Here is a 115,052-nt window from a genome sequence, read left to right on the forward strand (position 1 = left end):
GAGCGTTTGACTACGAATCAAAAGGTCAGGAGTTCGAATCTCTTAGGGCGCGTTTCATCTTCATATGCTGGTGTGGCGGAATGGCAGACGCGGCGGACTCAAAATCCGCTTCCGGCAACGGAGTGGGGGTTCAAGTCCCTTCACCAGCATACCTTTGAACGATCAGCTCTTAAGTTACAATTATTGTAGCTTAAGAGCTTTTTTGCGTCCGTTTTGATCTAATCGCTTGCGAAGTTGAAATGCTGAAATCACTCGATCGGATCGATTCGGTAGATATTGAATAGGCGAAAGCCTGTTTTTATTTTTTTTAAGCAAGGCAGGTCACCATCTTACGTTTCTCTGATAAAAATTAAACAATTCAGGAATGAACGTCATGTATAATAAAACCAAACATGATACGAGAATGGGGGCTGATCGTCCGGTTCGCATGTGTGGCTGAGATTGAGTAATAAACTGCGGCTAACATAGGAAAAACAAGGCAGCTCAAATTTTAAAGCTTTTCCTAAAGTTCTGACTTTAAAGAAAGCGGAGGTCATGCCCTTCATGAAAAAAACATGGCTGCTCGGATTCGGTTTTTTCAGCATTAGCATCACCTGGTCGCTGTATAATGCGTTTGTTCCTTATTTCTTGGATCCGTATCTTAAAAGTACCGCTTTAATCGGCTTCATGATGACCCTCGACAATTACTTTGCCCTGTTTTTGCAGCCATGGATCGGACATTTGAGCGACAAGACGAATACCCGCTTCGGCAGACGTATGCCGTTTTTGATGCTCGGGATGCCTGCGGCGGCGCTGTTTGTGCTTTTGATACCCTTACATACGAACTTCATCACCCTTCTTATATTTATGATGCTGATGAACCTCTCGATGAGTATTTACCGGTCCCCAACAGTCGCGTTGATGCCTGATATTACGCCGGATCATCGGCGAACCAAAGCGAACGGCATCATTAATTTTATGGGCGGTTTTGGCGGCATTTTGGCCTTCGGAGCAGGATCGGTATTGTACGGTGCCAACCCGGCCTTTCCCTTTGTCGCGGCGGCGGCGATTACGCTCATTTCCTTATGGATTTTGACGGTTACGATCAAAGAGAAAAGGGATGTCATAACATTCATGCCCGCCGAGAAACGCCCCAAAATCAAGCTGAAAGGCGAGCTGGATCGTACGACCGTATTGCTGCTTGCGGCGATCTTTTTCTGGTTTGTGTCTTATCAAGGCGTTGAAGCGCTATTCACTTTATACGGTAAACATTACATGGGATTAACGGAAAAAGATTCGGCGTTTTCGCTTACGTTCTTTTCGTTATTTTTCGTGCTGTTCGCGATTCCGAGCGGCTGGCTCGGCAACCGGTACGGCAAAAGAAAAACGATTATTTCGGGCGTGGTCGGACTTTTTATCGTCTTTGCGGCGGTACCGTTCGCCGACACCGTCCTGCCGCTGCGGATATTGCTTGCGCTTGGCGGAGTATGCTGGGCGCTCATCAACATCAATTCGTATCCTTTCGTCGTTTCGATCGGCAGGGAAGCCAGCATCGGTACGCGGACGGGATTGTATTACCTTGTGTCGTCTCTCGCCGCCATCGCTTCGCCGCCGCTGCTTGGTTTGATCATCGACCAGTTCGGATACCGCTCCTTGTTCATTTATGCCTCGGCCGGCATGCTGCTTGCGCTGCTGTTCATCTCTCTGGTAAGGCATGACGGCAAGAGCGCTGCGGCAAATGACCAGGTTTCGGCGAGAGAGGACATGTAAATGTCCTGCAGTGCTTTCTAATAGAGTGTCGGATTTATACGATGCTCTTTTTGCTTTTCCAGGTATTCGCAAGCCTTCACGGTCAATATCTCTAAACAACCCCACATAGGGATCAAACGCCGGACAGCCTTAGGTCCGAAAGGTTCCCCGACCAAGGTCTAGGATGAAAAACCGTCTGCGGTCTGTTTTGGAAAAGGGCCGCACCACCTAAAATAAAGACATAAGGTTGATGCACTGAAAGGAAGTGAGAAACGCATGAAAAACCGCAATAACGGAACAGCAATCGTATTGATCGTCGTCGGGGCACTGATGCTCTTCGGATTGTTCGCCCCGCTGCTTGGCACACTGGCTGGCCTGATTTTTCCGATTCTGATGATCGTCCTTGGCTTTTACGGAATCCGTAGAGGCAGAGTACTGATCGGTACGGTCGTCCTCGCGATCGGTGTTTTGTCCCTGCTGGCGAAATTGTCCTGGATCATCGGACCGCTGCTCGGCATCGCGCTGGTGATTTTCGGAATCTCCCTTCTGAAAGGGAAAAAGAGCTACTACTAACATGAGATTTTGGAAATATCGAATAAATATCCGCGAAGAAGGGGACCTCATCCGAGGTCCGGAAAAAAACGAATAAGGAGGGGCTACACAAGATGAGTGTTTTTCGTCGGGTGCGGGATATTACCGCAGCGAATATCAATGAACGTTTGGAGCAAAGTCAGGATCCGGTGCGGTTGATCGACCAGTTTCTGGCCACCACGCGGGATGACATCGTCGAAGCCGAAAAGCTTGTACAGCAGTCCACCGCACATATGAGACAGCTGAAGCAGCAAGTCGATCAAGCCGAAACGATGAAAAACAAACGCGAAGAGCAAGCGCTTCTGGCCTTGAAGGCCGGGGAGGATCATCTCGCCAAGCTGGCGCTTCAGGAAAAGATCATTTATGAGGAAAAGCTGGAGCAATACAGCGAACTGCTGAACACGACCAAAAGTTCCTTGATGGATCTGGAGAGCCAACTGAACGAATTGAAAATGGAATACCAGACCGTATATAACAAACGCCAGTATTATGTGGCGCGCATGGAGACGCTTCGGCTCCAGCAACGCATGAATCAGCGGATGGAGGGCTACGGCGGCGGCCAGGACGTCCCTAAAATGTTCAACCGCCTCGAAGACCGCATATCCGATTGGGAGTTCGAAGCCCAAAGCCTCCGGGATCTGCGCCGTATGGGCCAACAATACTTAGAGCAAGCCGGAGAAACGGTATCCAGTATTTTGGAGAAGGAAATGGCCCGTTTGAAACAAAAGCTGAACAACAGCGGAAAGGAGTAACATCATGAGCAAACTCTACCGTTCGACGCGGGATAAGATGGTCACCGGACTTTGCGGCGGACTGTCGGACCTGATCGGGATGGACTCGACGCTGCTGCGGATTTTGTTCATCGTCACGATTTTCTTCACCGGCGGAACCACATTGTTCATCTATTTCATCGCTTCCCTCGTCGTTCCGAAGGAGCCGGTACCGCCTTATAATCCTTACGGCCCCGGTAGTGGGCCAAACGGATACTACGGCGGCCAGCCTGGAAACGGAAGTTATTATGGAGGAAACGGCCACTACAACAACGGTCCTTCCGTTGATCCAAGAAGCAGATACAACGATCCGTCTTATGGCAGCAGACCAAGCGGAGGATTCTCCTCCCAAACATCCAACCTGGATGCCATGATGGAAGACATCGAAAAAAAAGCCATGAAAAAAGAGCTTGAAGAACTGAAGTCAAAACTGTCCAAATACGAGAAGGGAGAAGTGTAAAACATGGGAGTATTTAAAAGATTGAAAGATATGACGAAAGCGTCTGTAAACGAATTGCTGGATAAAGTAGAGGATCCGATTGTAATGCTGAATCAGTACCTCCGCGACATGGAGGCGGAAATTCATGAAGCCGAACTGACGGTTGCCAAGCAAATGGCGAACGAGCGCCGCATGAAGCAGCGCGTCGAAGAAGCCGAAAAAATGTCCGTGCAGCGCGAGGCTCAAGCCGAACTGGCTCTGAAAAACGGCCAGGAAGAAGTCGCCCGCAAACTGCTGGAAGAAAAAATCTACTTCGATCAAAAAATCACCGAATACCGCGACCTGCATGCGCAGTCTGAAACTCAAGCCAAAGAACTGGTGCAGCAGCTGCATAACATGAAGGACGAATTCTACAAAATGCGCAACAAGCGCAACGAGCTGGTGACCCGCGCCCAAATGGCGAAAGCCAAAAAGCAAATGTCGCAAATCAACAGCCTGCATACGATCGAAAGCGGCAGCGCGTCCCTTGGATTCCACCGCATGGAAGAAAAAATCATGCAAATGGAAGCTGAAGCCGATGTCCTTCGAGCACCTTACCATCCTTCCGCCAGCACATTCACGAGCCCTGTGGATGCCGAAAAGCAGCTGAAGGTGGAAGAACAGCTCAAAGCGCTGAAAAGCAAAATGAATGCTTCGGGCAGCACCGGTGCGGCAAAAACGACAAAAGAATAAGTATTCACAATCTGGGACAATATGATATGCTATAAAGAATGAGAAGGAAAGCCATACTGGTGCGGAATCCCCGCTCCATATGGCTTTTCCGACCTTTACCATGAACGGTTTCAAGACATCGTAAGGAGGTGCGGCATGGAAAAAAGAAATCGCTTGATTGCCCTTATACTCATCGGGGTCGGCCTTCTCATGCTGGTCGGCAGGTGGGTCGGCTTTTTTACCATTGTCGCACTTTTGTTTTTATTGATGGGAGTTTACGCCATTCGCGGCGGCAAGGTAAAACGGGGATACAGGCTGCTGGCTGTCGGAGCCATTTTGCTCGTGCTCGACCATCTGATGATCGTACTCGGCATTGCGCTGTTGTCGCTCGGCTTCTTTTTTATCAAAGCCAAGAAGGTGCAGCCGAAGGAAGGTTTTATTCAAAAGCAAAACTTCTCCTCGAATTTCGACTGGGATCAGCAGCCATGGGTGATGCGCAGCATGAGCGTGTGGCATGTGCTCGGGGAAGCCGATCTGGACCTGTCTCTGGCCATGCCGGAGGACCGGGAAACCGTGATGATGTTCCAAGGGATCATGGGGGATATGGACCTGGAGATACCGGAATATTACGGGGTGGAAATCGAAGCCTTCGTCCTGTTCGGCTCCATCGATTTCCGGGGGCACCGGGATAACGGCATGATGAACCGCTTGAACTGGAAGTCGCCGAATTATGAGACCAGCGAGCAGAAAGTGAAATTTATCTTCTCTTATCTCGTTGGCGATTTGGATATCGATATATCATAAGGATTTGCAAAATCCTGATCATAAGAAAAGGGGGTTCCCTGAGTGAAAGAAAAAAAGCCTGCCAATATGGTCTCCCGAAGCATGGGCGAGGGAGCCCTTCTTTCTTTTATTTTGCTGCTTATCATATTTTACGTGTTGTATACATACGGTTATTTGGCGCCGTTCGATCATTGGGCTAAGCCGGTGCAGGCGATCGCAACCCTGGTACTGGTGCCTCTCGGGGTCGGCGCGATTTACGGCTTTTATCAAAGCTACCGGACGAAAAGAAGGCTCGAGCTGCTTCGCGACACGCTGCTTTCCTGGGAAAAAGGGAATTTGTCGCGGGACGTACCGGAGCTTGGCGTGGACGAAGTAGGGCGTCTCGGCGAGCAGCTCGGACGGATCAGCAAAAAATGGGAGGAACAGGTCACGTCGCTTCAGCGTTTGTCCACCAACAACGCCCAGCTTGCCGAGCAGGCCAGGGTCTCCGCGATCGTCGAGGAGCGGCAGCGCCTCGCCCGGGAGCTGCATGATGCGGTCTCGCAGCAGCTGTTTGCGATCTCAATGACGGCTACGGCGGTGGGAAGAACGCTCGCGAAGGATTTTGACAAAGCGCAGCGGCAGGTGGCCCTGATCGAAGAGATGGCTGCCGTGGCCCAGTCGGAAATGCGGGCGCTGCTGCTTCATCTCCGCCCGGTATACCTGGAAGGAAAGCCGCTTCAACAGGGCTTGAAGGAACTGGTCAAGGAGCTTAAGGTTAAAGTTCCGATGGATATCGTCTTTGAAATGGATGAAGGCATTCAGCTGATGAAAGGGATCGAAAACCATCTGTTCCGGATCATTCAGGAAGCGATGTCGAATACGCTGCGGCATGCCAAGGCGGAAAAAATGGAAATCCGCATTCAGCAAAAGCAAGACGCAGTATGGGTTATGCTTCGTGACGATGGGCAAGGCTTTGAAATGGATGAGAAAAAGCAGGCCTCATACGGCCTTTCCAATATGCAGGAGCGGGTGAATGAAATCGGCGGCTCGATCCAGTTTATTACGGCCCCGGGCAAAGGCACGCGCATCGAGATTACGATACCGATCGTAAACGAGGAAAAAGGAGGGGAAGAGGATCATGGAGGACATGGAAAAACCGGCGATCAAAGTGCTGCTCGTGGATGATCACGAGATGGTGCGCATCGGCCTGGCGGCCGTGCTCGGCACGGAGGACGGCATTGAGGTTGTCGGCGAGGCCGGCAGCGGCGAGGAAGGCATCCGCCTGGCGCGCGAATATAAGCCGGATGTGGTGCTTATGGACTTGGTGATGGAAGGGATGGACGGCATCGAAGCGACAAGGCAGCTTTTGAAGCTGTATCCCGACTGCAAAGTCATCGTGCTGACGAGTTACCTGGATGACGAGAAAATGTATCCGGTCATCGAGGCGGGCGCCTTCAGCTATCTGCTGAAAACATCCCGGGCCAGCGAAATCGCCGAAGCGATCCGGGCTGCGGCCCGCGGCCAGTCGGTGCTGGAATCGCAGGTGGCATCGAAGATGATGAACCGTTTTCGGCATACGGAAACCGAAGCCCCCGCGCATAAGGAATTGACGGAGCGGGAAATGGACGTGCTGCGGCTGCTTGCTCAAGGCAAGTCCAATCAGGAGATCGCCGATGAACTGATCATTGGCATCAAGACGGTCAAGTTTCACGTCACGAACATTTTGGCGAAGCTGGGGGTCGATGACCGTACCCAAGCTGCCATTTACGCCTATAAAAATGGACTGGCGGAATAATCAATGCACCCTTGCTTACAACGTGCGGGAACCTGTAAATGACCCGGCGTCGCAGCGAAGGGTGCATTTTTGTTTTTAAATCAAGGCAAGAAACGCAAGCGTACCCAAGCCAAGGGCAACGGCAGCGCCGGCTCCGAAGCCGAGGCCGAAGCCGTACGGATAAAACGCACGAACTTGGGCTTTGGGGGCGGCTTTGTGCTTTTTGGAGGTTACCGGGCGTTTCGCGGCCGGTTTCAGGTTCGCAGCGTGCAGCGCCGTATGATCATCGCCATTCAATATGATTTCGCCGTTGCGGCAGTGGGTCAATTTTCCGATGTAGGTACGGCCGTCATACGTGCAAGCAAGCACCATTCTGCCTCGATGCCTAAGAATGTTTTCTTCTGAAAGGGGGTATATTGGGAACATTTAAATGGTCAATCCTCCCTCTTCTATTTTTGTTACCAATGTATTCGGGTTTAGGCTGCCGCGCCATGGTTATTCACCCATTTATCACAACTTTCGGCGGAAGGTATAAACGCCTATCAACCGGGATATCCTGACTACTAGATTGATAGTTTAGGTCGGGGAGATGGATGGGGATGAAAAAGGCGGTTAAATGGGCGGCGTTTGGCTTGATCGGCGTGGCGGCATTGGGGTTCACGGGATTTTATGCAGGAAGCGGTTTGGCAAAAATGCAGGCCGGCTACGAACAGAACGAACTGCGTACGCTGCTTGATCTCGGACATCGGATGGTCGGAGAGCCTGAACGTGTCGTGATCAAATGGCAGGGAACGTGGGAAGGAAACGCAGAGCAGACGGAAGCTGCCGCACAGAAGCTGAGCCGTTCGCTGCAGCTGCCGTCGGTAACCGAAGTGAAAGAAAACGGGCATACAACCTACCGGGTCATCGGCCAAAAAGATACGGTGCCTGTCCGTTTTAACTGGCAGGAAATGCCGGGCGGCCAAAGCTACGTCATCATTCAGCTTGAAGCATCCACCCCCGGGCAGTGGAGCCTCCTTTCGGATTTGCAGGCCGAGTTCGGGAACAAAATGCGGGAGGCGGGCATCGACGCAAAATGGAATGCGGCTCTGCAAGGCAACGTCGACGATCGTCTGAAAGCGGCAGAAACGATGGAACGCATTGAAGGGGAGCTTACGGACCGCCTGGATGCCGTCCCCAAAGAAACCTATAACGATGCCACGACGGCCAGCAATGCGTACCAAGTGCCGTCGCTGATGTCGCGAGTAAGAAGCGGGGATACGTGGCTGAACATGCAGGTTGCCGTGCACGAAGACGATGAGAGCGGAAAAAATCGCGTGACGATCGGTCTGCCGGTCATCACGATCGAATATTAGAGCCGAATGTTTTTTTCAAAAGCGGCCATAATACACAGAGATATTTTGCATTAAAAACGGATAGCAACAATTGGATGAATATGCTAAAATGACGTCACATCATATTTTTCTGCCTGATAGTACGTCGGTATACGTTCCTTTTTTTGTATAAAAATACACTACATAAGGAAGAATGAGGGCCATGACTGAAAATCATGATTTGGAATTGCTACAGACACCGGGCGCCGTATTTTTTATTTTTGGGGCAACCGGAGATTTGGCTAAACGAAAACTGTTTCCGGCCATTTATAGCTTGTACCGGGAAGGTAAATTGGCCGAAGATTTTGCCGTCATCGGCGTGGCGCGCCGGCCGCGCACCCAAGAGGAATTCCGCGAGGACGTGTTTCACTCCATCCAGGAATTTTGCCGGTACAAAACGAAGAATGACGACCGGTTCCGCGCCTTTGCGGAGCATTTTGAGTACAAATCCCTGGACATCAACAATGTGGACGGCTTCCGCGAGCTGAACGACCAGACGGTCGCTTTGGAGGAACGTTACCATATTCCGGGGAACCGCCTGTTTTATCTGGCGCTGGCACCGGAGCTGTTCGGGAGCGTTTCATCCAACCTGCAAAAAGGCGGCATGCTGAACAGTGCGGGATGGAAACGCCTGGTGATCGAAAAACCTTTCGGATACGATTTGAAATCGGCCGAAGAGCTGAATGAGCAGATCCGTCAGGTATTTAAGGAAGAGGAAATTTATCGCATCGACCATTACCTCGGGAAGGAAATGGTTCAAAATATCGAGGTCATCCGTTTTGCGAATGCGTTTTTTGAACCGCTCTGGAACAACAAGCATATCGCAAACGTGCAAATTACGCTCAGTGAAACCGTCGGGGTGGAAGAGCGCGGCGGGTATTACGATCATGCGGGAGCGCTGCGGGACATGGGACAAAACCATATGCTGCAAATGCTCACGATGATCGCCATGGAGCCGCCGAGCCGGCTGCTTCCGGAAGATATCCGCGACGAGAAGGTGAAGGTGCTTCGCTCGCTTCGTCCTTACGCCAATGCGGAGGAAGTGAAGAAAAACGTCGTCCGCGGACAATATGTGCAGGGCAGCTCGCGCGGCAAAGATTTGCCGGCATACCGCGACGAAGAGAAAGTCGATCCAGAGTCCAATACCGAAACGTATTATATGGCCCGCGTATTCGTGGACAATTTCCGTTGGGCGGGAGTTCCGTTCTACATTCGGACAGGCAAGCGGCTTCCCGTCAAAACGACCGAAGTGGTGGTCGAATTCAAAGGCATGCCGAACAACGTTTATCTCGGGAAAAAGTATAAACTCGAGCCAAACCTGCTTGTCATTCGGGTCAATCCGATGGAAGGCATTTACGTGAAAATCAACGCGAAAAGGCCGGGGTCCGAATCCGAAATCGAACCGCTTGCGATGGATTTTTGCCAAAGCTGCATGGTGGGCATCAACTCGCCTGAAGCTTATGAACGCCTGCTGCATGATGCGGCTCGGGGGGATTCGACTTATTTTACCCGTTGGGACGAGGTGGCTACGGCATGGTCTTTCGTAGACCGCATCGCCGAAGCATGGAAACAGGATCCGGAAGGGCCTCTCCAATATCCTGCCGGTTCCTGGGGGCCGAAAGAAGCCGATCAGCTGCTGGCGGAGGATGGCTTCCACTGGTGGCCGGTCAACGGACAGGAAGAAGACGACGTCGTTTGGGAAGTTAATAAATAATTTCTGAATATGAAAAATAATCATCCTCATGCAGCTATTGCATGGGGGTGATTTGCGTATGGAATGTGGTACAATAATAAAATGACAAAAGTAGTATAGAGTGAACCGGGAAACGTGAAATCAGCTTTCGGTTCGATCTATTGAGATGAAGGGAATAGTGAAATGAGCAAAGCGATAGACCAAGCCTTGCAGCAGGAAGTCGATAAGCGAAGAACCTTCGCGATCATTTCCCACCCGGACGCGGGTAAAACGACATTGACGGAAAAGCTGCTGCTGTTCGGGGGCGCCATCCGGTTAGCCGGTACGGTCAAAGCCCGCAAGGCCAGCAAGCATGCCACCAGTGACTGGATGGAAATCGAAAAACAACGGGGGATTTCGGTAACCTCTTCCGTGATGCAGTTTGATTATATGGGACACCGGATCAACATTTTGGATACGCCGGGTCACCAGGATTTCAGTGAGGACACCTACCGGACGTTAACGGCGGCGGACAGCGCGGTCATGCTGATTGACGTAGCCAAAGGCGTCGAAGCGCAGACGATTAAGCTGTTCCAGGTGTGCGCGAAGCGCGGCATTCCCATTTTTACGTTTATCAACAAATTGGACCGCGAAGGCCGCAACCCGTTCGAGCTGATGGAGGAGCTGGAGCAAGTGCTCGGCATCCGTTCCGTCCCTATGAACTGGCCGATCGGTTCCGGACGCGATTTGTGCGGCGTATACGACCGCATGAAAAATCAGGTCGAGCTTTTCCAAGGCAATGATCACTCCACCATTGAAGTGCAAAAGGTGGAAGACTATCATGATCCGGTGATCCGGGAAATGGCCGGGGAATATTTTCATGAGCAGCTCTGCCAAGACCTGGAGCTTCTTGACGTAGCCGGCGATCCCTTTGATATGGAGAAAGTGTTGAAAGGCGAACTGACGCCGGTGTTCTTCGGCAGCGCGATCAACAACTTCGGCGTGCAGACGTTCCTTGAAAACTTCCTTCAGCTGGCGCCGAAACCCCAGCCGCGGAGCAGCACGGCCGGACTCATCGAGCCGTCGAACGAAAAATTTTCGGGTTACGTGTTCAAAATCCAGGCGAATATGAACCCTGCCCACCGCGACCGGATCGCTTTCATGCGGATCGTGTCGGGCAAGTTCCAGCGCGGGATGAGCGTCAAGCATGTCAGAGCAGGCAAAGAGATCAAGCTGTCGCAGCCGCAGCAGTTTTTGGCCCAAGACCGCGATATCGTCGAGGAAGCGTATCCGGGCGATATTATCGGTTTGTTTGACCCGGGCATTTTCCGGATCGGCGATTCGCTCAGCCAAGGCGGCGAGGTTGTGTTTGACGAGCTGCCGACGTTTTCGCCGGAGATTTTCGCCAAAGTGACGGTGAAAAACGCGCTGAAGCATAAGCAATACCAGAAAGGGATCGACCAGCTGACGGAAGAGGGAACCATTCAGGTGTTCCAAACGGTCAGCTTCGAGGATACGATTCTCGGCGTGGTCGGCCAGCTTCAGTTCGAAGTATTCGAATACCGGATGAAAGGCGAATACGGCGTAGACGTGCAGCTGCAGCGGATGCCGTACCAATTTGCCCGCTGGATCATCGATGACGAAATCGACCCGAGCAAGTTCAGGATCAACTCCACGCTCGTGAAAGACAAAAAAGGGAATTACGTCGTTTTGTTCGAAAACGAATATGCGATGCGCACGGCGATGGAAAAAAATCCGACCGCGAAGTTTTTGGACACCGCTCCGTAAGTTCGCCATGCAAAGGAAAACCTCCGCAAAACATTGCGGAGGTTTTTTGGTCGCTTTTTTCGTCATCAGGACAACGGGCCGGGAGTAATGTGCTTTAAATGCTCATTGGCGACATGGACCAGATCGTTTTGCTTCGTCGTATCTATGTTCTTCCAAATCATTTCGAAAATAACGCCAAGCCCGGGCAGCGCCTGTTCGGGGCCGTCTACCGAACCTTCAATCATGGAGCGGAGATCCGCTTCGCTGCTGTCATGAACTTTGTGAATGACCGCCTGACGCAGGTCAAGTGTGATTGACATGGTATTCCCTCCATTGCAAAAAATCGATTACCTTCATAATGTTCCCCGCGCAGCCAGGCAAAATTCAAGTTTTTTGCGCACTGTGATATAATAATCAGGATAGACTTCTACAACCCGGGGGGTTAACAAATGGCGAAAAAGCAGTACGCCGTCATAGGTATGGGGCGATTCGGTTTTAGCGTAGCCAATGCACTCAGCGAGATGGGTTTTGACGTTCTGGCCATTGACTCTAACGAGCAGCGCACCCAGGCGGTTTCCAATATTGTAACGCATGCCGTTTCGGCGGATTGTACGGATGAGGAGGCGCTGAGGGCGCTCGGGATCCGGAATTTCGACGTGGTGGTCGTGGCGATCGGCGAGGACATCCAGTCCAGCATTTTGACCACGCTCATTCTGAAAGACATCGGCGTGGGGACGATCATCGTCAAAGCGCAAAACGAGCTTCACGGGAAAGTGTTGAACAAAATCGGGGCGGACAAGGTCATTTATCCGGAGCGGGACATGGGCGTGCGGGTTGCGCATCATTTAATCTCCCCGAATATTCTCGATTATATTGAAATTTCCGAAGATTACAGCATTCTTGAAATGAGAGTTTCGCAGGAAATGATCGGCAAAAACCTGAAAGAGCTTGATGTCCGCGCACGCTTCGGCTGCAACGTCATGGCGATCAAACGCGGCGCCAAGATGAATATTTCCCCCAATGCGGAGGATCGGCTCGCGGAAGGCGACGTGCTGGTCATTGTAGGCGAAACGGGCAACTTGACGAAGATGGAGCTTGCGTATCCTAAGTGATCCTGCAGGGAACCCTTAAGGAAAAGCTATTCATATGAAGGACGGTTTTCATGGATATATTGTCACCGCAAAACCCCCGGGCGAAGGAGTGGGCGCAGCTGCTCGAGAAAAAGCACCGGGACAAGCAGCAAAAATACATTATCGAAGGCATTCATCTGGTGCAGGAGGCGCTGCGCTCCGGGGTGGACGTCGAATGCGTCGCTTTTGACGTGGAGCAGGGGATTCCCGGCGAGCTTTCAAACATGACGGATATCGGCGGGGAAGCGCAGTGGATCGGGGTCTCGGCCGCCGTCATCGCCAAATGCACGGATACGAAAACGCCGCAGCCGGTGTTTGCCGTCGTTCGAAAGCAAAAGGCGGCGATCGGCGAGCTCCTTGCGCGGAAAAACAGCCTGGTCATCGTTCTGGACGGCGTCCAGGATCCGGGCAATGTCGGCACGATCATCCGGACGGCGGATGCCGCGGGGGCCGACGGCGTTCTCGTAGGACGAGGATCGGCCGATATTTACAACCCGAAAACGATTCGCTCCACAATGGGTTCTATTTTTCATCTGCCTGTCGTGGAGGGGGATCTGCTCGAGCTGCTGCCGCAGGCGAAAGAAAGCGGCGTGCGCATCGTCAGCACGAGCCTGCAGGCGACGTCGACCTGCTACGGATATGATTTTACCGGGCCGTCATGGCTGCTGGTGGGCAATGAGGCGAAAGGCGTATCGCCGGAAGCGCAACGGTTGGTGGACGATTCGCTCATTATACCGATGAAGGGCCGGGCGGAATCGCTAAACGTGGCGATGGCATCGACGGTGATGTTGTTTGAGGCGATGCGGCAGCGGGAGTTCGGTTAGAAAGAGATACCGGGAAATACTCTTGTTCGGCTATAAAACCATATTGTTGTTATATATTCCGCAGGATAATTTAATATTTAAACTTAAGCAGTCCCGATGAAGAGCCTTCTCTTTCGGGGCTTTTTTGCGTTTCATGGATGGCAGGTGGACGATGAACACTTACGAATTCGAAAAGCATCATCAATCTAAAGCCATCTTTTTTACTCTTCTTATATTGAAAATAACGTATGAGATGGTTCTTTCTGTAAAAAAATCACCCCTTCTGGACGATACATACATAAGATGGGCTATTGTTAAATATATCCTTTTGCTTCGTGTGACGAATTCATATTTCTAAAAAGAAGGGACCACCTCTATGAACTATATGGACGAGCACATCCTTGATCTCAAAAATAAGCTTAATGCTGCATCTAATAACGGAAATACGATCCTACCCCAAACGGCCGTAACCGATCACGGCAGCTCTTTATCTGAGAAGAATTCTATTGTACGGTTGGGCGATGAGCTCATTACATTGGAATGGAGAGCGATTCTGGACGGACAAATGAAAGTTGGCGTTCCGAAGACTTTTAGTTTCATGCCACCGGAGCAAGCCAAATTTAAATACCCTTCGGAGCACCGCCCCGAGGTCATTTATACCTCGGAGGATGGGACGGTGAATATCACCTTTAATCGAACGGAGACCACTTTGACGGCCGAGGAGCTTCCTGAGTTTGTGGAGCAAATGGGGGACGTTTTACGGTCTGTACAACCGATCCGCAACTGGATGGGAACTCAAGTGACTGTGAATCGTTTCGGTTTGTCCATCGGACAGATCCGATTTATAGCTGCAGGCATGGATACGAATTTATACAACGAAATTTTGCTGTTCCTCCATGAAGGACAGGTAATGATGGGTACGTTTAACTGTATGGAATCCGACATGAAGGTATGGCTTCCCATAGCGGAAAATACGGTACAATCGCTTCACCCCGCTTCATCACCCTTACAGTCTACGTTTAAGAAAGGAGCGGATTCGCAATGAGTCTAGGCTACGATAATATTCAAATTTATCCCTATGAGCTGGTTGAATTGGAGCAGCTTACCCTTATGAAAAAAATCAACGAACATACTCGGCTCTATTTTACAGGGATTATCCCGGAGGGGATGCGGGACAGCTATGTGCTAAAGACGGAGAATAACACGGTCATTGAGGTGAGTCAGCGGGACGAATCGGGCGAAAGCAAGCCGTTATTTAGCGGGATCGCGTTAACGGTCGAAGTAAAGGTTGTACGGAATGTGTACTATCTTGTAGTCGAGGCTATTTCTCATACTTACCGTATGGATATCCAGCAGCGCACCCGTTCTTTTCAAGATACCAAAATGACGATTCCTCAGATGTTGGAGAGAATTGGGGAGGAATATGAGGGGCTGGATGTGATTGATGGTACGACAGGCGGGGAGCCTATCGGGCGGATCGCCATCCAGTATCAGGAGACGGACTGGGCTTTTTTAAGACGCATGGCTTCCTGGTATCATACGAGCCTGATGCCTGTGGCCCGTTTTGACAGTCCCAAATTTTATTTCGGCATCGAGGACAGTCCGGCACATGTGGTGCTGGATCATACCCGTTATTCAGTACGCAAGCAAATGCTGCCTTTCCGTTATTTTCAGGAGAATGAGCGGGTACAGGTGGACGAAAATGATTTTATTGTCTATGAGGTAGAGACGGACGAAGTGCTGGATTTGGGGGCGCAGTTAGCCTTTCAGGGTCACAATTTGTTTGTCATTGAGGCGTATACGGAAATGAAGAGCGGGCTACTGCGACATCAATATGTGCTTACCTCGTACAAAGGTTTACGGCAAAAACGCTATTTTCAGGAAAAACTGGCGGGGGCTTCGTTAGGCGGGGTGGTCCTGGACGTGCGTCAAGATCAGGTGCGTATCCATCTGGATTGCGACGAGAAGCAGGCGGTCGATCAGGCGCATTGGTTTAACTATTCGACGGTGTATAGCGGTGGGGGACATACGGGCTGGTATGTGATGCCGGAAATAGGAGATCCGGTTTCGTTATATTTTCCGGGCAGCCGTGAAGAGGATGGCGTTGCCGGAAGCACGGTCCGACGTGCGGGCAGAGGAAGCGGGCATAACAACAAGTTTTCCGATCCGCAGATGAAAATCTGGCGAACGCCCCATGGAAAAGAAATCCGTTTGGGACCGGATGAACTGGTCGTGACGGGGAAAGACGGCGCTATTTTTATCAAGCTGGACGACAAGGAAGGCATTCATATTGTAAGCAGCAAGCAGGTAAATATCTCGGCGGGCGGCAATTTGAGCTTATCGGCAGGGAAAAAGATGAGTTTGTCTGCAGGCAGCGAGCTGCGTATGGAATGCAAAGGCAGTCATATTCAGTTGAGCGGATCGGCGGATATGAAGGGGGCCGAGGTGAAGTCGAATTAGGCTGTAGTACGGCGGCAAAATGACGGCAGTATGATAATTATACATATGAAGAGCTTCAGGTTAGTGGAGGAATGCAAATGGAGAAGCCTAAAGATACTCTAAAGCCGCAGCAGCCACAGCAGCAAGCTGTCTTGCATCAGGCGTGGTATCTGATCCGCAAAGACTGGGCGCTGAAATTCAAGGCGGTGCAAGAGCAACGGATTCAAGCCTGTATCGAGGAATTTCGTGGGTATTGCCGGGACATTCGGCAAGAGCAGATTCAAGGAAGAAAAGGAAAAGTCGGTTATATCACATATTCTATGCTGCGTACCACATGGCTGGAGGAGCGGCCTGCTTATTTTGTGGAGGCTTCGGATGCTTTGTGGATGCTTGATCCCAAGCCGATTCGATTTGAATGGGATACAAGCTGGTCCTACTCCTTTTGGACAGATTTACGGCAGCAATTGCAAGGGGAGGCAGAGAAGCAGCACGCTTCTCTATCGGAGCTTGAATGGGAGCAGACCATGCTGGAGGCGGCGGAACATATTCATGCACTCGTTGTAAATATGATGCGTTTGGCGATGAAACAGGCCGTATGCTTGCCGGAATTTCAAGAGCTTGAGCGGGAAGAGACATTTGAGATTCGTGTGGGGGAGTATATGGACCACAGTGTATCGGTGTATCGAGAAGATCGCAGAGCCATAGAAGCAGATGAGATTCGGTCGTGGCTGGAGGAAAAAGAAGAGCATGCGTACAGCTATCAGGCGTTGTCCCAAGTTCAGCTGTCTTGTGGGGATTACAGCCTGCTGGATTTTCGCTATACGGCTTTCCGCCAGGTAGAGATAGAGCATAGCCGCTTGCACGGCTGTGTCTTGGTAGGAACGGTGTGGCAGGGAAGCCGATTGAATGGTATCGACTTGACGTCCAGCTTGCTTCATGGAGCGGATTTTAGCGGATGCTCGATGAAAGAGGCAGTATTGGAGGCCGTCATGGGTAACGCCGGATATGGATCAGAGGTTTCCTTAGATTGGGAGCCATTGGGTTTTGCCGGTGTGGATTTCACAGGGGCGAGCTTGCAAGGGGCCCGTTTTCAAGATGCACAGTTGCGCGGAGCCGTGTTCCAAAACGCGTTATTGCAAAGAGCGACATTGAACATGGCGGATCTAACGAATGCCTGCTTTGTCGGAGCAGATGTATCGGGCGCATCTTTTGAAGGTGCTTGTTTGCTCGGAGCCGATTTTACGGGGGCCAACGTAACAGGAGTCATTTTTACGGATACACAGTGTAGAGAAGCTATTGGATTGGACCGATCAACGGTTGAGGGTTTTCATCCCTACAGTGATCTGTCTATGTCTGCACAGTCGAGGGACACGGTTTACAAAAGGGAGTGGCTGCATTGAGATATTTTCGGCTGATCGTAGACGAGCGGGTAAAGAATCGGGTAGAGCCTGCCGCGATGTCTCCTTTGCAAGTAAAAGATATTCTGACGGAAAACCAGGGACAGAAACAGCAGGAGGATCCTCTTTTTCTAGCTGTACATACCCATCCGCAAACGGTGTACCCGGATTTTTTGGAGTTTCCTCTGCCGCTGGCGTCGGATCGGATGAAATCATTACTGGAGAAATATATGCCGGGATTGGAATGGAGAGCAGCCATCCTTACTGATTTTAAGCAGGCCAGACAGGACTTATACTGGTTGCTTCGTCCGCCGTTGGTGGACTGTTTGTCAGAGCAAACGGAGTGGCACCCCAATCATACTTTGAAGCGTCTGGTGTTAAGACAGGGGGAGGTGGAGTCGCCTGTTTTTCGGATTAGGGGACTCATCGAACCTTATATTTATATCCATCTGGCTGTGGCGGAAAGCTTGCTGCGGCGGTCTTTTACAGGCATTCGCGTGCAAAGGGTTGAGACGAAGGCATGAAAGGGGGAGAGGGGAAGTGAAAGAAATTCAGGTGCAACCGGGAAGCAGTGCGAAAAAAAGCTATGTCGTGGCAGGAGCGATCTTAAGCTGCAGTTATGGTACGCAGCCTACCCGTTTAAAAAGGCCTTTTAGCCATGGAGTCTATGTTAAAAACAAAGCTCAAATGAATATTGGAGATTACGTGTCCGGAGTAAACATTGAGTCTTTCGGGAATTGCTCCAGTCCGCTAAATCCGGCCGTTCAAGCCAGTGAGATGGTGGACATTTATGGCGTAAAGAAGGCGCCGTGCGTTCCGGCGCTGACCATGCCTTGGCTGAACGGAAAAAGCGACGTGAAGATCGAGGGGCTGCCTGCCTTGACGCAGGACTGTACCCTTCAATGTCTATATTGCGGTCATATCCAGATTGAAAATGACGGGCAGGAGTTGGATTAAGGCTCGTCTCTAAACCGTTAGGTTTCGGAAGCCGAAAGGAGATATGAGTTCACTTGAGTGTATTACAAGATGGAATCGGGTATGAAAGTCTGCGTTTCTACGGTTCCTTTCAGCCTCAACGAATAGAGAAACTCCAAATTAGAAGGACCATCAACGATCACGCATATTTAACGGTAAGCGGCATATTGTCGGAAGAGCAAGGAGCCTCATGCATTGGACAAAACATGGAAGAGGAACCGATCGTTCTCCGCCAACTGGATGAGCAGGGGCAATCGCTAAGACGATTATTTCATGGCATTGTTATACGCCTATCCGTGCATTGCATTCGGGGCGTGTATACTTTTGAACTGGAAGCCGCTTCACATTCGTACCAGATGGATATCCAGTTAAAGAAGCGATCCTATCAGGATATTCATCGTACTTATGATGATCTGGTAACAACATTGGCTCGAAAATACAAGTATGGGGACGCCATTGATACCGTAACCAACAATGCCAAACTGGGCGCTTTTGTTTTACAATATGAGGAGACCGATTGGGCGTTTTTAAAACGCCTTGCCTCTCGGTTTGGATCAGTGCTGGTACCGGAGGTAACCGCAGCTTCGCCCAAAGTTTTCTTCGGGATGCCGGAAGGCAAACTGTTCAAAGTGGATCGGGATGTAAGTTACCAGGTACGGAGAACGTTCCATGAGCTGGAGCGGGGAAAGCCGGGAATACATGCAGGCTCGTATATGACTTACGTGATCGAAAGTTTGCAATATTATGCGCTGGGAGATACCGTTGCATTGCCGATTGGGTCAGGAAAAGAGCTGGTTGTCGTTCGGGCGGTAACACGGCTCGAGGACGGCCTGCTGGTGACTCGTTATGATCTTCAGTCTGAACAGGATATTCGCTATGCCCGCTATGAAAACGATCGGGCGACGGGGATTGCGCTGGCCGGCACCGTATTAAAAATACATCAAGACCTGGTGCAGCTCCAACTGGATATTGACCCTAAGCAAGACCCGGCTAAAGCATGCTGGTTCCCGGTGGCTACGCGCTATGTAGCCGAAGAACATGGCGGCTGGTATGTTATGCCGGAGGCCCAGGAGCGGGTGGAACTTTACTTGCCGGCGAGCCGGGAACATGAAGCTTATGTCACGGATTCGCAGCGACAACATCGCCACACGACGGGGCAACCAGACGTAAAAGCATGGAGACATACGCAGGGAAGCGGCGTGGACATGTCCGGGCAAGCGCTGACCCTGTCAACCTCAGGAGCATTTTCAATTACACTCCACGAAAAAAGCGGTATTACCGTCAGCAGCCCGGGAGATGTACAGATTCAAGGCGGTCATGTGAAACTGGATGCAGGTGAGGAGCTGTCTCTTAAAGCGGGAAGCGCATTGTACCTCAAAGGCGGAGCCAGCAGCATGGTGCTGGATGGCGAGACGGATATCAAGGCCCCGGTAGTTGATCAGGAGGGTAATGTGAAGGCTCCAGTGTTCGTGATGGATCTTCCTCCTGTGCCGGAGCCGCCGCTAATGAACATCAAAGACTATGAAGCAGCACAAGCCGCAGCAGCGGCCCAAACTCAGCCAAGCAGCACTCCTGCCGCGAAAATCACAAGTCCGGCTGCACTTCAACAGGCAAACTCTATGTTGGGTACGGTGTCCAAGCTGTTAGGTTCCATTCCGGTGATGGGAGTAGCAGCGGGAGCGGCATTAGGCGGACTAATGGGAGTTGCAGCGAGTGCTAGTCTACTAGCAACCGCAGCTATTCCTGTTCGCAGTACAGGAAAGAGTGATGCTGGAGGTGGAGGCGCAAAAGGTAGTTTGCATCCCCTGAAATATCTGGCCAGTTTGGCACTGCAAGGACTCATCAGTCAGTACGAACACGAGCAAGCCAAGGATGCCTATTATAGAAAATGGCTTCTTGGAAAGGTGTTCTCAAGTGCGCGTGAGTTAGGTTTACCCTCATCATGGAAGGATATGACTTCATATGTCCGACGCATGGCCGAGTCTGCTAATGAGTTAGAGCAGGCATATCATCAGATTCCATCCGAACTGAGACAACGCTGGAGGGCGAATTACTATCGTTACATGGCGGAGCAGCCGAAGCTGCAACCGAAGCAAGAAGAATCCCGGTCGTGGCTGGCTATTCTGGGCGAAGCCCAGCTTCAGAATGCGGAAGCCCAAGTCGCGGCGGGAAAGTATGCCGCAGAAGTGGGCGGTGAAGTTATATCAGGAGCAGGTACAGCAGTTGTAGAAGATTATACGTTAGGAATCATGAGTAAGGAATACGTGTCAAATCATCCAAAGGCGCGTAAAACAGGTGAATTAATCGGACATCTCATAACAACTGTAGCCGGAATCATAGAAATGGGTGGTGCTGCGGCGGAGGGAGTCTTTGGTGGTGCAGTAACGTCAACGGGAGCATTAGCCCCTGTAGGAGTGGGGGTTATAGTACAATCTGCTGCTTTAGGGGCGCATGGGGCAGGAGTAACGTCTATAGGTGGATCTAATAGCGTTAAAAGTGCCAAGGATCTTTATCAGATGTTTAAAAGCGAGGAGACACCTCCCTCTCAAAAACCAGGCAAATCGAATGGGAAGCTGCCTGAGACTAATGGGACGGGTACAGTTCAAAAGCCAAGTACTGATTTGAGTCAAAATTTAGTTGACCATATTCTTAGCAGACATTCAGTTAATAGCACAAAGAAACAACTCCCGTATCTTCAAAAGAAGATGTCAGATGAGCAAATTAATGAAATGCTGAGTAAAAAGTCCTTTTTTAACAAGGAATGGTCTGATGAAAAGATTACTAAAGCTTCCACATTGGCTGTTAACGAGTTAAAGCAGCAAGGAGTAACCGAAGGTTTGCATACAGTTACAGTTTTTGGTGAGCGGATTAAGGTGTTCATTAGAAATGGGAATGTAGATTCTGTTTATGGAACAAATATTTATAAACTAAGTGATTTAATAAATTAGGGGTGAATTATATTTTTACGATCTCTTTTAAAGCATATGATGATTTTGACAATATTAAACAAATGTCTGCGGAGCAGTTCGATCACACTAAACAAGACATAGACGGAATAATTGAGTTGGATTTTAACGGTAATAAACATGGTATATTCTTTGATGACTGTCCATTCGGTGAGGAAAGGCTTATTAGGTGGTTTGTTGACCTACTCACTATTGCTAACAAAATAAAAGAGCATGATTATGTTGCTTATCGTATTCCAGATAGCGCTAATCTGTGGTTGGAATTTATTGTGGAGGGAAATGAACTTATTGTCAGTCTGGTAGAGGATGTTGATAGAGAAACAATAAAGGATTTTTTTATACACAAGCCATATAAGGAATTTAGATATTCATATTGGAAGGGAAGCAGAGTTAGCCAAAATTCCTTTGTCGAGGAAATAATAATAAATACGAGAAAGCTATTAAATTTTATATCTGTATTAAATCCTCAAATATTAAAGAGTAGAAATATACAAGTTTTAGAAGATAAAATGAGCGAACTGAAGATTTAATGATTATTTCTTAGAGTTTATAAATCCAAAGAAGTGGTTATACAAAGCAACTTAAGACCAAGCCCCTAGTTAATGCCAAATATTTAAATATTACAATGAGAAATTTCAACTATATTATAGAAGATTACTAAATGTTGAAGAACCTTGATTGGCTTCATGCCTTTTCGAGGTTTCTTTTTTGAGTTTAGCCCTACAAGGATTAATTAGCGAGTACGAGCACGAGAAAGCCGCGGACGCCTATTATAGAAAATGGCTATTGGGAAAGGTATTCACTAGTGCGCGTCATATAGCTCATTCAGGTGGAATATTGGAAACGGTTCAAAACCTGCTGAAAGAATCGACTGCGATAGCCTTGGTCTATCAGAAAGTTCCTAAGAACATTCAGGAAAAATGGCGCCGGGATTCTGAGAAAAACCAACGTATTGAGGCAGAAAGACAGACAAATGAGTACATTTCATTTTGGAATCAAGCAGATTATTTTACTGCCAACTGGTGGCAGGATGAAGATAAGCTAAAACAAGCTGAACATGCTCTGTTCACTGAAATTTCTTTACAGGGTAAGTTATCGCTGTATGATATTCAAGACCCTAATAAAATGGCTGCCATCCAGCGCATTGTCAACGCAAAACGGACGCAAGTATGGGATGAAAAAACACTCAATGCGATTGAAGATGGTTTGGTAGCCATGGGTGTTGATTCAAGCAATGCGATCGAATTGGATAAAGAAAAATTGAATGCGCTCATTTCTCGATACAATCGGGGTTTCATCGGGCAGAAATCCGGAGATTATATGGAGAGGACGGGTCTGGACAATTTAGTCGAAGAGACGACCTACGGAATTGTAGGAGCTCGTTTCGGCATGGAGTCCGTCGGAAAGCCATCTCCTAAACCTAAACAACCACCTGTTTCAGAGAAGCCCCCAGTCAAGCCAAACTATAAGGATGGTCCAGGTGTAAACAAACCGATTGATGAGTTCGATGATACGTCGATTTATAATGGGGCAAATTCGAGTAGAACAACGAATCCTAGTAAACCAGTTGAGGGGATGGGTAATCCTTCATCAAACTTTGCTAACAGAGAACTTCTTGAGGGGCACTATGAGAAGCATGGTGGAGAATTTAAAGGTTCGTATAAAAATGCTGATGAGTACCTTCAAGGGGCAAATGATGTAATGAACGGTGGCACTAAAGTTCAATACGAATATAAGTTAAAGAATGGGACGGTTGAAACAAGGACTGGTTATGTTAAATTTATGGGTAACACTCAGAAAGGCGAAGCTAAATTTGAATTTGTTGGTACAAATACTAATGGAGATATAACAACCTATCATGTAAAACGTGGAGAAGATTTATGGAAATTGTTAAATGGCAACAAGCATGATAAAACTATTAACCCGTTCGAGTAAAAGAGGAGGGATTCCCATTCAGTACACGGCAAAAGTTATTAACATGAGCCCCATAATTGAAGAAGAGGTTACGCTCGAAATTAACGGAATTCAAATTATTGCCTTCGCAAATGAATGCCCGTTTGAACTCATTGTTGGAGAGGTCTATCAGATTGAACTCGATGTGACCATACTTGATGAATTTATTATTAAGCAAGTGAACTTGGAAGAGTACAATATTCATCAGCAGAACAATAGTTTCGCTTACACCTTACAAGGAAAACTAGATATTGATGAAGGGACTTTAGAAGTAGGTAGTATAACTTTTGAAATTGATAGTGAGTTCCTGATGGATTATGGTTATCTGCATGAACAATATGTACAAATAGGGGTAGACCGATTAACCGTCGATTTTTTGAATAACTAAATGTATGAACCTTGATTGGCTTAATGCCTTTCAAGGTTTCTTTTTTATGGGAGGATACCCATTGCCGAATGAATCCATCATTCAACCAATAACACATCTAATCCATGTAATACCCGTATAAATATTTCTCCATTTTGTTGTACGCACAATAATGCTTGAATTTTATAACCTAAATAACGCTATTCCGTTACTTTGAGCAGGTTGATTATGGTCAGATACCACCATGACTGACCTGCTTTTTGTTATCTTCGTTTTCTGGCGTTTTTTCAAATCTACTCGCAATTGTAGAATACGCCGCCCCGATAGAAAAGCTGTCTAAACCATCGCACCTTCTTTAATGGATAGATCGACTATTAATATTGTCAGGACTTATCTGTAATTGCCCGCAACAATCTGGCTATTTGCCGCGATAGTTACTGTGCAAGTCAATAAATCTGGTGACGATCAGTTAACATAGAACAGTAAGGATGACGATTCGGGCAATCGGGTTTTCTGCCACCTAAAAAACTCTTTCAGAGAGGACGTAGTTCCAATGCCAGAGAGTATTCAAGAAAGATTGATTGAATGGGCGGTAGATATGGAATGGCATAACTTTAACGGTCAATTCCAACGAAATCACTACTATATTCCATATCCTCATATGCTTCGAAAGTGCTACGGCTTAAGCATGAATGAGCGGGGTGTATTGCTTGATATTATCAGTCATTTAGGGTGGATTTCGTTTTGTAGACATGAATGGAAAACTTCATATTGGAAGAGGGCATTCCTTTCTAGCTAATGGAGAGTCAGTTCAAGCGGCAGGAAAGCTTAAGCTCAATGGTCAGGGGCAGGTTCGAAGCATATCTAACTTATCTGGTCACTATACTCCTTCAGTAGAGCAAGCTAAGTTATTTCCTCAAGTTCTTGAGCAAGCAGGAGTAAAAACTAAAAATGCTTGGCTCGATATTTACACCATAGAAACAACCCCTTCGGGTTATGTTAACACCAATGAACTAGTTAAGGTCTCAAGTACCCAGATAAAGTAGGTGAATAACGTGGAAGAAATGAAACAGATGGATAAAGAAATATTCAGAGAGAACTTACAAAAAACTATTGAGGAAATTTCAGAAAAGAAAGGGCTGAGATTTACTGACAGTAAATTTGTTATTGAGCCAGTGAGGGAAAGAGACAAGCCCCTGAACGGTGCAGATGAAATGATGAGGTTAAACATTTTAAGTGAAGAAAACATTGGAAATAAACATTTTTCATTGGATCATGCTGTAAGTATACTTTGTGGATTACAGCCATTAGTACCTATATGGATAGACGTTCATTTCCTTGATATGAATGAAAATACTGCTATTTTTAAGTTGAGATGTAGTCTTAGGTTTAGAAAACCGACCTTATTAAGAAATGCAGAGACTGGACATGCACCTTTTAAGGCAATGGTCTAAACAACGGTCAGGGTTTTTCTTTTTGGTGGGGGTGGGTGACGAATGAACCCTACATTCAACCAATAACACATATAACCCATGGAATACCCGTCTAAAGATTTCTCCATTTCGGTTGTACGCCTATCAAACGCTTTAGATTCATAACCTAAATAACGCTATTCCTTTACATCAAACAGGTTGATTATGGTTAGATACCACCATAAAAGACCTGTTTTTTGTTATCTTCGTTTTCTTGCGGTTTTTTTAAATCATCGCAACTGTAGAATACCCTACAGCGATAGGGAAGAAGAGAAGGTAATATATCGCATCTTCTAGGATGGATAGAGCGACCGACCATTAATATTGTCAGTGTCAGGACATATCTCAAAATTGTCCGCAACGAATGTAATACTTGCCGCGGTGGATGGTTATAGTAAATGAACAATCTGGTGACGACCAGTTGAATCCTTATCTGTCTATGTCAGTGCGCAGAGGAACATGGTTTAAGGGTAGAGTGTTGGTTCAAATATGGTGTTCACCCCAAAATTAGTAGATCTTATTTAGAAGAGAAAGGCGTTATAGTAAAAACAGGTATGGGGGATTGATGTGGGGAAATATATTTCAATTAGAGGTTGGTTTGAATGTGAAGAACACGATGTTAGTAATGTTAAAGAAATATGTATGGATTTTACCGAAAATTATAAAGATACTGAATTAATTATAACACACGTAAATTGTATCAATCAGGGTGGGCTTTCCCTGAAAACCAAGTGAATTGGACTACGTATATCTTTTATGGAGCAGATATAAGGGAATATCACTTAGATTTTATTAAGGAACAAATTTCGAAAATAGCAGCAATTTCAGAAATAACGGGATATTTTTTGGTGGATGACCATGAAGGTGAAAAAAAATTATGTTGGCAAGTATTTGATGGACATTTTCTAGAAACGGAGCAAGTAAACATACTGTTTAATAACTAGATTTGTTTTTATGTACGTGTTTACAACCCCAACAAAAAGATCATACAGTACAACCAACAAACAAACCAAACACTTAATAATTCAAACTCTTGATAAACTTTCAAAAGCTCTTTCTAACCAACGTTGGAATAGAAATGGGATCGAAGTGTGTGTTGACAGGATTAAGGAGGCGGTGTATAGTCTCTTTATTGAAACTTAGAACTCTAACAGTTAGCACTATCAGAAAGGGAGGACGGCCATGAGGGGCAGAGAGGGGACGACTTTTTCGAACTTGTTTCAGATGATCGGCCTCAAGCTCAAGCGAAAAGCCGATGAGAGCATTCAAGAGCTGGGACTGAACGCCCAGCAGGGGCGGATGATCAGCTACATCGCACAGCATCAGGATAAAGGTTTGATCCAGAAGGATCTCGCCCAAGCATTCCAGCGCCGGGAGGCCAGCATCACGAGCATGCTGCAAGGCCTGGAGAAAAAAGGATACGTCGAGCGCAAAATTCCCGCCGATAACGAGCGTCAAAAAAATATCTATGTGCTGCCCAAGGGGGAAGAGCTGATCGACGCTTTCGAGGGAGCTTTTGCGAATGTCGAGAATGAAATCATTCAGGCTCTGTCGGCAGAAGAACAAGAGACGTTATTGAAGTTGCTGAGCAAGATCAATCAGCGATTAGGATAGGAATCAGTTTTTGCAGCGGCAAAGGGCTGCTGCCGGACTAAAACTTAGAATCCTAACAGTGAAAAACCTACACTTATATATAAACTTAGAATTCTAACGATGTAACTATTAACTTATATCCATAATCTTAGAATTCGAATAGTTAGAAACCAATAATTAAATGGAGGAAAGAAACATGAAAGAAGCACCATCCAACACGTACTATTTGGAGGAAGCGCCGATCCGCAAAGCCATTGCGCATTTGTCGATCCCGATGATGCTTGGCATGTCGGCGGGAACGATCTACAACATTATCAACGCCTTTTTTATCGGATTGGTTCACGATACGGCGATGCTCAGCGCCATTACGCTGGGACTGCCGATTTTTACGGTCTTGATGGCGATCGGAAATATTTTCGGCGTTGGCGGAGGGACGTTCATCACCCGTCTCGTGGCTAAAGGTGAAGGAGAGAAGGCGAAGCGTGTCACAGGGTATTCCTTTTATGGAAGCTTGGTTGCCGGAATCATTATCGCGCTGGCCGCTTGTTTTGCGGTGAACCCGATCGTTCATCTGCTCGGCGCCGATGCGGCGACGTTGGCTTACACGAAGCAGTACACACTTACCTTGTTCATCGGCGGTTTCGCCATCATCTGGAATTTCTGCCTGGAGCAGATCGTGCGCTCGGAAGGCGCATCCCGGGAGTCCATGTACGGCATGCTTGTCAGCATCGTTCTTAGCATCGTGTTCGACATTTTGTTTATTTTGGTGCTCGACTGGCATGTCTTCGGCGCCGCGCTGTCGATGGTATTGGCGAACATCGGATCCACCGCTTATTATGTCTGGTATTTGGAAAAACGAAGCGAGAACTTGAAAGGTCTTATGCATCATGCTGCGATTGGGGCGAAGGATCAGCTGGAAGTGTACAAAATCGGCGTTTCGGAATTGATTCAAACCTCTTTTTTGATCGTGACGACGCTGCTGCTGAACAACTATTCGATGGAATACGGGGAGCATGTGGTCGCGAGCTTCGGCATCGCGTTGCGCATCGTTCAACTGCCGGAATTCTTGACGATGGGATTATTCCTCGGCATTATTCCTTTGATCGCGTACAATTTCTCGAACCGCAATATCGCGCGCCTGAAAGGAGCCATCAAGCAAACGGCCGCGTACATCGGCGTCATCTCCGGCGTATTCATCGGCGTCGTACTGCTGCTGAGACATTCCGTCGTCCAACTGTTCAGCGATGACGCGTCCGTGCTGTCCGTCGGGGTGTATATTATGGGCGCCATGCTGATATCCGCGCTGTTCAACGGCTTTACCGGTTTGTTCACCGGGATTTTTCAGGCATCGGGCGAAGGCGTGCCGACCACGATCATGGCGGCGGTGCAGGGAGCGCTTTTCATTCCGGTCATTATCTTGCTTCATCATTTCTTCGACCTTCACGGCGTCATTTGGTCGATGACGATTACCGAAACCATTACGGCTGCGACAGGTTTGATCCTGTACATGGGATATGCGAAAAAAATAAACCGGCTTGAAACGGGGATCGCCGCATAACGCCGCGGGGAGCAACGTTATTGGAAGGGGCATATTGGATCATTAAATGCAAAACGGTAACTGTAAGCGGGGCGACATGATTTTGTCGGAAGCCATATAATAACCAAAAAGGGGAAGTCCAAGGTCGCGAATGCGCCTCGGCTTCCCTTTTTGCTTTACGATTTACTGGATCAAATGGCTTTTAGGCGGACGCCCCCGCCTCTTCTGGCGGACGCCCCAGCTATTCGCGATTTTACTTCTCGCAGGGCATTTGATCGCAATGCCGATTTAAACGCCCGAGTAGGCCATAAACCCTCCGTCCACGGGAATGACGGTTCCCGTAACGAAGCCGGATACGGAATCATCGACCAGCCAGAGCATGGTGCCCAGCAGATCCTCCGGCACGCCAAAACGACGCATCGGGGTGTGGGTGATGATTTTATGCGACCGTTCGGTAAGGGACCCGTCGGGGTTGGTGAGCAACGCACGGTTTTGTTCCGTCAGGAAAAATCCCGGAGCCATCGCGTTGACGCGGATGCCCGTTTCAGCAAAATGCACGGCGAGCCACTGCGTAAAATTGTTGATCGCCGCTTTGGCCGCGCTGTAGGCGGGAACCTTCGTCATCGGGCTGACGGAGCTCATGGAAGAAATGTTCAGCACGGTAGCTCCCGGGCGTCCCGCCATATGTTTGGCGAAAATTTGCGTAGGGAGGAAGGTGCCGATAAAGTTCAAATCCATTACGTTCCGGAAGCCCTGTACGCTGACATCGAAAAAAGACGTGATATCCGGCAGCGCTTCGTCGCCGGCATGGTAAATCTCATTCGTCGTGTTGGCGCTTGGATGGTTCCCGCCTGCCCCGTTGATGAGAATATCGCAGCCGCCAAAGCGCTCGCGGACTTCTTTTTCGGCTGCTTCCACGCTGTCCTTGTCGGTCACGTCGCAGCCGATCGCGGCGGCCGTGCCCCCTGCGGCGCGGATTTCTTCGGCAACAGCCTCTCCTTTAGAAGCGGTCCGGTTCAGAATCGCGACCTGGGCTCCTTGCCGGCCAAGCTCCAAAGCCATCGCCCGGCATAAGACGCCCGATCCGCCGGTGATGACGACCGTTTTGCCTTTTAGCGCAGGGTGGATGGGCAGAACATTCGCATTTGCACTCATACGGCTCCCTCTTTTCTGTGAATAGGTTCGACCCGCTCCAGGGCATCCCACAATCCCCACAAATACATAATGCCAAGCGCGCGGTCATACAGGCCGTAACCCGGTCTGCATTCTTCATCCCAAAGGTGGCGGCCGTGATCGGGTCTTGCATACCCGGTAAATCCATGGTCATGATACGCTTTGACGATCCCGGCAATATCGACGGTTCCGTCCTGGGTCCGGTGCGAAGTCTCGATGAAATCGCCGTTGTCGTACACGCGGACGTTGCGGATATGGGCGAACGGAATCCGTTCATGGAACTCGTGAATCATCCCGATGATGTCGTTTTCGGGATTGGCACCGAACGAACCGCTGCAGAGCGTAATGCCGTTGGAAGGGCTGTCGACGATGCCGAGCAACCGCCGCAGGCTTTCCTGTCCGGTAATGATGCGCGGCAGACCAAAAATCGGCCAAGGCGGATCATCCGGATGGATGGCCATTTGGATGCCGCAGCGTTCGGCCACGGGAACGACGGCTTTCAGGAAATAGGCGAGATGCTCCCATAAATCCTCGGCGGACACGCCTTTATAGGCCTCGAACAGGCTCGTCAAATGCGCCAGCCGCTCCGGCTCCCAGCCCGGCATCGTCAAGGTGCTGTTCCGGTTGATGTCTTCGACTAACTTAAACGGATCGATGCCGTCGATGCGGGATTTTTCGAAAAAGAGCGCGGTGGAGCCGTCATCCATTTTTTTATGCAGCTCGGTACGGGCCCAGTCGAAAACCGGCATAAAATTGTAGCAGATCACTTTGACGCCGACCTTGGCCAGCTTTTCGATCGTGGCGATATAGTTTTGAATGTACCGGTCGCGGGTCGGACGGCCCAGCTTGATATCTTCGTGAACGTTGACGCTTTCAACCACGTCGAGATGGAGGCCGTATTTGGCCGCCTGGCCGCGGACCTCCAGTATTTTTTCCATGGGCCATTCTTCTCCGGCCGGGACGTCATGCAGCGCCCATACGATCCCTTCCACGCCGGGGATTTGTTTGATGTGGCTCAGCGAAACGGTGTCGTTTCCCTCGCCGAACCACCGGAATACCATGCGCATATCTGCACCGCCTTTTCACGTAATGAATCGGGACGTTTCCGCAGCTCGAAAGCCGCAATGGTCCGGTCACCGGGCATGCGTTGTTGTCACAGCAATGGGGTTAAACGCTTTCATTTGAAATAATCGGGATAACGCTCTTTGAGCACGGGGAGGTTCGCGATACTGAGACGCATATGCTCCAACATGATCCGCTCGGCTTGATCCGCACGCTGCTCCTTGATCGCAAGAAACATTTCCCGGTGCTGCTCATAAAGAATCTCCCAATGCGGGTCGGTCCACAACCAAAGGATGCGGCTTCGGTTAAAATGGGCATTCATTTGCTGAATGACGTCCCACGTTCCGTTTTTGCGGCAGCCGGCAAACAGGATCCGGTGGAAGGTTTCGTCCAGCTCGAACATTTTTTTGCTGTCCTGCTGGCGAATGGCCTCCTGCTGCTGCGTCAGATTGTTGTCCAGCTCGATAAGCCGATCCTTCGGGAAATCCTCGCATGCGAGCCGAACGACGGCTTTTTCCAGCTGCTCGCGCATGAAACGGGCTTCCTCGACAAGATCGGAGTCAATAAGCGACACCCGAGTGCCGCGTTGCGGCAGGACGAGAACCAAGCCTTCCTGCGCCAGCCGTACGAAGCTTTCGCGCACGGGAGTTCGGCTTACCTCGAAGGCCAGCGAGGTTTCCTTTTCGGATAAGGCGGTTCCGGGCGGGAGCTCCAGGCTGACGATTTGCTGTTTCAATTGCTGGTATACGATGCTGCCGGCCGATCCCGACGGCTGAAGCATACGATCATCCATAGGGCCACCTCCTATGTTCCATACTACCATACAAGTATGGCAGTTGGAACCGAAAGTTGTGGCAGAGAAATACGAAAATTGCATGAAGGTGTTCACGGATTGTTGGAAATTGGTATGAACGTAATCACAACGGGCACGGGGCGCTTTTTCTATACTGGGCTTATAACCGACAGGGGCAAGACCACCCCGCCAAGGGGAAAATCCAATGAATCGAGGTCCTTTCAAATGAGTTCATTTACGCTTCAAACGAAAGTGTCCGATATTGTGACGGCCATCCCGCAAGCGGCCGACGTGTTCCGTGCGCTGCGAATCGATTTTTGCTGCGGCGGCAAAATTCCTTTGGAGGAGGCGGCGAACAAACGTAAGCTGGATCCGGAAACGGTTCTCGAGAGCATTCGGGAATTGGAAACAAAGCTGGCGGAAAGCCGTGACAGCCGGCCAGGCGAGCTCACAGAACCTGAATTGATCGGATACATCCAATCCAAACATCACGCCTTTCTGCGCGAGGAACTTCCGGCAATGACGCCGTACGTGACAAAACTTGCCCGGGTTCATGGCGACCGCCATCCCGAGCTGCTGCGGGTTCAGGAATTGTTCGCTGAACTGAAAGAGGAGCTGCTCTCGCATACCGAAGACGAGGATCGGAACGTATTTCCGCTTGTACTGAAATTTGCAGAGCAGCCGGGCCCCGAAGTATTCGAGAAGCTGAAGCCGCATGTGGACGAGCTGGAACAAGAGCATGAGCAAGCCGGCAGCCTGCTGAAGGAGCTAAGGGAAATTACGGGCGATTTCCTGCCTCCCGCGGACGCCTGCGGAACATACAGACTGGTTTACCAGCGGCTTGCGGCGCTTGAAAAGGCTACCTTCGAACATATTCACCTTGAAAACAACGTGTTATTTGATCGGATACGTGCTGCGGTGTAATGATCTTTTAGACCCTTCTTCACAATGTGAAGAGGGGATTTTTTTTGGTAAGCGCATGAAAAAAGTCATATAAAGGCGAACCGTTGAGCGACCCGAGGGAATTTCGACGGGGAAATAGGAGTTTCCCTAATAGGAACCGCAAAAGGCGGCCCGCATAATGAAAGTATCCGAATGGACGACATATTGATTCCCCGATCATTGTCATTCATGCATAAGGAGTGAGCTTCCTATGAAGCGTAAACAGGGATTGAGATTTTTTAAACGATTGGAAAGCTACTCGGACAATTGGTCCGTTCTCGAGGAAAAAAGCCGGGATTGGGAGGATATGTACCGCGGCCGCTGGTCGCATGACAAGGTCGTGCGGACGACGCATGGCGTGAACTGCACCGGTTCGTGCAGCTGGAAGGTGTTCGTGAAAAACGGCATCATCACCTGGGAGAACCAGCAGATCGATTATCCTTCCTGCGGCCCGGACATGCCGGAATTCGAGCCGCGCGGATGCCCACGGGGCGCGTCGTTTTCATGGTACGAATACAGCCCGCTGCGGGTGAAGTATCCATATATTCGCGGCAAGCTGTGGCGCTTGTGGAATCAGGCTTTGCAGGAGCATGGCGACGACCCGGTCGCCGCTTGGGCCAGCATCGCGGAAGACCCGCAGAAGTCCAAAAGCTATAAGCAAGCGCGCGGAAAAGGCGGCCATGTTCGCGTATCCTGGCAGGATGCCACGAGGCTGATCTCCGCGCAATTAATATATACGATACGCAAATACGGCCCCGACCGGATTGCCGGTTTCACGCCGATCCCGGCGATGTCGATGATCTCTTACGCGTCGGGGGCGAGATTCATCTCCCTGCTTGGAGGCGAGATGCTGAGCTTCTATGACTGGTATGCGGACCTGCCGCCCGCTTCTCCGCAAATTTGGGGCGAGCAAACGGACGTGCCGGAATCGAGCGACTGGTACAACGCCGGGTACTTGATCATGTGGGGCTCGAACGTGCCGTTAACGCGGACGCCGGATGCCCATTTTATGACCGAAGTACGCTACAAAGGCACCAAGGTCGTGTCGGTAGCGCCGGACTATGCGGAAAACGTGAAGTTCGCCGACCATTGGCTTGCCCCGAATCCGGGCACGGATGCGGCCGTCGCGCAGGCCATGACCCATGTCATTTTAAAAGAGTTTTATGAAGAGCGGCAGGAGCCGATGTTCCTGAACTACGCGAAACAATATACGGATATGCCGTTCCTTCTCCTGCTCGATGAATACGAGGGAGGATATAAGGCGGGCCGGTTCCTGCGGGCAAGCGATTTGGGCGATGAGTCCCAACACGCCGAATGGAAGCCGGTGATCATCGACGAAACGACGGGAGAGATCATCGTTCCGAACGGTACGATGGGCCAGCGCTGGGAACAGGACAAAAAGTGGAATCTGAAGCTTGAACGCGAGGACGGTTCCGTCATTTCTCCGGCCTTGTCCGTTGCAGAACAGGGAGCACAGCCGCAAACGATCTATTTTCCGTATTTCGACAACAACGCCAACGGCACGTTCGAGCGCCGAATTCCAGCGAAAACGATCCGGCTCGCCGATGGCAGCGAACGCTTGGCCGTGACGGTGTACGATCTCATGCTGAGCCAATACGGGATCGACCGGGCGGGAAGCGGCATGGAAGGTGCAGGCTCAGGCTACGACGATGCAAATTCGTTCTACACGCCTGCCTGGCAGGAAAAGGTCACCGGCGTCAAAGCCTCGGTCCTGATCCAGATTGCCCGCGAGTTTGCGCAAAATGCCCTCGATACGGGCGGACGCTCCATGATCATCATGGGAGCGGGAATCAATCACTGGTTCAACAGCGACACGATCTACCGCGCGATCTTGAACCTCGTCATTTTGACGGCTTCGCAGGGCGTAAACGGTGGGGGCTGGGCCCATTATGTAGGTCAGGAAAAATGCCGGCCGATTGAGGGATGGTCCACGGTCGCCTTCGCCAAGGATTGGCAGGGGCCGCCGCGCCAGCAAAACGCGACCTCGTTTTTCTACTTCGCCACTGACCAATGGAAATACGAGGAGATGGGTGCAGACTCCCTGAAATCGCCTACGGGCGGGGATGTCCGTTACCGGCATCCGGCGGATTATAACGTTTTGGCAGCAAGACTCGGCTGGCTGCCGTCCTACCCGCAGTTTAACAAAAGCAGTTTAACATTTGCGGAAGAAGCGGCGAAACAGGGGAAAACCGCCAACGAAGACATCGTGAAACATGCGATGGAGGAAATCGTTTCCGGCAAAACCAGATTTGCGGCGGAAGACCCCGACGCGCCTGAAAATTTCCCGCGTTCCTTGTTCGTGTGGCGTTCGAACCTGATTTCAAGCTCCGCCAAAGGGCAGGAGTATTTCATGAAACATCTGCTGGGAACGTCCGACGGCCTGCTTTCGGAGCCAAATGAGGACGAGAAGCCGGAAGAAATGGTTTGGCGCGAAAATACGGAGGGCAAGCTGGACCTGCTTGTGGCCCTCGATTTCCGGATGACCGCGACGCCGATGTATGCGGATGTGGTTCTGCCTGCAGCTACTTGGTACGAAAAAACCGATTTGTCGTCGACCGACATGCATCCTTTCGTCCATCCGTTTAATCCGGCGGTGGATCCGCTATGGGAATCACGCTCGGACTGGGATATTTACAGAACGATCGCGCAGACGTTTTCGAACATGGCTAAGACGTATCTGCCCGGCGTATACAAGGACTTGGTGAGCACTCCGCTCGCGCATGATTCCGTGAACGAAATCGCCCAGCCTTACGGCGAAGTGAAGGATTGGCGCAAAGGGGAAATCGAAGCCGTGCCGGGCAAAACGATGCCGAACCTGACCGTCGTCGAACGCGATTACACGCAAATTTACGATAAATTCATCACGCTCGGACCAAATCTCGCCTCGGGCAAAGTCGGGGCTCACGGCGTCAGCTTTTCGGTGGCGGAAGAATACGAAGAATTGAAACGTATAAACGGGACCTATGAGGATGATTCGATCAAAAGCGGGCTTCCGAAGCTCTATACTGCAAGAAACGCGGCGGATGTCATATTAAACATTTCTTCCGCCACGAACGGCAGAGTATCGCAGCGCGCTTGGGAATCTGCGGAAAAAGACACGGGCGTGCAGCTGAAGGACATTTCTGCGGACCGCGCGGCGGAGCGCATCACCTTCCAGAGCATTACATCCCAGCCGCGGGAAGTCATTCCGACGCCGGTGTTCAGCGGTTCCAACAAAATGGGGAGAAGATACTCGCCGTTTACGACGAATATCGAACGCCTCGTGCCGTTCCGGACGCTGACTGGAAGACAGCATTTTTACATCGATCATGAATTTTTCCTGCAGTTTGGCGAAGCGCTGCCCGTCTACAAACCGACCCTTCCGCCGATGGTGTTCGGACCGCGCGACAAACAGATTGCCGGAGGAAAAGACACGCTTGTGCTCCGCTATCTGACGCCGCATGGCAAATGGAACATCCACAGCACGTACCAGGATAACCTGCATATGCTGACGCTTTTCCGGGGCGGACCGACGGTGTGGCTGAACGACGAAGATGCGGAGGCAAACGGCATTAACGATAACGACTGGCTGGAGGTATACAACCGCAATGGCGTCGTGACGGCCCGTGCCGTAGTCAGCCACCGGATGCCAAAGGGAACGATGTACATGTACCATGCCCAGGATTAAACATATCAACGTCCCCGGCTCCGAGATCACGAAGGAACGCGGCGGCAGCCATAACGCACCGACCCGGATTCACGTGAAGCCGACGCAGATGGTCGGCGGATATGCCCAACTCAGCTATGGATTCAACTACTACGGACCGATCGGCAATCAGCGGGATGTGTACGTGGCTGTCCGCAAAATGAAAGAGGTGGATTGGCTTGAAAATTAAAGCGCAAGTCGCCATGGTGATGAATCTGGACAAATGCATCGGCTGCCATACATGCAGCGTGACCTGCAAAAGTACCTGGACGAACCGGCCCGGAGCCGAATATATGTGGTTCAACAACGTCGAAACGAAACCCGGCGTCGGGTATCCGGTCCAGTGGGAGGATCAGGAGAAATACAAGGGGGGCTGGACGCTCCATAAAGGGAAGCTGCAGCTGAAATCCGGCAGCAAGTTGTCCAAAATCGCGCTCGGCAAAATATTTTACAATCCCGACATGCCGGAGATGAAAGACTACTACGAGCCATGGACTTATAACTATGAGCATCTGACCAATGCTGGAGAGAAGAAGCATCAGCCGGTGGCCCGTCCGAAATCGGCCGTCACCGGAGAAACGATGGACCTGAAATGGGGTCCGAACTGGGAGGACGATCTGGCAGGAGCGCATGTGACGGGTCCGAAGGATCCGAACATCGAAAAAATCGAAGAAGAGATCAAGTTCAACTTCGAGCAAGCGTTTATGATGTATCTGCCTCGTCTGTGCGAGCATTGTCTGAATCCGAGCTGCGTGGCATCCTGCCCTTCGGGAGCGATGTATAAGCGGGATGAAGACGGAATCGTGCTGGTGGATCAGGAAGCCTGCCGCGGTTGGCGGTACTGCATGACCGGCTGCCCTTACAAAAAGGTCTATTTTAACTGGAAAACGAACAAAGCCGAAAAATGCACCTTCTGTTTCCCGCGGATCGAAGCGGGGCTGCCGACCGTCTGCTCGGAAACCTGCACCGGCCGCATCCGGTATTTGGGCGTTCTGCTCTACGATGCGGACCGGGTGCAGGAAGCAGCTTCTACGCCTGATGAAAAGGACCTGTACCAGGCGCAGTGCGATTTGTTCCTGAATCCGCATGATCCTGCCGTCATCGAGCAGGCGCGGAAGGACGGCATCACGGAAGAATGGATCGAAGCTGCCCAGAACTCGCCTGTCTACAAGCTGGCCATGGAATACAAGCTGGCTTTCCCGCTTCATCCGGAATACCGGACGCTGCCGATGGTATGGTATGTGCCGCCGCTGAGCCCGATCATGAACTATTTTGAAGGCAAGGATTCGATCGCGAACCCGGACATGATTTTCCCGGCGATCGAGGAGATGCGCACGCCGATCCAGTACCTCGCCAATCTGCTGACGGCGGGCGACGCCGAGACGGTGAAGGAAGCCCTGCAAAAGATGGCGATGATGCGTTCCTACATGCGCGCGCAGTCGTCCGGCGCCGAATTTGACGAAGCGCGGCTTGCGCGAGTGGGTCTGACAGCTTCCCAGATCAAACAGATGTACCGTCTGCTGGCAATCGCTAAATATGAAGACCGGTTTGTCATACCAACCTCGCATAAGGAAAGCCATATGGATGTATATCGCTCTCAAGGACTGGAAGGTTTCGGTGCGGCATGTAGCGGGTGCGGCCCGGCAAGCCCGCAGGGCAAAACCGGCAAAGAACTGTACGAGGAGAATTTCTATGGGGGGATCTGGCGTGATTGATATCGAAAAGCTGCACGAATATAAAGATGCGTTCGGATTTTTCGCCCGGTTGCTCACCTATCCGGAGAAGCTGGATTTCCATCCTTTAGTATTAGAGGAGTCGGTCGACTATTCCCATCCGGCATATGCCTCGGTTCTTACCTTCTGGAATATGATGCACGAGTACAGCATGGAGAGCATCGAGGAGATGTATGTTCAAACATTCGATTTTCAAAAGCAAACGACGCTCTATATGACCTACGCGAAATTCGGCGACGGGAAGGAACGCGGGAAGATGCTGGTCGGGCTGAAAGAGACTTATCAGCGGTTTGGCCTTGACATTAATAGTTCCGAGTTGTCGGATTACCTGCCGCTGATGTGCGAATTTCTGTCTGCGGCCGATTGGAGGGGGCATGAAAAAGAAGCTGCGGAGAGCCTTGAGCTGGTGATCGCCGTGATGGAGGACGGGACGTATCATCTTCTGAAAGCTTTGAAAAAGCTCGAAAGCCCTTATTCCCATCTGATCCAAGCTCTGCGCGATACGTTAAAAGCATGCATCATTCAGGAGGCTGCCGAATCATGAATATGATGGATCAGTTTCTGTGGGTTATTTTCCCTTATATGTGCGTGATGATCTTTATTGTCGGTCACATCTACCGCTACCGTACGGACCAATTCAACTGGACGGCTAAATCGAGCGAATTCATCGAGAAAAAACATCTGAAGCTTGGAAGCCTGATGTTCCATCTGGGGATCATTCCCGTCATTGGCGGCCATATCGCCGGCCTGGGCATTCCCCAGTCGTGGATGGAGGCTGCGGGGATCGATGATCATCTGTATCATATCGGCGCGGTGTATGTCGGCGGGGCGTTCGGCGTGTTGACGTTGGCAGGGATGCTGCTCCTGACGGCGCGGAGGTTTACGATCAAAAACGTGCGCCGGCTCAGCTCGGCCTCGGATTTGATTGTCAATGCGCTGCTGTTATTCATCGTGTTTATGGGCATGTACAGCACGCTGGTTACCAATTGGGCGCAGCCGGATTTCAACTATCGGGAGAGCATATCGGTTTGGTTCAGGGATTTGCTCATCCTGCGCCCCGACGCCTCGCTGATGCGTGACGTTCCGCTTAGTTTTCAAATACACATTTTAGCGGGCTTTTGCATCTTCGCTTTGTGGCCGTTTACCCGGCTTGTCCATGTGTGGAGCGTTCCTTTGAATTATTTGGGCAGAAGGTATATCCTGTATAGAAGGCACCGCAAATTAGATTCGTAGACGAGAGAAGGCCATGCAGCCTTCTTTTCTACGTCAGGGGAGTAATGATTATGAAGAATCAGCCGATCTTTCATTATCAGAAGGAAATCGACAGGCTTCGGGACCGGTTCCAATTCGATTTCGTGTCGTTGGCTTTGGTACAGTCGGCTGAGGACCGGTTCGTATTAACCTGGCAGTATGCATCGGGAAATTTAAACGAGCGCTATAAGCGGATCGTGCTTCATTCCGGGAAGGGGATAGCGGGGATCGTATTCAAAACCGGAAAACCGATGCTCATCTCCAATGTAACGACGGACCTGAACGCACGGGATCTGTTTAATTATCCCATCATCGTCGCCGAGCGATTGAAAAGCCTTGGAGCGGTTCCGTTGTGGGAAGGAAAACGCGTCATCGGCGTGCTGCTTGCAGGGTACCGCGCGGAAAATCGGCTGGACGCAGCTTCGTTCGAGCATTTCCAACAAGAGCTCGGAGCGGAGTTCGGAGCTTTTTGCGTGAAGGAGGGGGTACATCCGTGATTCAAATGACGGAGGAGCATTTATACGATCTGCTGAAGAAGATGTATCTGAACAGCATGGAGGCCATCTTTTTTATCAATGAGGCGGGAAACGTCATCGCCATGAACCCTGCGGCGGAAAACATCCTGGACGTCGACGTGATCCAGCGGATGCGGTCGGGCGTGGACGAATCTTTTTGCCAGACCTGCAAAGGGTATACGGATGAAAAGGATCTCATCTCCTGCTCCAAATGTTATCTGGATTACCCTCAAGGGGAATTTTCCTCGTTCCAAGTGTATCTGAAAACCCGGGGCGAAGGGATCGTTCCTTATGCCGCCAGTTATCATACGATCGACGAGTCCCGCGGGATTCGGGTGCTGATGCTGCTCGACCTGACGAAACAGCAGCGCACGCAGGAAATGCTGCAGCGCATGAATATGCTGAAATATGTCATCAAAGCCCAGGAAGACGAGCGGAAACGAATTTCGCGCGAGCTGCATGACAGCGTTGCCCAAGAGCTGCTTAGTTCGCTAGTCGACCTGCGCGTATTAAAATATATGGACGTCGGGGAAGATGCGCTTAATAAACTACGGCAGACCGAGGCGTCGCTGACCCGTTTGCTCGACGACATCCGGCATTTATCGGTCGAGCTTCGCCCCTCTTCTTTGGACGATTTAGGGCTGGAGGCCGCTTTTCGTTCGCATTTCAAATGGATCGAAAAAAATTACGGCATGCTCGTCCAATTTTCCGCCGAGTTGGCCGCCGCAAGGTACGGCAGCGAAATCGAAACCGTCGTGTATCGCATTTGCCAGGAGGCGGTGCTGAACGCCCTGAAATATTCGGGCATGGATGAGGTCCATGTGCGGTTATGCGAGGAACAGGGCCATCTATTGCTGACGGTACGCGATGAAGGGGTCGGGTTCAACTTAAACGCCGGCGAAGCCAAGGGAACCGGTCTCGGACTTTACGGCATGCGTGAACGCGCCGACCTGGTAGGGGGGCAGTTCACGCTGCATTCGGCGCCCGGCGAGGGAACGACCGTTCAGCTTCGCATTCCAATAAGTTCTTTTGAGGCAGGGGGCGAATGAATGATGAAAATTGTGATCGCGGATGATCACGCCGTCGTACGGAGCGGGTTTTCCATGATCCTGAATTACCAGCCGGATATGGAGGTTGTCGCGACGGCTGCCGACGGACTGGAGGCTTACGCCATGGTGGCGAAACACCGTCCGGATGTGCTCCTGATGGACTTAAGCATGCCTCCCGGCGAGAGCGGTCTTATCGCAACCGGCAAGATCAGCGGCGATTTTCCGGAAACGAAAATTTTAATATTAACGATGTACGATGATGACGACTACCTGTTCCATGTGCTTAAAAACGGCGCCTCAGGATATGTCCTTAAAAATGCGCCCGACGAAGAGCTGGTCTCCGCCATTCGCATGGTGCATAAAGGAGGGACCTACATCCATCCCCAGATGGCGACGGCTTTGGTGCGGGAGTTCATTAAAAAAGACAGCGAAAGCCCGGACAGCGATCCGTTCAACAGCCTGTCCAAACGCGAGATCGAGATTTTGCCGCTGATCGCCAAAGGTTACGGAAACAAGGAAATCGCGGAAAAGCTGTACGTTTCGGTCAAGACGGTGGAAGCGCATAAGGCGAAAATCATGGAGAAACTGAATTTGAAGAGCCGTCCGGAGCTGGTCGAATATGCGCTGAAGAAAAAGCTCCTCGATTTTTGAAGATGATAGAATGTATTCGTTTTTAGCGAAGCTGAACCATTCTATAATCACCAATCACCGCAACATGCGGCGGCCCATACCTGAATGAATCATCCGGTTTGGATCACCGATATAGGGAAGTTCCCAGGCAAGGATCAGGGAACTTCCCTATTACCTTTGTGAATCCTTGCACTTAAAATAAGGTGTGGGGATCAATAAAGTCAGCCGTTCAATACGTTTGGAAAAGGTGATTGACATGATCAAAAAAATGCAGCTCCCGCTGCAAACATTAAATCTGGTGCTGGGATTTATGGTATGGGTCATCATCTCCGCGCTTCTGCCGTTTATCCGCGAAGATATATCCATTCCGGCGGACAAGATCGCGATTCTGACGGCAATCCCGGTCGTTTTGGGTTCGGTTCTGCGGATTCCGCTGGGATATTACGCCAATGTGGTTGGCGCCAGGATCGTCTTTATTACAAGCTTTATTCTTCTATTAATTCCCGTATATTTAATTAGCGCCGCCTCCTCTTTTACCTCCCTGGTGATCGGAGGACTTTTCCTCGGAATCGGAGGGGCCGTATTTTCGGTTGGCGTCACCTCGCTGCCCAAATATTATTCCAAGGAGAAGCTGGGGTTGGTTAACGGCATTTACGGGATGGGGAATATCGGAACGGCCATCACCACATTTGCCGCCCCCGTCATCGCGACGCAGATCGGATGGAGCAGCACGGTCCGGCTGTATTTAATTCTGCTGCTTTTGTTCGCCGTACTGAACGTTTTTTTGGGCGACCGTAAGGAAGTAAAAGTGAAAACGCCCATCGTCGAACAAATCAAAGGGGTCTACAAAAATGAAAAGCTGTGGTTTTTCTCCCTGTTCTATTTCATTACCTTCGGCGCATTTGTAGCCTTTACAGTATATCTGCCCAACTTTCTCGTGTCGCATTTCGAACTCGCCAAGGTGGACGCGGGGATGCGGACGGCCGGATTTATCGTCGTCGCGACCTGTTTGCGTCCTGTCGGCGGCTGGCTTGCGGATAAATTCAAGCCGCTGTTCTTGCTCATGGCCGTTTTTGTCGGGCTGACGATCGCGGCGATCATCCTTGCGTTCTCGCCATCGATCGGCTTATATACGGTCGGCTGCCTGACCATTGCCGTTTGCGTCGGCTTGGGGAACGGCATTATTTTCAAGCTGGTGCCGCTTTACTTTAACAAACAGGCCGGCATCGTCAACGGGATCGTTTCCATGATGGGCGGCCTGGGTGGATTTTTCCCGCCGCTGATGCTCTCTTTCATTCATTCGGTGACGGGCCAATATTCCATCGGCTTCATGGCGCTTTCTCAGGTCGCTTTAGCCAGCCTTGTCATTGTGGTCTGGATGTATTATCAGGATAAATTGTCGGTATCCTCCGAGGTTTTTAACTCGACGGGCCAAGGCATTCTCGTGACGGACACCAAAGGGAAGATCCATGCCGTCAATCCCGCCTTTACGGAGCTTACCGGTTATACGGAGGAAGAAGTCATCGGCAAAAATCCAAATGTGCTTAAATCCGGCCGTCAATCCCGCGAGTTTTACGATCGCATGTGGTCCGAAATCAAGGCGCGGGGAAGCTGGCAGGGACAAATTTGGAACCGCCGGAAAAACGGCGAGGAATATTTAGAGCTATTAACCATTAACGCCGTAAAAGATGACGCGGGGGATGTCGTTCATTATGTAGGCACGTTCAGCGACATTACGGATCAGCCGCCTCACGGCCGCTTCCGGCCGGGGGACGATGCGTTACGGACGAGTTAGCCGCTGCCGGGGGAGATACGGACATTTATTTGGAGGGAGGCCGCTGCCATGGAGGCAAATAACATTCAAGATCGGCTCCTCAGGCCGATGCGGGATTTGCGCATTTCCGTGACGGACCGCTGCAATTTTCGCTGCACGTATTGCATGCCGAAGGATATCTTCGGGGACGATTATGCATTTATGCCGAAGGATATGCTGCTTTCCTGGGAAGAAATCACGCGCCTGGCCGGCCTTTTTGCCAAGCTTGGCGTGCATAAAATCCGGTTGACCGGCGGCGAGCCGCTCATGCGGCGCGGCCTTCCCGAACTGATCCGGATGCTGCAAGGCATTCATGGCATCGAAGACATCGGATGCACGACAAACGGACTTCTGCTTGGACAGCAGGCGCAAAGCTTGTACGATGCGGGGCTACGCCGCCTGAACGTCAGCCTGGACGCCCTGGACCCCGAGTTGTTCGGCGCCATGAACGGCCGCGGCATCAAGCCGGCTATCATTCTCCAAAATATCGAAGAGGCAAGGGAGATCGGATTTCAGGTCAAAGTCAATATGGTCGTGCAAAAGGGAGTGAACGATCGGGAGATCGTGCCGATGGCCGCATATTTCAAATCGAAGGGCATTACGCTCCGTTTTATCGAGTTTATGGACGTCGGCAACGAAAACGGATGGAACCTTAAGCAAGTGACGGCGAAGCGGGAAATATTCGATAGGCTCGGCGGATCGTCGGCGCTTGAACCCGTTACCCCCGATCATCCCGGCGAAGTGGCCCGGAGGTACAGCTATAAAGACGGGCAGGCCGAAGTCGGCTTCATTTCTTCCGTATCCGAAGCATTTTGCTCTAATTGCTCGAGAGTGCGGCTCTCTTCCGACGGGAAAATGTATGCATGTCTTTTTGCCTCCAGCGGCTTTGACATCCGCCGTTTGCTGCGCGGCTGCGCTTCGGATGAGGAACTGCTCGCAGCCATCATAAGCGTGTGGGAGAAGCGGGAGGACAGGTATTCCGAAGAACGGACGGAGCACATGGCCTCTAATCGGAAGAAGATCGGAATGTCCTATATCGGGGGATGACAGGTTATGGCGAAAAAGGTTCAACCGGTTATTCCGAGAGAGCATGGCGGCTGGGCGATGTTAAGCGTTCCTTTTGTTACCGGCATGTTTGCGGCCAAGCCCACTCTCCTTCATATTCCGCTGTTTTTGGCATGGCTGCTGCTGTACATGGCGTCGTATCCGCTGCTGCAATCGTTGAAAAAGGCAAAAAACCGCAGCATGTGGCTTTCTTGGGGAATCGGATATGCCGCTGCGGCCGCCGTTTTTCTTGTCCCGCTCTTGATATGGAATCCATGGCTGGCAGGGTTCGCTCCCGTGCAGATCGCCCTTGTTTTGGTGGCGGTTTGGCATGTCCGCCATAAGGCCGAGCGGGCGTTTGCAAACGATCTATGCGCCATATTGTTGTTTTGTACCGGCGGGGTGGCGGCTTACATGCTGGGAGGCGGAATCTGGGGCAGAGAGCTGCTGGAGGTCATGCTGTATAACGTTTTGTATTTTACGGGCACCGTATTTTTCGTAAAATCAGTATTCAGGGAACGAAAAAATAAACGCTGGACGATGTATTCGCATACGTATCACATCATCGCGCTTCTGCTGCCACTCTTCACCTTAAACCCGTGGATGTTCCTGCCCTTACTTTACCCTTTGGCCAAGACATTGATCTTTTCAGGCAAAACGGTAAAGCCGATGAAGGTCGGCATGATGGAGATCGCCGGATCCGTGCAATTTGTGGCGTTGTCATTGCTGTTATTGTCTTAAATGGAATAAAACTGCCCGAAGTTGAATAACCTCGGGCAGTTTTTTGCTTTTTGGATGCAGCGTTTTTAGGTCATCGGCTGTGTGATGATTTTGTCTACGATCCCGTATTCGAGCGCTTCCTCGGCGGTAAGGTAGAAGTCGCGGTCGGCGTCCTTGTATATTTTCTCCAGCGGCTGGCCGGTTTTTTCGGCGATGAAGCGGTTGATCCTTTCCCTTGTTTTGATGATGCGGCGGGCAGAAATATCGATGTCGCTGGCCTGCCCTTGCGCTCCTCCCAGCGGCTGGTGCAGCATAAATTCGCTGTTCGGCAGGGCGTACCGTTTGCCCTTGGCACCGCCCAGGAAGAGGTTGGCGCCCATCGAGGCGGCCATGCCCATACAGATCGTGCTGACCTGCGGCTTGATGTAATCCATCGTGTCGAGGATCGCGAAGCCGGATGTAACGGACCCTCCCGGACTGTTAATGTACAGCGAAATATCTTTCTCCGGATCGTCGGCGGCGAGGAAAAGCAGCTGGGCTATAATGCTGTTCGCCACCTGGTCGTTCACCTCGGAACCGAGGAAGATGATCCGGTCTTTCAGCAATCTCGAATAAATATCATACGAGCGTTCCCCGAGTCGGGATTGCTCTACGACATAAGGTATTGTGTTCATGCATGCAGCCTCCTTCGAATATAAAACTTCGTTTTGCCGAAAGGGCTACGCCGCGCGCAATTGCAGGGACATGGACAAATTGCCGGAAGAATGGGTGCGGCGCTGCGCGGGAGCCTGCGCGGTTTTCCGCAGCTGAACGGCCAGCCGCTGCAGCAGCTCGGGTTGTTCCATGCGGATCGAGACGAGCAGCTGCCGCTGGAACCAGTCCGCGTCGATGTTCTCCCATTCCTGGGCGGATGCCGGAGCTTCCGCAAGCTCCTCCCCGTTCAAATTGTGGCGCGCCCTATGCAGCAGCGATTTGACGGCCGTTTCGCTTGTTTCAAGGGAATCGGCGATATCGGACAACTTGTATTCGAAGACATCCTTCAGCACGAATGCGAGCAGCTGCTTTGGCGTCAAACGCTCCATCAGCGTCTCCAGCCCGCTCATCAGCAGCTCCGGCGGTTTTTCGGAGGACGGTTCCTCCTCGGACGGCCCGGCGGTTTCCCGCCCTTTTTTGCGCAGCTGGTCGATCCAATGATTGCGGGCGATCGTCGCCAGAAGCGGGAAGTTCGGCACGCGTTTGGCTGAAGGGTCCTTTTGGCAGAATCTTAGCGCCTTGAGCATGGAGTCATGGGCCAAATCCTCGGCGTCCCAAGAATTGCCGGTCATGCTTAGGCAGAAATATTTGAGTTTCGGGTATACTTCTTCCATTTCCTTGTGGATTAACATGTTAATCACTCTCCTTGAGAGGCCTCTATATATAAAACGTTTATGCGGGTGCAAAAGGATACGGGCACGCAAAAAAATTTTGCCGTCGCTTTTCTCCATTATACCCGGCCGTGCTCAAAAATCCCTCCCGGAATCGGGAGAATCCATCTTTTCCGAAGCGCCAGGGATATCACAACGGCTTTTGGTCCGTACATGCCATGCTAGGCCTACTTTGTGGGTTATTTTGGTGGACAGGGACATATGCTGATAAAGTAGGCAACCTCTTCATCAAGGAGGGATGGGCGAACATGAGAAGAAGGGCGAGATGGCGAAGCAGGGGCGTCAACAAACCGCGCAGCAGGCGCAAAGTATGGCTGATCGGCACATTGGTGTTTCTTATTCTTATTCTGCAGTTTTTTGCGTACGTGGAAAACCATATGAAACCCCCGATTATGCATTTGGCCAAAATCCGCATGAAGCAGATCGGGACCGACGCCATTAATGAAGCCGTAGCCTCCCAAGTTGCCAAAGGGGAGAACGCGGAGCAGCTGATCGACTGGAAAATGGACTCCTCCGGCAAAGTATCCGGATTTATGCTGAATTATGCCGAACATATGAAAATTACGTCGGAAACCTTTAAAGTCGTGCAGGATACGCTGCAAAACAAACATATGCTTTCCGAAAGCATCCCGCTCGGACAGGCGCTTGGCAGCCCGATTCTTGCTTCGTTCGGCCCGAACGTTCCGATCCGCGTCGAACCGCAAGGAGCCGTCAAAGTCGACTTGAATACAAGGGAAAAGGATGCTGGCATCAACATGGTGCTGGTCGAGGTCTACATACACGTGACCGTTGAGGTGGCGGTCGTCATTCCGTTCGACATGGAGCCCGAGGTCATCGATACGGAAATTCCCGTTTCCTACTTGATGGTCGTGGGAGACGTGCCGATGTATTACTACAACAGCCAGGGGCAGCCGGTCGGCGGCAGCGGCCCCAATGCCCCGAACATTGCGCTGCCCGGCATCACCGGGCAGGGAGCTTCGTCCGGCAAAAGCGGTTCCCCCGACCGGGGCGAAGGCGCGATTGCCGTTCCGGGAGCCGCAACCGGGAAAGGGAACGAAGAGGAGGAGCCGTCCGAAACCCATCAGGCCAAATAATGCGGAAACATGCATGGCAGAATCCAAGATCAAGCCGTTGGCTTGGCGCGCCTTCCACAGGCGCTTTTTTTATTTTAGCCGGATTCAATCCCGCTTTCAGGTTCGGTTAAGCATCGGCATCTATAATTCTAATAAAAGCCGAATTTTTATTGGCGAACACCGATTCCAACAGAAGGCGGAGAGGATCATGCAGCATTACGCAGGTCGTTTTATGAACACCGATTTTTCAGTAACCGTTACGGACGGCGCGGCCTCCGGCTGGAAGGAACAAATGCAGCGGTGGTTTGCGTACGTCGACCAAGAGTGGTCGAGATTCCGGGAAGATAACGAGCTGAGCCGCCTGAACCAAGCGCCGGAAGGTGTGGAAATCGGGCTGCCGCCGCCCCTCTACGACGTTTTAAAAATGGCGGAGGGTTACCGGAAGTTAACGGAGGGGAGATTTTCTCCTTTTTTAAAAAGAGCCATGGAGCATCAAGGGTACGACCGCCCGTTTCCGTTTTCCCATGCGGCCGATGCGCCGCCCTTTACGTTTCAGCTTGAAGAACATCCGATTCGTTTTTTCGAGGGTAACCTGGTTGAGAAACATACGTCAGAGCAGCTGGATTTGGGCGGCATCGCCAAAGGTTACGCCGTGCAAAGCGCCGCCGAATGGCTGAAGCGCCATGGCGCCGCATGCGGGATGGTGGACGGAGGAGGCGATATGACGTTGTGGTCGGACGGATCGAAGGAATGGAACATCGGAATTGCCGATCCTTGGAACGAGGCGGAAACGGTCGAGGTGTTGAGTCTGAAAAACAAAGCGGTCGCCACTTCAAGCCGTCTTTACCGCAGCTGGACGCTAGGCGGTCAAAAGAAGCATCATCTGCTGGACGGCCGCACGGGCCAAGTCATTGAATCGGGCATCGTTCAATCCACCGTCATGGCCCGGGACTGCGTCGAAGCGGAGGTTTGCGCCAAAATGTGCTTTCTCCTCGGCAGCGGGGAACGGGAGGAATGGTTTGCCGAACGTTTCCCCGACGTATATTACGTGCTGGTTATGGCGGATGGGACGGTCGTACGAAATAGAAGCAAGGAGAGTGCATCATGAAAGCGAACAAAAAGGCAAAATGGATTATTGGCGTCAGCGGCGTGGCATTTTCGGCTTTCGTATTAAGCCAATTCGGCACGGGCGAGCACAACGCCGCGGATGTGCAGAACAACTCACAGGTCGAGCAGCAGGAGACCAATCCTTCGTTCAACGGGTTCAATGAAGACCGGTTTACGGCGAGAGGCGAGCGGCCGTTTACCAATAGGCGCCAAACCGACGGAACGACAAGAAGGTCCTGATATGGATACGATACAACAACTATTCAGCACTTGGCATGTCATCCGTTGGATGGGGCTGCTCGCCTTTTTCTTTTTTACGATGTCGTTGGCTTTCGGCATGCTGGGCAGATTCAACCGATTCCGAAAAAACAAAGGGTTGTTTCAGCTGATTCACATTTCTTCGAGCTGGGCGGGAATCAACGCATGCCTGATCCATATGCTGATCCTGATTATCGATCATTACCGGCCTTACAAGGTTGCGGCAATTTTCGTCCCGTTCGTCTCGGGATATATGCGCGCCGCCTCCGCGCTTGGAATCATCGCCTTTTATCTGTTTCTCGTCGTTTTGTTTACGTCCGACGTGCTCATCGGCAAAATGAATCGTTCGATGTGGAAAACGGCGCATTTGCTGGTGTTTCCATCATGGCTGCTGATGCTGGGCCATGCGGTATGGATGGGCGCGGATACGTCCGCTTGGTGGGGCAAAACGCTGTATGGAACCGCGGTCGCCGTCATTTTAACGTTGTTCGTCTTTTACCTGAAGGAGCAGCGCCTGAACCGAAGACGACAGCCGGTCGTCATCAAGGCGGGGGGCGAACGATCGTTAAACGTGCCAAGCCGATTCCATGAATGAAAAAGGGACCTTCGTTTCAGGAGGTCCCTTTCCGTTTCTTCTGTATGGCTTTCCGCTCTTCGGTTTCCCAGTGCCGCAGCAAAGGATAAGGGTCGAATGACCATTCGGCCAATCCGCTGTCGCGGTAAATGCCGTAATGCAGATGCGGCGGGAATTTCCCCTGGGTACCAGGTTTGCCGTAGCCGGAGCTGCCGACCCAGCCGATCGTTTGGCCGGGAACGACGATATCGCCCTGGTTGAGTTTCTTCTCGAAACCTTGCAAATGCGCATAGTAATGGTAGCGGTTGTCCAGGTCGCGGATTCCGATCCGCCAGCCGCCAAACGGGTTCCAACCCTTCAGCTCCACGATGCCGTAGCAGGTGCTTCGTACCGGCGTGCCGTATGGGGCGAAAATGTCGGTTCCTTCATGGATGCGGTAACCGCCCCAGCTTCGCCGGGTGCCCCACGTATCCCGGTACGAATAGGAATCCGAAATCGGAAGCGGGAAGGCGTGGCCCGACAGGTCGAGGGTTTGAAATTTTTCGTACAGTTTGGAAAACTGAAGAATGCGCTGAACCGACCGGCTGTTATGGTAATATTCCCACAAAGCGATGCTGAAGTCGTCCTCGGATTGGCCGTGCCGGAGAAGATAGGAGGCCATGCTGTACAGCACGTCCATGTCGTTGTTCATGTCGGCAAGTCCATCCCCCGAACCGTCTTTGCCGTACCCGTTAAAAATGCCGATGGAATGCGGATTGCTGTCGTTCGGGTCGGGATTGAACAAGCCGGACCATACCGGCTCGTTCATGAAAATGCCGGTCAGCCGTTTCGGGTGGCTGCGGTCTTTCGGATGGGCTTTTGTCAGCGTATGCTCGTATTGGTCGATCGCGGCGATTCTGTACCATGGAATCCGGGTGGCGGAAGCGACCTTGTCGTAGAGTGCTTTTCGGGAAAAAAGAATTTCCTCCCTGCTCATTTTCTCCAAAGATTCGGCGGCCTTTGCAGGTTCCCGATCCGCGTCCCCCCATGCCGGTGAAACCGCGGCTCCGAAAACGATAGCTGCGCAAGCGGCGCAAATGAAGGAACGGCGGGCTTTTTTCAGCTTGAATTCAGAATTTCTCATCGTCAACCTCCTGCTGGCAGCGTTATCGACTTTTTCCGGCCGTTACGTACATAACCTTAGATTGGTACAAGAATAGTCATTTTATCCCGTATTAGAAATGGAAGTATTTTGGGGTATTTCATGATATAATATGGGGCGAGCAGCAGTAAAACCATGAAGCGAAAGAAGGTCAGATCATTGCCTAAACAAACCGTCAAGGAACCAAAGCCGGACTGGATTCGCATCAAACTGACAACCGGTGACAATTATCAGGAAATCAAGAGCATGATGCGCTCGAAGACACTACATACCGTGTGTGAAGAAGCGCGTTGCCCTAATATATACGAATGCTGGGCGAACCGCACGGCGACTTTTATGATTTTGGGCGATATTTGCACGCGGGCCTGCCGTTTTTGCGCGGTCAACACGGGAAAACCGACCGAGCTCGATCTGCAGGAGCCTGAGCGCGTTGCCGAAGCCGCCGAGAACATGGGGCTGAAGCATTGCGTTGTCACAAGCGTTGCGCGGGACGATCTTTCCGACGGAGGCGCGATGATTTTTGCTGAAACGATCAAGGCGATCCGCAAACGCCTGCCGCTGTGCAGCGTCGAGGTCCTCATTCCCGATTTCATGGGGAACTGGGACGCGCTGAAGGTTGTGATGGACGCCAAACCGGATATTTTGAACCACAACATCGAAACCGTGGAACGCATGTCGAATCGCGTCCGCGCGAAAGCGAAATACGACCGCTCTTTGGAGCTTTTGAAAAAATCGAAGGAATTCCAGCCGGATATTCCGACCAAATCGAGCATTATGCTCGGCGTAGGGGAAGAATGGGACGAGATCCTGCAGGCGATGGACGATCTGCGTGCCGTGGACTGCAACATCATGACCATCGGACAATATTTGCAGCCGTCTCCGCAGCATTTGAACGTCGTTAAATATTATCATCCCGACGAATTTGCCAAACTGAAGGAAGAAGGCATGAAAAGAGGATTCAGCCACGTGGAATCCGGACCGCTGGTCCGCAGTTCCTATCATGCCCACGAGCAGGTGAAATCGGCGGCAAGCCATCAATCCTAAATTCATTTTTGAGCAGTGGAAGGCAGGGGGAGCACATTTGATTCTGATAAGCGGAAAAAGCTACGAGCTGCTGAAAGACCATAAAAACGGCTGGAACCCTGAAGCCTTTCGCGACCGATACAGCGAAGTGCTGGACCGTTACGATTACATCGTCGGAGACTGGGGTTACAACCAGCTGCGGTTGAAGGGATTTTACCGGGATAAGCATCCTAAAGCCACCAAAGATACCGCTTTTTCCGGCATGCTGGATTACATTAACGAATACTGCAATTTTGGCTGCGCTTATTTTGTTCTGCAAAAGAACCGGGATGTTCAGGCGAAAGAAAAGGATAAAGACAAGGAAAAAGAGAAAGAAAAGCCCGAAAAAGCAAAAGGCGGTTCCCAGTAGGGAGCCGCCGTTTCTTTTGCGAATACATATCGGATAACTTAAACGGCCGAACGAACGGCGAGCACGTTAACCGAGGAAGGCTTCTCTGACGCGATTCCAGAACGGGAACGGACGGTAACGCGCAAAGCTTACTTTTTCTTTCGCCACCTGGCAGCGTACGGAAATCAAATCGTCCACTTGAATGTTGACGTGGTCGATCGTCAGCAGCAGCCGCTGTTCTTTTCGCGAAAAAATATCGGTGTGGTGGTGCTTCGGCAGCAGCAGCGGCGATCCCATCGTACGGAACACGCGGTTGTTGATCGACGCGATCTCTGCAATCTGCAGCGCCTCGATCGTCGGATGCACCATGGCGCCGCCAAGGCTTTTATTGTACGCGGTGCTGCCGGTTGGCGTCGAGATGCAGATGCCGTCGCCGCGGAACATCTCGAAGGTCTGGTCATTGATATCGACCTGGGCGACCACTGTTCCGTCCATGCCTTTAAGCGTAAATTCGTTTAAAGCGATATAAGAAAAATTGCCCGATTTCCGGTGGATCTCCAGCTCAAGCAAAGGATATTTGACGATCCTCGGCCGAACGGAACCGGATTTGCTGGCCGAACTCATCAGCTCCACGAGCTGGGGCAGCTCGTCTGCCTGCCAGTCGGCGTAAAAGCCGAGATGGCCTGTATGAACGCCAACAAAAGCGATATCGGGAATATGGTCGATAAACGTATGAAAAGCATGCAGCATCGTGCCGTCGCCGCCAATCGAGACGACGATCTCGGGAGATTCGGCGTCCAGCCGGAACCCGTGCTTTGCGGCCAGCTTATGGAACTGCTCACTTAAATCAACGGATAACTGATCACCGCGATCCAGGACATAATATCTCAAGAGAGTTAAGCTCCTTTATTGGGGGATATAAAGATCATAAACAATATCGGAGCATAAAACAACGTTGTTTTCACCTTCCGGCATACAGCTTCCGCCATAACGAACGAACGAGCGACCAGATAAACGAAGCGGCGGTAACAAAGCCGATCAGCAGGCAAAAGTAGGCGATCCGGTCGGCAAAACCGCCGGGGGCCCATGCGAAGCCCGGGTCGGGCAAAGCCTGTTGGAACGCGGGAGCAGGCAAAATCCTCCCCATCACCGGATTCCACAAAACCAGGACAAGCCCGGCAGCCAAAACGGCATGGATCAGTCGCGCAAACATAAACGGCAGGTAACGCAAATTGGTGGCATGCAAAATGCTGGCGATTTGCGCATGCACCGATAGACCTCCCCAAGATAATATAAAAGCCGCCGCAGCCGCTTTAAACGGCAGGGGAATCGAAGCCGCCGCTTCTCCGGCGGAACGCGCCCCGAGCGTCACCTCAAACAGCCCGCCGACAAGCGCTTCGGACAATGACGCGGGAAAACCCGCGGCCTTCAGCAAGTACTCAAGCACAAAGTACAAATTTTTCATGACGCCGGCCTGGGTCAGCAGCTCCAAAAAGACCGAAAAGAATACGACGAGCCCTCCGACGACAATAATAAGCTTTAATGAAGATTCCACCGCTTGCCGGAGCATTTCGCCTATCGCGCGGCCGTCCTCCATTCGCGCCCGATGCATCGCGGCGAAAGCCCGCCGGATGCGGCCACGCCGCTCCTTTTTGCCTTGGGGGGATTGATCCGAACCGCTGGACGGCGCTGACGAATGAGACTGGCGGCTGCCGTGGAAACGCATGAGCAGACCGATTAAAAACCCGCCGCCGTAATGGGAAATCGCCAAAATGACGGCCATTTTCGGGTCGTGGAAAAAACCGACGGAGACTGCGCCGATCAGGAAAATCGGATCCGACGATGTCGTGAAGGCGACAAGCCGTTCTCCTTCATCCCTTGTCACCATGTTTTGTTCCCACAGCTTGGCCGTCAGCTTGGCCCCGATCGGGTACCCGGACACGTAACCCATGGCGGCGACAAACCCGCCGCTGCCCGGAATCCTGAACAGAGGTTTCATCAACGGGTCGAGCAGCGTACCGAATAAATGAACGATGCCGAAGCCGAGCATGACCTCCGAAATGATAAAAAACGGGAACAAGGAAGGGAAGAGGACATCCCACCAAATCGCAAGGCCGCGCAAGGCGGATTCGAGATAAGCGCCCGGAAACCGCATCATGAGCAAAAGCAGCGAGGCGAGCGAGACGATCATAAGCGGAAGACCCAGCTTTTTTAAGGACATAGTTACACCTTCCTGTCAGAATGGGTCGATGGAAATGAACCTGTATACCCAATTTTATGATTTGCATCGGACAAACAGTACAAAAAATGTTAGAAAGCGTTTACAAAAAATAATGTTTTTTTGACGAATGTATGTTAAAATATACAAAACAAATGACAAATTTAATTTCCGAATTTCAATAGATGATGGAGTGATGAGATCATGAGTATTGTCGCCGGTGTTCTGGTCTGCGCTTTCGTGTACGTCATTCGAGCCTCACTGGTCCATCCCGGGGAAGAGGATTGGAGCAGCTACTAATGTTCAAGGTGCTAAACAAACGTTTAGCGCCTTTTTTTGTTTTTTGATATACTTGGAAATGGAACCATGGCGCCTCATCGGCTTTCGGGTCCTGCTTGTCGAGAACACCATGGCGGAGATCTAGAACGAAAGACATGAAAGGAACGTGGGGATGTGGCTTTAGAACCTCTTTATACCATTCAAGTGACCTGTAACTACTGCGAGCATTCGTTTCAGACATCTCGCGTGCGTCCCAGCTTCAAAAAATCGATCCGGACCGACACCGATTTTTGCGCGTATTACAAGGATGAAAACCCGGATTTTTACGTGGTCAGGGTCTGTCCGAAATGCGGCTTCTCCTCGACGGAAAATTCGACGGAGCGCCTGAACGAATCGCAAAAAAAACGGTTCGAGCAACACATCGGCAGCCGGTGGATCACGAGGGACTTCGGCGGACACCGGAATTGGGAAGCGGCTTTGGAAACGTACAAGCTGGGGCTGCTTGTCGCCCAGACCATCGGGGAGAAGGAGCGGATCATCGCCAGCCTTCTGCACCACATCGCGTGGCTGTACCGATATAAAGGGGACGAACAGCAAGAGCAGCGTTTCCTGAAATACTGTCTGGAATCATACATAAAGGTCTATGAGCTCGAGGGCGTGGGGGCGAACAATGCCCGGCTCCTGTACTTGATCGGAGAGCTGAACCGCAGAACGGGGGCATTCAACGAGGCAGTCAAATGGTTCTCGCGGGTCATCAACGACAAAAACATCATCGATGCGGCCATGATCCGGGCTTCCCGCGAACAGTGGGGCGTGCTCCGCGAACAAATGCTGGCGCGCAAGCTGGAACTGCCGCAAGAAATGAATCCGGCCTGACAAACACAAAACACGCATGAATCATGCGTGTTTTGTGTACAAACGGTTATCGGACAGGCTGGTCGAAGCGCAGGTAGTCGTTATCCGTCTCGATGACGTTCAGCCGGCTGCTGCAGCATGGAAAGACGACCAGCTTTTTGCGGCCTTCGTTGACGGTTTTCAGCTCGCCGGGCTTCAGGTTCAGCCTCACGTTCCCGGCACCGCAAAAGGGACATTCATGCACGTAAATGTCGCCCATCTGTTTATCGTAAGGCCAAGTGTGCGAGAAAGGAATCATGACTCGTCCTTCTTTTCCGCCTCTTGCTTGTCCGGCGATTCTTTGCCGAGCTCGGCGATTTTTTGCAGCAAAATATGCTGCGGCATGTGCATGAGATGTTCGAGCGGAACCCCCAATTTTTCGGACAGCTTCACGGCCGTCTCCGGCGATATTTGCAGCGGTCTCATGACAAGCATCCCTCCATTCGGATCTATTTCAGTCCGCTTAAGGACCTGTTTGCAGGATTGTTCCCTTTTGTAATACACCTTATCACGAAAACCGTTGAAATGAAATCCTATGCAAAGAAAGGTGATTTTTTTTATGAATAACAATTTGAAAATGACCTGGGATTTGGAGTCCGTTTTTCCCGGAGGTTCCTCTTCCGCCGAATACCAAACGTTTCTGGACGCGCTCGAGAAGGATCTCCGCCAGTTGAAACAAGATGTCGATGCTGCCTCGGCTCCGGCTAGCGCAGACGACACGAAAGCATTCGACGCGATCATCGACGCGATGGGCAGCTGTATTTCCCGCCTGTCCGAAGGAAGCGCATTCGTCAGCTGTTTGCAAGCGCAGGATCAAAACGACAAAAAGGCGGTTCAGCTGTCCGGCCGGATTACGGGCCTGCATGCGCTGCTCAGCACCATCACGACAAAATTCGACGATCTTCTCGCCCGGACTGACGATGACACTTGGAAAGCATGGATGGAACGAGAGGAACTGCGTCCGATTGCTTACGTCATGAACGAAAGCCGGAACCAAGCCCGCGAAAAGCTGAGCCCTGAGCTCGAAAGCCTTGCGCTCGATTTGGCCGTCGACGGATATCACGGCTGGGGCGATCATTACGACACGGTGGTCAGCCACGTGAAAATTCCGTTCGAGAAGGACGGGGAAACCGTGCTGTTGTCCGCAGGCCAAGCGCATAACAAGCTCTATGACGCAGACAAAGAAGTCCGCGACTCGATGTTTGTTAAATGGAAAGAAGCCTGGGCGGACAAGGCCGACTTCTGCGGCGATACGCTGAATCACCTGGGCGGTTTCCGGCTGAAGCTGTACGAACGCCGCGGCTGGGACGAAGTGTTGAAGGAGCCGCTGGCCATCAACCGCATGTCCAAGCAGACGCTGGACGCCATGTGGGGCGTCATTCAGGACAACAAAGCGATGCTGGTCAAATATATGGAACGTAAAGCCAAACTCATCGGCGTCGACAAGCTGAGTTGGGTGGACGTGGAAGCGCCGATCGGCAAGGTTTCCTCCAAGGTGTCTTATCAAGAAGCGGCCGAAACGATCGTGGAGCAATTCCGTAAATTCAGCCCGAAAATGGCCGTCTTTGCCGAAATGGCTTTCGACAAATCGTGGATCGAAGCGGAGGACCGCCCCGGAAAACGTCCTGGCGGATTCTGCACGTCCTTGCCGGTCAGCAAGGCGACGCGTATTTTCATGACGTACAGCGGTACGGCATCCAACGTGTCCACGCTCGCGCATGAGCTCGGTCATGGCTATCACCAGCACGTGATGGACGATCTCCCGGTATTCAACCAAAATTATGCGATGAACGTGGCCGAAACGGCCTCGACGCTTGCGGAAATGATCGTTTCCGACGCCATGGTGAAAAAGGCCGGAGACGAGCAGGAGAAGCTGGCGCTGCTGGAAGACAAAATTCAGCGGAGCGTTGCGTTCTACATGAACATTCATGCCCGTTTCCTGTTTGAAACCCGCTTCTACGAAAAACGCAAAAACGGCCTGCTCAGCGTTCGGGAATTGAACGAGCTCATGGAAGAAGCGCAAAAAGAAGCGTACTGCGACGCGTTGTCTGCGTATGAGCCGACGTTCTGGTGTTCCAAGCTGCATTTCTACATCACCGGCGTTCCGTTCTACAACTTCCCGTACACCTTCGGCTACATGTTCAGCACGGGCATCTATGCCCAGGCGCTTCAGGAAGGCAGCGGCTTTGCGGACAAATACGATGCGCTCCTTCAGGATACAGGCGCCATGACCGTCGAAGATCTGGCGAAAAAGCATTTGAACGCGGATTTGACGGGACGCGATTTCTGGCAGAGCGCATCCGATCTCCTCAAGAAGGACGTCGAAGAATTCATGAGCATGACCGAGTCGCTGGTTTAATTCAGCATGGCTCCGTTTCCGGTTCGCAGCCCGGCTCGCGTCTTTGCCATCGATCCATTTCCCCAGGCATGACCGGATCGACAGGAAATGATAAAACAGGAAAAACCGCCATAAACGGCGGTTTTTCCTGTTTTTTTGCCTTTTCGAAAGAATGTCAGGAATTTTGTCACATAAACCAGAAATATATCAGAATTTTGGCTTAAAATGCATCGAAAAAGCGAAAGTAATAGTAATAATTACCCATTTATGTTTGATATTGTTGTCTGTTCCGATAGGCTGTCTTATAATGAGTCATAAGCCCTAATTATTTTGGCGAAAGTTGAAGAGAGGAAGAAGGAAATGATGAAAACTGAGCAATTATCCCTAGCAAGACAACTTGATTTGGTCTTCAAGGAACTTGAAGAAGAGCTTTCGGGCCTATCCTCAGGTACAGTGTTTGTGCAAATACGCAATAACACCATCGGCAAATTCGGGATTCGTCATCATCCGCTGGAGGGAAGAAACGGGGAGCTTCGTTCCGAAGATTCCGGTTTGACTCCGGTCCAATATTCTTCATTCCGAATGATGGCCCTTGAAAGCCTGAAGTACAAGCGCCACTGGACCCATGGGGAAATCAGCTACGAATTCGCGGTCCGGCAGGGCTCGATCATCGTCGACGCCATTCTGGAATCGAATTATAACATGGCGAATTTAATGATCCGCTATCCAAGACATACATATTCAGATTCATTGACCGAAGTGTATTAAAATATCGCGGCTGTGCTTACGCAAGCATGCAAAAAAGGCAACCTAATAAGGCTGCCTTTTCTTGCGGACATGCTGGCCGCAGGATCGGCAGGTATGGCTCACGCCTTGCCGCCGACCGACATGATATCACATTATACAAATGCCGAAAGCAGATTATTGACGACCGGAAAGCTGCTGTTCTGCCATTTGTACCAGACGTTTCGTGATGTAGCCTCCCAAAGAACCAGTCTCGCGGGAAGTCATGTTGCCATAATATCCGTCTTGAGGGATTTGAACGCCAAGCTCTTGAGCAGCTTCAAACTTCATTTGTTGAAGAGCTGCGTTTGCTTGAGGAACCACCAGGTTGTTGGAGCGGTTGTTGCGTCCTTGGTTTTGTTGTCCTGCTTGACCCATGTTTGTCACCTCCTTTGAACTTTATGCTGTTATTATGGTTTTAAAATTTGAAAACATGCAGCAAAAGAGAGTGAAAGAGGTGGGAATTTTTAGGGGATTGTTGTTTCGTGCCAAAATAACGCGGAGCGGCAGCCTTTTTGACGAATTTGGCGCATGGCTCCGCTTAAAGCGGGATATTATGAACCAACCCAAAAAGGCGCCGATTCGACATATCGTCGAACGGCGCCTTTTCGCGTAAAAGTTCGTATGTTAATCCTCGGAAGGGTACACCATATCAAGGTGCAAATCCATCTGGACCGATTGTCCGGGTTCAAGCCGGATCAGTCCCGTCACGTCGGGGCCCGCGTTCAGGTTCGGAGCGTTTGGCAGCCACGTGTACGGCTCGATGCACAAAAATTCGTTCGCTTCGCCTTTGGTGTAAAGGACCCAATGCTTATAATATTGCGGATCGGCCGAATAGGTGAGCCCGTAACCGTCATTGCGCAGCAAGGTCGCAACGGCCGGCTGGCCTTTGCCGATTCTAAAGAGCGTGTCGAAGTTCGTTCCCTGCAGGCTTAAACCTTCATTAAGCTTCTCCAAAGGACCTAAAGGAAGCACTTCGCCGGTCGGCAGCAGATCCTGGTCCAATCCGTAGACGGCGTCCACCGGCAACTGCAGCGTCCATTCTCCGGGTTGTCCGTCCAGCAGGAACCATGTATGGTATCCGATGCCGAAAGGCACGGGGAGATCCCCTAAATGGGTAACCTTGAAATGCTTGGTTAACCGGGCCCCCTGCAAACGCATCGTGACTTCAAGCTTCAGCGGAGCCGGAAACTGCTCCATCCAGTGGGGGTCGTCCGCGGTAAGAAATTCGGTGGTTACGGCGCACCCATCCTCGTCTTCCTCGATATCGCTCACGCGCCAAGGCTGCGTGCGGTGCAGACCGTGGATATGGTTGTCGCCGGCGGTGTTGCGGTCGAATTGATATTCGCGGCCTTCGTATTCGAAATGGCCTCCGCGGATCCTTCCCGGCGGAATGAGCATCGGCATACCGAAATGATAGGGTTTTTGCATATAAAATGCCAAATCGTTTTCATCGGGTTTTCTTAAAATCTGTCTGTTCTGGATGTTGTCCCAGATGGAAATCACATTGTTCCCCAGCCACGGCAGCAGCGTGACTTCAAGCTCACGACTGTGAAGGACGTAAGTATCGTAACCATTCCATTGCCCTTTGGTCACTTGTTTCATATCGATGCTCCTTTTCCCACTTTTAATTCGGTTCGCTAGCGATCACTTAAAGATATCATAACAGATTTTGCGACGTTTCGTAAAAAAGAGGTTTGACAATTTGACAAGTTCAGCGATATCATAGGCATTGCATAAAGGCTTTCAATGATTGCAACACGATGACAGGGACAAGTAAGCAAAGACGGCATCTCCTTCAGAAAGCCGGTGGTTGATGCGAACCGGTGGAGCCGATTTTGCCGAATGGACCCTTGAGTGCCGAGTTGAACGGAAGCGCAGCTTCCCGCGTAGACCGGCCGGCTAATTCCACGTTAAGGAATCGAAAGGCTGTCAGGGCTACGGTACTTCAATGGTACGCAAAGCTGAAATCCGAGGCAGCAAATAAGGGTGGCACCACGGTCTCACGTCCCTTGCGGACGATGAGGCCTTTTTTGCATACACATCAACACACTTGGAGGGATATTTCATGAAAAAGGTACTTTCCGGAATCCAGCCGAGCGGCAAGCTGACGCTGGGAAACTATATCGGCGCCATGAAAAACTTCGTGAAGCTGCAAAATGACTATGCCTGCAATTTCATGGTCGTCGACCTGCATGCGATCACCGTACCGCAGGATCCTGCGGCGCTCAGGGAGCAGTCGGAGGCGGTAGCCGCATTGTTCATTGCCGCGGGCATCGATCCGGACAAAGCCAACGTGTACATGCAGTCCCATGTGCCGCCGCACGCGGAGCTGGGATGGATACTGACGACGCTGACGTCCATGGGCGAGCTTGAACGGATGACCCAGTTTAAAGACAAATCGGCCGGAAAAGATTCGGTTGGCGCCGGTTTGTTCGTGTACCCGTCGCTTATGGCCGCGGACATTTTGGTTTACAATGCCGATCTGGTGCCGGTTGGCGAAGACCAGAAGCAGCATTTGGAACTGACCCGCGATCTGGCGGGACGGTTTAACCACCGATTCGGCGAATATTTCACGGTTCCCGAGCCGTACATTCCGGAAGTGGGCGCGCGGATCATGTCCCTGGACGACGCTTCCAAAAAAATGAGCAAAAGCAATCCGAATCCGGGGAGTTACATCGCGCTCCTGGACACGCCGGACGAAATCCGCAAAAAAATCAGCCGCGCCACGACGGATTCCGGCAGAGAAGTCCGCTTCGACCCTGCCGAAAAGCCTGAAATCAGCAATTTGATGAGCATTTACGCCGAATGCTCGGGCATGTCGATCGCCGAGATCCAGAATAAATACGAAGGTCAAATGTACGGCGGATTTAAAAAGGATTTGGCCGAGGCCGTCGTTTCCGTCCTGGAGCCGCTGCAAAAGAAATATTACGATATCCGGGAGTCCGGCGAACTGCACGATATCCTTAAAAAGGGAGCCGACAAAGCGACGGAAACCGCATCGCGCACGCTTTCGGACGTGAAAGAGCGGATGGGCTTCCTAATGCCGAGAAAATAAAGCGAAAGACTACGATTCGTTGGAACGGTTCTTTTTGGCCTTGATCACGAAACCCCAGCCGATGTTGCAGATGGCCAGCACGCCGAGCAAAAGCGCGATCCAGCCGTTATAACTGATCGCAATGGCACAAGCGCCCAAAAGCAGGATGGATGAACAAGCAAACCAAAGGGACAAACCTTTACTCATTGTAAAAAACCTCCAGACAAGATATGAATTCTGTTCTGTATAACTCTTAAAGATGGTGACATACTAAGCTTGCAAGCTCGTTACTAACTTGAGGATATTGCAAAATCCAGAAGAGCAAAGCTATGCCGGGTTTTGCAAATTCCGAACACATCTGCAGAATAGAAGGGAGATTTTATTATGGGTCAATCTCGTTCTAACAACCTTGTCGTTCCGCAAGCAAGAACAGCTTTGCAGCAAATGAAAATGGAAGCTGCGCGTGAGTTGGGGGTACAAATTCCTGAGGACGGTTACTACGGTAACATGACCTCCCGCGAAACAGGTTCCCTTGGAGGATATATTACCAAACGTCTGATCCAATTGGCCGAACAATCGTTATCCGGCCGCCAATAAACGAATGTGTCCCAAGCCCGAAGCGCTCCAAGCGTTTCGGGCTTTTTACATTAGACCCCGCAAAGCGCCTGAATATAAGCATCGTCATGAGCAGAGCGTCTTTGCAAGGGGGATTTTGCGCGAAACCTCTTACGGTGATTCTCTCGTACCGGACGGCTTTCGTCAAGCCAAACACGGAGGAACAAAAAAGCCGCTTCCATAAAGGGAAGCAGCCTCATTTTTCTGCATGAGGAGTTTGCCAAAATCCAAGCAGCGAATATATAGAGCGAAACGGTTTAATTCGTCTATATATGGTGTCCGGGAGCGGCCGGAATCGAATTTTGCAACATCCTGACATATTAAATGTTAGCCGGAGTTGATGGATAATCTTTTATCCATTTTTTTGGCGCTCAGCCACCCGACATAGGTGTTGATCGGCTGATATTGCTTATCCATGACCAGCACGGCGACAAAAGGATACTGCTTGCGGTGGCGGTAGCGTACATCCGCCCAGCGGACGACGTAACCCCATGGCAAATTTTCGACTTCGGCAACGGCAAACGAGGTAAAGTAGAGGAAGGCCTGCACGTCCGGGTGCTGTCTGGAATGCTCGATTGCCGGATGCTGCTCGGTGCGGGCATGTTTCCGCCATTCGAGCTCCTGCCCGTTCAGTACCCCGATTTCGAAGCTGCCGTCCGATAAAGCCTTGACGACATGCCACTTATTGAAGGTTACGGTCGGGATGACATAATACCGGTCGCCCTCGCGGCGGGAAGAATCGAGGCGTTTCACTTCGGCCGTCTTTCTGAAATGAACGACGGTGCGCCATACATAATACAGAATGGTCAACATGTACAGGCCCGTAAACAGCGGCGCCGGCTGCAGCGCTCCCGTGCTCCACAGCAGAACCGCGGCGGCATGGGTCGAAAAAATGAACGGATCGAAAATATGAATGATATTCCAAGAAATCCACCGTTCCGAAAACGGGCGGGCGGCTTGCGTTCCGTACGTATTGAACAAATCGCTGAACACGTGGACGCAAACGGCGATTCCGGTCCAAAGAATGATGTGCCCGGCGGGCACGCTCCTGAACAACATAGCCAAAATCCCGCTGATCAGCGCGGTCCAAATGACGAGAAAAGGAAGCGAATGCGTAATGCCCCGGTGGTTCTTTACGTAAACGGCATTGCCTTTTAAGCGCAAAACCCCGTCGAAATCGGGGGCCTGGGAACCGATGACCGTACCGAGAAGTACAGCGGTGGCAAGCGCGGGGCTTGCGGCTACTGCCGGGTCGACGTAGGCGAGTCCGGCCAAGCTGAGCCCCATCACGAAATGTGTAGCTGTATCCATCTCCATGTCTCCTTCTTGTTGTTCTTATTTACCATTGTAACAAAACCGGAAAATGCATTCCCGTTTAAACGGGCCGTTCTTGTGAGCATTTTGCGAATCCTGCTTCAATCTTCCTTATAATAGTTACTACCCACTTTTGGATGAATATATAAGGGTTTGACCATACTAAATTGTGTCACTGAATTGTCAAAAAGGTGAATGAATTTGCAGAGGATTGTCAAACACTTTTAGCTTTTGATATGATAAACTTTATAGCGGAGGCTTCGATTCCTCCAGAATGACAGAATAAGGAGGATTCTAAAGGCGTGGACAATCATTTAAGTTACCAGGCTCCTTCGGATTCCGCGACCCTTTCCATCAAGCAAACGCCGCCGAATTCATCGGCCACATGGAAAGACTTTATCACACTTACAAAACCCGGGATTATCCGGTCTAATTTAATTGCTGTTTTTGCAGGCTATTGGCTTGCTTCCCAGTGGAACATTCAATTCGGCAAACTGATCCTCACGTTGCTGGGAACCGTACTTGTTATGGCCTCCGCCTGTGTATATAACAATTATTTTGATCGCGAACTCGATATGAAGATGGAACGCACACGAAACCGTACGCTTCCAGCCGGTCGCCTGAAGCCCTCGATTGTACTTTGGTACGCATTTGTCCTGGGCGTGCTTGGACTGGCGGATCTTTTTATTTTTTCGGGCGTTCTAGCCGGTATTTTCGGGCTTGTGGGCATGTTTGTGTATGCGATCGTTTATACGATGTGGCTGAAACGCTCTTCGACATGGAGTACGTCGGTGGGCGCCATTTCGGGTGCCATGCCCCCGGTCATCGGATACGTCGCCGTTACGCAAAACGTCGATCTCGGAGCTTTTCTTCTGTTCGCATTGCTCTTTCTGTGGCAGCCGCCGCATTTCTGGGCGCTCGGAATCCGGCGCGTCGAAGAATACAAAGCTGCGGGTTATCCGCTGCTGCCGGTCGTCAAAGGCATCAAAAGAACGAAAATCCAGATCATTCCGTATCTGGCGCTGCTCGTTCCCATTCCGATCCTGATGTATGTGTTTGGTTATACCGGCATTTATTTCGCGATTATCGGAACGCTGCTTTCGCTTTTCTGGCTGTATCTGAGCCTCAAAGGCTTTTCGGCCAAAGACGACGACGCATGGGCCAAAAAATTGTTCATTTTTTCGATCAATTTCTTAACCTTGAGTTTGATCGTCATGATTTTGAACACCGTGCACTAACCAGTATATAGAAGGACAAATCCCATGAATGCATGGGATTTTTTCTGGGGAATCGTCGAACGGCGACAACGAAAAACACATACGCTCCGCCCCGGCGGGGAATGGGTCCGAGATCAGGTAGAAGCTTTCGCAGCCTCTACCTGATTTTACAATAACCGTTTGTTCAGGTTGCCTGCTTGTCGAACGGATCATGGGAGGAAATACTGGAACATGCTGAAACGTTATAAATGGACATGGGTTCTGCTCGCGATCATTGTGATTCTGGCGGGATACCTGATTTATGCCGGCACCGGCATTGGCAAATCCAAGCTGCCGGTGCTTGGGGAAGTCGAGGACTTTTCCTTTGAAAATGTAGACGGCAAGACGGTAACGCGCGACGATACGAAGGGAAAGGTACGGCTCTTTTATTTCTTTTATACCAGCTGTCCGGACGTATGCCCCGTCACCACCTTCCTCCTTTCCCAGACGCAGAAGCAGTTGATTAAAGACGGCACGTTCGGCAAGGATGCGGAATTCGTTTCGATCTCTTTCGATCCGAAAGTGGATACGAGGGAGAAGATCAAAGAGTTCGGGGATAAGTTTTATGTCGATTATAACGGATGGTATTTCCTGAGGGGAGAAGACCAAAAGATCAGGGATGTCGCCGAAAAATCGTTTAAAATCGCCATCGTAGGCGATAACAAGGATAATTTTGCCCACTCCAACATCATCGCTTTGGTAGACCGCGACAATAAGGTTCGCAAGCTGTATAACGCCAACGATACCGATAACGTCACGGCGGAAGCTTTGGCCAAAGACGTGGAGGAACTGGCTAAGCAATAACATTGTCATAGGAAAGCGCCGATCATTCGCCCTCAAGGCTGAATCGACTGGCGCTTTTTTTCGTCAGGGAATTGGAGGCGGGGCGGGATAAACGATGAATTCCTCCAGTCCCGCTTTTTCGAGCTGGGCGACCAAATATTCGTCCGGCGTTCCCTCGACGCCCGGGTAGCCGCGCCTCGTGTAAATATGACCCGCATCGGGAAACGCGTCGCGGAGGACGCCGCGGATTTTTTTGCCCGAGCTGTCGTTATCCATAAAGAGATACACTTCTTCATCTTTGATTTCTTTGCGCAGCGCTTCGAGTTTGTTGGAATTGAGCGTACCGAAGGTGCATACGATCCGGACCTCCTCCTGAAGCAAGCGGCGCAGCTTGCTGCGGTCGTTTTTGCCTTCGACGATAATATAAATGGCCATGATTTCACCTCGGGTGGAGAGACGTTGGCGTCTCCTATCGAAATTCCCCGGGAAATGTTGAACAAAAAGAAGAATCCCGGTTTCCCTTAGTGTAGCTCTTTTCATTACCGTCATGCAAAAAATAAGACGACCCGGCCTTGGCAGGCAGATCGTCTATTTAGGTGTCGTTAAACTAGCACCAAAAGGCGCGCAAAATGATTACCAGCAAGATAAAGAGCACCAGAACCACGCCAACGTTGCTGCCCACACATGGCGACACGACTGGAGCAACCGCTACTGGAGCAACCGCCGCCGGTGCGACGGGGCCGCAGCCGCAGTGTCCCAAATGATGACCCATACCAAATCACCCCGCTCTCGTTTATGTCGCATGACACAATGTATCTTATGTGGGTATAAGGCATAAGTTTTGTGCGGTGGCCTATCCGCATTTGTTTTAGGTTTTTACCCAAACGGGCGGCCGTTCATGAAGCAGGCGTCTGGTTTGCGTTCGGATACAGCAGGGAACCGGGCTTGCGGCTAATCGGAAGCATCATGAGACCGACCATCAGCAGGATAAAGGCAATAAAATAAGGCGAAACGAAGTCGCGGAGCTGGCCGGCCGCAATCGGTCCGATAAAGGAGCCGATCGACATCGCGATGGACTGGAGCGAAAAGACCCGGCCCAGCTTGCTTCCGCCGCTTAGTTGAATAAACAGCGAGGCCATGGCGGGAAAAATGATCCCCTTGGCCGTTCCCAGGATAAACAACGCGACATTGAGCGGGATTTTCTGAATGGCCGCGAGGCAGTAGAAGCAAACCGCGAGCAGAAAAAGGCCGCCCAGTACTCGTTTGTATGGAGAATAGCGGTTGAGGAAAAGCATGCTCAGCGTCACCAGCGCGCCGATGCTCATTACCGAAAAAAGAATGCCGGTGGACATGATGCCGTCCATGCCGGTCGCGCGCAGCGGGAGCTCGAAAAAGAGAATCCCCTGCGAGCATGAGATGACAAAAGGCAGAATATATATGCGCCAGGGGACCTGGAATTTCGGGACGGGTGCGGCCGTTCCGTCATCGGCTGGACCGGAAGGGCGAACCGCTTTTTGCAGCGTACGCGGCAGGCTGAACACGGCCATGATGCCGGTTGCGATCAGCAGCCAGCCGAGGCTTTGAAAGGTAGCGGAATACCCGGCTTTGGCTACGATAAACGCGCCCGCGGCAGGCGAAACGACGGAGGCGAGCGTATGCACGACGCCGTGGCCGGACATGAACTTGCCCTGCGTCACGTTGTCCGAAGAGAGCGAAGCGAGCAGCGCCAGGCAGGCAGGGGAAAGAAAGGCAAGCACGAACCCGCTGATGGACCGGAGAACAAGCAGCTGCCAAGGGTAATGGACGAAGGATTGCAGCAGCAGCACGATTCCGGCCGACACGAGGCTGAAAATGATGTAGCGCCGGCTGCCATGCCGGTCGATCACAGTTCCCGCGATCAGGTTGCCCGGCAGATGCGTCAAGGCATAGAGGCCCATCATCCAGCCGATAAATACGGGCGCTGCCCCGAGAGATATGGCAAACGGCGTTAAAATGGGGTACTGGGCATGGAGATCGAAAAAAGCGAGAAACAAAAACATGTACAGCCAAATCGCGGTCTTCACCTCGAGCAGCTCCTTTCTTACGGAAGACAAGTCATAATATACCTTTACGCTTGTACGCCCCGTAATAGACCCTTATTTTTCAAGGGCGCGGAGGCCGGGACCAAAAGCGCGTACGGGCATAAGGTCGTGGGCTGACAGGCCGTGTTCCGATCATGTATAATAAAAAAGTCTTTATTCTGATATCAAGCTTTAGCTGATGGGAGTGAATGTGAATGAATACGCAGGTATGGTCCGATTTCTTACAGCAAAACTGGCTGATTATCGTTATTGCTCTCATTGTGCTGTTTGTGGTCCTGAATCTGGTAAAGACGATGGTGAAATGGGCGATTGCCGTCATTATCGTCGTGGCGTTGGTGGTGTACAGCGGCGTTTCCCTTGATAAAATCAAGGACGTGGTGAATGACGTCAAGACGGAAACCGTCGACACGCTCAAAAGCGAAGCCACGAATCTCATGATGAAGGAAGCAAAAGAGGCGAAATATACATCGGATACGGCGGGGAACTTTACGATTACGACGCCGAACCTGGAGATGAAAGGGCGGAAGGGGAAGGACAAGGTGGAGGTTTCGCTTCGCGGCGTTTCACTCGGGGAGTGGAAGGTCAGCGATACGGTGAAGTCGTTTATCGCCGAATCGAAGAACAACGGAAATGTCACTACGAAATAACAAGGCAGGCTTTTATGCGCCATGACATGCCGTGGAGGGAGGTTGTCTGATGCTGCAATCATGGATTCAAAGTCTGCGGGAATTTAACGCGGTTTCGATCTTTTTGCTGGCGGTTATGCTGATTTCGCTGCTTCAAGGCTGGAGCCGGGGAGCGTCCCGCTCGGCCGGAAGACTCCTCTCCCTGCTGCGGGAGGGAGTTTTTATTTTGGTGGCCCTGGTGCTCTCGGTGCCGTTTACGTTATGGGCATCACCCAAAGTGCAGGAGTGGCTGACGCAATATACGAGCGCGATTCCAAACCGCGATTTAAGCGTCTGGGAGCAGATATACTACACGTTTATGTCATCGATGGCCGATTTTCCGCTGCTGCGGTTTGCCGTACTGTTCATACTCAGCTACAGTATCATCCGCTTGCTGATGCGCTGGCTGACGGTGCTTGTTTTCGGCGGGAAAAACGCTTTGTTTGCCCCTGGCACGCGCCAGTCCGCATCGCTGTTAAGCCGGTTGGCGGGAGCCGTGATCGGCCTGCTGATCGGTGCGGGACGGTGCATCGTCGTCGTGGCGCTGCTGTTCGTGTTCGCTTCGCTTTATCCCGACTCTTCTTTTACCCGTTACGTCGAGGCGTCGCCGATTTACCAGGAAGGCGCGAAACGGGTCATTGAGCCGTTATCCGGCAATTTGGTGAAGGATAAGCTGCCGGTATTTACGAAAGCGGTGGAAAAAGAACTCAACGGCATCTTGCAGCGCAAATACGAGGTTATCGACCATGCGATTCCGGACGACATCGATGCGGCCGCCGCCGAAATCGTCAAAGGCGCCAAAACCGACGAAGAAAAGGCCAGACGGCTGTATGACTGGGTCGGCACCCGGGTGCAGTACGATTACGGCAAGGTCGACGATTACGAGCAAAAAGGCATTTGGCATGAGCAGACGCCGCAGGATACGTTCGATACGAAAAAAGGGGTGTGCATCGATTACGCCCGCCTCTATGCGATGATGGCCCGCTCGCAAGGACTTCAGGTCCGGGTGGTGACCGGACAGGGGTATAACGGTCAAGGCGGCTATGGCCCGCATGCATGGAACGAAGTGTATTTGAGCGGGCAAAAGAAATGGGTGCCGCTGGATCCGACATGGGCCAAAAGCGGCGACTGGTTTAATCCGCCGAATTTTGCGGCGACGCATATCCGGGACGGCGTATTCTCGTAAGCAGGGGAATCGCCCCAAAAATAAGGAGCTGTACCGTTCAGCCAAGGGTGGCGCGGGCAGCTCCTTTTTATGTTTTTTTTGCAGCGGTTTCGGCTCGAATCGGATCATGAAAGGGAACGCATTCACTTCAAAGACATGCCCTCAAGCAGCGGATGCATTTCCGGCGGAATGCCGCTGCGCCTGCAAACATCCAGGGAGGTTTCCTCCTGCCGGACGGTAATCCCGGCGGTCAGCAGCAGGATGGCAAACCGGTTGGCCTGCCGCTCCAGCTTGCCCGGCGCGAAATAAGAGTGCTCCTCCAGGAAAAAGCGGTTAATCCCTTTATGCAGCCGATCATGTCCAAGCTCATGTGCGCAAACGAATCGCTGCCATTCGGGAGAAAGCTGGTTGTGTATGACGATAAACCGCCTTCGCAGCTTGCGGTAATACAGCCCTTTGGTCGATTTGCCAAGGTCGGTATAACGGATATGTATGCCAAGCGCGCGCGCAAGCTCGAAGGGACAGCTTGTTTTGTATTTGCGGGTTAATTTTCGAATGATCTCGTCCACCATGTTCACCTGCTTTGTCGTTTAGTCGAGGGCTGGCAGCGTGTGGAGGAGCTATTTTCCATCCGGCGAATCGCTTCGTTTTTTCTTTCTTTTGTTCATCTGCTTGGCTTCCCAGAACAGTCCGGTCAGAACGTCCTTGATCCGCCGCCGGTCCTCGTCATCCAGTGGAATCCCGTCAAACATCAGCTCGCCGTCCTCTTCCAGCATCTTTTTAAAATCGCGTTTGTCCTTGTACGTTGCCCAATCCGGCGTTGGCGCGGCTTCCTGCGCGAAGCTCCCGTTCGTTCCCTCCAAATATCCCGCCGCCGTCATCAGCTCTCCGTAGGAAGCGCCCATCGCATCGGCGAGCTTGCGAATGGTGGGGGCTTTCGGCACGCCGCGCACGCCGTTTTCCATCCTCGATATTTGCGAGTTGCTGATTCCCGCCGCTTCCGCCAGCTGGTTGATCGACATGCCTTTTTGTTCGCGAAGCTTCCTTAATAGCGTTCCAAATTCGTTTTCCACGGTATGTCCACTCCTTTGCATCCTTCAGGACGCTGCAAACTTAAAATTGCCGCTTTCATGCAATCTATTTTGCAGACCTTATCATCGGAACCTGCGTTCCCATCCATACTATAACGTGTTGTTGCCAAAAGGTAAAGAAAAAGGTGAAATTTATACCAAAAGGTATTAACGATAAAGAAATACCGTCCTTTTTCTTCGATTTTGCCGGTTTACGACTTGTACCAAAAAGTGGTATGTTAACATCATTATACGAACAAAAATGCGAACAAGCCACAATTTTTTACTATATTATTAATGAAGGAGTGCATACTTATGGAACAACTTTTGCCGGAACTGGACCGCCGCAAGACGCAAACCGCGATCGAGGCTTTATTTGAAAAATACCGCATTTATAAAACGATAACATTCGAAGCAAGAGAGGCAAGCATGACGGCGTCCTACACCGAACGGTTCCACGGCCCGACGAACGTTACGTCCGACCAGACGGCGCAAATCGCCGTTTACAACGTGGACGTGCCTGCGGCCCGCAGGGCGTATTGCGAAACGATCGAATCGGTCGTCGACCGGCTTGGGGAACGGGAACGGCTAATCATCCGCGAGCGGTACATGAAGCAGGACGATGTGTTCGATTATAAAGTGTACAATTACATTTTGGATCCGCCGGTCAGCAAGGACACGTATACGAAAATCCGGACCCGGGCGTTTTACAAACTGGCGCTGGCTTTTGCCGATTTGGGACTGCTAAAGCTGGACGGGCTGCAAAAGCGAAAAGCGGTCGCATGCCATGAAAAATGATGTTTCGAAACCACTGGAGTTAACTCTCCGGTGGTTTTTTTATTCGAAAAAATGCGAACATATATTCGTGCTTTTTTCATCCGACAATGCGACTGAATCCGTCCGATTCCCCGTCAGCGCATCCGTTTGAAGGAGGTAAGATAGTATCATCGGAAATGAAATCAAGAGAACAACCGAAGACAAAAACTGTCGAAGTACGAACCGGCCCAAGCGGCCGGTTTTTTCGTGGGCGGCCATCTTCTCTTGGATCATTTCCGGTGCGAAATAGCTGGCAGAAAGGAGGAGCCGCAATGCAAAAGCAAGCTGGACTTGCAAACATCGACAGCCTAACGGTGCGGCAGCCCCCGGTATGAGGGCGGCACTCAAGCAGGCGATTGCGGAGATTGTCCCGCTGCTGAAAGATCGGCTGTACGACGTGCAGCCTCCGGCGGACGGAGCCGCGGAGCCGTGCGGCGTGATCGCTTTTGGCGAAGAGATCTGGAAATCGGCCTGGGCGGGATACCGGCAGGTGGTTCGGCTGAAGCTCTATGCCGGCGATGCCGGCCTGGATCAAGCGGACCAGTGGGCGGAGTCGCTTGTTCATGGACTGCACCGCAAACGCGTGGCGCATCCCGACGAAACGCCGTTTACGCTCTATTTTCTCGGGGCAAGGGAAGCCGAGAGGCTGGAGCCTGCGACAGGCAAAGCGGTACGAACGCTGCGTTTTGCCGTGTACGTTCCGGAAGAAGGATCGAGCGGTTCGGATCCCGGCACGGATGAATGGTTAAGCGCGTTGGCGGGATGGACCGGGAAGCTGTTGGGCGGACCTTGGACGGTATACCGGACGGCATGGCCGCCCGGGCCGGATGACCAAGCCGTGCTGTGGCGGATGGCCGGTTGCGAGACGAAAATGGCGGGAGCTTCGCTTTACGAGGTTCGCAAACATTTCGTAGGGCATATCACGGCGCCCAATCCGGACGATGAACAACGCGCGGTCGTGTCGATCGTGGAAGGTCTGGGAACCCAGGTGCAGCTGCCCATTAGCACCGACCAGCGCAGATACATGTCCGTGACGGAAGCATCGGCCGATTTGAACGCGGATGCTTTTTTGGACGGGCAGGTGAAGCTGACGCTGGTGCAGCGGCGGATGCGGCCGGCCGAGGAGGCGGCGCTCATCCGCAGGGTAGAAATTCATCCGATGTTGAAATGAGGTGTTTTGCAAATGGCTGTTAAAAAGACGGCACAAACCGGAAGCGCCGATGGCGCGCCGCGTTACAAGGTTTCGGAGCTTGCGGCCCGCGCCGAAGATTTGTTTGACGTGAAGGAAGAAGTTATGGCGGGCGCCTTTTACGGTGAAAAGGACAAAACGTTTACGGTAGCGGAAGCAAAAGCAAAAATCGAACAATTCATGAAAGCGAAGGTGGATTAATTATGGCAGGCGGAACATGGGAGAACACGAATAAACCGGTATTGCCGGGACTTTATATGAATTTCAAGGCGGCGGCCGCTTCGGCGATCCAAGGCGGCTCCCGCGGCACGGTGCTTGTGCCGGTAAAAGCGAACTGGGGACCGGTGCGCGAATTTGTGGAAATCGGAAGCGAAACGGCCATTGGGCAAGTGTATTCGACGGACGCCGTTGACGGCGCGACGGCTTATCCGGCGCTGTATCTTGCGCTGCTTGGCGGGCCGAAAAAGCTGGTTGCGTACCGTCTCGCCGACGATACGGCGGCGCAGGCAAGCCTGACGCTGCAAAACGCGGATGCGACGCCGCAGGACGTGCTGCAGCTGCAGGCCAAATATCCGGGAAGCCGCGGCAACGGTTTTACCGTAACGGTGCAGCCTGCGCTCGGCGAGCCTAACGCGAAGGAGCTTCGCCTGTACGAGGGCGCCAAACTGCTTGGCACCTATAAAGGAGCCGACGGCACGGCGGCTTCGATCGCCGAACAAATCAACAAGGACGGCGGCAACGTCTGGGTAACGGCCAAAGTGGTCGGACAAGGCGGAACGCCTGCCGACATCAGCGGCGCAGCCTTTACGGGAGGCGCAAGCGGCAACGGCAAGCTGACGAACGCCGATTACATCGCCGTGCAGGAAGCGGCGGAAGGCCAGGATTTCGACGTGCTGGCGCTCGACTACGCCGCCGATATGGCCTTGCTGCAAAGCTTCGCGGCCTGGATCAAACGGATGCGCCGCGAAGGCCGAGGCATCGTGGCCGTATTCGGCGGATCGGCTGCGGATGATACGGCCAAAGATGCCGTCAAGCTGGCTGCGTCCCGTTCGCTGGCGCTCAATCACGAAGGCATCATCAATGTCGGCACTGGCGTGCGCCTCGCCGGCACCGACTACAGCTCCGCGCAGACGGCGGCTTACGTTGCGGGCCTCATTGCCGGACAGCGGCTGAACCAGTCCGCGACGTATGCGGTGACGCCGTTTGAAGACGTGACCCGCCGCTGGACCCGCTCCGAGCAGGAGGAAGCGGTGAAAAACGGCGTGTTCCTGCTCTTTTTCGACGGCCGTCAGGTCAAAGCGCTGCGCGGGATCAACAGCTTGGTGACCCCTGCGGAAGGCCAGAACAACGCCTGGAAAAAAATCCGCTCCATTCGCGTCATGGATGCGATTAACGCCGATCTTCAGCGCGCCGCGGAGCAGTCGTATATCGGCAAAGTGAACAACACCGAGGAAGGCCGTCTGGCGCTGATCGGCGCCGTGAAGGAATATTTGGCCCAGTTGTCCTTAAGCAGCGTCATTGAGCCAAACGGCTACGACGTCATTTTGGACCCTGCTTACTACGGCGACAGCGCCGTCAGCAAACCGGAGCCGGATCAGGTGTTTCTGCAGTGGAACGTAAAGCTGACCGACGTAATGGAGCAGCTCTTCGGAACGTTTTACGTGCAGTAAGGATTTTTTCAAAAATGCCGGCTGAACGATTCAGCCTGCTTAAACCATCATCTCATGAACATTTAAATATCAAGGAGGAAAAAAACTATGTTGGATGCTTCGAGAGTCATTATGGGGACGTACGGCCAGGCCTATATCGATGGGGTGTGGCAGACGCATATTAACAAGCTGGAAGCGAGCGTCGAGATCGAAAAGAAGGAGCTGAACCTGGTCGGCCGGGACTGGAAAGTGCATAAAAACGGCGCCAAAAAAGGCAGCGGCACGATGAGCGGCTACAAAGTCACGTCGGATATGATCCAACGCGGCTTCTCCAAGTTCGACATCATTTCCAAGCTCGACGATCCGGAATCTTTCGGCCATGAGCGCGTGCGCCTGATCAACTGCATGCCGGACAAAATCCAGCTCGCCAACTGGTCGGCCGGCGAAGAGGTACAGGAAGAGACGCCATTTACGTTCGAAGGTTATGAGTTGGTAGACCCGATCGTCGGCAACTAAGGCATTTTACATTTTGGGATAAAGGAGAATGAAGCATGAGCGTGCATGAACAGATGACGGAAGAGCAAATTTTGGACAGCCTGTTTGAGGCTGCGGAAAAATTGCCGGAAGCGACCGTCCGCATCAAACGTTTGGATATGAAAATCGTGCTGCACGGACTGACCTCCAGCAAAGTGGACAGCATCCGCGAGCGCTGCATGATCCGCCGTACCGTGAAAGGTTCGGTGGAAGAAAAGGTGGACAGCGAGACGTTTAACGCCTTGCTTATCGCGGAAGCGACCGGAAAGCTGGAAGTGAAAGGCTTGTCCCTGAGCGGCTGGGGCGATCCGCGGATTACGAGCCGCATGAAGCTGTCCGGCGGGGAGCAGGCGGTGCGCCGCATGCTGCTGGCAGGCGAACTGGACGCCGTCGGCGACAAAGTGCTGGAGCTGTCCGGCTTCGGGGTCGACATCGATGACCTAAAAAACTGATCCACTCCGGGGGAATGACGACGATGCTGTATCATCTGTGGGTACGGCATCACCTTCGTCCCGGAGATTTTTGGCGGCTGCCGCGCGGCGAACGCCTGCTTCTGATCGCTTTTGCCGAAGAAGAGATGGACCGCCTGGCAGCTCAAATTTTGGACCGATGAGGAGGTGACAAATGTATGGCTGAAACGATGAATTACCGGATGAACCTGGTTATCGACCCGAAAAACGTTATCAAGGCGAACCGCGAGCTGCGCGCCATGGAGCGTTACTTCGAGCGCATCCAAGGACGTGTGCTGCGCATCGGCCGCACCCGCATGGCGCCGGAGATCGTGTTGAAGGACCGGGCCTCGAAGGGGCTGGACAACTTGCTGCGCAAGCTGCAGCGGGTGCGGTCGGAGGTGATTAATGCTTCGGGGACGGTGACGTTGAGGGTTGAGCAACAAGGGGTAAGGAAAGCTGACACTTCAAAACAGTCCCGGGTGGAATCTTCCAAGTTAGCAGTGAAAAGCTCAAAAAAGTTTCTTCAGACGGATACATCAAAACTGGTGGAGAAAGACACATCGAAACTGACCCAGACAGATACGTCCAGTCAGGTTCAGATGGATACCTCCACGTTGGTTAAGACGCTTGAAGATAACACGAACGCTGTCAATGGGCTGACCAATGCTATAGGGAATTTGCAGTTTGGTGTGGCAGCCCAGCCGGAAAAAAAGCCGAGATCCATATGGGACCAAATAAAAGACGGTTTTTCCGTGGCTAAATCTATTGGCGGTGGTGTAAAGAGCGCAACGGAGATACCAGGCAAATTCAAAAAGATTGGGGAAGCTTTAGAGGGAAAAGATCTATCAACGGGAAAACTGCCAGAGGGGCAGCCATTTTCAAAGGGAAAACGAATATGGAATACCGTCGGTGCAACAGGGGATTTATTTGGAACCATTGGTTCGGCCGGAGAATCGCTTATGGGCGGAATGGAGGGCTTTTTCAATCTTGGAAAAGAGGTCATTGGAGACACAACCTCTTCAGCTACCTCAATCATAAACCCTAAAGGAGGTCCAGCTTCCTCAGCTGCCTCAATTATAAGCCCTAAGGCTATAGGTTCAGCTGCCGAAACCGCAGGAAAAAGTGTTCTTGGTGGTGCTTCAAGCGGGCTTTTGAAAGGTGGAATGAAAAAGCTGCTTGGACCGCTCGGATTCGCGGTCGATGCGATGTCGATCACTACAGCCAAACCAGGGAAAGAGCGGGCCGAAGCGATTGGATCTGCCGCCGGTGGAACTATAGGCTCCATACTTGGTGGCGCTGTGGGAAGTTTGATTCCTATTCCAGGTGTAGGTACTATATTGGGGTCTACGGTTGGGGGGGCGGTTGGAGATTTCGTCGGCGGAAAAATTGGAGGATTTGTGTCGGACTCTATCCCAAAAGTAAAGGACTGGTTCTCCAACACTTTTTCATTCGGTAAAAAGAAGAAACCCAAAGAGGAGGATGTCGCCCAAAAGCCTGCAGTTATCTCAGGTCCTTCTATTCCGCAAAAACAACCGGTACCGGTTTCAACTTCGATTATGTACGGGGCAGCTTTGTCAGCATCTGCAGGAGCGCTTCCGATGGCCAGACCGAATGTTCCTGGTCCGGGACCGCGGATGCAGTCTGCAGTATCAAGTAATGCCGCAGCGGTCACCAGCAAAGTTCCGCAAGTCGTTCAAATCAGTCCAGAGCAAATGACCGAGTTATCCGGGTTCCTGCGCGACTTCAAAACCGAAACAACGACCCAATACAACCTGCCGCCCGGCGCCGTACAGGTTACAGTTCACGAGGAATACCCGGTCGACGTCGAAGGCATTATCCAGCAAGTCGGCCAGCGTTTGCGGGCGGAATTCGCGAAGGCGACGCAAAATCGAAAACCGCAGTCTATGGCGCTTGCTTAAAGCGAAGTTGCAGGGGGGCACACCGGTTAATTTTTTGCTGAAAGGAGGAAGGCGGAAGCAATGGAATTTTTGCTGAGGGACGGCAAAGGGAAAGATTTTCTATTTCCGGTCAATCCGGAAGAGGTTACGATCTCAAGGCAAAAGGGTCTGGATACGGTGAATATTTTGTCATCCGGGGAATTTGATTTTCCGCAGGGAGATAAGGTGAAGGAGATTTCCTTCGCCTCTTTTTTTCCTAAAACATTCGATGAATCCTTTTGCCGAGGAAGCGAAGCCGATCTGCCTGATCCGCAGACGGCGATGAATAAGCTAAATGAATTTTTGGCGTTAAAGACGCCATTGCGTTTTATTATTTCGGAAACAGCCGTGAATGTGCCGGTATTTGTGGCTTCGCATAATTCTACGTTTCGCGGTGGGGAACCCGGGGACGTATATTTTGACATTACGCTCCGGACCTGGAGGGAACTGAAGGTGGCGAAAACGGCCGGCGGCAGCCAGGGAAAGACAGCCACGGTTAACAAAAAGCCGCGCGTCGATCTGAAAGAAAAAAGCAAAACCTACGTCGTCAAACCGGGAGATTCCCTATCCAAAATCGCGAAACTGGAGCTTGGGAACAGCTCGGCATGGAACAAGATCTATCAGCTGAACAAAAAGGTTATCGGCAGTAACCCGAATGCGATCAAACCCGGACAGAAGCTGGTGCTGCCATGAGTTACAAAGTGATTTTGCAGAACAAATACGATTTGACTCCGTTGGTAGAAGCCATTAATTTGCGCGACTCGCTTGAACAGGTTGCATACCAGGGGACGGTTAATTTGGTGGTTACACCGGATATGCCGCCCATCTCGCCGGGCATGTCGGTTCGGATCAGCGTCCCCTATGGCAAAACGGATTACGTTCCGCTGTTGAACCCCGGCGTGGTGTGGGAGGTGGAGACCTCGAATAACGGGATCAAGCGAATGACGCTGACCGTCTACGACCGCACGATTTATTTGGACAAGTCTGAGGATGAATACCTATTCCCTGCTAAACAGACAGCATCCCAACGTTTCAAGAAATATGCCTCCGATTGGAATTTGAAAATTGCCAAACTTCCGGATACAAAAAAAGAGCTGGGGCGTTCCGTCTACCGCACACAGTCCATTTATGCCAGCATGTTTGCTGATTTAAGGGAGACAGCCAAAGCAGGCGGCCAGCTGTATCATCCGCGGATGATTTCATCCGGGTTGGAGCTGTATGAGCTTGGGACAAACCCGGAGGTATATATTCTTGAACATGTCACGGATACGACCCAATCCAGGACGTTGGAAGGAGCGGCCACGCAGGTGAAGGTGCTTGCAACGGCCGCCAGCGAATCCGGGCAAGAGGTTCCGTCCAAGGTGATGGCGATCGCCAAGAAGGACATCGACAAATACGGCCAGCTTCAGGCAATAGTTCAGGACGATGAGGTCAAATCGCAAGCAGCGGCAAAAGAGTTGGCTAAAAACAAGCTGCGGGGAATCTCGCAGACGATTTCAATCAACGCGCCCGACATCAATACGATCCGTGCCGGGGATGCAGTTATGCTGGGCAGCATGAAGCTGATCGTTATTTCGGTCAGCCGGGAGCTGGGGAATCCGGGAAGCATGTCGCTGGAGCTCGGCACCTACGATGACGTGAAAAGGAGGTTTTACCTTGAATAAAGATCCTTACGGCCAGCTGGCGTCAGCGCTTTATTCTTCCGTCGGCAAACACACGAGGCAGGCAATCGGTGGCGTGGGGGCTGTCCTCGGCACGATCACCGGAACGGGGTTGAAGCTGGATGATTTTAAACACGAGTTTCAGGATTTTATGGTCGCGGAGTTGCCGGGCGTATTGTCTGTTCCAAGTTCTGTCTTGACAGGGACAACGATGCTGGAGGAAAGATCGGTAGGGGAAAATAAGCAGGAGCCTTCTTCGAATGAAACCAAAATTGAAGACTCTCGTCTTAGCTTGACCCTAAAGCCCGGTGATCGAGTGCTGGCGGTCCGGGTGAATGGAGGGAATGACGTAGTGGTTGTATGCAAAGTGGTGACTGGAAATGGCTAATTTGTTCCCGGAGACGGAGGACGTGGTCTGGGAGGACGCGACGGAACCGGAGACGTATGAAGGAAGCGGGGCCGTGTTCGGCCGCAGCTGGAAGTTCGATTTTGACGCAGGCGAGTTTGTCATGTCGCCGACCCGTAAAATGGCCGCTGCCGATGAAAAGGAAGCTTGGGTGCTCTGGTGCGAAAAAGCGGTCCGGACGCCGCGTTACCGCCATCTTATCTACTCCCGGGATTATGGCAGCGAGCTGGAGGAACTGATCGGCAGCGGCGGCCGGGCGATTCAGGAAAGCGAAATCCGGCGTATGGTCTCCGAAACACTTCTCGCGGATGCGCGGACGCAAAGCGTGGACCAGTTTGTTTTTGACTGGGAGGGAGAGACTTGCCGCTTTACCTGCCGGATTACGAATATCCGCGATGAAGAAGCTGTATTGGAAGGGAGTGTGGGATAATGGCGGATTTGCCGATTTATTTGCAAGATCAAACCGAAGACGAAATTATGCAGCGCATGCTGAGCCGGGTGCCCGCGGATATCGATAAATCCGAGGGCTCTTTTATTTGGGACGCGCAGGCGCCCGTGGCGTTTATGCTTTCCGAGGCGGCGATTTGGGCGCAGCAAGTGCTGGATCGGGGTTTTGCCCGGACCACATTCGGAGAATATTTGGATATGCGGGCGGAGGAGCATGGGGTGACGCGCCGTAAAGCGGTGGCTGCTACCGGAACGGTTAAGTTTAAGGGTACGCCCGGAAAGCAGATCCCTTCCGGAATCGTAGTCGCCACGCCGGCTGACGAAATTTCCGGGGAACCGAGCATCGAATACAAAACGACTGCGGAAGTAACACTGGACGGCAACGGCGAAGGGATCGCTCAGGTGACAGCGGTTGTGCCCGGCAAAGCCGGCAATGTGCCCGCGGGCGTCATCGAAATCATCTCGGCACCGGTTACCGGCGTAGTGTCGGTGACAAATCCGGAAGCCATCAAAGGCGGTGCGGATGTGGAGTCCGATGAATCGTTGCTGGAGCGTTTTTACACCCGGGTTCGCAACCAGGGGACAAGCGGCAACAAGGCCCAATACATTCAATGGGCGAATGAAGTCGCCGGCGTAGGCGGGGTTCAGGTGAAACCCCTCTGGAAAGGGCCGGGGACGGTCGGCATTTATTTGCTGGATATGGATAAACGTGCCGCAAATCCGGCGATTGTACAGGCAGCCCAAAATTATATTGACCCGACGATGGACGGCCAAGGGGAAGGGCAAGCACCGGCCGGACCGATCGTCACCGTGATGGCGGCAGAGGAGGTTCCCATCAACATCTCCGTTCAGCTAACGCTGGCGACCGATGCAACGATCGAAGAAGTAAAGGAACAGGTGGTGAACGGGGTTACTGCGTATCTTAGACAGCTTGCTTTTGCGGATCCGCTCGTTCGTTATACCCGGATCGCTGCAGTGCTGCTGGACATTCCGCCGATTATCGACTACTCGAATCTTACCGTCAATGGCCAGTCCGATGCCAATATTCAAATCAATCCCGGGCAGGTGGCCGTATTGGGGACGGTGACGCTGAATGGCTGATTTTACGATCACTAGTCCGAGAGGCGCTGAACTCTTTTCTTATTTGCCTGCCTATTACGAATCATCCCGAGTCATTCAGGCTGATATGAATGCAAAAGGTACGGAGATGGATGCCTTATACACGGCGCTGAACGAAACGCTGGATCAATTTTTTGTCCGGACGGCCACGTGGGGACTGGATCGATGGGAGTATGAGCTTGGAATCGAAACAGATCGTACTAAACCAATTGAACAGCGGCGTTCCTTAGTAGAATCAAAGCTGCGCGGAGCGGGCAAATTCTCCGGACGTCTGGTAAAAAACGTTGCGGAGGCCTACGACGGCGGCAAGGTAGATGTTTCTTTTCAACCTGCCGAGTGGGGTTTTACGATTAAATTCGTTGATACGATCGGGATTCCCTCGAATTTGGAGGATCTCAAATCAGTGATCGAAGAAGTTAAGCCCGCGCATCTGGCTGTGAAATACGAATTCAGTTATTTGCTCATCCGGGACATTGAAGGCGTCATGACCCTTGATCAAATGGAGAATACGCCTTTATCCAAATTTGCAGGAGGTGCTTGAAATGGCGAGTAATACGCCTAATCTTGGTTTGTTAAAAAAAGATCCGGTGGCTGATGGGAACGAGACGTTTAATATTAAAACGATGTTGAATGATAACTGGGATAAGATCGATGAGGCGGTAGGGAATATTAAAGTTCCTGATGCTTCTTTGACGGAGAAGGGGATCGTACAGCTTTCGAATGCGACTGATGGGACGAGGGAAGATGTAGCTGCGACTGAAAAAGCGGTAAAAGCGGCGTATGATCGAGGGAGTGCTGGGATATCGGCGGCGGCGGCAGCACAGGCTAAGGCGGATGCTGCACTACCAAAGGCTATACCAGATACACGTTCTTTACCTACAAAACCAAGCGATTACAGTCAAAGCGTCGCATACTCCTTCAAGACGGGATCCGTTATCGGACTCCCCGCTGAGCAATTCGTTGTTATTCACGGCTTTAAGGGCTGGAATGATGACAGTGGCGGCGTCACCCACGAATACGCTTCGGGCGGGACGACCGGAGGGATGTATCACCGTATAGGAACGGTTGCAAATAATGCCTGGGGACCGTGGAAGCAAATTATTGACGACGGTGCAGCATGGCAAAAACTCATGCTAACAAACGATAATGGTAATGTTATTAACATCAATAGCAGAGATCTAAACACGGTAGTTAAGACTGGATTTTATAGCGGTACACAGTTGTCTAATGCACCAATTGTGGATCCAAACGGCTGGTGGTACGTAGAAGTTCAAGCTATGTCAACAGATTCATGGGTTCTTCAAATTGCTCGAAATTTATTTAATTCAAATAGTTTCTATCAGAGAACAATGTCAAACGGCACATGGGGACCTTGGTCGCAAGACCTTTTTACATCTGTCGCTAATGGGAAAAACGATATCGCTTCCGCCATTAGCGGCAAGGGAGTTCCAGCATCAGGAAGTGATGATTTTACAACGTTGGCGAACAAAATTGGACAGATCAGTACGGGGTCGCGGGCAGAGTATTCTGTTAATTTGACGTTGATGAAGGCCTCAGGCGAGTACGCTTTTGCGACTCTTCCTCCGCGCAGTATTTATTCATTTCAAACAAATGTACCCAATGACGGTCAAGCATACTTCAGCACAAATGTAGACAGCTATGCTTCAGATGGGACACGTGCGGAATGTGGAATTTATTTAAAAGATTCTAAGGGGGTGTACCGGGGTATTGATTTTCGTGCTAATAATAAGCCCGGTTCCACCGGATACACCATTACCAAATTCAACAGGCTTGAAATCAGTAACGGATATTTAACTCCCGGAAAATTAGAATACCGTATTGATTTAGAAGGTTTCGCTACAGGTTCTTGGCACACGTTGGGGACGGGTATTGATGACACACAAACATTAATGTTTAAGTACGATCTAATTAACGGAGGTGAACTCTGCTATATTACTTATAGATTAATTGGTACTAGTTATCACGTATAAAGGAGGTATTCAGATGATTCTCGTGCGTTTTTCCGAGATCAACGACAACAACGTAGGCACGGTACAGATGATCGAGCACAATACAACGTCCACAAGTTCTATTAGCGACGGGCTTTACTTCGAAAACATAACCGTTCCAGCCCCGGTTCGTGACAATGGTATGCGACCGGTGCTTCGTATTAATCTGAAAACAAAAGAGTTGTATTACGACTACTTTATACCTGAAACCATCGAAACAAAGGTGAAAGGTCTACAACAAGAAAACTCAGAATTAAAACAAGCCGTCGCCGAACTGACTATGCTTATGGCCGCAGCTCCTACGGCATAACTGAAAGGAGGAGAGTGATCATGCAATTTACCAGGGAAAGCGGGCTCGTTAAGGTTTGGGTAAGCTTGGTTATGACCGGGACCTATAGGATCGATCAAGTGCCAGAGCTTTATAACCTTAAAGAGGTCGTTTCGGAAGTCATAAATGGAACACCAGCATAATCCAACGCCGCATAGGCGTTTTTATTTTGCCCTCGGAGCTCCCGAGGGCATTTACCTTCACGAAAGGAGGAATCGATGATGGACTTCGCAGCGATCACTGCACTCTTATCGGTGTGCGGAGTAATCAGCGGTATTATTATCGGTTGGTCGGGAAGGACCCGCGCAGTAAGGTGGGATACAAAAGAAGAAGCCCGTTCGGATGCCATGGCTCGCGCCGACATCGAGTACATTAAACGTGGCATTGAGGACATCAAGCATGAACAACGGGCGCAAGGAAAGCGATTCGACGAGCTGGCCGAACGTGTTACACGTCTGGAAGAATCCCAAAAATCGATGCAAAAACGAGTAGACCATTTTGAAAAAGCAAAAGGGAGAGTTTGAATTTTGGACAAGAAAAAATACAAAATAGAACGTCGTTATATCGACGTGCGCCATAACACAAGGCCAGGACTCCGTCTAACAACCGGAAACCCGGCCTTTTTTGTTGCTCATGATACGGGGAATCCGGGCGCCCTGGCAGACAATCATTACACGTATTTCAATAATCTTAAGGACCGTTCTGCCTCCGCGCATGTTTTCATTGACGACCAAAAGATTTTGGAGATCATTCCGACAGGGACCGGACCCGATCCGGCGGAAAAAGCTTGGCATGTGATTTATAACGTAACGACAGACAACGAACGTTTTGGCTACGACGCAAACGATGCTGCGCTGGGCATCGAGCTTTGCTATGGAGGCAAGATCCATTTCTCCGAGGCATACAAACGTTTTGTTTGGTATCTGGCGTTTTGCTGCGACAAGTGGGGCAAGAATCCTTCCACTCATATCGTAAGCCACAAACAGCTTGATCCTGCCCGCAAAAGCGATTGCGAGCAAGCTCTGTTCGCAGGCAATAAAACCTTCAAGGATTTGATCCTGGATGTAGGTGCTGAATTGGCGGCGTCGATCGTAGTACCTGATTTTGAACCTTTACCCGCCAGTGTCGCTCAATTGCTGATCCGAAACTATATACAGCCTGCGTGGTTTTCCTCTTATAACTTCGGGGATGAGGTAGGGAAAACGCATTTCCACAACTTGGCCAACAATCTTCGCCTCGCGGCAGGGATTTCGCTGGAAGCGGGAAAGGAAGCTCAACAGCTCACCAAATTACCAAAGAGTAACGCTCAAGAGATCATTTTTCGCTGGCTTTCGCCGGCATGGTTTCAAGCCAAAGCTGCTGGAGACCAGGCGGCCATGAACCATTACCACAACTTGGCGAACGAATTACGGCGTGCCGCGGGTATTCCGAAAGAATAGAGAGGAGAATGGACATGGAAAATGAAGTATTGGATCATGTTCTAGCATTTGCTTCCATTTTGGCGGTGTTTGTGCTGTCAATGGTCCAACTTGTAAAGAGTGTGGTAAACGTGCCGAAGAACGTCGTACCGATTGTAGGCCTGGTTATCGGCTTCATCATCGGTGCGGTAGCCTATCCTTTTACGGAGTTAGGACTGGTGCTGCGGATCTGGGCAGGGGGGATTGCCGGGTTGTCTGCTACAGGTTTGTTTGAATTAGCATTTAATCGTCGAAGTGGCGGCACGAAGGAATGAATTGCTTTATTTGTCACAGCATGTTATTAGAAGGATCGGTATAAGAAAGCCGCTGACTTTATTGATCGGCGGCTTTTATCTGAGTTTCAATTTTGTACCGGATAAGTAAAAGTTCGAAGTTGCTAAATTTGTATTCTTGATTCGCAAAGTCTGAAACAGAAAAAGGTGTCTGCTCTTTGATTTAAATAAATACTTAGGCTGGTTCAAAACCTCCCGAAAATGTCATTACACTGAGATTTTAAAAAATAACCCTTCAAAACCACCCCGTTTTCGAATAGCATAAGAAGTAGGAAGCCATGCGCAGCAACCATACCCACATAAGTCCATACAAAGAACACCTCATCTCATCTTAATTATAAAGCGCTTACCAACATTCAACATGCCAACGAAACGGGGGAGTACGATGGAAACATACATATTGTCATTGGATCAGGGGACGACGAGCTCGCGGGCGATTTTGTTCAATAAAGCGGGCGAAATCGTTCATATCGCGCAAAAGGAGATAACGCAGCATTTTCCCCAGCCCGGCTGGGTGGAGCATAACGCCAACGAAATTTGGGGGTCGATTCTGTCGGTTATCGCGTCGGTACTGTCGGAATCGGGCGTGAAGCCGGAGCAGATCGAAGGCATCGGCATCACCAACCAGCGGGAAACGACCGTCGTGTGGGACAAGGAAACGGAGGAGCCGATTTATCATGCGATCGTATGGCAGTCGCGGCAGACGGGCGACATTTGCGAGGAACTGAAAGCTAAGGGATACAACGATATGATCCGGGAAAAAACCGGGCTGCTCATCGATCCTTATTTTTCGGGAACCAAGGTCAAGTGGATTCTCGACCATGTGGAAGGCGCCCGCGAAAAAGCCGAGCAAGGCAAGCTCCTGTTCGGCACGATCGACTCCTGGCTGATCTGGAGATTTACCGGGGGCAAACGGCATGTCACCGACTATTCCAACGCCTCCCGCACGTTGATGTACAACATCCACGAATTAAAATGGGACGATGAGCTGCTGGAAATTCTCGGCGTGCCAACCTCCATGCTGCCCGAGGTTCGTCCGTCCTCCGAAGTTTACGGGCATACGGTGAAACACCACTTTTTCGGGGAAGAGATACCGATTGCCGGGGCGGCCGGCGACCAGCAGGCGGCATTGTTCGGGCAGGCGTGTTTTGACGAAGGGATGGCGAAAAATACGTACGGCACCGGCTGCTTTATGCTCAAACATACCGGCGAAACCGCGGTTCGCTCCGAGCAAGGGCTGCTGACGACCATCGCCTGGGGCATTAACGGCCGCGTGGAATATGCGCTGGAAGGCAGCATTTTTGTGGCGGGATCGGCCGTGCAGTGGCTGCGGGACGGCATGCGGATGCTCAAAGATTCCAAAGAAAGCGAAAATTACGCGGATCGGGTCGAAAGCACGGAAGGCGTTTACGTTGTGCCTGCTTTCGTCGGCCTCGGTACGCCATATTGGGACAGCGACGTGCGTGGAGCGGTGTTCGGCCTGACCCGCGGCACGACGAAAGAGCATTTTATCCGGGCGGTGCTCGAGTCGCTCGCTTACCAGACCCGGGACGTGATCTCGGCGATGGAAGGCGATTCCGGCATCGAGCTGCGGACGCTGCGCGTGGACGGCGGAGCCGTGCACAACAACTTCCTGATGCAGTTCCAAAGCGACCTGCTTGGCGTGACGGTGGAACGGCCGGTGATCAACGAAACGACGGCGCTTGGCGCGGCTTATTTGGCCGGACTTGCGGTCGGCTATTGGAAAAGCCAAGAGGAAATATCCGCAATGTGGGCCAAAGAGCGCCAATTCGAGCCTGCGATGGGAGAAGAGGAGCGCGACAAGCTGTACACCGGCTGGAAAAAGGCGGTTCACGCTGCCATGGCATTTAAATAGAAGGATTGCAGGTGAGTCTTAAGCATTGGTCGGGGATGATCCCGTTTTTCGAAAAATATCTTCCCATCGATAGTCTATATAAGTTGAACCAATATTTTGTGCGGATGAAGGCTGCCGGGTGAAGTTCTTTAGTTCAACTTATATAGTTTGCTAATAGAGTCTACCTTGAACCCGGGTCAGAAGGAGAGCCCCGCAAACGGCGGGTCTCTTTTTGCTTTCAGAATCCTGCGATTTCAGCACAAGGAAGGGACACACATGGCTTAACTTGATTTTTAACCCGGCCGATTACTCCGTCGGCTCCCGGCCCGATAAAATTCAGCTGCTTGCCAAGGAATATGCGCTCCTGCAATTTCGTACAGGCTACCGGGGCAAGGGGGGCGGCGGGAGTACTTCTATATTATGTAATATTCTTCTTGAAACTTTCTAACTGTTATATTAAAATTTGCAATATATAACATTTATATGTAAACCGATCTATTCTGAAGTTTATCGACGACTCCATTCACATCCATCCTTCTAAACACTATTTACTTCGACAAACAATGAAGCTCAGATTTACTTCTATGACTTCACTTCCTACCATGCAAACTTATTTTCTGTTGAATCTCTTACGATCCCCACTCATGCTGAGCGATATCACCTTAAGATGAACGCCACGATGATTTCTCTCGAAATATAAACGCTATAACTTTCAAGGAGCCAAGTTGTCCAGAAAAACACTTAGGATAAACCAAGCTGAAAGCGTTTTAGAAATTGGCCCGAAGCGTTTGAGATATGAAATCGGGAGTAATCATCTGAGGGGGAATTCTCAGCTCCATTTGACCGTCGTTCAATTGCTCGTTTCCAGGAATCCATTAAAAGGGCATAAAGGAGTTTTTTCATGGACAAACCCATACTTGAAATCAAGGATCTAAGAACGCATTTTTTTACGGACCGCGGGGAGATTCCGGCAGTCGACGGCGTCGATCTGCATGTGAATCCGGGTGAAGTGCTTGGCGTTGTCGGCGAATCGGGCTGCGGCAAAAGCGTCACGTCGCTGTCGGTGCTGAAGCTGGTACCGAGTCCGCCGGGCAAAATCGTAAGCGGATCGATTCTGTTCAAAGGTCAGGATATCACGGCGATGAATGAGCGGGAGATGCGCAAAATACGCGGCAACTGCATCTCGATGATTTTCCAGGAACCGATGACGTCGCTGAATCCGCTGTTTACGGTGGGGCACCAAATTGTGGAGACCATTCGGGAACACAGAAAGATCAGCAAAAAGGAAGCAAGGGCTTTGGCGTTTGAAATGCTGAAGAAGGTGGGAATTGCCCGGGCGGAGTCGATTATCGACGAGTATCCCCATCAGTTGTCCGGCGGCATGAGGCAGAGAGTCATGATTGCGATGTCGATCACCTGTAATCCCGATGTGTTAATTGCCGATGAGCCGACAACGGCGCTTGATGTAACCATCCAGGCGCAGATTTTGGATTTGATCCGGCGGCTGAACGAAGAGCGGGGAATGGCCGTCATGATGATTACGCATGATCTTGGCGTGGTTGCGGAAATGTGCCACCGGGTTGCGGTGATGTATGCAGGCAAGGTGGTGGAAGAGGGGAGCGTGCGCGACATTTTCAAAAGACCGCTTCATCCTTATACGCAGGGGTTAATCCAATCCGTACCGCGGATGAACGAAACCAGGGCGCGTTTGTATTCGATTCCGGGCAATGTTCCGATCCTCAGCAAAAATATGCAGGGCTGCCGCTTTGCCGATCGTTGTCCGAGCGTCATGCCGAAATGCTTGGAAGCGCTGCCAAGTCTGGTCGAACAGGAGTCCGGGCATCGCTGCAGATGCTGGCTGCATGAAAACCGACAGGAGGATGCCGTATGAGTGAACCTTTGCTTGAGGTGGAGCATCTGAAAAAATATTTTCCGATCCGGAAAGGTCTGTGGAACAAAACGGTGGGGCATGTGAAAGCCGTGGACGACATATCGTTTTCCGTCCGGCGTGGCGAGACGTTTGGGCTGGTGGGCGAATCCGGCTGCGGCAAGTCGACGACGGGCCGTTCCATTTTGCGTCTGATCGAGCCAAGCGGCGGCAAAGTTCGTTTCGAAGGCCGGGAAATTACGGAGCTGTCCTCGGAGGAAATGAGGAAACAGCGGCGGGATATGCAGATCGTATTTCAGGATCCGTTCTCTTCGCTTGATCCGCGCCACTCCGTACAACGCATTTTGGAAGAACCGCTGATCGTACACGGGATTTCAAACCGTAAAGAGCGGCAACAGCGGATCGCCAAGCTGATTGAAGTCGTGGGGCTGACCCGGACGCATCTGCATCGTTACCCTCATCAGTTCTCGGGAGGACAGCGGCAGCGGATCGGAATTGCCCGGGCGCTGGCGCTTCAGCCCAAGCTGATTGTGGCGGACGAGCCGGTATCGGCGCTGGACGTTTCCATCCAGTCTCAGGTCATTAATCTGCTGCAGGATCTGCAAGCCGAATATAAGCTGACTTATATTTTTATCGCTCATGATCTGAGCGTGGTCAAGCATATTTGCGACCGTGTGGCGGTGATGTACCTCGGAAGAATCGTTGAAATTGCGGATAAGCAGCTTCTATACGATACACCGCAGCATCCTTACACCCAGGCTTTGCTGTCGGCCGTGCCGGAACCGGATCCGGATGTGAAGAAGGAGCGGATTATTTTGCAGGGGGAAGTGCCGAGCCCGGCCAATGCGCCGGTGGGCTGCGCTTTTCATACGAGATGTCCGAAGGCGATGAAAATCTGCAGCGAGGTTCGCCCTCAGCTTCTCGATACCGGGAACGGGCATCTGACGGCATGTCATTTGTACGCAACTTCGTGACAACATGCCAAAGACACAAACGACAATTTCGGTTCCATGCGGCTTAGGCTGCTTGAAGGCTTTGCTAAGGCAGGTTCCTGACTGAGATCAGCAAAGTCCGCATATAAACATTTATCCGTGATGAAGAGAGGCTCAACCCTGAAATTAGCACTTGAAAAGAAGCAGGAGAAGCGGAAGGAGCGTAGGAAGCAGAGTCGATTCTTGAGAAGCTGAAAGCTTTTTGAAAAAAAGCTGCTTCGGAAGCGTATGCTGCGTTCGCCTAAAAGCTTTCGAAAGGAAAGCTATATAAGTTGATTAAATGAACAGGAAAGGAATAGGCAAGAGGAGGAAATGATTCTGGAGAAGCGTCAGCGTTCGCCTTTGTGAGCGGATTTCGACCATAAATGAGCTTTAATCATAGAAATCCGTGAGCAACAGCGATCGAAAGAACATTTCATCCGGCTGCCTCCATCCGTTCATAACATTAGTTCAACTTATATAACACAGCAAACCTCCGAAACGATCTGGGGGTTCGGCGCTCCAATCGCTTCATATCAAGTACTAATTTCAGTTCAGTATTGAGCCGCAAAAGAGAGGGGAAAAAACGATGAAGAAATGGACAAGCGTTTTCCTGGCACTGACGATGATCCTGGTATTTACGCTTGCGGGATGCGGCGGCAAGAGTGACGGAAATCAGGCATCCGAAACGCCCAAAACAACGGACAACACCGAGAAAAAAGAAGACCCGAAACCGGAGGATAAAAAAACGCAGGATACGCTCGTATTCGGGCGCGGCGGGGATTCCGCAAATCTGGACCCGTCCATCGTAACCGACGGCGAGTCGCTGAAAATCGGACATCAGATCTTTGATTCGCTGCTGCAGTATAAGGAAGGGACAACCGAGGTGGAGCCGTCGCTGGCCGAAAGCTGGGAGGTTTCCCCGGACGGTTTGAAGTATACGTTCAAGCTGCGCCAAGGTGTGAAATTCCATGACGGCACGGACTTTAACGCGGATGCCGTCGTATTCAACTTCAAGCGCTGGACCGACCCGAAAAGCGAATTCAAGTTCGAAGGCGATTCCTTCGATTACTATGATTCCCAGTTTGGACCGGACGGCTCCCGCGTCATCAAGGATGTCAAAGCGATTGATGCGAATACGGTAGAATTTACGCTGGCAAATCCGCAAGCTCCGTTCCTGCAAAATATCGCCATGACCTCCTTTGGCATCGCCAGCCCGACGGCGATCAAGGAGAAAAAGGAGAATTTTAAAAACGAGCCGGTGGGTACGGGTCCTTTTGTTTTCAAAGAGTGGAAGCGGAACGACTCCATTACCCTCGAGAAAAATCCGAACTACTGGAAGCCGGGACTGCCGAAGCTGAATAAAGTCATCGTACGGTCCATCCCCGATAACACCGCGCGCTTTAATGCGCTGCAAAACGGGGAAATCGACATTATGGAAGATTTGAATCCGGATGATTTGTCCGTTCTTGAAAGTGATAGCAATTTGCAAAAAATCAACCGCCCGCCATTTAACCTTGCATATCTCGGATTCAACCTGAAGAAAAAACCTTTTGATAACGTGAAGGTCAGAGAAGCGCTAAGCCACGCGGTTAACAAACAGGGCATTATCGACGCGTTTTTTGCCGGACAAGCCACTCCGGCCGTGAACCCGATGCCTCCTACGCTTTGGGGTTACAACGACAGCATTAAGGATTATGACTACAACTTGGATACTGCCAAAAAGCTGCTGGCTGAAGCGGGTTATCCGAACGGACTGCCGGATCCAGTTAACTTCTATGCGCTGCCGGTATCCCGTCCTTATATGCCGGATGGCAAAAAGGTGGCGGAAGCGATTCAGGCCGATTTTGAGAAAATCGGCGTGAAAGTGAACATCCAATCTCCGGAGTGGGCGACGTATCTGGATGATACAAAAGCAGGTGTTAAAGACGATATTTACATGATGGGCTGGAACGGAGATAACGGCGACCCGGACAACTTCCTGTACACCTTGCTTGATAAGGATGCTATTCCGGGCAACAACCGCAGTTACTACGCAAACGAAGACCTTCACAAGATTTTGATCGAGGCCCAGAAGGAAGTGGGCCAAGACAAACGCATAGAGCTGTACAAACAAGCGCAGGAAATCATCAAAAAAGATATTCCATGGATTCCGCTTGTGTATGCGACGCAAGTTTTGGCGGCAAAATCCAACTTGAAAGGATATGTACCGTCTCCAACCGGAACGGAGTACTACAGCAGCATTTACTTTGAATAACCGGCGGGTGATTTATTTTGAATTCATATATACTGAAACGCCTGTTGATTCTGATTCCGGTGCTGATTGGCATGACCATCATTGTATTTTCCATCATTCATGCCATTCCGGGCGATCCGGCGGATACGATCCTTGGTGATAAAGCTACCGAACAATCCAAAGAGGCGCTGCGGGAGCAGCTGGGACTGAATAAGCCCTGGCTGCAGCAGTATTTTACGTACTTGGGAGACTTGGTGCAAGGAGACCTCGGAAAATCGATCAAAACCAAGCAGCCGATTATGAAAGAGATTTTGCCGTATCTTGCCGCCACGCTTGAATTGACGATTGCGAGCATGCTGTTCGCCACATTTGTTGGCATCAACGCGGGGATTATCAGTGCCTGGCGGCAAAATTCCTGGTTTGATTACATTCTGATGATCATCGCCCTAATCGGGGTTTCCATGCCAATATTCTGGCTTGGGCTGATGGAGCAGTGGATATTCTCGATCAAGCTGCATTGGCTGCCGTCGATCGGTCGAATGGACCAGCGCGATCCGGTGGAATCCATTACAAACATCTATGTCATTGATGCCATGATCGCCGGCCGATGGGATCAGCTATGGACGGTTATGAAACATCTGGTGCTGCCAAGCATTGCGCTCGGAACGATTCCAATGGCGGTGATCGCCCGGATGACGCGCTCCAGCATGCTGGAGGTCATGAAATCCGATTATGTCCGCACAGCCAAAGCCAAAGGTTTGTCCCAATTTTTTGTCGTGTACAAACATGCGCTCAAAAACGCCTCGATCCCGGTACTTACCGTTATCGGATTGCAGACAGGTTCATTGCTGGGCGGTGCCGTATTAACAGAAACCATTTTCGCTTGGCCCGGGGTGGGGCGGTATATTTTCGATGCGATCAGCTCCCGCGATTATCCGGTCATCCAAAGCGGCATCCTGATAATCGCTCTCCTGTTTATTATCATTAATCTGATTGTGGATCTGCTGTATGCTTTGATTGATCCGCGTATCCAATACAAATAGGGGGGAGAAACAATGGCGGAAATTACCGTAAACCCAAATGCTGCCGTTCCAGCTATGGAGGAGGTGCCGGGCCCCTGGCGTGATGCGTGGAGAGCGTTCCGCAAAAATAAAACCGCGGTGATCGGTCTCTCAATTATTATTCTATTTATTATCATCGCCTTGATCGCACCGTTGATCGCTCCCTTTGATTACAAAGAACAGCAGCTGATGGACCGTCTGAAGGCGCCATCCTCCACGCATTGGTTCGGGACGGATGATTTGGGACGCGACTTGTTCACCCGGGTGTTGTACGGTGCGCGAATATCGTTATGGGTCGGCTTTTTCTCGGTCATCGGCTCCGTCGTAGCGGGGACGGCACTGGGTATTCTCGCAGGGTACTTCGGCAAATGGGCGGATATGCTCATCTCGAGGCTGTTCGATATTTTGCTGGCGTTTCCGAGCATTTTGCTCGCGATTGCCATTGTGGCGATTCTCGGTCCTTCGCTGCAAAATGCGTTGTACTCCATTGCCATCGTCAACATTCCAACCTACGGCCGGCTGGTAAGGGCGAAGGTGTTCAGCCTGAAGAACGAGGAGTATATCACTTCGGCCAAAGCCATCGGCATGAAAAACATGCGAATTCTGTTCAGCCATATTTTGCCGAACAGCTTAACGCCCATTATCGTGCAAGGTACGCTGGGGATCGCAACGGCGATCATCGAAGCGGCGGCGCTCGGATTTTTGGGATTGGGCGCACAGCCTCCGGAGCCGGAATGGGGGAAAATGCTGTCGGACTCCCGCCAGTTTATCCAGAAGGCACCGTGGACGGTCGTATTTCCGGGTGTTTCGATCATGTTGACGGTACTTGGGTTTAACCTGCTCGGCGACGGCCTGCGCGATGTGCTTGATCCGAGAATGAAAAATTAATAAAAGCAGGCAGCGGCTTTTCCCTCGTTGCGAGGCGGAGGGCCGCTTTTTTTGCGTTCCATTCGCGTTCTAGTAAATTTCAGGAAAAATTTTGTAACTATCGCCTGCTTGAAACGTGTTTATATTGAGGGGATGACATGATAAAGCGCAGCACGCTCGAAAGCGTGTACCGAACCTATATGCCGGATGTTTACCGGTATTTGCGTTCCCTATGCGGGGACGACGCCGCCGCGGAAGACTTGGTGCAGGAGACGTTTTACCGCGCCTATTTGCATCTGGAAAAATCACGCTGTCCCATTTTAAAATTTTGCTGTTTCTGGGCGCGGCAGCAGCTGAGGAAAACCCGGGAAAGGGAGGAGCAGGATAAACGGCGATTTTAAGCAAAAACTTCGGGATTACAAGGACGGAAAGCTGTCCGAAGAGGAACGGACGGAGCTGGAGCGGGAGCTCGAAAAAATGGAGATTTACCAATCCTTTCTGGATGAAATGATGGATGGGGAGGATCGGTTCGAACAAAAGGCTGGTCCTCAAGAGTCCGAAGCCGAGAAGAAAAAATATAAACGCGAAGCCAGGCTGCTGAGAAAAGGAAAATGGAAGGCTCGGATCGGCACCGCGTTTACATTGATCGGATTTTTTATCGGGTTTACCATCTTAAGTTCCATTGGAACGGCCATTTTTTATCAGGCGGGGGAGCCGGGATATGACGAAATCAACCGTGACGTCGTGAAGTCTGCCTTTGCGGTTGGATATCCGAACGTGATCGTTCAACCCAGCAGCAACACCGGGTCTTATTTTAATATGAAAATCAACGGCAAAATGATCAAACGCGTTGGAGACGAGCATATGGAGGTTGGAGATTTTACAGCGAACTACTGGTTTGAATGGTTACGGCTGAAGCACGTTGAATGGAAAGACATGTTCTTCGCCTTCAAAGGTTATTTTCAGTTTCCGGGTTACCAAGGCTCAGACAGCGCCTCCGAGTGGAAACGGCTGGAGAAGCTGCCTGAAGGAACGGTGGCCGAAGCTTATGTTTCTTATAAAAAGCTGTATTCGACCGACGACTTTTTGAAAAGGTTCGAGGGCAAGCCATATGATCCGCTATGGTTTGCCGTGGACAACGGGGACTCCAATATAAAGTGCGATTACGGACTTGTCATAAGCCCGGTCGGTTTTCCGGCGATTCCGGTGTGGCACCCGGGGGACGGAAAAGTAACCGAAGGCCCCAAACGCAAAGTCGGATGGTTTGTCACCATGCGCTCATCTTCAACCTCTTATCCCCCGATTGACACGTACGGTTCCGGTCCACTACGGGAAGAGAATTTCATCAAGTCGCTGCACATTCTGAACAGGCATAAAAATCGGCCGCGAGCCTCGTTCCCTTCGTCGATTTTAAAGAAACGCTGGACTACATCGAGAAAAACGGGGTTAAAATCTACGGTGCCGTCGTCACCGGACCGACCAAAGAAATTCTAAAACTGAAGGAAGATCCGGAAGTATCCGCCATCCGCATCGGGGAGGTTGCGCTGTGGAACTGGCGGGAATAGACTGCGGCGCATTTAAATTTGAGGTTAATCCGTTGCGGTGTCCAACATTTGCGTCGGCAAGGTGCCGACTGGCGCCTGGCAGAAACTAAGGGGCACATCCATTAAACGAGTCTGTAAAAACAACGCCGGAAACTCGATGGTCGGATCCTTGAAGTTGGCCGTAACAGGCGAAAAATAGATTTCGATTTGCTTTACCGTCCTTATCAGACATGGCAAACTGAGGGGCGGTTAATTTTTGCTTGCAGCCCGATATATGTTTAACCAAACCCAATCAGCTTCCATTTTGAGATCTGTACCTCCAACCTCCTAATATGCCGGCGGACTGGAAACAATGGATGAAATAGGCACCACGCGCTGCCAAATTTCGAAGTACGCCGGAGACGGAAATGACTTATAATGAGAAAAATAAAAAAACGGAGCAGGGAGTGCCGTAGGATGAATATCAAAGACAAAAGAGAACACCGTCAGTATCCAGAGCAAACGCGGGCCGATGCATCGAGGGCCGCGTTTGAGCGGGATTATTCGCGGCTGATCCATTCGCCGACGTTCCGCCGCCTGCAGGGAAAATCGCAGGTGTTCGGGGCCGGAACCGGCGATTATTACCGCACGCGCCTGACGCATTCGCTTGAAGTGGCGCAAATCGCGCGCGAAGCTGCGAAAAGCCTCGTTCGGGCCTATCCGGAAGTTTCGGAGGAACAGGCTGACAACCCCGGACTTGTCATCGATCCGGAGGTGGTGGAATGCGCGGCGATCGCGCATGATTTCGGGCATCCGCCGTTCGGGCACAAAGGCGAAGAGGTGCTGGACGGCATTTTGGAGCAGCTGATCAAGGATAAAACGAAAGAAGCGGTCGAAGGACTGTACATGAATTCCGAGCAAATCCAGGACGTGCGGACACGCATGCGGCATAAATACGAACATTTTGAAGGGAACTCGCATAATTTCCGGCTGATCATGTTCCTGGAAAAACGCGAAAACGTGGACGGCTTGAATTTATCCGACGCCGTGCTGCTTGGCATCAACAAATATCCGTTTCCGGGTACGGTGAACAAAAAGGGCTTGTACAAGCATGAATGGAGCTACATTTCAGAGATCCGCAAGGATTGGGGGATTCCGGCAGGCAAAAGAACGCTGGAATCGCAGCTGATGGACTTATGCGACGACATCGCGTATTCCGCCCATGACCTGGAGGACGGCATCAAAGCGGGCAAAATTGAAGTGCATGAGCATTTTTTGTATGACCCGTACATTATCCGGCTGATCATCGAAAAAATCATGACGCTGGAGGATACCTTCTGGCAGGGCTGGGACGCGGACCGCATCCGGCTGAAAGTCGAAGAGGTCATGGCCGCTTTTCTTAACGTGTGGAAAGAGAAGCTGCCGTATTGCGAGCATGATTTTTCCCGGGCGCGGCGCGAGGTCAAAGCTTTTTGGGTGAGCCATTTTGTCGGCAGCCTGGGCGTCATTCCGGACGGGGATTGGAAAAAGGTCACCTTCGTGAAAGAGCGGGAGGAAGATTTGGATATGCTTCGGACCGTCAGCGTGCTGAAGAGCTTTGCGTGGGTGACGATGATCCGCGACCTGCGCGTGCAGCGCCTGCAAAAACGGAGCGAATGGATGATCAAACGGCTGTGGGATGCGTTCCTCGATCCGGTCGCGTCCAAATCCATCATACCTTCCGACTGGCTGCAGCGGTTCGAACGAGATCAGGCAAGCCCAAACCCGATCTGGACCTGGGAGCATATGGTGATCGACTATATCGCGGGCATGACGGACGCGTTTGCCGAAAAGATATATAATGAATTGTACGGACTGAAGGTTGGGTCCATTTACGATCTCGACTAAACCTTAAGCGAGAAGAGATGAGACGAGAAGCAGCAAGTGGAGGGGAGAATCGTGGAGAATACGGGGTTTATTTTAAGCGTATTGGATTTGGTGCCCAAAATAGGGGAAGCGTCTTATGAGCAAGCCCTTCAGGAGGCAGCGGCGCTGGCCGCGTCTGCGGAAAAATGGGGTTATAAACGTTATTGGGTGGCCGAACATCATGATCTGAAGGATTTGGCTTGCGCGTCGCCGGAGGTGCTGCTGGCCCACATCGGGGCCAAAACAAGCCGCATCCGCCTTGGCACGGGCGCCTTGCTGCTGCCCCATTACAGCCCGCTTAAGGTGGCGGAAAGCTTCCGCCTGTTGGCCGCGCTGTACCCGGGACGGGTGGACCTCGGGATCGGACGGGCCCCCGGCGGGTCGGCACATGCCTCGATGGCGCTTAGCGGCAATTTTCTGCAAAACGTGGCGGATATGCCCAAAAAGCTGCGCGCTTTGATCCAGCTCCTGGAGGACCGGTATATGTATGAGGACCGGCCGGTTCAAGCCCGGCCCCTGCCCTCGGTGCAGCCGGATCTGTGGATGCTGGGGACGAACAGCAAAAGCGCCGGTTTTGCCGCCGAATACGGGACAGGGTATGTTTTCGGGCAGTTTATGAGCGAGCGGGACGGGGCCGAAGTGCTGCAAACGTACCGCGATCATTTTAAACCGTCCGCGCTGCTGGACAAGCCGCGTTTGATGCTGGCGATCGGGGTCATTTGCGCCAAGACGGAGGAGAAGGCCAAGGAGCTGCTGGAGGACGCGAAGCTGCCGGGACCCGAACGGGCGGTGGAGCAGGAAGCGCAGGAGGAGCGTCGGGAACCGCTGAAACGGTTGGTATTGGGCACGCCTGAACAGGTGCGGGAACAGCTCGCCCTGATCGCCGAGTCTGCGGGATGCTCGGAGTTTCTGATCTTTTGCCCCGTTCAGGATTACAGGAAACGGCTGGAGTCTTATAAGCTGCTGGCTTCCTGTTGTATGTAAAGAAAAGACTCGGGCTACGTCCGGGAAAGGTATTGGTTATCGATTGTTATGAGTGAAATCCATGAACAGATCCAACAAGCGCTGGCCGACGGCCGTCCGCTTTATTTATACGCGTATGCCAGCCATGAAACGGAAGCCGGGCTGTGCGGCATGGAGCTGAAGGCGCTGTTTGGCGGGGCCGTGGAATATAAAACGGAGTCGCTGCTGCTCAGCAGCCGCAAGATCGATCCGGATCGCAGCCCGTTTTTATCGCTGCGTATCGATATCGCCGCATGCGGGGAATCCGCGGAAGCAATCGCGGAGCTTGCGGACTCAAGGCATCGGGTGAAGGGCGGAGAGACGTTTAAGGTTACGTATATCAAATCGGGTGATCCTTGCAGCTATGCGGAGCAAAGGGAGCTGGAGAGGCTTGTCGGGAGCCGGATTCAAGGCAAGGCCGACATGAAAAACCCGGATTTGACGCTCGGGCTGACCGCTTTGCATGGAGCTTGGCTGCTTGGCAGCATTTGCGCTCCGAAGCGGGCCTGGCACGCCCACATCCACAAACCGCAAAACTATTCCACCGGCCTTAGCGCGGCCGTCGCCAGGGCGCTGGTGAACATCGCCGCGCCCGAAACGGAAGGCATCCGGCTGCTTGATCCCTGCTGCGGCATGGGGAACGTCCTGATCGAAGCGCTGTCCATGGGAATCGACGCCCGGGGAAGGGACATCAATCCCCTTGCCGTTCGCGGCGCCAAAACGAACCTGAAGCATTACGGGTATCCCGAAACGCTGGTTACCCTTGGGGATATGAACGAACTGGAAGGGCATTACGATGCCGCGGTATTGGACATGCCGTACAATCTATGTTCGGTGCTTCCGGTAGAGGAACAACGGAGGATGCTGGCGAGCCTGCGCCGTTTGGCGCCCCGTGCGGTGATCGTAACGACGGAAGTGGACGTGCGGGTCCGGGTCGAAGAAGCGGGTTACCGGATCGTCGAGGAATGCCAGGTAAGGAAAGGGAGCTTTGTGCGGCAGGCGTGGCTTTGCGAAGGAGTTTTATAACATTTGCGAAACGGACAGCTGTTGGCTCGAGAAGTGAATACACCGGAAAGAAGGCATGAAACATGAAAATCAGGCCTGCCTTGGCAATGGACTATCCCGAATTAAGACGGATTTATCTTGTTTCCCGCCGCCAAAGTTTCGTATGGGAAAACGAACATGAAATGTCGCTGGAAGATTTCGATAGGGATACGGCCGACGAGCATATCCTGTTGGCGGAGGCGGAGAGCCGGATCGTGGGTTTTGCGTCATTATATTTGCCGGAGGATTTCATCCATCTTTTATTCGTCGATCCGGATTTTTCAGGTATAGGCGCCGGCAGCAAGCTGCTCGAGGCGGCCGTTGAGAAAATGAACAAGCCGCTCACGTTAAAATGCGTGTCCGCAAATCATAAAGCCTTGAAATTTTATGAAAAAAACGGCTGGAAGAAGGTAGTCGAAGAAGCCGGGCCGAGCGGGAAGCATTGGCTTATGTCGTACGAATAAGCTTTGATTTTTCAACCCAAAGAAAAAACGCCCCTTATGGGACATCGGGTTCCAAACGGATTTCCGATGCCCTGTTAAGGGGTGTTTTCGTTTCGGCTCCGGCGATTTTAGTACATCCGCCCGTAATCCACCAGATTGCGCGGCGGTTTTTGCCCTTGGACATAAGCTTTCAGGTTGTCCGCAAAAATGTCGATGACGCGTTCGGCATAACGGTCATTGCTGCCCGCGACATGCGGGGTGATGATGACCTGCTCCATCTCCCACAGCGGATGTTCCGCCGGAAGCGGCTCTTCTTCGAAAACGTCGAGGCCCGCGCCGCTCAACCGGCCGCTGTTCAAGGCATTGATCAACGATGCCGTATCCACCGTAGGTCCGCGTCCCACATTGATGAAATAAGCCCCTTTTTTGGCAGCGTTCCAAGCCGCGGCGTTAAACATATGGCGGGTTTCGGCCGTCAGCGGGAGGATGTTCACGATATAGTCGCCTTGTCCAAGCGCCTCATGGAGGTTGTCCATCTTGTACATCCGGTCCACGTGCGGCTCGGGCTTGTCCGAACGCCGGACGCCGATGACCCGCAGTCCGAAGGCTTTGGCCAAACGGGCGGTTTCCCGGCCGATTTCGCCTACGCCGACGATGACCAGCGTTTTGCCGCTGATTTCGCCCAACGTGCCGAGACCGGGAACGGCGAGATCGGATTTCCACTCTTTTTTCAGTTGATGGCGGACCGCCATGTGCAGCTGGCGCGAAAACGAGAGCATCATGCCGATAATGCTTTCCGAGATCGGAATCGCATGCACGCCGCTGGCGCTCGTGAGCAGAACGCCCTTGTCCCGAAGGCGCTCCAAAGGCAGCGTATCCACGCCCGCCGACCAGGTTTGCACCCATTTCAGCTTGCTGTATTCCCGAAGGGCTTCCTCGGCGATCGTTTTCGACCATCCAAGGATCACTTCCGCGTTTTGGATCTGCTCCGCGCTGACGTCCTTTTTATTTTTTACGATCAAATCAAAACCTGGCGCCGCTTGTCCGATTTGACCGATTTGATCCGGCGTCAAGGAATGAAGACATACGATCGATTTCATGGTTTGGCCTCCTCCGTCTGTCGTTTGCACGTTTATCGATGTTTTTAGGATACCAGATTGCGGCGGGCGGTGAAAAGGTAACCGGACATTTTTATCCGCACTGCGATTGGATCGCAATCCTTAATGGCGCCGCACACAGCTTTATTTCAAAAAATCGGGCCTCCTTTTCCGTTCGGTACGCTATAATCAGATTACGAAATACAGAATTTGGAGGCTGGAATAACGTTATGATGCAAAATGCAGCAGGACAGGCTTCGGGCGCTCAGCCCGGCCTCATTCGAAGGTTTATGTCGTATTACCGCCCGCATAAACGGCTGTTTATGGTCGATTTCGGCTGCGCGGTAGTTGCGGGTTTGCTGGAGCTCGGATTTCCGGTCGCCGTCCAGTGGGTTGTGGACAAGCTGCTTCCGGACGGGGCATGGGGAACGATCATCGCCGCGGGATGCGGCTTGCTCGCCTTGTATTTGATCAGCATGGGGCTGCAGTTCATCGTCAGCTACTGGGGGCATAAGCTCGGGATCAACATCGAATCGGACATGCGCCAGCAGGCGTTTAACCATGTGCAGAAGCTGTCCTTTAAATTTTTCGACAACACGAAAACAGGCCACTTGATGTCGCGCATGACCAACGACTTGTTCGATATCGGAGAGATGGCCCACCATGGGCCGGAGGATATGTTTATTGCCGTCATGACCTTTGTCGGTGCGTTTGCGATCATGTGGACGGTCAATTGGCAGCTTGCTTTGATCACGTTCGTCATTATGCCGGTCATCGTATGGATGATCGTTTATTTTAACCAGAAGCTGAACCATGCCTCCTCGGAAATGTTCCGCAACATCGCTGAGCTGAATGCCGGCGTGGAGGACAGCGTCTCGGGCATCCGGGTCGTCAAATCGTTCGGCAACGAGGAATACGAAATCTCGCGCTTCCGCGAAAGCAATGCCGCGTTCCGTTTGGCGAAACTTCGTTCATACCTGGCCATGTCGTTCAGCGTCTCGGGCATGTACATGCTGACAAGGCTCATTTCGCTGATCGTGCTCGTTTGCGGCGCCTGGTTTGCCTACCAGAACAAACTGACGTACGGGGAACTTGTCGCGTTTTTGCTGTACGTCAACATTTTCCTGAAGCCGATCGACAAAATCAACGCTTTGATGGAAATCTACCCGAAAGGGATGGCGGGCTTCAAACGTTTCTGCCAGTTGATGGATACGGACCCGGACATCAAGGATCAGCCGGATGCGGTCGAAGTTGTTCAGCTGCGCGGAAACATCGAATTCCGCAACGTTTCTTTCGGCTACGAAGACCAGCGGCGGATTTTGGAAGGAATCGACCTGAATATTACGGCCGGAGAAACGGTGGCGCTCGTCGGGCCGTCGGGTGCCGGAAAGTCGACGCTGTGCAGCCTGATCCCGCGTTTTTACGAGGTGGATGAAGGAAGCATCACGATCGACGGCATCGACATCCGCGAAATGACGCAGCGTTCGCTTCGCTCGCAAATCGGCATGGTGCAGCAGGACGTGTTTCTGTTCAGCGGGACGATCCGCGAAAACATCCTTTACGGCAATCTGAACGCCAGTGAAGCCGAATTGATGGATGCGGTGCAAAAGGCCCATTTGGAGTCGCTCGTGGCCTCGCTGCCGGACGGGCTGGATACGGTCATCGGGGAACGGGGGCTGAAGCTGTCGGGCGGACAGCGGCAGCGGCTGGCGATCGCAAGGATGTTTTTGAAGAATCCTCCGATCCTCATTTTGGATGAAGCGACGTCGGCGCTCGACACCGAAACGGAAGCGATCATCCAGGAGGCGCTGGAGGTTTTGGCGGTGAACCGGACGACGCTGGTCATCGCGCACCGGCTTGCGACCATCCGAAACGCCGACCGGATCATCGTCGTCACGGAGGACGGCATTGCCGAGCATGGGCGGCACGAGGAGCTGCTCCAAATCGGCGGCGTCTACGCAAGGCTGCATCAGGCGCAGTTCGGGTAACGGCAAGAGGATATCCTGAGAGCATTTGGGGCTTTTGGGATATCCTCTTTGTTTTAGTGGAAGCAGGGGATTTTGGATATGCTAAAAACGACCCTATTATATAGTAGTAAAAATTTTTGAAGGGAGCGAATACTGCATGGATATTGAAAATAAAGAGCGGCCGCTGCGGCTGTTTATCGCGGTCAGATTGTCGGATGAATTGAAAACGGTGCTGGAGCGTTGGCGGGAATCCCATCAACATTTGTTTCCTTTCAAAAAATGGACGCATAGGGAGGATTATCATATTACGGTACAATTTTTAGGGGATGTCGAACCGGGGCGCGTGCCGGAAATCGCAGCAAAACTGCAGGAGGTCTCCCGCCAGTTTACACCATTTGAACTTGGTTTTGGAAAAGCGGGCGTGTTCGGTACAGATGCTTCTCCCAGGGTATTTTGGGCTGGAGTAATTGACTACTCGAACGGGCTTGCAAAGCTGCAGGAAAAGGTGACCGACGCCATGGAAACGTTTGGTTTCGCGAAGGAGTCGCGGCCCTTTCGTCCACATGTGACAATCGCCCGAAAATACGCGGGGGACCGGGAGTTTCGGCTCGCCTCCGTCCCGCCTTTGCTGCCGCAAACAGCGCCCTTCGAGCAGGCGGAAGGGAAGGTTTCATGGATCGTCGACGAGTTTGTACTTTTTTCCACACATTTGCACGAAAAGCCAATGTATGAGATACTAGAATCCTTCCGAATGAAAGATTCATAGTTTCGACATTCCGGGCGTTATTTAACATACATGGATTTTGCCGGACATCCGGGGAGGGTGTTTCGGCCAAATCCGCATTCTAAAAAAATCCTGCACATAAAACAATAGCTTGTTCCCTTAGCCGTATCTGTGAAACCGTAAAATGTGCCGTCACGAAGCAGTCTGTGTTGTAAAGATGTATCAAACGAATTTTTCCGTTTCTCGTATTCGCGGATGCAGCAAATCACTGAAAATAAGCTCAGGTTTTCAAAACCTCTATTTTCGGTTACATGAGAAATATGCAAAACGGTTGTTTTGCATGTTTTGAAAGTTAAAAGGGAATGTGCCGGGAGTAGTGGGAGGAAAAACATGTACACTTTAAGACAAAACCGCTGGATGGCTTTGCTGATCGGAGTTCTTCTGGTGTGTTTCTCTGCGATTTGTTTGCTTCTTCAAAACGAGCTGGCGGAAAAATTGCAGCATAAAACCAACATGGGTCTGAATCGTTTCGGTTCGATCAATTTGAGTGTGAGCGAAACGGCGGCAAAAACGGAGCATATACAGAGCGCGTCAAGCAAGACGCATTTCCAAATGCCTTTGCGTTTGCAAAATGTAAATAATTTCAAACCATGGAAAAATAAAACGAAAGTTGCTTTTGTTGGACAGCTTCCTTCGATACCGCCTAAAGCGGAAACGGTGCTTGCGCGCGGGCAGTTGCACGCGAACACGAAACCGAAGGCAGTCCAAGTTGAGGCTTCTCACCGGCAAAAGCAGAATCTTCAGCTGACTCCCCCAAAAACATTATTCTTCAGCCGGACCAAGCTGCTGAGTCCGTCGGAACAGGCCCAAGCGACCTGGCAGTACAACGTGACCGCTGAAGATGTGCTTCTGCTGCAAAAAATCGTCATGGCAGAAGCGGAAGGCGAACCGTACCAAGGCAAAATCGCTGTCGCGAACGTTGTCTTGAACCGGCTACGGTCAGCCAATTTTCCCAATACGATTAAAAAGGTCATTTATCAAAAACATCAGTTCAGTCCCGTGGCGAACGGACGGTTTGACCGCGTGAAGCCGAACAAGGACTGTATCCGTGCGGTCAATGAGGCGTTGAACGGCAAAAAAGCGGTAACGGATGACACGTATTTCTTCCTGTCGCTGAAGCTGGCGCAAGACCTGACCATTCACCATACCCGCACCTACGAGAAGCGCATCGGCAACCATACTTTTTACAAATAAATCCCATTTCGATATGATAGAGAGAGGTTGTACGGATGATTGCCGTTCAATCCGGAAAATCATGTCTTGGCGATCAATTGTAGGAGGTGCCGACGTTTATGAAAATTACGTATTACGGTCATTCATGCGTGCTTGTGGAGGCGGAAGGGAAAAGGATCATTATCGACCCGTTCCTGACGGGGAATCCGGTTGCGACCGTTTCACCGAAGGATATTCGCGTGGACGCGGTGTTGTTGACGCACGGCCACGGAGACCATTTTGGAGACTGCATCGAAATCGCAAAAGCAAATGCATGCCCGATCGTTGCCGTCTACGAATTGGCGGAGTACTGCAAAAGCCAGGGGGCCGAAGCGTACGGCATGAACATTGGCGGCAGTCATGTTTTTGACGGCTTCAAAGTCAAATTTACGCTGGCATTTCACAGTTCCTCGCTTGCGGTGGGTGATTCCTGGATTTACATGGGCGAACCCGGCGGCATTTTGCTGACGATCGGGGGCAAAACATTTTTCCATGCGGGCGATACCGGATTGTTTGGGGACATGCGCCTGATCGGGGAGATGAACGACATCGACGCGGCGGCGCTTCCGATCGGGGACTCGTTGACCATGGGGCCCGAGGATGCGCTTGTGGCTGCGGAATGGCTGCGCGCGGCTCACGTGCTTCCGGTGCATTACAATACGTTTGAAGGCATTCGGCAGGATGCTTCGTCGTTCTGCGACCGTTTGGGCGAAAAGGGCATCCAGGGCCATCCGCTGAAGCCGGGCGAAAGCTTCGAAATCTAACCGGGGCAGCGGCGCGCTCATCTGACAAACACCTCGCGTTTTTCCGGGCATATACTGACACGGAAGTTAGCCTATAGGAAAGGCGGGAGCTCCCGATGATGGACCGGACACCCGGAAGCGGCCCGATCGCCGTTCACGACCTGCAGCATCTCATTCAGGCCGAATATCGTTCGATGATTTACGCCCAGCGCATGATGCAGCTTGCGCCTCCGGAGCATCGAACGTATTTCAGCCGGCACGCAGAGATGAAGCGGAGGGAACGCCTTGCGGTTTGGGCAGGGTGGTATCATCGGTTGACGGCCTGTTATCCGGTGTTCAGCAAAGTCGAGCCGCCCAAGGACTACGCGGCAGGGCTTCGCGCTTCGATCGCGGATAGCCTTGACGCCGCCGATACGTATGCCTGGCTGTTGGACCGCGCCGATGAGCCGCAGCTCCAATGGCTGTTGCAGCGTGCCTTGAACGGGGAGACCCGCTGGGCCGTCCGGCTTCAATCGTTGTACTCCGGCTTATGGATGGAGGGCGGCGATTTTGCGGCAAGCAAAGGGCGGATCGGCGTCATCCGCAAACCGTAAGCGGCGTCTAGAGGTACAGACTTTCGCGTTAATCCGGCGGGAGTAACCCTTAGGGAACGCCATGGTTTAAACCGTGCGCGTAAAATGAACCTTATCGCCATCATAAAACAGCTCTCTCCAAAAAGTATGGAGAGAGCTGTTTTTGCGTCCGAACTTGCGGGAGACATCCCCTATGTAATCTGTGCCCAAGCCTGCTTGCTTTATGACGATGTGTTCTGCTTCAGCCAGGCAAGCACCTGCTGCGCGCAATAAAACGGCTCTTTGCCGGGTCCGGATGCGGCGGACGATTTCAGCCGGTCTTCTTCCACCTGCCGGTACTCCTCCGTCAGGCGGCGGCGCCAACGGCGCAGCACCTGAGGGGAAATCATTTCCGCGCTGCCCAGCTCGACGAAATATTGGCCGTTTTCCTCTTCCTGGCCGGGGATCGCTTCGTAAAAAAGCATCGGTATGCCTTTGGCCAGCCCTTCCGTACACGTCATGCCTCCTGGCTTCGTAATGAGCAGATCGGAGACGTCCATCCATTGGTCGATATGTTTCGTATACCCGAGCAGGCGGATATGCGGGTGATCGAGCTCCGGGCTGCTTTTCATCTTCTGCAGCAGCTTTTCGTTGCTTCCGGTGCAAAAAACCAGTTGAATGTCATCCGCCCACGACAGCAGCATGTTTATCATCTCTTTGTTAAAAGAAACGCCCCAGCCTCCGCTCATGATCAGCACCGTTGGCATCGGCTTCAGCCCCAGTTCTTGCCGCAGCCGCCCCTTGTCCCCGTGTTCCCAAAAACTCGGATGCACGGGAATGCCCGTCACCTGAACCGAATCGGCGGCGACGCCCCGGCGCAGGAGCAGGTCCCGGACTTTCGGCGTCGAGACGAGGTACTGGTTCACCTCTTTGTTCACCCATGTGGCATGGACGTCATAGTCCGTGATCAGCGTAATCAGCGGGACGTGGATCCCTTGCCGTTTGAGGCGGGAGACCACCGCATTCGGGAAAGGATGCGTGCAAACGATCAGATCCGGCCGCAGCTGCTTCATCACCCGGGCCGCCTGCGTGTAAAAAATCCGGTGCAGCGCAAGCTTGGCGAGCCGGTTCAGCGATTTATCGTATTGTTTACGGTAGAGCATCCCGACCAGCCTGGGGCTGCTGCTGACCGTTTTACGGTATGCCGAGAGGATGAAGGGGCCCATCTTGGGATTCAAAAAATTGCCGAGCTCTATGACGCGGCATTGCAGCCGGGGGTCGAGCTTCTTCATCCCGGCCGCCAGCGCGAAGGCTGCTTGCGTGTGACCCGTGCCGAAACCTTCGGACAACAGCAGCACTCTCTTTTTCCGCATGTTTTCACCCACTTTTCCTTCCTCTATCTTACAGGAGGCCATCGCAAAAATCCATAAAAGCCATGGATCGGCGGAGAAGCTACAATTCGCATGAAAGTTTGAAGAAAAAACAAAATGTTGATGGTAAGGGTTGCCAAATGACGCGCTCCGTGATAAAGTAGAAAATGACCAATTGACCGAAATGGAAATTCAGTCAGAAATCATGAACGACCATTCCCCACAGAAAGGGGGCGAGGGTATGTCTGCGGTAGATCGCCGAAAGCAAATCCTTCGAGCGGCAGCCCGATCTTTTGCTTTGTTTGGATATAAGGCGACGACGATGGACCAAGTGGCCAAAATCGCGAATGTCGGAAAAGGAACGATCTATACATTTTTTTCGAACAAAGAAGACCTGTTTGACGAAATTTTGTATAAGGTCATATTGGAAATGAAAATGCTGGCCGAGAGCCGGATCGACAGAAACAGCACCTTTTTCGAAAACCTGTTCAGCGTCCTTGACGCTTTGCTGGAGTTCCGGGACGAACACGAGCTGTTCATCAAGCTTTCGCAGGAAGTGCGGGACGTCGGAACGCTTAAAGCAAAAGAAGGTCTTGCCACGCTGGAGCGCGTCATTTTGGATTACCTGGAGCGGGAGATCGCCATGGCTTTGGAGCGCAAAGAAATTTGCTCCTGCGATCCGCAAGTGGCGGCCTTTGTCATGTTCAAGCTGTACATTGCGCTTGCTTCCGATTTTAAGTACGTTCGCGAACCTCTCAGTCAGGTGGAAATCCATCATTATATCCGGATGTTTCTGGCGGATGGCCTCGCGAACCCAAACGCAAGACCGGTCAACATACCAAATTGAGCATGCTTCCCCGCAAGCTGTCTGAACGGACGGCGGCGCAGAGGAAGTTTTTATTGGTCATTGATTGACCAATTGATTAAAACGGTCAATTGGTTTTAAAGATGAAATAAAGGTCTAAGGAGAGAAACAAAGATGAGGTCATTATCAGTGTTTTTGAAAGATATGGCTGCGACGGTGCGCAACCGTAAACTGCTCATTTCGATGATCGCCGTCATTTGCATTCCGGTCATGTATGCGGGTTTGTTTCTGGGAGCTTTCTGGGATCCGTACGGCAAAATGGACCAGCTACCCGTAGCGGTCGTCAATAACGACGCCGGCGCAAAATACGGGGACGAGGAGCTGCGGATCGGCGAAGAACTCGTTCAGGAATTGAAGAAGGGCAACGATTTTGGCTGGAAGTTCGTCAGCCATGGCGAAGCGGAAAAAGGGATGGAGGAGAACCGTTATTACATGACGATCGTCATCCCCGAGGACTTTTCCTCCAAGGCCGCGACGGTCATGGAGGAACATCCGCAGCCTTCGGAGATCATTTTCGAGCCGAACGAAGGGTTTAACTTTCTGGCATCCCAAATCGGGGGGACGGCCGTAAAAGAAATCAGGTCGAAAGTTTCCGAAAAAGTAACGGAGGCTTACTCCAAAAGCTTGTTCCAGCAAATCACCAAAGTAGCCGACGGGCTCGGGGAAGCCGGAAACGGCGCTTCCGAATTGTCCGACGGGGCGGTAAAACTGGATGAAGGCGCGGCTAAGCTGAAAGAAAACATGAGCAAAATGGTCGCGGGCGCCGTGAAGCTTCAGGAAGGCATCCGGCCGCTGGAAGACGGCGCGGGAGATTTGCAGAAGGGCGCAACGAGCTTGAAAGAAGGCTCGCAGCAGCTTTCCGGAGGGCTTGAGCAGCTGGCCACGGCGCATAAGCAGTTGGAAAACGGCGTGTCGGCATCGCATCAAGGCGCCGTTCAGCTAAAAGAAGGGCTTCAAGCCTCCGAAGCCGGCAGTGCGCAGCTTCAGGCCGGACTGCAAAGCGCCGTGGACGGCAGCGGCAAACTTCAAGCAGGACTGGCGTCGACGCTTACCGGCAGCGGCAAGCTGAAGGATGGCTTGAAGCAATCGGAGGCCGGCAGCGCCAAATTGGCGGAAAGCATGAAAGCGGCCGAAGCCGGGGGAGCCAAAGTCGCGGCTGGCGCGCAAAGCGTAGCGCAAGGACTTCAGCAGCTGGCTCAAGGAAGCCCCGAGCTGGCCCAGAACCCGGCTTTCCAAAAGCTGATGGCAGCCAGCCAGGCGGTGGCCAAAGGCACCGAGGAGCTCCATCAAGGGCAAAAGCAATTGAGCGAAGGCGTATCCCAATTGCATCAATCGCAGCAGCAGCTCGCGAGCGGAGCGGGCGGCCTGCATGACGGGCTGCAGCAGCTTTCGGGCGGCGCGGCGCAGCTCGGCCAAGGCGCGGAACAGCTGACGGCCGGAATGGATCAGCTTCATCAATGGCAAAAGCAGCTTCTTCAAGGCGCGACGCAGCTGGAACAAGGGCAATCCAAGCTCGAAGCCGGCATGAAGCAATTTGGCGCGAAGCTTGGCGAAGCGGCGGGAGGCAGCAAGCAGCTTGCGAGCGGCGCCGCGCAAATCGCCGACGGCTCCGGCAAGCTGAAAGGCGGCATGAGCCAATTGGGCGGCGGCGTAGCGGCTATTGCCGACGGCTCCAAACAGCTGGATGACGGCGCGGGTCAATTGACGGAAGGGCTGGGCAAACTGAAGGACGGTTCCGGGGAACTGGCCTCCAAGCTGAACGAAGCGGCGGAGAAAAGCAGCGAAGTGAAAGCGGGGGACGAGAACTTTAAAATGTTCGCCGAACCTGTGCAAATTCAAGAGAAAAAGTTCTCTAAAGTTCCGAACTACGGAACGGGATTCTCGCCGTATTTTCTGTCTCTCGGATTGTTTGTCGGGGCGCTGATTTCGACCATCGTCATTCCGATGAGGGACAGTGCGGTGCTCGGCGCTTCCGGTTTCAACCGGTTCATCAGCCGGACGTTGTCCTTCGTCTTGATGAGCATGCTGCAATCCTTGCTGGCGGCCCTCATCATTCTTTACGGGTTAAAGCTTGACGTGCAGAACGTACCGCTGTTCTACATGTTCACGTTTGTGACGAGCCTGTCCTTTATGTTCATGATCCAGGCCATCGTGACCTGGTTGGATCAGCCGGGACGTTTTGTCGTCATCGTTCTGCTGATCTTCCAATTGACCACCAGCGCAGGCACGTTCCCGCTGGAGCTTATTCCGGACTGGATGAAAGTCCTCAATCCGCTCCTGCCTATGACGTACAGCGTGATCGGCTTCAAAGCGGTCGTATCCACAGGGGATTTCGCGGTGATGTGGCGGCAAACGGCCGTACTCGGCGCCGTGGGCATCGTCTTCCTCGGTCTGACGCTGGCCTACTTCTTGATCAAATCGCATAAAAGCATCCTCGATCAGCAGCAGTCGCCTTCCGTTTCGGCATAGGTAAACGGAGGCATTAAAAAAGGGTCGTTCCCAAAGTTTCATTCTGGGAACGACCCTTTTTCATTCCGGCGTTACGTTGAAATCATCGCTCAGATGGCGCGGGATTATTTCGCCGCAGGGAAAATAATCCCGTTTTGCTTGACAATATGAAGGGGATCATGCAATTTTACTGTTATCGAATATTGAATAGAGCGCGAGAAGCGGGAAATGGGGAAACACTCTGAAAGCAAATCGCATGGAAGCATTTAGCGATGGCGTGCTGGCCATTATTATTACCATTATGGTTCTGGAATTCAAAGTGCCGGAGGGCCATGACTGGCATGCGTTGGTCGGGCTTGGCCCGAAAATTCTCAGCTATATTTTTAGTTTCGTGTATATCGGCATCTATTGGAACAATCATCATCATCTGCTGCATATGGTCCGAACGATGAACGGCCGGTTGATGTGGCTGAACCTGCTGCTTCTCTTCTGGCTGTCCCTGGTGCCGTTTACGACGGCTTGGATGGGGGAAAGCCAATTTGCAGCCACGCCAACGGCGCTGTACGGGATTATTTTAATGGTAGCGGCGTTTTCGTACTGGCTGCTTCAGCGCGCCATTTTGAAACAGCATTCCGGCGATTCCTCATTCGTCGTCACGATGGGCAAAGACTGGAAGGGAAAATTATCTCCCTTGTTCTACTTGACCGCAGTCCTGACCGCCTATGTGAGTCCATGGCTGTCCGGCGTCTTCTTCGTGCTTGTCGCCGTGATCTGGTTCGTGCCGGATCAGCGGATCGAGCGTGCTTTGGGAAGCCGCTGACAAAAACTCTCCGAATCTCGCGCGCAGGCGGGCTCGGGGAGTTTTCTCTTATCCGGGACGATATAGACCCTCCCTATTTATAATAGTAAAGAGTTGTGGCGCTGAATCTTTTTCAAGGATTCGTAAATAATCAAGGAAAATTCAGGGTGAATTTTGCATTATTATTCGGTAAAACTACTTTTTAATCAGAAAACGCTTTAATGCGGCGCTGCAAATCATTATTTATCGGGCTCATAAAAACTTTGAATTGCGCTGGTTTTGGCGCAGTGATAAAATAAAAAAACCAATTCTTGCTGAATAAATATCAATACCTTTCCCCATAGCAACAAGGTTGTCCGCTGTTGTAAGTTACCCCATTCCCCAATCATAGTCACTGTTTTGTTCTGTAGCCAATGATCGTCTCGATGTGGTGTTGTTTGCTGTACCCGAAATGAAGTCATTATTCATTCTGAAGAAAGAAAGGTTGCTTTCCATGAGACATACGGTACTTCCCCCTAAACAGGGACTCTACGATCCGCAGTTTGAAAAAGACGCCTGCGGCATGGGGTTTGTCGCTCACATCAAGGGCAGGGCTTCCCATGAAATCGTCGCCCAGGCGCTGACGATGCTGGAAAACATGGAGCATCGGGGCGGCCAGGGCAGCGAACCGAATTCCGGTGACGGAGCCGGAATCATGCTGCAAATACCGCATCGTTTTTTTGCCGAAGAAGCGCAAAAAAACGGTTTCGAGCTTCCGGAGCCCGGGCAATACGGGGCCGGCATGCTGTTTCTTTCCCATGATGAAGCCGTTCGTGAGGCTCATGAGAGCCGGCTGATTCAGATCATTAAAGAGGAAGGGCAGACGTTCCTCGGTTTCCGCGACGTGCCGACCTATGACGAAATGCTCGGCAAATCGGCCAAAGAAGCCAAGCCGTACGTACGCCAGGTGTTCATCGGCCGCAGCGCCGACCTGAAAGAGGATTTGGATTTCGAGCGCAAGCTGTACATCATCCGCAGACGCGCCGAGCGGGCGATCCGTTACGGCGGCACGCCTGAAGGGGAAACTTTCTACATTTCCAGCTTGTCCTGCCGGAAAATCGTATATAAAGGCATGCTGACGACCGCTCAAGTAGGCCAATTTTACCTCGACCTGCAAAACGAATCGGTCGAAACGGCGATTGCGCTTGTTCACTCCCGTTTCAGCACCAACACGTTCCCGAGCTGGGAGCGCGCGCATCCGTACCGCTTCATGATCCACAACGGCGAAATCAACACGCTGCGCGGCAACGTGAACTGGATGCACGCCCGCCAATCGTTGTTCAAAAGCGAGCTTTTCGGCGGCGACCTGGACAAGGTAAAGCCGATCATCAATCCGGACGGTTCGGATACGGCGATGTTCGACAATACGTTCGAATTCTTGTATCTAAGCGGCCGTTCCCTGCCGCATGTGGCGATGATGATGGTGCCCGAGCCTTGGAACAACCATGAAACGATGGACGAAACGAAAAAAGCGTTTTACGAATACCACAGCACCTTGATGGAGCCTTGGGACGGCCCGGCGGCAATGGCGTTTACGGACGGCGTGCAAATCGGCGCGATCCTCGACCGGAACGGCCTGAGACCTTCCCGCTATTACGTGACCAAAGACGACTTGATCGTCTTGTCCTCCGAAGCGGGGGTTCTCGACATCGCCCCGGAAAATGTGCTGTACAAAGACCGGCTGCGTCCGGGCAGAATGCTGCTTGTCGACACGAAGGAAGGGCGCATCGTGTCCGACGAGGAAGTCAAAGCGCAAATCGCTGCCGAGCAGCCTTACCGTCAGTGGCTCGACGAGCATTTGATCAACCTCGATGAGCTTCCGGACGCGCCGGAGCTGCCGAATCCGAAACATGACAACGTGACGCAGCTGCAGCTGGCATTCGGCTATACGTTCGAAGAGCTGCGCAAAGTGCTGGAGCCGATGGCGGCCACCGGCATGGAGGCGCTCGCCTCGATGGGCTACGACGCCCCGCTGGCCGTGTTGTCCGACAAGCCGCAGCGTTTGTACAATTATTTCAAGCAAATGTTCGCGCAGGTGACGAACCCGCCGATCGACGCGATCCGCGAGGAAATCATTACGTCGACCGCGACGACGATCGGACCGGAACGCAACCTGCTTCATCCGGAGCCGGAAAGCTGCCGGCAGATCCGTCTGGAAACGCCGATCCTTTCCAACGAGGATTTCGCGAAAATCCGCCATGTGCACCGTCCCGGCTTCAAGTCGATGACGATTCCGATCTTTTTTACGGCGGCGGACGGAGCCGAAGGCTTGCGCCAGGCGCTTGACGGGCTTTGCGAAGCGGCGGACCGCGTCATCGCCAAAGGCCATAACATCCTGATCCTCTCGGATCGGGGTGTAGACGCCGAAAATGCAGCGATCCCGGCCTTGCTGGCCGTATCCTGTCTGCATCATCACCTGATCCGCCAGGAAACGCGCACGAAGGTGAGCATCCTGCTCGAATCCGCCGAACCGCGCGAAGTGCATCATTATGCGCTCCTGCTCGGCTACGGCGTCAGCGCGGTCAACCCGTACCTCGCCTTCGAAACGCTTGACGACATGATCCGCCAAGGGCTGCTGCGCGGCGTAACGCATGAAAAAGCCGTCAAAAACTACATTAAAGCGGCGACGAAAAGCGTCGTGAAAATATTGTCCAAAATGGGTATTTCCACGATCCAGTCCTACCGCGGCGCACAAATCTTCGAAGCGGTCGGATTAAAAGAGGAATTCGTGGAGAAATACTTTACCAATACCCCGTCCCGCATCGGCGGCATCGGTCTGGAAGAAGTGGCGGCCGAAGCGCTCGCCCATCACAACCGCGCCTTTACGGATAAGGACGGCAACGATAAGGTGCTGGACTCCGGCGGCGAATACCAATGGCGAAAAGACGGGGAAGAGCATCTGTTTAATCCGCAAACGATCCACCTGCTGCAGCAGGCCGTACGCACCGGCGATTACCGGGTGTATAAAAAATACGCCAAGCTGGTGCAGGGCGAAAACGAGCAGCGGATGACGATCCGCTCCCTGCTGAAGCTGAAGCCGGTCGGACCTTCGGTGCCGCTGGAAGAGGTGGAGCCGGTCGAGTCCATCATGCGCCGCTTCAAAACCGGGGCGATGTCCTTCGGTTCCATCAGCAAGGAAGCGCATGAAAGCTTGGCGATCGCCATGAACCGGATCGGCGGCAAAAGCAATACCGGCGAAGGCGGGGAGGATCCCGCGCGTTATATTCCGGATGCCAACGGCGATTCCCGCCGCAGCGCCATCAAGCAGGTGGCGTCGGGCCGGTTTGGCGTAACGTCGCACTATCTGGTCAACGCCGACGAAATCCAGATCAAAATGGCGCAGGGCGCCAAGCCTGGCGAAGGCGGGCAGCTGCCAGGACGCAAGGTATATCCGTGGGTAGCCGAAGTGCGCGGATCCACGCCGGGCGTCGGCCTGATCTCGCCGCCGCCGCATCACGATATCTATTCGATCGAAGATTTGGCGGAGCTGATCTACGATTTGAAGAACGCCAACCCGAGAGCAAACATTAACGTCAAGCTCGTATCCGAAGTGGGCGTCGGCACGATCGCCGCGGGCGTTGCCAAAGGTAGAGCCGACATCATTTTGGTGAGCGGGTATGACGGCGGCACGGGCGCGTCGCCGCAAAGCTCGATCCGCCATGCCGGCATGCCTTGGGAGCTGGGGCTGGCCGAAACGCATCAGACGCTGATCCTGAACAACCTGCGCGACCGCGTCGTGCTGGAGACGGACGGCAAAATGCTGAACGGGCGCGATTTGGCCGTCGCCGCGCTGCTCGGGGCCGAGGAATACGGCTTCTCGACCGCGCCGCTCATCGCGCTTGGCTGCATTATGATGCGCGTATGCCAAATGGATACGTGTCCGGTCGGCGTCGCGACGCAAAATCCGGAACTGCGCAAACATTTTATGGGCGATCCGGCGCATGTC

The 115,052-nt window shown here is 51.9% G+C and carries 117 protein-coding genes, 1 tRNA gene and 1 pseudogene (1 of these 119 running past the window's edge); 97 read left to right on the forward strand and 22 right to left on the reverse strand.

What is annotated here, in order from left to right:
• Positions 1-66: 66 nt before the first annotated feature.
• The 9 genes from GQY55_RS22555 to GQY55_RS22595 all read left to right on the forward strand — a co-directional run bounded on the left by GQY55_RS22555 (position 67) and on the right by GQY55_RS22595 (position 6,799).
• Positions 67-149, forward strand: a tRNA-Leu gene (locus tag GQY55_RS22555).
• Between the two features lie 394 nt (positions 150-543).
• The gene (locus tag GQY55_RS22560) at positions 544-1,749 is read left to right on the forward strand and encodes an SLC45 family MFS transporter (protein ID WP_160044176.1); all 1,206 of its coding nucleotides are present in this window, start codon (positions 544-546) and stop codon (positions 1,747-1,749) included.
• A 255-nt stretch (positions 1,750-2,004) separates the two neighbouring features.
• Positions 2,005-2,301, forward strand: a complete 297-nt coding sequence (locus tag GQY55_RS22565; protein WP_160044177.1) for a hypothetical protein — start codon at positions 2,005-2,007, stop codon at positions 2,299-2,301.
• A gap of 92 nt (positions 2,302-2,393) precedes the next feature.
• Complete coding sequence (locus tag GQY55_RS22570) at positions 2,394-3,071, forward strand: PspA/IM30 family protein (protein ID WP_160044178.1); 678 nt, start codon at positions 2,394-2,396, stop codon at positions 3,069-3,071.
• A gap of 4 nt (positions 3,072-3,075) precedes the next feature.
• Positions 3,076-3,549, forward strand: a complete 474-nt coding sequence (locus GQY55_RS22575; protein WP_160044179.1) for a PspC domain-containing protein — start codon at positions 3,076-3,078, stop codon at positions 3,547-3,549.
• 3 nt (positions 3,550-3,552) lie between these two features.
• Positions 3,553-4,260 carry a PspA/IM30 family protein gene (locus tag GQY55_RS22580; protein WP_160044180.1) on the forward strand — a complete coding sequence of 236 codons (708 nt, stop codon included), beginning with the start codon at positions 3,553-3,555 and terminating at the stop codon, positions 4,258-4,260.
• Between the two features lie 135 nt (positions 4,261-4,395).
• Positions 4,396-5,043, forward strand: coding sequence for a cell wall-active antibiotics response protein LiaF (liaF, locus tag GQY55_RS22585; protein WP_160044181.1), 648 nt, complete (start codon positions 4,396-4,398; stop codon positions 5,041-5,043).
• A gap of 42 nt (positions 5,044-5,085) precedes the next feature.
• Positions 5,086-6,189 carry a sensor histidine kinase gene (locus GQY55_RS22590; protein ID WP_160044182.1) on the forward strand — a complete coding sequence of 368 codons (1,104 nt, stop codon included), beginning with the start codon at positions 5,086-5,088 and terminating at the stop codon, positions 6,187-6,189.
• On the forward strand, positions 6,152-6,799 hold the full coding sequence (locus GQY55_RS22595) for a response regulator transcription factor (protein WP_160044319.1): 648 nt from the start codon (positions 6,152-6,154) through the stop codon (positions 6,797-6,799). The genes GQY55_RS22590 and GQY55_RS22595 overlap by 38 nt, the downstream gene beginning before the upstream one ends.
• Before the next feature lie 75 nt (positions 6,800-6,874).
• On the opposite strand, the gene GQY55_RS22600 is transcribed toward GQY55_RS22595, so the two are convergent.
• On the reverse strand, positions 6,875-7,204 hold the full coding sequence (locus GQY55_RS22600; RefSeq protein WP_160044183.1) for a hypothetical protein: 330 nt from the start codon (positions 7,202-7,204) through the stop codon (positions 6,875-6,877).
• 173 nt (positions 7,205-7,377) lie between these two features.
• Between GQY55_RS22600 and GQY55_RS22605 the strand changes: the two genes are divergently transcribed.
• The 3 genes from GQY55_RS22605 to GQY55_RS22615 all read left to right on the forward strand — a co-directional run bounded on the left by GQY55_RS22605 (position 7,378) and on the right by GQY55_RS22615 (position 11,611).
• On the forward strand, positions 7,378-8,133 hold the full coding sequence (locus tag GQY55_RS22605) for a YwmB family TATA-box binding protein (protein WP_160044184.1): 756 nt from the start codon (positions 7,378-7,380) through the stop codon (positions 8,131-8,133).
• A gap of 181 nt (positions 8,134-8,314) precedes the next feature.
• Positions 8,315-9,865, forward strand: coding sequence for a glucose-6-phosphate dehydrogenase (zwf, locus tag GQY55_RS22610; protein ID WP_160044185.1), 1,551 nt, complete (start codon positions 8,315-8,317; stop codon positions 9,863-9,865).
• A gap of 162 nt (positions 9,866-10,027) precedes the next feature.
• Positions 10,028-11,611 carry a peptide chain release factor 3 gene (locus GQY55_RS22615; protein WP_160044186.1) on the forward strand — a complete coding sequence of 528 codons (1,584 nt, stop codon included), beginning with the start codon at positions 10,028-10,030 and terminating at the stop codon, positions 11,609-11,611.
• A 65-nt stretch (positions 11,612-11,676) separates the two neighbouring features.
• Here the strand turns inward: GQY55_RS22615 and GQY55_RS22620 are convergent, their stop codons facing one another.
• Complete coding sequence (locus tag GQY55_RS22620) at positions 11,677-11,910, reverse strand: small acid-soluble spore protein SspI (protein ID WP_160044187.1); 234 nt, start codon at positions 11,908-11,910, stop codon at positions 11,677-11,679.
• Between the two features lie 129 nt (positions 11,911-12,039).
• Between GQY55_RS22620 and GQY55_RS22625 the strand changes: the two genes are divergently transcribed.
• The 17 genes from GQY55_RS22625 (at position 12,040) to GQY55_RS22705 (ending at position 28,243) form a co-directional block, all read left to right on the forward strand.
• Positions 12,040-12,702, forward strand: a complete 663-nt coding sequence (locus GQY55_RS22625) for a potassium channel family protein (protein WP_160044188.1) — start codon at positions 12,040-12,042, stop codon at positions 12,700-12,702.
• A 50-nt stretch (positions 12,703-12,752) separates the two neighbouring features.
• Positions 12,753-13,544 (forward strand): TrmH family RNA methyltransferase, encoded by a 792-nt coding sequence (locus tag GQY55_RS22630; RefSeq protein WP_160044189.1) that lies wholly within the window; start codon positions 12,753-12,755, stop codon positions 13,542-13,544.
• A gap of 355 nt (positions 13,545-13,899) precedes the next feature.
• Positions 13,900-14,568 carry a hypothetical protein gene (locus tag GQY55_RS22635; protein WP_160044190.1) on the forward strand — a complete coding sequence of 223 codons (669 nt, stop codon included), beginning with the start codon at positions 13,900-13,902 and terminating at the stop codon, positions 14,566-14,568.
• The gene (locus tag GQY55_RS22640; protein WP_160044191.1) at positions 14,565-15,983 is read left to right on the forward strand and encodes a contractile injection system protein, VgrG/Pvc8 family; all 1,419 of its coding nucleotides are present in this window, start codon (positions 14,565-14,567) and stop codon (positions 15,981-15,983) included. Before GQY55_RS22635 ends, GQY55_RS22640 begins: the two co-directional genes overlap by 4 nt.
• A gap of 77 nt (positions 15,984-16,060) precedes the next feature.
• Positions 16,061-17,362 carry a pentapeptide repeat-containing protein gene (locus tag GQY55_RS22645; protein WP_160044192.1) on the forward strand — a complete coding sequence of 434 codons (1,302 nt, stop codon included), beginning with the start codon at positions 16,061-16,063 and terminating at the stop codon, positions 17,360-17,362.
• Positions 17,359-17,883 carry a hypothetical protein gene (locus GQY55_RS22650; RefSeq protein ID WP_236575799.1) on the forward strand — a complete coding sequence of 175 codons (525 nt, stop codon included), beginning with the start codon at positions 17,359-17,361 and terminating at the stop codon, positions 17,881-17,883. The genes GQY55_RS22645 and GQY55_RS22650 overlap by 4 nt, the downstream gene beginning before the upstream one ends.
• 16 nt (positions 17,884-17,899) lie before the next feature.
• Positions 17,900-18,316, forward strand: coding sequence for a DUF4280 domain-containing protein (locus GQY55_RS22655; RefSeq protein ID WP_160044193.1), 417 nt, complete (start codon positions 17,900-17,902; stop codon positions 18,314-18,316).
• Between the two features lie 53 nt (positions 18,317-18,369).
• Positions 18,370-21,282 carry a contractile injection system protein, VgrG/Pvc8 family gene (locus tag GQY55_RS22660; protein ID WP_160044194.1) on the forward strand — a complete coding sequence of 971 codons (2,913 nt, stop codon included), beginning with the start codon at positions 18,370-18,372 and terminating at the stop codon, positions 21,280-21,282.
• Between the two features lie 62 nt (positions 21,283-21,344).
• Complete coding sequence (locus GQY55_RS22665; protein WP_236575800.1) at positions 21,345-21,830, forward strand: hypothetical protein; 486 nt, start codon at positions 21,345-21,347, stop codon at positions 21,828-21,830.
• 352 nt (positions 21,831-22,182) lie between these two features.
• A complete protein-coding gene (locus GQY55_RS31570; protein ID WP_442953643.1) occupies positions 22,183-23,235 on the forward strand; it encodes a hypothetical protein in 1,053 nt (350 codons plus the stop codon).
• 43 nt (positions 23,236-23,278) lie between these two features.
• On the forward strand, positions 23,279-23,641 hold the full coding sequence (locus GQY55_RS22680) for a hypothetical protein (RefSeq protein ID WP_236575802.1): 363 nt from the start codon (positions 23,279-23,281) through the stop codon (positions 23,639-23,641).
• A 731-nt stretch (positions 23,642-24,372) separates the two neighbouring features.
• Entirely contained in the window at positions 24,373-24,666 is a 294-nt protein-coding gene (locus GQY55_RS22685) for a hypothetical protein (protein WP_160044197.1), read from the forward strand.
• A gap of 18 nt (positions 24,667-24,684) precedes the next feature.
• On the forward strand, positions 24,685-25,074 hold the full coding sequence (locus GQY55_RS22690) for a hypothetical protein (protein ID WP_328803758.1): 390 nt from the start codon (positions 24,685-24,687) through the stop codon (positions 25,072-25,074).
• 449 nt (positions 25,075-25,523) lie between these two features.
• Complete coding sequence (locus GQY55_RS32145; protein WP_442953644.1) at positions 25,524-25,658, forward strand: restriction endonuclease fold toxin; 135 nt, start codon at positions 25,524-25,526, stop codon at positions 25,656-25,658.
• A gap of 165 nt (positions 25,659-25,823) precedes the next feature.
• Entirely contained in the window at positions 25,824-26,036 is a 213-nt protein-coding gene (locus GQY55_RS31575) for a hypothetical protein (RefSeq protein WP_236575803.1), read from the forward strand.
• 238 nt (positions 26,037-26,274) lie between these two features.
• A complete protein-coding gene (locus GQY55_RS22700) occupies positions 26,275-26,706 on the forward strand; it encodes a MarR family winged helix-turn-helix transcriptional regulator (protein WP_160044199.1) in 432 nt (143 codons plus the stop codon).
• A 175-nt stretch (positions 26,707-26,881) separates the two neighbouring features.
• Positions 26,882-28,243: an MATE family efflux transporter gene (locus GQY55_RS22705; RefSeq protein ID WP_160044200.1), complete on the forward strand. Its 1,362-nt coding sequence runs from the start codon at positions 26,882-26,884 to the stop codon at positions 28,241-28,243.
• A gap of 267 nt (positions 28,244-28,510) precedes the next feature.
• Here the strand turns inward: GQY55_RS22705 and GQY55_RS22710 are convergent, their stop codons facing one another.
• From GQY55_RS22710 to GQY55_RS22720, 3 genes are all read right to left on the reverse strand, one after another.
• Complete coding sequence (locus GQY55_RS22710; protein WP_160044201.1) at positions 28,511-29,377, reverse strand: SDR family oxidoreductase; 867 nt, start codon at positions 29,375-29,377, stop codon at positions 28,511-28,513.
• The gene (gene uxuA, locus GQY55_RS22715) at positions 29,374-30,462 is read right to left on the reverse strand and encodes a mannonate dehydratase (protein WP_160044202.1); all 1,089 of its coding nucleotides are present in this window, start codon (positions 30,460-30,462) and stop codon (positions 29,374-29,376) included. Before uxuA ends, GQY55_RS22710 begins: the two co-directional genes overlap by 4 nt.
• A gap of 110 nt (positions 30,463-30,572) precedes the next feature.
• Positions 30,573-31,250, reverse strand: a complete 678-nt coding sequence (locus tag GQY55_RS22720; RefSeq protein WP_160044203.1) for a GntR family transcriptional regulator — start codon at positions 31,248-31,250, stop codon at positions 30,573-30,575.
• A 225-nt stretch (positions 31,251-31,475) separates the two neighbouring features.
• On the opposite strand from GQY55_RS22720, the gene ric reads away from it, so the two are divergent.
• From ric to GQY55_RS22775, 11 genes and pseudogenes are all read left to right on the forward strand, one after another.
• Positions 31,476-32,174 (forward strand): iron-sulfur cluster repair di-iron protein, encoded by a 699-nt coding sequence (gene ric, locus GQY55_RS22725; RefSeq protein ID WP_160044204.1) that lies wholly within the window; start codon positions 31,476-31,478, stop codon positions 32,172-32,174.
• Between the two features lie 229 nt (positions 32,175-32,403).
• Positions 32,404-36,088: pseudogene (locus GQY55_RS22730) on the forward strand (nitrate reductase subunit alpha).
• Positions 36,078-37,613 (forward strand): nitrate reductase subunit beta, encoded by a 1,536-nt coding sequence (gene narH, locus GQY55_RS22735; RefSeq protein WP_160044205.1) that lies wholly within the window; start codon positions 36,078-36,080, stop codon positions 37,611-37,613. Before GQY55_RS22730 ends, narH begins: the two are co-directional and overlap by 11 nt.
• Entirely contained in the window at positions 37,606-38,175 is a 570-nt protein-coding gene (gene narJ / locus GQY55_RS22740) for a nitrate reductase molybdenum cofactor assembly chaperone (RefSeq protein WP_160044206.1), read from the forward strand. Before narH ends, narJ begins: the two co-directional genes overlap by 8 nt.
• Complete coding sequence (gene narI, locus GQY55_RS22745) at positions 38,172-38,864, forward strand: respiratory nitrate reductase subunit gamma (RefSeq protein WP_160044207.1); 693 nt, start codon at positions 38,172-38,174, stop codon at positions 38,862-38,864. Before narJ ends, narI begins: the two co-directional genes overlap by 4 nt.
• Positions 38,865-38,914: 50 nt before the next feature.
• Entirely contained in the window at positions 38,915-39,379 is a 465-nt protein-coding gene (locus tag GQY55_RS22750; RefSeq protein WP_160044208.1) for a GAF domain-containing protein, read from the forward strand.
• Positions 39,376-40,446: a sensor histidine kinase gene (locus GQY55_RS22755; RefSeq protein WP_160044209.1), complete on the forward strand. Its 1,071-nt coding sequence runs from the start codon at positions 39,376-39,378 to the stop codon at positions 40,444-40,446. The genes GQY55_RS22750 and GQY55_RS22755 overlap by 4 nt, the downstream gene beginning before the upstream one ends.
• A 3-nt stretch (positions 40,447-40,449) precedes the next feature.
• Positions 40,450-41,097 carry a response regulator transcription factor gene (locus GQY55_RS22760; RefSeq protein WP_160044322.1) on the forward strand — a complete coding sequence of 216 codons (648 nt, stop codon included), beginning with the start codon at positions 40,450-40,452 and terminating at the stop codon, positions 41,095-41,097.
• Positions 41,098-41,332: 235 nt separating this feature from the next.
• On the forward strand, positions 41,333-42,871 hold the full coding sequence (locus tag GQY55_RS22765) for a nitrate/nitrite transporter (RefSeq protein ID WP_160044210.1): 1,539 nt from the start codon (positions 41,333-41,335) through the stop codon (positions 42,869-42,871).
• Positions 42,872-42,919: 48 nt separating this feature from the next.
• The gene (moaA, locus tag GQY55_RS22770; RefSeq protein WP_160044211.1) at positions 42,920-43,936 is read left to right on the forward strand and encodes a GTP 3',8-cyclase MoaA; all 1,017 of its coding nucleotides are present in this window, start codon (positions 42,920-42,922) and stop codon (positions 43,934-43,936) included.
• Positions 43,937-43,942: 6 nt separating this feature from the next.
• Positions 43,943-44,674 carry a YwiC-like family protein gene (locus tag GQY55_RS22775; RefSeq protein WP_160044212.1) on the forward strand — a complete coding sequence of 244 codons (732 nt, stop codon included), beginning with the start codon at positions 43,943-43,945 and terminating at the stop codon, positions 44,672-44,674.
• Positions 44,675-44,739: 65 nt separating this feature from the next.
• Here GQY55_RS22775 and clpP read toward each other — a convergent pair whose 3' ends face one another.
• Together clpP and GQY55_RS22785 are read right to left on the reverse strand one after the other, a co-directional pair.
• Positions 44,740-45,327, reverse strand: coding sequence for an ATP-dependent Clp endopeptidase proteolytic subunit ClpP (gene clpP, locus GQY55_RS22780; RefSeq protein WP_160044213.1), 588 nt, complete (start codon positions 45,325-45,327; stop codon positions 44,740-44,742).
• Positions 45,328-45,372: 45 nt separating this feature from the next.
• Positions 45,373-46,038 (reverse strand): RNA polymerase sigma factor, encoded by a 666-nt coding sequence (locus GQY55_RS22785; protein ID WP_160044214.1) that lies wholly within the window; start codon positions 46,036-46,038, stop codon positions 45,373-45,375.
• Positions 46,039-46,325: 287 nt separating this feature from the next.
• Between GQY55_RS22785 and yunB the strand changes: the two genes are divergently transcribed.
• From yunB to GQY55_RS22805, 4 genes are all read left to right on the forward strand, one after another.
• Positions 46,326-47,171 (forward strand): sporulation protein YunB, encoded by an 846-nt coding sequence (yunB, locus tag GQY55_RS22790; protein ID WP_160044215.1) that lies wholly within the window; start codon positions 46,326-46,328, stop codon positions 47,169-47,171.
• A gap of 187 nt (positions 47,172-47,358) precedes the next feature.
• Complete coding sequence (locus tag GQY55_RS22795; RefSeq protein WP_160044216.1) at positions 47,359-48,258, forward strand: FAD:protein FMN transferase; 900 nt, start codon at positions 47,359-47,361, stop codon at positions 48,256-48,258.
• Positions 48,255-48,497, forward strand: a complete 243-nt coding sequence (locus GQY55_RS22800; protein ID WP_160044217.1) for a hypothetical protein — start codon at positions 48,255-48,257, stop codon at positions 48,495-48,497. The genes GQY55_RS22795 and GQY55_RS22800 overlap by 4 nt, the downstream gene beginning before the upstream one ends.
• Before the next feature lies 1 nt (position 48,498).
• Positions 48,499-49,110 carry a hypothetical protein gene (locus GQY55_RS22805; RefSeq protein WP_160044218.1) on the forward strand — a complete coding sequence of 204 codons (612 nt, stop codon included), beginning with the start codon at positions 48,499-48,501 and terminating at the stop codon, positions 49,108-49,110.
• 16 nt (positions 49,111-49,126) lie between these two features.
• On the opposite strand, the gene GQY55_RS22810 is transcribed toward GQY55_RS22805, so the two are convergent.
• The gene (locus tag GQY55_RS22810) at positions 49,127-50,212 is read right to left on the reverse strand and encodes a M23 family metallopeptidase (RefSeq protein ID WP_160044219.1); all 1,086 of its coding nucleotides are present in this window, start codon (positions 50,210-50,212) and stop codon (positions 49,127-49,129) included.
• Positions 50,213-50,365: 153 nt separating this feature from the next.
• Here GQY55_RS22810 and lipA point away from each other — a divergent pair, with 153 nt between their 5' ends.
• On the forward strand, positions 50,366-51,274 hold the full coding sequence (gene lipA, locus GQY55_RS22815; RefSeq protein WP_160044220.1) for a lipoyl synthase: 909 nt from the start codon (positions 50,366-50,368) through the stop codon (positions 51,272-51,274).
• Between the two features lie 37 nt (positions 51,275-51,311).
• On the forward strand, positions 51,312-51,662 hold the full coding sequence (locus tag GQY55_RS22820) for a YutD family protein (RefSeq protein ID WP_160044221.1): 351 nt from the start codon (positions 51,312-51,314) through the stop codon (positions 51,660-51,662).
• 66 nt (positions 51,663-51,728) lie between these two features.
• On the opposite strand, the gene GQY55_RS22825 is transcribed toward GQY55_RS22820, so the two are convergent.
• A complete protein-coding gene (locus GQY55_RS22825; RefSeq protein ID WP_160044222.1) occupies positions 51,729-52,532 on the reverse strand; it encodes an NAD kinase in 804 nt (267 codons plus the stop codon).
• Between the two features lie 70 nt (positions 52,533-52,602).
• Positions 52,603-53,862 (reverse strand): sporulation integral membrane protein YlbJ, encoded by a 1,260-nt coding sequence (gene ylbJ / locus GQY55_RS22830; RefSeq protein WP_160044223.1) that lies wholly within the window; start codon positions 53,860-53,862, stop codon positions 52,603-52,605.
• A gap of 450 nt (positions 53,863-54,312) precedes the next feature.
• Between ylbJ and GQY55_RS22835 the strand changes: the two genes are divergently transcribed.
• The gene (locus tag GQY55_RS22835) at positions 54,313-55,014 is read left to right on the forward strand and encodes a DUF2225 domain-containing protein (RefSeq protein WP_160044224.1); all 702 of its coding nucleotides are present in this window, start codon (positions 54,313-54,315) and stop codon (positions 55,012-55,014) included.
• A gap of 46 nt (positions 55,015-55,060) precedes the next feature.
• Here the strand turns inward: GQY55_RS22835 and GQY55_RS22840 are convergent, their stop codons facing one another.
• Together GQY55_RS22840 and GQY55_RS22845 are read right to left on the reverse strand one after the other, a co-directional pair.
• Positions 55,061-55,291 carry a hypothetical protein gene (locus GQY55_RS22840; protein ID WP_160044225.1) on the reverse strand — a complete coding sequence of 77 codons (231 nt, stop codon included), beginning with the start codon at positions 55,289-55,291 and terminating at the stop codon, positions 55,061-55,063.
• Positions 55,288-55,458: a YycC family protein gene (locus tag GQY55_RS22845; RefSeq protein ID WP_160044226.1), complete on the reverse strand. Its 171-nt coding sequence runs from the start codon at positions 55,456-55,458 to the stop codon at positions 55,288-55,290. Before GQY55_RS22845 ends, GQY55_RS22840 begins: the two co-directional genes overlap by 4 nt.
• A 133-nt stretch (positions 55,459-55,591) precedes the next feature.
• Here GQY55_RS22845 and GQY55_RS22850 point away from each other — a divergent pair, with 133 nt between their 5' ends.
• Together GQY55_RS22850 and GQY55_RS22855 are read left to right on the forward strand one after the other, a co-directional pair.
• A complete protein-coding gene (locus GQY55_RS22850) occupies positions 55,592-57,391 on the forward strand; it encodes a M3 family oligoendopeptidase (RefSeq protein WP_160044227.1) in 1,800 nt (599 codons plus the stop codon).
• Positions 57,392-57,730: 339 nt separating this feature from the next.
• On the forward strand, positions 57,731-58,138 hold the full coding sequence (locus tag GQY55_RS22855) for an O-methyltransferase (protein ID WP_160044228.1): 408 nt from the start codon (positions 57,731-57,733) through the stop codon (positions 58,136-58,138).
• A gap of 153 nt (positions 58,139-58,291) precedes the next feature.
• Here GQY55_RS22855 and GQY55_RS22860 read toward each other — a convergent pair whose 3' ends face one another.
• Positions 58,292-58,531: an alpha/beta-type small acid-soluble spore protein gene (locus GQY55_RS22860; RefSeq protein ID WP_160044229.1), complete on the reverse strand. Its 240-nt coding sequence runs from the start codon at positions 58,529-58,531 to the stop codon at positions 58,292-58,294.
• Here GQY55_RS22860 and GQY55_RS31580 point away from each other — a divergent pair.
• Positions 58,530-58,769, forward strand: coding sequence for a hypothetical protein (locus GQY55_RS31580; protein ID WP_236575805.1), 240 nt, complete (start codon positions 58,530-58,532; stop codon positions 58,767-58,769). The genes GQY55_RS22860 and GQY55_RS31580 overlap by 2 nt on opposite strands.
• A gap of 11 nt (positions 58,770-58,780) precedes the next feature.
• Here the strand turns inward: GQY55_RS31580 and GQY55_RS22865 are convergent, their stop codons facing one another.
• Positions 58,781-59,758, reverse strand: coding sequence for an aldose 1-epimerase (locus GQY55_RS22865; RefSeq protein WP_160044230.1), 978 nt, complete (start codon positions 59,756-59,758; stop codon positions 58,781-58,783).
• A gap of 463 nt (positions 59,759-60,221) precedes the next feature.
• Between GQY55_RS22865 and trpS the strand changes: the two genes are divergently transcribed.
• Positions 60,222-61,211, forward strand: coding sequence for a tryptophan--tRNA ligase (trpS, locus tag GQY55_RS22870; RefSeq protein ID WP_160044231.1), 990 nt, complete (start codon positions 60,222-60,224; stop codon positions 61,209-61,211).
• A gap of 9 nt (positions 61,212-61,220) precedes the next feature.
• On the opposite strand, the gene GQY55_RS31075 is transcribed toward trpS, so the two are convergent.
• Positions 61,221-61,397, reverse strand: a complete 177-nt coding sequence (locus GQY55_RS31075) for a hypothetical protein (protein ID WP_201452215.1) — start codon at positions 61,395-61,397, stop codon at positions 61,221-61,223.
• A gap of 177 nt (positions 61,398-61,574) precedes the next feature.
• On the opposite strand from GQY55_RS31075, the gene GQY55_RS22875 reads away from it, so the two are divergent.
• Positions 61,575-61,787 carry an alpha/beta-type small acid-soluble spore protein gene (locus GQY55_RS22875; RefSeq protein WP_160044232.1) on the forward strand — a complete coding sequence of 71 codons (213 nt, stop codon included), beginning with the start codon at positions 61,575-61,577 and terminating at the stop codon, positions 61,785-61,787.
• Positions 61,788-62,132: 345 nt separating this feature from the next.
• Here GQY55_RS22875 and GQY55_RS22880 read toward each other — a convergent pair whose 3' ends face one another.
• Complete coding sequence (locus tag GQY55_RS22880) at positions 62,133-63,116, reverse strand: metal-dependent hydrolase (RefSeq protein WP_160044233.1); 984 nt, start codon at positions 63,114-63,116, stop codon at positions 62,133-62,135.
• A gap of 305 nt (positions 63,117-63,421) precedes the next feature.
• Between GQY55_RS22880 and cyoE the strand changes: the two genes are divergently transcribed.
• Together cyoE and GQY55_RS22890 are read left to right on the forward strand one after the other, a co-directional pair.
• Positions 63,422-64,357, forward strand: coding sequence for a heme o synthase (gene cyoE / locus GQY55_RS22885; RefSeq protein ID WP_160044234.1), 936 nt, complete (start codon positions 63,422-63,424; stop codon positions 64,355-64,357).
• A gap of 210 nt (positions 64,358-64,567) precedes the next feature.
• Positions 64,568-65,179: an SCO family protein gene (locus GQY55_RS22890; RefSeq protein ID WP_160044235.1), complete on the forward strand. Its 612-nt coding sequence runs from the start codon at positions 64,568-64,570 to the stop codon at positions 65,177-65,179.
• Positions 65,180-65,242: 63 nt separating this feature from the next.
• Here GQY55_RS22890 and GQY55_RS22895 read toward each other — a convergent pair whose 3' ends face one another.
• A complete protein-coding gene (locus GQY55_RS22895) occupies positions 65,243-65,593 on the reverse strand; it encodes a toprim domain-containing protein (protein ID WP_160044236.1) in 351 nt (116 codons plus the stop codon).
• Between the two features lie 461 nt (positions 65,594-66,054).
• The gene (locus GQY55_RS22900; protein WP_160044237.1) at positions 66,055-67,221 is read right to left on the reverse strand and encodes an MFS transporter; all 1,167 of its coding nucleotides are present in this window, start codon (positions 67,219-67,221) and stop codon (positions 66,055-66,057) included.
• A 212-nt stretch (positions 67,222-67,433) separates the two neighbouring features.
• Between GQY55_RS22900 and GQY55_RS22905 the strand changes: the two genes are divergently transcribed.
• Both GQY55_RS22905 and GQY55_RS22910 read left to right on the forward strand, forming a co-directional pair.
• On the forward strand, positions 67,434-67,886 hold the full coding sequence (locus tag GQY55_RS22905) for a hypothetical protein (RefSeq protein ID WP_160044238.1): 453 nt from the start codon (positions 67,434-67,436) through the stop codon (positions 67,884-67,886).
• A gap of 49 nt (positions 67,887-67,935) precedes the next feature.
• Positions 67,936-69,090 carry a transglutaminase domain-containing protein gene (locus GQY55_RS22910; protein WP_160044239.1) on the forward strand — a complete coding sequence of 385 codons (1,155 nt, stop codon included), beginning with the start codon at positions 67,936-67,938 and terminating at the stop codon, positions 69,088-69,090.
• 122 nt (positions 69,091-69,212) lie between these two features.
• Here the strand turns inward: GQY55_RS22910 and GQY55_RS22915 are convergent, their stop codons facing one another.
• Together GQY55_RS22915 and GQY55_RS22920 are read right to left on the reverse strand one after the other, a co-directional pair.
• Entirely contained in the window at positions 69,213-69,638 is a 426-nt protein-coding gene (locus GQY55_RS22915; RefSeq protein ID WP_201452217.1) for an ImmA/IrrE family metallo-endopeptidase, read from the reverse strand.
• A 51-nt stretch (positions 69,639-69,689) separates the two neighbouring features.
• Entirely contained in the window at positions 69,690-70,163 is a 474-nt protein-coding gene (locus tag GQY55_RS22920; RefSeq protein ID WP_160044241.1) for a helix-turn-helix domain-containing protein, read from the reverse strand.
• A gap of 291 nt (positions 70,164-70,454) precedes the next feature.
• On the opposite strand from GQY55_RS22920, the gene GQY55_RS22925 reads away from it, so the two are divergent.
• From GQY55_RS22925 to GQY55_RS23075, 32 genes are all read left to right on the forward strand, one after another.
• Positions 70,455-70,937 (forward strand): ArpU family phage packaging/lysis transcriptional regulator, encoded by a 483-nt coding sequence (locus GQY55_RS22925; RefSeq protein ID WP_160044242.1) that lies wholly within the window; start codon positions 70,455-70,457, stop codon positions 70,935-70,937.
• 349 nt (positions 70,938-71,286) lie between these two features.
• Positions 71,287-72,126 (forward strand): hypothetical protein, encoded by an 840-nt coding sequence (locus GQY55_RS22930; protein WP_160044243.1) that lies wholly within the window; start codon positions 71,287-71,289, stop codon positions 72,124-72,126.
• Positions 72,127-72,138: 12 nt separating this feature from the next.
• The gene (locus GQY55_RS22935; RefSeq protein WP_160044244.1) at positions 72,139-72,345 is read left to right on the forward strand and encodes a hypothetical protein; all 207 of its coding nucleotides are present in this window, start codon (positions 72,139-72,141) and stop codon (positions 72,343-72,345) included.
• A gap of 2 nt (positions 72,346-72,347) precedes the next feature.
• Positions 72,348-73,814, forward strand: coding sequence for a phage tail sheath family protein (locus tag GQY55_RS22940; protein WP_160044245.1), 1,467 nt, complete (start codon positions 72,348-72,350; stop codon positions 73,812-73,814).
• An 87-nt stretch (positions 73,815-73,901) separates the two neighbouring features.
• Positions 73,902-74,309 (forward strand): phage tail tube protein, encoded by a 408-nt coding sequence (locus GQY55_RS22945; protein WP_160044246.1) that lies wholly within the window; start codon positions 73,902-73,904, stop codon positions 74,307-74,309.
• A 35-nt stretch (positions 74,310-74,344) separates the two neighbouring features.
• Positions 74,345-74,779 (forward strand): phage tail assembly chaperone, encoded by a 435-nt coding sequence (locus tag GQY55_RS22950; protein WP_160044247.1) that lies wholly within the window; start codon positions 74,345-74,347, stop codon positions 74,777-74,779.
• Positions 74,780-74,793: 14 nt separating this feature from the next.
• Complete coding sequence (locus tag GQY55_RS31080; RefSeq protein ID WP_236575815.1) at positions 74,794-74,940, forward strand: hypothetical protein; 147 nt, start codon at positions 74,794-74,796, stop codon at positions 74,938-74,940.
• 15 nt (positions 74,941-74,955) lie between these two features.
• Complete coding sequence (locus GQY55_RS22955; RefSeq protein ID WP_160044248.1) at positions 74,956-76,698, forward strand: hypothetical protein; 1,743 nt, start codon at positions 74,956-74,958, stop codon at positions 76,696-76,698.
• Between the two features lie 60 nt (positions 76,699-76,758).
• Positions 76,759-77,409 carry a LysM peptidoglycan-binding domain-containing protein gene (locus GQY55_RS22960; RefSeq protein WP_160044249.1) on the forward strand — a complete coding sequence of 217 codons (651 nt, stop codon included), beginning with the start codon at positions 76,759-76,761 and terminating at the stop codon, positions 77,407-77,409.
• On the forward strand, positions 77,406-78,380 hold the full coding sequence (locus tag GQY55_RS22965; protein WP_160044250.1) for an XkdQ/YqbQ family protein: 975 nt from the start codon (positions 77,406-77,408) through the stop codon (positions 78,378-78,380). Before GQY55_RS22960 ends, GQY55_RS22965 begins: the two co-directional genes overlap by 4 nt.
• The gene (locus GQY55_RS22970; protein WP_160044251.1) at positions 78,373-78,765 is read left to right on the forward strand and encodes a hypothetical protein; all 393 of its coding nucleotides are present in this window, start codon (positions 78,373-78,375) and stop codon (positions 78,763-78,765) included. The genes GQY55_RS22965 and GQY55_RS22970 overlap by 8 nt, the downstream gene beginning before the upstream one ends.
• Entirely contained in the window at positions 78,758-79,213 is a 456-nt protein-coding gene (locus GQY55_RS22975) for a DUF2634 domain-containing protein (protein WP_160044252.1), read from the forward strand. Before GQY55_RS22970 ends, GQY55_RS22975 begins: the two co-directional genes overlap by 8 nt.
• The gene (locus tag GQY55_RS22980; RefSeq protein WP_160044253.1) at positions 79,213-80,331 is read left to right on the forward strand and encodes a baseplate J/gp47 family protein; all 1,119 of its coding nucleotides are present in this window, start codon (positions 79,213-79,215) and stop codon (positions 80,329-80,331) included. Before GQY55_RS22975 ends, GQY55_RS22980 begins: the two co-directional genes overlap by 1 nt.
• Positions 80,324-80,890 carry a YmfQ family protein gene (locus GQY55_RS22985; RefSeq protein WP_160044254.1) on the forward strand — a complete coding sequence of 189 codons (567 nt, stop codon included), beginning with the start codon at positions 80,324-80,326 and terminating at the stop codon, positions 80,888-80,890. The genes GQY55_RS22980 and GQY55_RS22985 overlap by 8 nt, the downstream gene beginning before the upstream one ends.
• Before the next feature lies 1 nt (position 80,891).
• On the forward strand, positions 80,892-82,340 hold the full coding sequence (locus tag GQY55_RS31585) for a pyocin knob domain-containing protein (RefSeq protein ID WP_160044255.1): 1,449 nt from the start codon (positions 80,892-80,894) through the stop codon (positions 82,338-82,340).
• A 13-nt stretch (positions 82,341-82,353) separates the two neighbouring features.
• Entirely contained in the window at positions 82,354-82,668 is a 315-nt protein-coding gene (locus GQY55_RS22995; protein ID WP_160044256.1) for a hypothetical protein, read from the forward strand.
• Positions 82,669-82,907: 239 nt separating this feature from the next.
• The gene (locus GQY55_RS23000; RefSeq protein WP_160044323.1) at positions 82,908-83,210 is read left to right on the forward strand and encodes a hypothetical protein; all 303 of its coding nucleotides are present in this window, start codon (positions 82,908-82,910) and stop codon (positions 83,208-83,210) included.
• Between the two features lie 3 nt (positions 83,211-83,213).
• A complete protein-coding gene (locus tag GQY55_RS23005) occupies positions 83,214-84,125 on the forward strand; it encodes a peptidoglycan recognition protein family protein (protein WP_160044257.1) in 912 nt (303 codons plus the stop codon).
• 14 nt (positions 84,126-84,139) lie between these two features.
• The gene (locus tag GQY55_RS23010; RefSeq protein ID WP_236575807.1) at positions 84,140-84,418 is read left to right on the forward strand and encodes a holin; all 279 of its coding nucleotides are present in this window, start codon (positions 84,140-84,142) and stop codon (positions 84,416-84,418) included.
• Between the two features lie 403 nt (positions 84,419-84,821).
• Entirely contained in the window at positions 84,822-86,312 is a 1,491-nt protein-coding gene (glpK, locus tag GQY55_RS23015) for a glycerol kinase GlpK (protein ID WP_160044258.1), read from the forward strand.
• A gap of 880 nt (positions 86,313-87,192) precedes the next feature.
• Positions 87,193-88,182 (forward strand): ABC transporter ATP-binding protein, encoded by a 990-nt coding sequence (locus GQY55_RS23020; protein WP_160044259.1) that lies wholly within the window; start codon positions 87,193-87,195, stop codon positions 88,180-88,182.
• Complete coding sequence (locus GQY55_RS23025; protein ID WP_160044260.1) at positions 88,179-89,153, forward strand: ABC transporter ATP-binding protein; 975 nt, start codon at positions 88,179-88,181, stop codon at positions 89,151-89,153. Before GQY55_RS23020 ends, GQY55_RS23025 begins: the two co-directional genes overlap by 4 nt.
• 586 nt (positions 89,154-89,739) lie before the next feature.
• Positions 89,740-91,407, forward strand: a complete 1,668-nt coding sequence (locus GQY55_RS23030) for an ABC transporter substrate-binding protein (protein ID WP_160044261.1) — start codon at positions 89,740-89,742, stop codon at positions 91,405-91,407.
• Positions 91,408-91,424: 17 nt separating this feature from the next.
• Entirely contained in the window at positions 91,425-92,429 is a 1,005-nt protein-coding gene (locus tag GQY55_RS23035) for an ABC transporter permease (RefSeq protein ID WP_160044262.1), read from the forward strand.
• Between the two features lie 12 nt (positions 92,430-92,441).
• Positions 92,442-93,335 (forward strand): nickel transporter permease, encoded by an 894-nt coding sequence (nikC, locus tag GQY55_RS23040; protein ID WP_160044263.1) that lies wholly within the window; start codon positions 92,442-92,444, stop codon positions 93,333-93,335.
• Positions 93,336-93,472: 137 nt separating this feature from the next.
• Entirely contained in the window at positions 93,473-93,715 is a 243-nt protein-coding gene (locus tag GQY55_RS31840; protein WP_268895057.1) for a sigma factor, read from the forward strand.
• A 76-nt stretch (positions 93,716-93,791) separates the two neighbouring features.
• The gene (locus GQY55_RS23050; RefSeq protein WP_160044264.1) at positions 93,792-94,808 is read left to right on the forward strand and encodes an anti sigma factor C-terminal domain-containing protein; all 1,017 of its coding nucleotides are present in this window, start codon (positions 93,792-93,794) and stop codon (positions 94,806-94,808) included.
• Positions 94,766-94,879, forward strand: a complete 114-nt coding sequence (locus tag GQY55_RS31845) for an anti sigma factor C-terminal domain-containing protein (RefSeq protein WP_268895059.1) — start codon at positions 94,766-94,768, stop codon at positions 94,877-94,879. The genes GQY55_RS23050 and GQY55_RS31845 overlap by 43 nt, the downstream gene beginning before the upstream one ends.
• 435 nt (positions 94,880-95,314) lie before the next feature.
• Positions 95,315-96,724: a deoxyguanosinetriphosphate triphosphohydrolase family protein gene (locus GQY55_RS23060; protein WP_160044265.1), complete on the forward strand. Its 1,410-nt coding sequence runs from the start codon at positions 95,315-95,317 to the stop codon at positions 96,722-96,724.
• Between the two features lie 51 nt (positions 96,725-96,775).
• On the forward strand, positions 96,776-97,726 hold the full coding sequence (locus GQY55_RS23065) for an MsnO8 family LLM class oxidoreductase (RefSeq protein ID WP_160044266.1): 951 nt from the start codon (positions 96,776-96,778) through the stop codon (positions 97,724-97,726).
• A gap of 48 nt (positions 97,727-97,774) precedes the next feature.
• A complete protein-coding gene (locus GQY55_RS23070) occupies positions 97,775-98,770 on the forward strand; it encodes an RsmD family RNA methyltransferase (protein WP_160044267.1) in 996 nt (331 codons plus the stop codon).
• Positions 98,771-98,832: 62 nt separating this feature from the next.
• Positions 98,833-99,252 (forward strand): GNAT family N-acetyltransferase, encoded by a 420-nt coding sequence (locus GQY55_RS23075; RefSeq protein ID WP_160044268.1) that lies wholly within the window; start codon positions 98,833-98,835, stop codon positions 99,250-99,252.
• Between the two features lie 107 nt (positions 99,253-99,359).
• On the opposite strand, the gene GQY55_RS23080 is transcribed toward GQY55_RS23075, so the two are convergent.
• Entirely contained in the window at positions 99,360-100,331 is a 972-nt protein-coding gene (locus tag GQY55_RS23080) for a D-2-hydroxyacid dehydrogenase (protein WP_160044269.1), read from the reverse strand.
• Positions 100,332-100,558: 227 nt separating this feature from the next.
• Between GQY55_RS23080 and GQY55_RS23085 the strand changes: the two genes are divergently transcribed.
• From GQY55_RS23085 to GQY55_RS23105, 5 genes are all read left to right on the forward strand, one after another.
• Entirely contained in the window at positions 100,559-102,316 is a 1,758-nt protein-coding gene (locus GQY55_RS23085; RefSeq protein WP_236575808.1) for an ABC transporter ATP-binding protein, read from the forward strand.
• 136 nt (positions 102,317-102,452) lie between these two features.
• Positions 102,453-103,061 carry an RNA 2',3'-cyclic phosphodiesterase gene (thpR, locus tag GQY55_RS23090; protein WP_160044270.1) on the forward strand — a complete coding sequence of 203 codons (609 nt, stop codon included), beginning with the start codon at positions 102,453-102,455 and terminating at the stop codon, positions 103,059-103,061.
• A gap of 348 nt (positions 103,062-103,409) precedes the next feature.
• Positions 103,410-104,273 (forward strand): cell wall hydrolase, encoded by an 864-nt coding sequence (locus GQY55_RS23095; protein ID WP_160044271.1) that lies wholly within the window; start codon positions 103,410-103,412, stop codon positions 104,271-104,273.
• 98 nt (positions 104,274-104,371) lie between these two features.
• Positions 104,372-105,055 (forward strand): metal-dependent hydrolase, encoded by a 684-nt coding sequence (locus GQY55_RS23100; RefSeq protein ID WP_160044272.1) that lies wholly within the window; start codon positions 104,372-104,374, stop codon positions 105,053-105,055.
• Positions 105,056-105,153: 98 nt separating this feature from the next.
• The gene (locus GQY55_RS23105) at positions 105,154-105,627 is read left to right on the forward strand and encodes a ferritin-like domain-containing protein (protein ID WP_236575809.1); all 474 of its coding nucleotides are present in this window, start codon (positions 105,154-105,156) and stop codon (positions 105,625-105,627) included.
• Positions 105,628-105,827: 200 nt separating this feature from the next.
• Here the strand turns inward: GQY55_RS23105 and GQY55_RS23110 are convergent, their stop codons facing one another.
• A complete protein-coding gene (locus GQY55_RS23110) occupies positions 105,828-106,958 on the reverse strand; it encodes an MGDG synthase family glycosyltransferase (protein WP_160044274.1) in 1,131 nt (376 codons plus the stop codon).
• A gap of 238 nt (positions 106,959-107,196) precedes the next feature.
• Here GQY55_RS23110 and GQY55_RS23115 point away from each other — a divergent pair, with 238 nt between their 5' ends.
• From GQY55_RS23115 to gltB, 4 genes are all read left to right on the forward strand, one after another.
• Entirely contained in the window at positions 107,197-107,802 is a 606-nt protein-coding gene (locus GQY55_RS23115; protein ID WP_160044275.1) for a TetR/AcrR family transcriptional regulator, read from the forward strand.
• A 132-nt stretch (positions 107,803-107,934) separates the two neighbouring features.
• A complete protein-coding gene (locus GQY55_RS23120) occupies positions 107,935-110,289 on the forward strand; it encodes a YhgE/Pip domain-containing protein (protein ID WP_160044276.1) in 2,355 nt (784 codons plus the stop codon).
• A gap of 220 nt (positions 110,290-110,509) precedes the next feature.
• A complete protein-coding gene (locus GQY55_RS23125; RefSeq protein ID WP_160044327.1) occupies positions 110,510-111,088 on the forward strand; it encodes a TMEM175 family protein in 579 nt (192 codons plus the stop codon).
• 472 nt (positions 111,089-111,560) lie between these two features.
• On the forward strand, positions 111,561-115,052 hold the 5' portion of the coding sequence (gene gltB, locus GQY55_RS23130; protein ID WP_160044277.1) for a glutamate synthase large subunit. Its footprint extends 1,107 nt past the window's final position; 3,492 of the gene's 4,599 nt are visible here — the first part of the coding sequence; the start codon lies at positions 111,561-111,563; its stop codon lies beyond the right edge, outside the window.

This window comes from Paenibacillus sp. USDA918EY, from assembly GCF_009870825.1.
Lineage (GTDB): Bacteria > Bacillota > Bacilli > Paenibacillales > Paenibacillaceae > Paenibacillus_AQ > Paenibacillus_AQ albilobatus.

Excerpts from the sequence above, each read along its gene's own strand:
- GQY55_RS22995 (WP_160044256.1), top strand. The coding sequence starts at position 82,354 with ATGATTCTCGTGCGTTTTTCCGAGATCAACGACAACAACGTAGGCACG.
- GQY55_RS22760 (WP_160044322.1), top strand. The coding sequence starts at position 40,450 with ATGAAAATTGTGATCGCGGATGATCACGCCGTCGTACGGAGCGGGTTT.
- ric (WP_160044204.1), top strand. The coding sequence starts at position 31,476 with ATGAGTTCATTTACGCTTCAAACGAAAGTGTCCGATATTGTGACGGCC.
- GQY55_RS22905 (WP_160044238.1), top strand. The coding sequence starts at position 67,434 with ATGAATACGCAGGTATGGTCCGATTTCTTACAGCAAAACTGGCTGATT.
- GQY55_RS31080 (WP_236575815.1), top strand. The coding sequence starts at position 74,794 with ATGACGACGATGCTGTATCATCTGTGGGTACGGCATCACCTTCGTCCC.
- GQY55_RS22630 (WP_160044189.1), top strand. The coding sequence starts at position 12,753 with ATGGATATATTGTCACCGCAAAACCCCCGGGCGAAGGAGTGGGCGCAG.
- GQY55_RS22690 (WP_328803758.1), top strand. The coding sequence starts at position 24,685 with ATGAAACAGATGGATAAAGAAATATTCAGAGAGAACTTACAAAAAACT.
- GQY55_RS31075 (WP_201452215.1), bottom strand. The coding sequence starts at position 61,397 with ATGAGTAAAGGTTTGTCCCTTTGGTTTGCTTGTTCATCCATCCTGCTT.
- lipA (WP_160044220.1), top strand. The coding sequence starts at position 50,366 with ATGAAGCGAAAGAAGGTCAGATCATTGCCTAAACAAACCGTCAAGGAA.
- GQY55_RS23025 (WP_160044260.1), top strand. The coding sequence starts at position 88,179 with ATGAGTGAACCTTTGCTTGAGGTGGAGCATCTGAAAAAATATTTTCCG.
- GQY55_RS22935 (WP_160044244.1), top strand. The coding sequence starts at position 72,139 with ATGGCTGTTAAAAAGACGGCACAAACCGGAAGCGCCGATGGCGCGCCG.
- GQY55_RS22710 (WP_160044201.1), bottom strand. The coding sequence starts at position 29,377 with ATGAGTGCAAATGCGAATGTTCTGCCCATCCACCCTGCGCTAAAAGGC.
- GQY55_RS22775 (WP_160044212.1), top strand. The coding sequence starts at position 43,943 with ATGGCGAAAAAGGTTCAACCGGTTATTCCGAGAGAGCATGGCGGCTGG.
- thpR (WP_160044270.1), top strand. The coding sequence starts at position 102,453 with ATGGATATTGAAAATAAAGAGCGGCCGCTGCGGCTGTTTATCGCGGTC.
- GQY55_RS22785 (WP_160044214.1), bottom strand. The coding sequence starts at position 46,038 with ATGTTAATCCACAAGGAAATGGAAGAAGTATACCCGAAACTCAAATAT.
- GQY55_RS22845 (WP_160044226.1), bottom strand. The coding sequence starts at position 55,458 with ATGAGACCGCTGCAAATATCGCCGGAGACGGCCGTGAAGCTGTCCGAA.
- glpK (WP_160044258.1), top strand. The coding sequence starts at position 84,822 with ATGGAAACATACATATTGTCATTGGATCAGGGGACGACGAGCTCGCGG.
- GQY55_RS22750 (WP_160044208.1), top strand. The coding sequence starts at position 38,915 with ATGAAGAATCAGCCGATCTTTCATTATCAGAAGGAAATCGACAGGCTT.
- trpS (WP_160044231.1), top strand. The coding sequence starts at position 60,222 with ATGAAAAAGGTACTTTCCGGAATCCAGCCGAGCGGCAAGCTGACGCTG.
- GQY55_RS23095 (WP_160044271.1), top strand. The coding sequence starts at position 103,410 with ATGTACACTTTAAGACAAAACCGCTGGATGGCTTTGCTGATCGGAGTT.
- GQY55_RS23075 (WP_160044268.1), top strand. The coding sequence starts at position 98,833 with ATGAAAATCAGGCCTGCCTTGGCAATGGACTATCCCGAATTAAGACGG.
- GQY55_RS22855 (WP_160044228.1), top strand. The coding sequence starts at position 57,731 with ATGATGAAAACTGAGCAATTATCCCTAGCAAGACAACTTGATTTGGTC.
- GQY55_RS22955 (WP_160044248.1), top strand. The coding sequence starts at position 74,956 with ATGGCTGAAACGATGAATTACCGGATGAACCTGGTTATCGACCCGAAA.
- GQY55_RS22890 (WP_160044235.1), top strand. The coding sequence starts at position 64,568 with ATGCTGAAACGTTATAAATGGACATGGGTTCTGCTCGCGATCATTGTG.
- GQY55_RS22575 (WP_160044179.1), top strand. The coding sequence starts at position 3,076 with ATGAGCAAACTCTACCGTTCGACGCGGGATAAGATGGTCACCGGACTT.
- GQY55_RS23080 (WP_160044269.1), bottom strand. The coding sequence starts at position 100,331 with ATGAAATCGATCGTATGTCTTCATTCCTTGACGCCGGATCAAATCGGT.
- GQY55_RS22880 (WP_160044233.1), bottom strand. The coding sequence starts at position 63,116 with ATGGATACAGCTACACATTTCGTGATGGGGCTCAGCTTGGCCGGACTC.
- GQY55_RS22860 (WP_160044229.1), bottom strand. The coding sequence starts at position 58,531 with ATGGGTCAAGCAGGACAACAAAACCAAGGACGCAACAACCGCTCCAAC.
- GQY55_RS22910 (WP_160044239.1), top strand. The coding sequence starts at position 67,936 with ATGCTGCAATCATGGATTCAAAGTCTGCGGGAATTTAACGCGGTTTCG.
- GQY55_RS23050 (WP_160044264.1), top strand. The coding sequence starts at position 93,792 with ATGGAGATTTACCAATCCTTTCTGGATGAAATGATGGATGGGGAGGAT.
- GQY55_RS22640 (WP_160044191.1), top strand. The coding sequence starts at position 14,565 with ATGAGTCTAGGCTACGATAATATTCAAATTTATCCCTATGAGCTGGTT.
- GQY55_RS22950 (WP_160044247.1), top strand. The coding sequence starts at position 74,345 with ATGAGCGTGCATGAACAGATGACGGAAGAGCAAATTTTGGACAGCCTG.
- GQY55_RS22680 (WP_236575802.1), top strand. The coding sequence starts at position 23,279 with ATGAGCCCCATAATTGAAGAAGAGGTTACGCTCGAAATTAACGGAATT.
- GQY55_RS23010 (WP_236575807.1), top strand. The coding sequence starts at position 84,140 with ATGGAAAATGAAGTATTGGATCATGTTCTAGCATTTGCTTCCATTTTG.
- liaF (WP_160044181.1), top strand. The coding sequence starts at position 4,396 with ATGGAAAAAAGAAATCGCTTGATTGCCCTTATACTCATCGGGGTCGGC.
- GQY55_RS22580 (WP_160044180.1), top strand. The coding sequence starts at position 3,553 with ATGGGAGTATTTAAAAGATTGAAAGATATGACGAAAGCGTCTGTAAAC.
- nikC (WP_160044263.1), top strand. The coding sequence starts at position 92,442 with ATGGCGGAAATTACCGTAAACCCAAATGCTGCCGTTCCAGCTATGGAG.
- GQY55_RS23070 (WP_160044267.1), top strand. The coding sequence starts at position 97,775 with ATGAGTGAAATCCATGAACAGATCCAACAAGCGCTGGCCGACGGCCGT.
- GQY55_RS22625 (WP_160044188.1), top strand. The coding sequence starts at position 12,040 with ATGGCGAAAAAGCAGTACGCCGTCATAGGTATGGGGCGATTCGGTTTT.
- GQY55_RS23100 (WP_160044272.1), top strand. The coding sequence starts at position 104,372 with ATGAAAATTACGTATTACGGTCATTCATGCGTGCTTGTGGAGGCGGAA.
- GQY55_RS22850 (WP_160044227.1), top strand. The coding sequence starts at position 55,592 with ATGAATAACAATTTGAAAATGACCTGGGATTTGGAGTCCGTTTTTCCC.
- GQY55_RS22920 (WP_160044241.1), bottom strand. The coding sequence starts at position 70,163 with ATGCAAAGGAGTGGACATACCGTGGAAAACGAATTTGGAACGCTATTA.
- GQY55_RS22620 (WP_160044187.1), bottom strand. The coding sequence starts at position 11,910 with ATGTCAATCACACTTGACCTGCGTCAGGCGGTCATTCACAAAGTTCAT.
- GQY55_RS22840 (WP_160044225.1), bottom strand. The coding sequence starts at position 55,291 with ATGATTCCTTTCTCGCACACTTGGCCTTACGATAAACAGATGGGCGAC.
- GQY55_RS22985 (WP_160044254.1), top strand. The coding sequence starts at position 80,324 with ATGGCTGATTTTACGATCACTAGTCCGAGAGGCGCTGAACTCTTTTCT.
- GQY55_RS22635 (WP_160044190.1), top strand. The coding sequence starts at position 13,900 with ATGAACTATATGGACGAGCACATCCTTGATCTCAAAAATAAGCTTAAT.
- GQY55_RS22960 (WP_160044249.1), top strand. The coding sequence starts at position 76,759 with ATGGAATTTTTGCTGAGGGACGGCAAAGGGAAAGATTTTCTATTTCCG.
- GQY55_RS23020 (WP_160044259.1), top strand. The coding sequence starts at position 87,193 with ATGGACAAACCCATACTTGAAATCAAGGATCTAAGAACGCATTTTTTT.
- ylbJ (WP_160044223.1), bottom strand. The coding sequence starts at position 53,862 with ATGTCCTTAAAAAAGCTGGGTCTTCCGCTTATGATCGTCTCGCTCGCC.
- GQY55_RS31580 (WP_236575805.1), top strand. The coding sequence starts at position 58,530 with ATGTTTGTCACCTCCTTTGAACTTTATGCTGTTATTATGGTTTTAAAA.
- GQY55_RS22975 (WP_160044252.1), top strand. The coding sequence starts at position 78,758 with ATGGCTAATTTGTTCCCGGAGACGGAGGACGTGGTCTGGGAGGACGCG.
- GQY55_RS22700 (WP_160044199.1), top strand. The coding sequence starts at position 26,275 with ATGAGGGGCAGAGAGGGGACGACTTTTTCGAACTTGTTTCAGATGATC.
- GQY55_RS23030 (WP_160044261.1), top strand. The coding sequence starts at position 89,740 with ATGAAGAAATGGACAAGCGTTTTCCTGGCACTGACGATGATCCTGGTA.
- GQY55_RS22720 (WP_160044203.1), bottom strand. The coding sequence starts at position 31,250 with ATGGATGATCGTATGCTTCAGCCGTCGGGATCGGCCGGCAGCATCGTA.
- GQY55_RS22925 (WP_160044242.1), top strand. The coding sequence starts at position 70,455 with ATGGAACAACTTTTGCCGGAACTGGACCGCCGCAAGACGCAAACCGCG.
- GQY55_RS22800 (WP_160044217.1), top strand. The coding sequence starts at position 48,255 with ATGAAAGCGAACAAAAAGGCAAAATGGATTATTGGCGTCAGCGGCGTG.
- GQY55_RS22940 (WP_160044245.1), top strand. The coding sequence starts at position 72,348 with ATGGCAGGCGGAACATGGGAGAACACGAATAAACCGGTATTGCCGGGA.
- GQY55_RS22705 (WP_160044200.1), top strand. The coding sequence starts at position 26,882 with ATGAAAGAAGCACCATCCAACACGTACTATTTGGAGGAAGCGCCGATC.
- GQY55_RS22570 (WP_160044178.1), top strand. The coding sequence starts at position 2,394 with ATGAGTGTTTTTCGTCGGGTGCGGGATATTACCGCAGCGAATATCAAT.
- GQY55_RS23105 (WP_236575809.1), top strand. The coding sequence starts at position 105,154 with ATGGACCGGACACCCGGAAGCGGCCCGATCGCCGTTCACGACCTGCAG.
- GQY55_RS22565 (WP_160044177.1), top strand. The coding sequence starts at position 2,005 with ATGAAAAACCGCAATAACGGAACAGCAATCGTATTGATCGTCGTCGGG.
- narI (WP_160044207.1), top strand. The coding sequence starts at position 38,172 with ATGAATATGATGGATCAGTTTCTGTGGGTTATTTTCCCTTATATGTGC.
- yunB (WP_160044215.1), top strand. The coding sequence starts at position 46,326 with ATGAGAAGAAGGGCGAGATGGCGAAGCAGGGGCGTCAACAAACCGCGC.
- GQY55_RS22930 (WP_160044243.1), top strand. The coding sequence starts at position 71,287 with ATGAGGGCGGCACTCAAGCAGGCGATTGCGGAGATTGTCCCGCTGCTG.
- GQY55_RS23000 (WP_160044323.1), top strand. The coding sequence starts at position 82,908 with ATGGACTTCGCAGCGATCACTGCACTCTTATCGGTGTGCGGAGTAATC.
- moaA (WP_160044211.1), top strand. The coding sequence starts at position 42,920 with ATGGAGGCAAATAACATTCAAGATCGGCTCCTCAGGCCGATGCGGGAT.
- GQY55_RS22605 (WP_160044184.1), top strand. The coding sequence starts at position 7,378 with ATGAAAAAGGCGGTTAAATGGGCGGCGTTTGGCTTGATCGGCGTGGCG.
- GQY55_RS22600 (WP_160044183.1), bottom strand. The coding sequence starts at position 7,204 with ATGTTCCCAATATACCCCCTTTCAGAAGAAAACATTCTTAGGCATCGA.
- GQY55_RS22615 (WP_160044186.1), top strand. The coding sequence starts at position 10,028 with ATGAGCAAAGCGATAGACCAAGCCTTGCAGCAGGAAGTCGATAAGCGA.
- GQY55_RS22810 (WP_160044219.1), bottom strand. The coding sequence starts at position 50,212 with ATGAGAAATTCTGAATTCAAGCTGAAAAAAGCCCGCCGTTCCTTCATT.
- GQY55_RS22945 (WP_160044246.1), top strand. The coding sequence starts at position 73,902 with ATGTTGGATGCTTCGAGAGTCATTATGGGGACGTACGGCCAGGCCTAT.
- GQY55_RS22795 (WP_160044216.1), top strand. The coding sequence starts at position 47,359 with ATGCAGCATTACGCAGGTCGTTTTATGAACACCGATTTTTCAGTAACC.
- GQY55_RS31585 (WP_160044255.1), top strand. The coding sequence starts at position 80,892 with ATGGCGAGTAATACGCCTAATCTTGGTTTGTTAAAAAAAGATCCGGTG.
- GQY55_RS22765 (WP_160044210.1), top strand. The coding sequence starts at position 41,333 with ATGATCAAAAAAATGCAGCTCCCGCTGCAAACATTAAATCTGGTGCTG.
- GQY55_RS22645 (WP_160044192.1), top strand. The coding sequence starts at position 16,061 with ATGGAGAAGCCTAAAGATACTCTAAAGCCGCAGCAGCCACAGCAGCAA.
- GQY55_RS23060 (WP_160044265.1), top strand. The coding sequence starts at position 95,315 with ATGAATATCAAAGACAAAAGAGAACACCGTCAGTATCCAGAGCAAACG.
- GQY55_RS22595 (WP_160044319.1), top strand. The coding sequence starts at position 6,152 with ATGGAAAAACCGGCGATCAAAGTGCTGCTCGTGGATGATCACGAGATG.
- GQY55_RS23085 (WP_236575808.1), top strand. The coding sequence starts at position 100,559 with ATGATGCAAAATGCAGCAGGACAGGCTTCGGGCGCTCAGCCCGGCCTC.
- GQY55_RS23120 (WP_160044276.1), top strand. The coding sequence starts at position 107,935 with ATGAGGTCATTATCAGTGTTTTTGAAAGATATGGCTGCGACGGTGCGC.
- uxuA (WP_160044202.1), bottom strand. The coding sequence starts at position 30,462 with ATGCGCATGGTATTCCGGTGGTTCGGCGAGGGAAACGACACCGTTTCG.
- GQY55_RS22560 (WP_160044176.1), top strand. The coding sequence starts at position 544 with ATGAAAAAAACATGGCTGCTCGGATTCGGTTTTTTCAGCATTAGCATC.
- GQY55_RS22980 (WP_160044253.1), top strand. The coding sequence starts at position 79,213 with ATGGCGGATTTGCCGATTTATTTGCAAGATCAAACCGAAGACGAAATT.
- GQY55_RS22865 (WP_160044230.1), bottom strand. The coding sequence starts at position 59,758 with ATGAAACAAGTGACCAAAGGGCAATGGAATGGTTACGATACTTACGTC.
- GQY55_RS22895 (WP_160044236.1), bottom strand. The coding sequence starts at position 65,593 with ATGGCCATTTATATTATCGTCGAAGGCAAAAACGACCGCAGCAAGCTG.
- clpP (WP_160044213.1), bottom strand. The coding sequence starts at position 45,327 with ATGAACACAATACCTTATGTCGTAGAGCAATCCCGACTCGGGGAACGC.
- GQY55_RS22805 (WP_160044218.1), top strand. The coding sequence starts at position 48,499 with ATGGATACGATACAACAACTATTCAGCACTTGGCATGTCATCCGTTGG.
- GQY55_RS22665 (WP_236575800.1), top strand. The coding sequence starts at position 21,345 with ATGTCTGCGGAGCAGTTCGATCACACTAAACAAGACATAGACGGAATA.
- GQY55_RS22875 (WP_160044232.1), top strand. The coding sequence starts at position 61,575 with ATGGGTCAATCTCGTTCTAACAACCTTGTCGTTCCGCAAGCAAGAACA.
- GQY55_RS22685 (WP_160044197.1), top strand. The coding sequence starts at position 24,373 with ATGAATGGAAAACTTCATATTGGAAGAGGGCATTCCTTTCTAGCTAAT.
- GQY55_RS23115 (WP_160044275.1), top strand. The coding sequence starts at position 107,197 with ATGTCTGCGGTAGATCGCCGAAAGCAAATCCTTCGAGCGGCAGCCCGA.
- GQY55_RS23110 (WP_160044274.1), bottom strand. The coding sequence starts at position 106,958 with ATGCGGAAAAAGAGAGTGCTGCTGTTGTCCGAAGGTTTCGGCACGGGT.
- GQY55_RS22965 (WP_160044250.1), top strand. The coding sequence starts at position 77,406 with ATGAGTTACAAAGTGATTTTGCAGAACAAATACGATTTGACTCCGTTG.
- GQY55_RS31840 (WP_268895057.1), top strand. The coding sequence starts at position 93,473 with ATGATAAAGCGCAGCACGCTCGAAAGCGTGTACCGAACCTATATGCCG.
- zwf (WP_160044185.1), top strand. The coding sequence starts at position 8,315 with ATGACTGAAAATCATGATTTGGAATTGCTACAGACACCGGGCGCCGTA.